95 protein-coding genes, 1 tRNA gene and 2 pseudogenes (2 of these 98 only partly in view) are annotated in these 115,343 nt (G+C 57.5%); 55 read left to right on the forward strand and 43 right to left on the reverse strand.

Translation table 11 applies throughout. From position 1 onward, the window contains the following. The 7 genes from ACZRMH_RS07635 to ACZRMH_RS07665 all read left to right on the forward strand — a co-directional run. Positions 1-102, forward strand: the final stretch of a protein-coding gene (locus ACZRMH_RS07635; RefSeq protein ID WP_060766231.1) for a hypothetical protein. The gene continues 258 nt to the left of window position 1, outside the view; only the last 102 of its 360 coding nucleotides appear in the window; its start codon lies beyond the left edge, outside the window; its stop codon occupies positions 100-102. Positions 103-194: 92 nt separating this feature from the next. Continuing rightward, entirely contained in the window at positions 195-356 is a 162-nt protein-coding gene (locus tag ACZRMH_RS07640; protein WP_464012879.1) for a hypothetical protein, read from the forward strand. Between the two features lie 61 nt (positions 357-417). Next, positions 418-768, forward strand: a complete 351-nt coding sequence (locus ACZRMH_RS07645; protein WP_464012880.1) for a hypothetical protein — start codon at positions 418-420, stop codon at positions 766-768. Between the two features lie 89 nt (positions 769-857). Then, complete coding sequence (locus ACZRMH_RS07650) at positions 858-7,118, forward strand: tape measure protein (protein WP_464012881.1); 6,261 nt, start codon at positions 858-860, stop codon at positions 7,116-7,118. Then, the gene (locus tag ACZRMH_RS07655; protein ID WP_464012882.1) at positions 7,115-8,017 is read left to right on the forward strand and encodes a hypothetical protein; all 903 of its coding nucleotides are present in this window, start codon (positions 7,115-7,117) and stop codon (positions 8,015-8,017) included. Before ACZRMH_RS07650 ends, ACZRMH_RS07655 begins: the two co-directional genes overlap by 4 nt. Next, the gene (locus ACZRMH_RS07660; RefSeq protein ID WP_464012883.1) at positions 8,017-9,648 is read left to right on the forward strand and encodes a WD40/YVTN/BNR-like repeat-containing protein; all 1,632 of its coding nucleotides are present in this window, start codon (positions 8,017-8,019) and stop codon (positions 9,646-9,648) included. Before ACZRMH_RS07655 ends, ACZRMH_RS07660 begins: the two co-directional genes overlap by 1 nt. After that, positions 9,645-10,169, forward strand: a complete 525-nt coding sequence (locus ACZRMH_RS07665; protein ID WP_464012884.1) for a DUF4376 domain-containing protein — start codon at positions 9,645-9,647, stop codon at positions 10,167-10,169. Before ACZRMH_RS07660 ends, ACZRMH_RS07665 begins: the two co-directional genes overlap by 4 nt. 11 nt (positions 10,170-10,180) lie before the next feature. Here the strand turns inward: ACZRMH_RS07665 and ACZRMH_RS07670 are convergent, their stop codons facing one another. Beyond that, complete coding sequence (locus ACZRMH_RS07670) at positions 10,181-11,437, reverse strand: DUF4214 domain-containing protein (protein WP_464012885.1); 1,257 nt, start codon at positions 11,435-11,437, stop codon at positions 10,181-10,183. Between the two features lie 247 nt (positions 11,438-11,684). Between ACZRMH_RS07670 and ACZRMH_RS07675 the strand changes: the two genes are divergently transcribed. The 4 genes from ACZRMH_RS07675 (at position 11,685) to ACZRMH_RS07690 (ending at position 14,427) form a co-directional block, all read left to right on the forward strand. Next, positions 11,685-12,653 (forward strand): IS5 family transposase, encoded by a 969-nt coding sequence (locus ACZRMH_RS07675; protein ID WP_133144691.1) that lies wholly within the window; start codon positions 11,685-11,687, stop codon positions 12,651-12,653. A 139-nt stretch (positions 12,654-12,792) separates the two neighbouring features. Continuing rightward, positions 12,793-13,125 (forward strand): DUF1353 domain-containing protein, encoded by a 333-nt coding sequence (locus ACZRMH_RS07680; RefSeq protein WP_464012886.1) that lies wholly within the window; start codon positions 12,793-12,795, stop codon positions 13,123-13,125. 181 nt (positions 13,126-13,306) lie between these two features. Further along, positions 13,307-13,912 carry a glycoside hydrolase family 19 protein gene (locus tag ACZRMH_RS07685; RefSeq protein WP_464012887.1) on the forward strand — a complete coding sequence of 202 codons (606 nt, stop codon included), beginning with the start codon at positions 13,307-13,309 and terminating at the stop codon, positions 13,910-13,912. Beyond that, positions 13,909-14,427, forward strand: coding sequence for a DUF2514 family protein (locus ACZRMH_RS07690; protein WP_464012888.1), 519 nt, complete (start codon positions 13,909-13,911; stop codon positions 14,425-14,427). The genes ACZRMH_RS07685 and ACZRMH_RS07690 overlap by 4 nt, the downstream gene beginning before the upstream one ends. Positions 14,428-14,764: 337 nt before the next feature. Here the strand turns inward: ACZRMH_RS07690 and ACZRMH_RS07695 are convergent, their stop codons facing one another. Together ACZRMH_RS07695 and ACZRMH_RS07700 are read right to left on the reverse strand one after the other, a co-directional pair. Continuing rightward, entirely contained in the window at positions 14,765-16,582 is a 1,818-nt protein-coding gene (locus tag ACZRMH_RS07695) for a DUF4214 domain-containing protein (RefSeq protein WP_464012889.1), read from the reverse strand. Positions 16,583-17,091: 509 nt separating this feature from the next. Next, positions 17,092-17,299, reverse strand: a pseudogene (locus ACZRMH_RS07700) (hypothetical protein); the annotation flags it as partial. A 524-nt stretch (positions 17,300-17,823) separates the two neighbouring features. On the opposite strand from ACZRMH_RS07700, the gene ACZRMH_RS07705 reads away from it, so the two are divergent. The 7 genes from ACZRMH_RS07705 (at position 17,824) to ACZRMH_RS07735 (ending at position 26,773) form a co-directional block, all read left to right on the forward strand. Next, positions 17,824-17,899: transfer RNA gene (locus tag ACZRMH_RS07705), tRNA-His, on the forward strand. Positions 17,900-18,261: 362 nt separating this feature from the next. Then, positions 18,262-19,572, forward strand: coding sequence for a trigger factor (gene tig / locus ACZRMH_RS07710; protein WP_464012890.1), 1,311 nt, complete (start codon positions 18,262-18,264; stop codon positions 19,570-19,572). 90 nt (positions 19,573-19,662) lie between these two features. Next, on the forward strand, positions 19,663-20,304 hold the full coding sequence (gene clpP / locus ACZRMH_RS07715; protein WP_464012891.1) for an ATP-dependent Clp endopeptidase proteolytic subunit ClpP: 642 nt from the start codon (positions 19,663-19,665) through the stop codon (positions 20,302-20,304). A 106-nt stretch (positions 20,305-20,410) separates the two neighbouring features. Beyond that, on the forward strand, positions 20,411-21,694 hold the full coding sequence (gene clpX / locus ACZRMH_RS07720) for an ATP-dependent Clp protease ATP-binding subunit ClpX (protein ID WP_016782313.1): 1,284 nt from the start codon (positions 20,411-20,413) through the stop codon (positions 21,692-21,694). 163 nt (positions 21,695-21,857) lie between these two features. Continuing rightward, the gene (lon, locus tag ACZRMH_RS07725) at positions 21,858-24,254 is read left to right on the forward strand and encodes an endopeptidase La (protein ID WP_464012892.1); all 2,397 of its coding nucleotides are present in this window, start codon (positions 21,858-21,860) and stop codon (positions 24,252-24,254) included. Positions 24,255-24,399: 145 nt separating this feature from the next. Continuing rightward, positions 24,400-24,672, forward strand: a complete 273-nt coding sequence (locus ACZRMH_RS07730) for an HU family DNA-binding protein (protein WP_016782315.1) — start codon at positions 24,400-24,402, stop codon at positions 24,670-24,672. Between the two features lie 229 nt (positions 24,673-24,901). Further along, the gene (locus ACZRMH_RS07735; protein ID WP_464012893.1) at positions 24,902-26,773 is read left to right on the forward strand and encodes a SurA N-terminal domain-containing protein; all 1,872 of its coding nucleotides are present in this window, start codon (positions 24,902-24,904) and stop codon (positions 26,771-26,773) included. A 69-nt stretch (positions 26,774-26,842) separates the two neighbouring features. Here ACZRMH_RS07735 and ACZRMH_RS07740 read toward each other — a convergent pair. Together ACZRMH_RS07740 and ACZRMH_RS07745 are read right to left on the reverse strand one after the other, a co-directional pair. Next, a pseudogene (locus tag ACZRMH_RS07740) lies at positions 26,843-27,199 on the reverse strand (antibiotic biosynthesis monooxygenase family protein). A 2-nt stretch (positions 27,200-27,201) separates the two neighbouring features. After that, entirely contained in the window at positions 27,202-28,122 is a 921-nt protein-coding gene (locus tag ACZRMH_RS07745; RefSeq protein WP_464012894.1) for a cytochrome P450, read from the reverse strand. Positions 28,123-28,430: 308 nt separating this feature from the next. On the opposite strand from ACZRMH_RS07745, the gene ACZRMH_RS07750 reads away from it, so the two are divergent. Then, entirely contained in the window at positions 28,431-29,129 is a 699-nt protein-coding gene (locus ACZRMH_RS07750; RefSeq protein WP_464012895.1) for an ArsR/SmtB family transcription factor, read from the forward strand. A gap of 78 nt (positions 29,130-29,207) precedes the next feature. Here the strand turns inward: ACZRMH_RS07750 and fabI are convergent, their stop codons facing one another. The 8 genes from fabI to gloB form a co-directional block, all read right to left on the reverse strand. Then, complete coding sequence (fabI, locus tag ACZRMH_RS07755; protein WP_464012896.1) at positions 29,208-30,002, reverse strand: enoyl-ACP reductase FabI; 795 nt, start codon at positions 30,000-30,002, stop codon at positions 29,208-29,210. Positions 30,003-30,021: 19 nt separating this feature from the next. Continuing rightward, positions 30,022-31,632 (reverse strand): ABC transporter ATP-binding protein, encoded by a 1,611-nt coding sequence (locus tag ACZRMH_RS07760; RefSeq protein WP_464012897.1) that lies wholly within the window; start codon positions 31,630-31,632, stop codon positions 30,022-30,024. 1 nt (position 31,633) lies between these two features. Next, positions 31,634-32,653: an ABC transporter permease gene (locus tag ACZRMH_RS07765; protein WP_464012898.1), complete on the reverse strand. Its 1,020-nt coding sequence runs from the start codon at positions 32,651-32,653 to the stop codon at positions 31,634-31,636. A 1-nt stretch (position 32,654) separates the two neighbouring features. Then, positions 32,655-33,728: a microcin C ABC transporter permease YejB gene (locus tag ACZRMH_RS07770; protein ID WP_464012899.1), complete on the reverse strand. Its 1,074-nt coding sequence runs from the start codon at positions 33,726-33,728 to the stop codon at positions 32,655-32,657. Next, positions 33,729-35,570, reverse strand: a complete 1,842-nt coding sequence (locus ACZRMH_RS07775) for an extracellular solute-binding protein (protein WP_464012900.1) — start codon at positions 35,568-35,570, stop codon at positions 33,729-33,731. It abuts the gene before it with no gap. Then, positions 35,567-37,399 carry an extracellular solute-binding protein gene (locus ACZRMH_RS07780; protein WP_464012901.1) on the reverse strand — a complete coding sequence of 611 codons (1,833 nt, stop codon included), beginning with the start codon at positions 37,397-37,399 and terminating at the stop codon, positions 35,567-35,569. The genes ACZRMH_RS07775 and ACZRMH_RS07780 overlap by 4 nt, the downstream gene beginning before the upstream one ends. A 153-nt stretch (positions 37,400-37,552) precedes the next feature. After that, positions 37,553-38,953: a lytic transglycosylase domain-containing protein gene (locus ACZRMH_RS07785; RefSeq protein WP_464012902.1), complete on the reverse strand. Its 1,401-nt coding sequence runs from the start codon at positions 38,951-38,953 to the stop codon at positions 37,553-37,555. A 98-nt stretch (positions 38,954-39,051) separates the two neighbouring features. Further along, positions 39,052-39,831: a hydroxyacylglutathione hydrolase gene (gloB, locus tag ACZRMH_RS07790; RefSeq protein WP_464012903.1), complete on the reverse strand. Its 780-nt coding sequence runs from the start codon at positions 39,829-39,831 to the stop codon at positions 39,052-39,054. Between the two features lie 73 nt (positions 39,832-39,904). Here gloB and ACZRMH_RS07795 point away from each other — a divergent pair, with 73 nt between their 5' ends. The 5 genes from ACZRMH_RS07795 (at position 39,905) to ACZRMH_RS07815 (ending at position 43,384) form a co-directional block, all read left to right on the forward strand. Further along, positions 39,905-40,663, forward strand: coding sequence for a class I SAM-dependent methyltransferase (locus ACZRMH_RS07795; RefSeq protein ID WP_464012904.1), 759 nt, complete (start codon positions 39,905-39,907; stop codon positions 40,661-40,663). Between the two features lie 86 nt (positions 40,664-40,749). Further along, on the forward strand, positions 40,750-41,202 hold the full coding sequence (gene rnhA / locus ACZRMH_RS07800) for a ribonuclease HI (RefSeq protein ID WP_088377846.1): 453 nt from the start codon (positions 40,750-40,752) through the stop codon (positions 41,200-41,202). Further along, entirely contained in the window at positions 41,195-41,953 is a 759-nt protein-coding gene (dnaQ, locus tag ACZRMH_RS07805) for a DNA polymerase III subunit epsilon (RefSeq protein ID WP_464012905.1), read from the forward strand. The genes rnhA and dnaQ overlap by 8 nt, the downstream gene beginning before the upstream one ends. Positions 41,954-42,037: 84 nt before the next feature. Next, positions 42,038-42,613 (forward strand): GNAT family N-acetyltransferase, encoded by a 576-nt coding sequence (locus ACZRMH_RS07810; protein WP_464012906.1) that lies wholly within the window; start codon positions 42,038-42,040, stop codon positions 42,611-42,613. Between the two features lie 501 nt (positions 42,614-43,114). Further along, on the forward strand, positions 43,115-43,384 hold the full coding sequence (locus ACZRMH_RS07815; RefSeq protein ID WP_464012907.1) for a short-chain dehydrogenase: 270 nt from the start codon (positions 43,115-43,117) through the stop codon (positions 43,382-43,384). A gap of 570 nt (positions 43,385-43,954) precedes the next feature. Here ACZRMH_RS07815 and ACZRMH_RS07820 read toward each other — a convergent pair. Then, positions 43,955-44,866: a LysR family transcriptional regulator gene (locus ACZRMH_RS07820; RefSeq protein ID WP_464012908.1), complete on the reverse strand. Its 912-nt coding sequence runs from the start codon at positions 44,864-44,866 to the stop codon at positions 43,955-43,957. Positions 44,867-45,117: 251 nt separating this feature from the next. Then, positions 45,118-45,339 carry a hypothetical protein gene (locus tag ACZRMH_RS07825; RefSeq protein WP_464012909.1) on the reverse strand — a complete coding sequence of 74 codons (222 nt, stop codon included), beginning with the start codon at positions 45,337-45,339 and terminating at the stop codon, positions 45,118-45,120. A 196-nt stretch (positions 45,340-45,535) separates the two neighbouring features. Here ACZRMH_RS07825 and ACZRMH_RS07830 point away from each other — a divergent pair, with 196 nt between their 5' ends. Further along, positions 45,536-46,090, forward strand: a complete 555-nt coding sequence (locus tag ACZRMH_RS07830) for an NADPH-dependent FMN reductase (protein ID WP_464012910.1) — start codon at positions 45,536-45,538, stop codon at positions 46,088-46,090. Between the two features lie 49 nt (positions 46,091-46,139). Here ACZRMH_RS07830 and phnX read toward each other — a convergent pair whose 3' ends face one another. Both phnX and ACZRMH_RS07840 read right to left on the reverse strand, forming a co-directional pair. Further along, entirely contained in the window at positions 46,140-46,967 is an 828-nt protein-coding gene (phnX, locus tag ACZRMH_RS07835; protein ID WP_464012911.1) for a phosphonoacetaldehyde hydrolase, read from the reverse strand. A gap of 62 nt (positions 46,968-47,029) precedes the next feature. Further along, positions 47,030-48,139, reverse strand: a complete 1,110-nt coding sequence (locus tag ACZRMH_RS07840) for a 2-aminoethylphosphonate--pyruvate transaminase (protein ID WP_464012912.1) — start codon at positions 48,137-48,139, stop codon at positions 47,030-47,032. 116 nt (positions 48,140-48,255) lie between these two features. Between ACZRMH_RS07840 and ACZRMH_RS07845 the strand changes: the two genes are divergently transcribed. Continuing rightward, the gene (locus ACZRMH_RS07845; RefSeq protein WP_464012913.1) at positions 48,256-49,113 is read left to right on the forward strand and encodes a LysR substrate-binding domain-containing protein; all 858 of its coding nucleotides are present in this window, start codon (positions 48,256-48,258) and stop codon (positions 49,111-49,113) included. 144 nt (positions 49,114-49,257) lie between these two features. On the opposite strand, the gene ACZRMH_RS07850 is transcribed toward ACZRMH_RS07845, so the two are convergent. Next, the gene (locus ACZRMH_RS07850; protein WP_464012914.1) at positions 49,258-50,127 is read right to left on the reverse strand and encodes a LysR substrate-binding domain-containing protein; all 870 of its coding nucleotides are present in this window, start codon (positions 50,125-50,127) and stop codon (positions 49,258-49,260) included. A 289-nt stretch (positions 50,128-50,416) separates the two neighbouring features. Between ACZRMH_RS07850 and ACZRMH_RS07855 the strand changes: the two genes are divergently transcribed. From ACZRMH_RS07855 to ACZRMH_RS07865, 3 genes are all read left to right on the forward strand, one after another. After that, complete coding sequence (locus tag ACZRMH_RS07855; RefSeq protein WP_464012915.1) at positions 50,417-51,742, forward strand: MFS transporter; 1,326 nt, start codon at positions 50,417-50,419, stop codon at positions 51,740-51,742. Between the two features lie 15 nt (positions 51,743-51,757). Further along, entirely contained in the window at positions 51,758-53,149 is a 1,392-nt protein-coding gene (locus ACZRMH_RS07860; RefSeq protein ID WP_464012916.1) for an FAD-dependent oxidoreductase, read from the forward strand. Positions 53,150-53,256: 107 nt separating this feature from the next. Next, positions 53,257-53,961, forward strand: a complete 705-nt coding sequence (locus ACZRMH_RS07865; protein WP_464012917.1) for a YebC/PmpR family DNA-binding transcriptional regulator — start codon at positions 53,257-53,259, stop codon at positions 53,959-53,961. A gap of 147 nt (positions 53,962-54,108) precedes the next feature. Here ACZRMH_RS07865 and ACZRMH_RS07870 read toward each other — a convergent pair whose 3' ends face one another. Beyond that, positions 54,109-55,419: a protein kinase gene (locus ACZRMH_RS07870; RefSeq protein WP_464012918.1), complete on the reverse strand. Its 1,311-nt coding sequence runs from the start codon at positions 55,417-55,419 to the stop codon at positions 54,109-54,111. 216 nt (positions 55,420-55,635) lie between these two features. Between ACZRMH_RS07870 and ACZRMH_RS07875 the strand changes: the two genes are divergently transcribed. From ACZRMH_RS07875 to ACZRMH_RS07905, 7 genes are all read left to right on the forward strand, one after another. Continuing rightward, positions 55,636-56,142: a Csu type fimbrial protein gene (locus ACZRMH_RS07875; protein ID WP_464012978.1), complete on the forward strand. Its 507-nt coding sequence runs from the start codon at positions 55,636-55,638 to the stop codon at positions 56,140-56,142. A gap of 16 nt (positions 56,143-56,158) precedes the next feature. Further along, positions 56,159-56,698: a Csu type fimbrial protein gene (locus ACZRMH_RS07880; protein ID WP_464012919.1), complete on the forward strand. Its 540-nt coding sequence runs from the start codon at positions 56,159-56,161 to the stop codon at positions 56,696-56,698. Positions 56,699-56,716: 18 nt separating this feature from the next. Beyond that, positions 56,717-57,244: a Csu type fimbrial protein gene (locus ACZRMH_RS07885; RefSeq protein WP_464012920.1), complete on the forward strand. Its 528-nt coding sequence runs from the start codon at positions 56,717-56,719 to the stop codon at positions 57,242-57,244. A gap of 4 nt (positions 57,245-57,248) precedes the next feature. Then, positions 57,249-57,740, forward strand: coding sequence for a Csu type fimbrial protein (locus tag ACZRMH_RS07890; RefSeq protein ID WP_464012921.1), 492 nt, complete (start codon positions 57,249-57,251; stop codon positions 57,738-57,740). Positions 57,741-57,765: 25 nt separating this feature from the next. Further along, positions 57,766-58,545, forward strand: a complete 780-nt coding sequence (locus ACZRMH_RS07895) for a fimbrial biogenesis chaperone (protein ID WP_464012922.1) — start codon at positions 57,766-57,768, stop codon at positions 58,543-58,545. Positions 58,546-58,685: 140 nt separating this feature from the next. After that, the gene (locus ACZRMH_RS07900) at positions 58,686-61,007 is read left to right on the forward strand and encodes a fimbria/pilus outer membrane usher protein (RefSeq protein ID WP_464012979.1); all 2,322 of its coding nucleotides are present in this window, start codon (positions 58,686-58,688) and stop codon (positions 61,005-61,007) included. Further along, positions 61,004-61,954, forward strand: coding sequence for a Csu type fimbrial protein (locus ACZRMH_RS07905; protein WP_464012923.1), 951 nt, complete (start codon positions 61,004-61,006; stop codon positions 61,952-61,954). Before ACZRMH_RS07900 ends, ACZRMH_RS07905 begins: the two co-directional genes overlap by 4 nt. Here the strand turns inward: ACZRMH_RS07905 and ACZRMH_RS07910 are convergent. Next, positions 61,951-63,102, reverse strand: a complete 1,152-nt coding sequence (locus ACZRMH_RS07910) for a M14 family metallopeptidase (protein ID WP_464012924.1) — start codon at positions 63,100-63,102, stop codon at positions 61,951-61,953. The genes ACZRMH_RS07905 and ACZRMH_RS07910 overlap by 4 nt on opposite strands. Before the next feature lie 536 nt (positions 63,103-63,638). Beyond that, a complete protein-coding gene (locus ACZRMH_RS07915) occupies positions 63,639-64,106 on the reverse strand; it encodes an Lrp/AsnC family transcriptional regulator (RefSeq protein ID WP_016782348.1) in 468 nt (155 codons plus the stop codon). A gap of 184 nt (positions 64,107-64,290) precedes the next feature. Between ACZRMH_RS07915 and ACZRMH_RS07920 the strand changes: the two genes are divergently transcribed. Then, on the forward strand, positions 64,291-65,343 hold the full coding sequence (locus ACZRMH_RS07920) for a Glu/Leu/Phe/Val dehydrogenase dimerization domain-containing protein (RefSeq protein WP_464012925.1): 1,053 nt from the start codon (positions 64,291-64,293) through the stop codon (positions 65,341-65,343). A gap of 47 nt (positions 65,344-65,390) precedes the next feature. Here ACZRMH_RS07920 and ACZRMH_RS07925 read toward each other — a convergent pair whose 3' ends face one another. After that, positions 65,391-65,738 (reverse strand): DUF6124 family protein, encoded by a 348-nt coding sequence (locus ACZRMH_RS07925; RefSeq protein WP_464012926.1) that lies wholly within the window; start codon positions 65,736-65,738, stop codon positions 65,391-65,393. A gap of 129 nt (positions 65,739-65,867) precedes the next feature. On the opposite strand from ACZRMH_RS07925, the gene ACZRMH_RS07930 reads away from it, so the two are divergent. After that, entirely contained in the window at positions 65,868-66,527 is a 660-nt protein-coding gene (locus ACZRMH_RS07930) for a LexA family protein (RefSeq protein WP_464012927.1), read from the forward strand. A gap of 56 nt (positions 66,528-66,583) precedes the next feature. On the opposite strand, the gene ACZRMH_RS07935 is transcribed toward ACZRMH_RS07930, so the two are convergent. Genes ACZRMH_RS07935 through ACZRMH_RS07950 form a run of 4 tightly spaced genes read right to left on the reverse strand, consistent with a single transcriptional unit; the run spans position 66,584 to position 72,150 of the window. Continuing rightward, complete coding sequence (locus ACZRMH_RS07935) at positions 66,584-68,524, reverse strand: acetyl/propionyl/methylcrotonyl-CoA carboxylase subunit alpha (RefSeq protein WP_464012928.1); 1,941 nt, start codon at positions 68,522-68,524, stop codon at positions 66,584-66,586. Then, positions 68,521-69,339 carry a gamma-carboxygeranoyl-CoA hydratase gene (locus ACZRMH_RS07940; RefSeq protein WP_464012929.1) on the reverse strand — a complete coding sequence of 273 codons (819 nt, stop codon included), beginning with the start codon at positions 69,337-69,339 and terminating at the stop codon, positions 68,521-68,523. Before ACZRMH_RS07940 ends, ACZRMH_RS07935 begins: the two co-directional genes overlap by 4 nt. 28 nt (positions 69,340-69,367) lie before the next feature. Continuing rightward, entirely contained in the window at positions 69,368-70,975 is a 1,608-nt protein-coding gene (locus ACZRMH_RS07945) for a carboxyl transferase domain-containing protein (protein ID WP_464012930.1), read from the reverse strand. A gap of 11 nt (positions 70,976-70,986) precedes the next feature. After that, a complete protein-coding gene (locus tag ACZRMH_RS07950) occupies positions 70,987-72,150 on the reverse strand; it encodes an isovaleryl-CoA dehydrogenase (protein ID WP_464012931.1) in 1,164 nt (387 codons plus the stop codon). A 206-nt stretch (positions 72,151-72,356) separates the two neighbouring features. Here ACZRMH_RS07950 and ACZRMH_RS07955 point away from each other — a divergent pair, with 206 nt between their 5' ends. Beyond that, on the forward strand, positions 72,357-74,042 hold the full coding sequence (locus ACZRMH_RS07955; protein WP_464012932.1) for an AMP-binding protein: 1,686 nt from the start codon (positions 72,357-72,359) through the stop codon (positions 74,040-74,042). A gap of 672 nt (positions 74,043-74,714) precedes the next feature. Here the strand turns inward: ACZRMH_RS07955 and ACZRMH_RS07960 are convergent. The 3 genes from ACZRMH_RS07960 to ACZRMH_RS07970 form a co-directional block, all read right to left on the reverse strand. Further along, positions 74,715-75,611 (reverse strand): hydroxymethylglutaryl-CoA lyase, encoded by an 897-nt coding sequence (locus ACZRMH_RS07960; protein ID WP_464012933.1) that lies wholly within the window; start codon positions 75,609-75,611, stop codon positions 74,715-74,717. 132 nt (positions 75,612-75,743) lie between these two features. After that, positions 75,744-76,142, reverse strand: coding sequence for a MerR family transcriptional regulator (locus tag ACZRMH_RS07965; RefSeq protein WP_464012934.1), 399 nt, complete (start codon positions 76,140-76,142; stop codon positions 75,744-75,746). A 26-nt stretch (positions 76,143-76,168) separates the two neighbouring features. Beyond that, complete coding sequence (locus ACZRMH_RS07970) at positions 76,169-77,122, reverse strand: LysR family transcriptional regulator (protein ID WP_464012935.1); 954 nt, start codon at positions 77,120-77,122, stop codon at positions 76,169-76,171. A gap of 154 nt (positions 77,123-77,276) precedes the next feature. On the opposite strand from ACZRMH_RS07970, the gene ACZRMH_RS07975 reads away from it, so the two are divergent. Further along, positions 77,277-78,491, forward strand: coding sequence for an acyl-CoA dehydrogenase (locus tag ACZRMH_RS07975; RefSeq protein ID WP_464012936.1), 1,215 nt, complete (start codon positions 77,277-77,279; stop codon positions 78,489-78,491). Positions 78,492-78,602: 111 nt separating this feature from the next. Here the strand turns inward: ACZRMH_RS07975 and ACZRMH_RS07980 are convergent, their stop codons facing one another. Together ACZRMH_RS07980 and xthA are read right to left on the reverse strand one after the other, a co-directional pair. Then, positions 78,603-79,910, reverse strand: coding sequence for a substrate-binding domain-containing protein (locus ACZRMH_RS07980; RefSeq protein WP_464012937.1), 1,308 nt, complete (start codon positions 79,908-79,910; stop codon positions 78,603-78,605). Between the two features lie 173 nt (positions 79,911-80,083). Next, on the reverse strand, positions 80,084-80,896 hold the full coding sequence (gene xthA / locus ACZRMH_RS07985) for an exodeoxyribonuclease III (protein WP_464012938.1): 813 nt from the start codon (positions 80,894-80,896) through the stop codon (positions 80,084-80,086). 182 nt (positions 80,897-81,078) lie between these two features. Here xthA and ACZRMH_RS07990 point away from each other — a divergent pair, with 182 nt between their 5' ends. The 3 genes from ACZRMH_RS07990 (at position 81,079) to ACZRMH_RS08000 (ending at position 87,191) form a co-directional block, all read left to right on the forward strand. Beyond that, positions 81,079-81,729, forward strand: a complete 651-nt coding sequence (locus tag ACZRMH_RS07990; protein ID WP_464012939.1) for a GNAT family N-acetyltransferase — start codon at positions 81,079-81,081, stop codon at positions 81,727-81,729. Positions 81,730-81,792: 63 nt separating this feature from the next. Next, positions 81,793-83,520, forward strand: a complete 1,728-nt coding sequence (locus tag ACZRMH_RS07995; protein WP_464012940.1) for an autotransporter assembly complex protein TamA — start codon at positions 81,793-81,795, stop codon at positions 83,518-83,520. After that, positions 83,517-87,191, forward strand: a complete 3,675-nt coding sequence (locus tag ACZRMH_RS08000; RefSeq protein ID WP_464012941.1) for a translocation/assembly module TamB domain-containing protein — start codon at positions 83,517-83,519, stop codon at positions 87,189-87,191. Before ACZRMH_RS07995 ends, ACZRMH_RS08000 begins: the two co-directional genes overlap by 4 nt. Positions 87,192-87,322: 131 nt before the next feature. Here ACZRMH_RS08000 and ACZRMH_RS08005 read toward each other — a convergent pair whose 3' ends face one another. Beyond that, the gene (locus ACZRMH_RS08005) at positions 87,323-88,318 is read right to left on the reverse strand and encodes an aldo/keto reductase (protein ID WP_464012942.1); all 996 of its coding nucleotides are present in this window, start codon (positions 88,316-88,318) and stop codon (positions 87,323-87,325) included. Positions 88,319-88,426: 108 nt separating this feature from the next. Here ACZRMH_RS08005 and ACZRMH_RS08010 point away from each other — a divergent pair, with 108 nt between their 5' ends. Then, positions 88,427-89,344 (forward strand): LysR family transcriptional regulator, encoded by a 918-nt coding sequence (locus tag ACZRMH_RS08010; RefSeq protein WP_464012943.1) that lies wholly within the window; start codon positions 88,427-88,429, stop codon positions 89,342-89,344. A gap of 107 nt (positions 89,345-89,451) precedes the next feature. Continuing rightward, the gene (locus tag ACZRMH_RS08015; RefSeq protein ID WP_016782366.1) at positions 89,452-89,640 is read left to right on the forward strand and encodes a hypothetical protein; all 189 of its coding nucleotides are present in this window, start codon (positions 89,452-89,454) and stop codon (positions 89,638-89,640) included. On the opposite strand, the gene ACZRMH_RS08020 is transcribed toward ACZRMH_RS08015, so the two are convergent. Together ACZRMH_RS08020 and ACZRMH_RS08025 are read right to left on the reverse strand one after the other, a co-directional pair. Continuing rightward, the gene (locus ACZRMH_RS08020) at positions 89,637-90,020 is read right to left on the reverse strand and encodes a fe2+ zn2+ uptake regulation protein (protein WP_464012944.1); all 384 of its coding nucleotides are present in this window, start codon (positions 90,018-90,020) and stop codon (positions 89,637-89,639) included. The two genes, ACZRMH_RS08015 and ACZRMH_RS08020, sit on opposite strands and share 4 nt — an antisense overlap. A 201-nt stretch (positions 90,021-90,221) precedes the next feature. After that, entirely contained in the window at positions 90,222-91,223 is a 1,002-nt protein-coding gene (locus ACZRMH_RS08025) for a FecR family protein (protein WP_464012945.1), read from the reverse strand. Positions 91,224-91,387: 164 nt separating this feature from the next. Between ACZRMH_RS08025 and ACZRMH_RS08030 the strand changes: the two genes are divergently transcribed. Continuing rightward, positions 91,388-91,660: a PepSY domain-containing protein gene (locus ACZRMH_RS08030; protein ID WP_464012946.1), complete on the forward strand. Its 273-nt coding sequence runs from the start codon at positions 91,388-91,390 to the stop codon at positions 91,658-91,660. An 85-nt stretch (positions 91,661-91,745) separates the two neighbouring features. Here the strand turns inward: ACZRMH_RS08030 and ACZRMH_RS08035 are convergent, their stop codons facing one another. The 3 genes from ACZRMH_RS08035 to ACZRMH_RS08045 all read right to left on the reverse strand — a co-directional run bounded on the left by ACZRMH_RS08035 (position 91,746) and on the right by ACZRMH_RS08045 (position 93,211). Then, the gene (locus ACZRMH_RS08035) at positions 91,746-92,297 is read right to left on the reverse strand and encodes a GNAT family N-acetyltransferase (RefSeq protein WP_464012947.1); all 552 of its coding nucleotides are present in this window, start codon (positions 92,295-92,297) and stop codon (positions 91,746-91,748) included. 112 nt (positions 92,298-92,409) lie between these two features. Continuing rightward, a complete protein-coding gene (locus ACZRMH_RS08040) occupies positions 92,410-92,667 on the reverse strand; it encodes a DUF2790 domain-containing protein (protein WP_464012948.1) in 258 nt (85 codons plus the stop codon). A gap of 289 nt (positions 92,668-92,956) precedes the next feature. Then, positions 92,957-93,211 carry a DUF2790 domain-containing protein gene (locus ACZRMH_RS08045; RefSeq protein WP_464012949.1) on the reverse strand — a complete coding sequence of 85 codons (255 nt, stop codon included), beginning with the start codon at positions 93,209-93,211 and terminating at the stop codon, positions 92,957-92,959. 301 nt (positions 93,212-93,512) lie between these two features. Here ACZRMH_RS08045 and zapE point away from each other — a divergent pair, with 301 nt between their 5' ends. Further along, on the forward strand, positions 93,513-94,631 hold the full coding sequence (zapE, locus tag ACZRMH_RS08050; protein WP_464012950.1) for a cell division protein ZapE: 1,119 nt from the start codon (positions 93,513-93,515) through the stop codon (positions 94,629-94,631). A 142-nt stretch (positions 94,632-94,773) separates the two neighbouring features. Here the strand turns inward: zapE and dkgB are convergent, their stop codons facing one another. The 4 genes from dkgB to ACZRMH_RS08070 form a co-directional block, all read right to left on the reverse strand. Beyond that, entirely contained in the window at positions 94,774-95,577 is an 804-nt protein-coding gene (gene dkgB / locus ACZRMH_RS08055) for a 2,5-didehydrogluconate reductase DkgB (protein ID WP_464012951.1), read from the reverse strand. 103 nt (positions 95,578-95,680) lie between these two features. After that, entirely contained in the window at positions 95,681-97,081 is a 1,401-nt protein-coding gene (locus tag ACZRMH_RS08060) for an efflux transporter outer membrane subunit (RefSeq protein WP_464012952.1), read from the reverse strand. A gap of 7 nt (positions 97,082-97,088) precedes the next feature. After that, a complete protein-coding gene (locus ACZRMH_RS08065; RefSeq protein WP_464012953.1) occupies positions 97,089-99,053 on the reverse strand; it encodes a MacB family efflux pump subunit in 1,965 nt (654 codons plus the stop codon). Beyond that, a complete protein-coding gene (locus ACZRMH_RS08070) occupies positions 99,054-100,220 on the reverse strand; it encodes an efflux RND transporter periplasmic adaptor subunit (RefSeq protein WP_464012954.1) in 1,167 nt (388 codons plus the stop codon). It abuts the gene before it with no gap. A gap of 313 nt (positions 100,221-100,533) precedes the next feature. On the opposite strand from ACZRMH_RS08070, the gene ACZRMH_RS08075 reads away from it, so the two are divergent. The 6 genes from ACZRMH_RS08075 (at position 100,534) to ACZRMH_RS08100 (ending at position 109,245) form a co-directional block, all read left to right on the forward strand. Next, complete coding sequence (locus ACZRMH_RS08075) at positions 100,534-101,013, forward strand: sigma-70 family RNA polymerase sigma factor (RefSeq protein ID WP_464012955.1); 480 nt, start codon at positions 100,534-100,536, stop codon at positions 101,011-101,013. A 335-nt stretch (positions 101,014-101,348) separates the two neighbouring features. Next, positions 101,349-104,111 carry a magnesium-translocating P-type ATPase gene (gene mgtA, locus ACZRMH_RS08080; RefSeq protein WP_464012956.1) on the forward strand — a complete coding sequence of 921 codons (2,763 nt, stop codon included), beginning with the start codon at positions 101,349-101,351 and terminating at the stop codon, positions 104,109-104,111. Positions 104,112-104,440: 329 nt separating this feature from the next. Next, a complete protein-coding gene (locus tag ACZRMH_RS08085; protein ID WP_464012957.1) occupies positions 104,441-105,064 on the forward strand; it encodes a response regulator in 624 nt (207 codons plus the stop codon). Further along, on the forward strand, positions 105,065-108,325 hold the full coding sequence (locus tag ACZRMH_RS08090) for a transporter substrate-binding domain-containing protein (RefSeq protein ID WP_464012958.1): 3,261 nt from the start codon (positions 105,065-105,067) through the stop codon (positions 108,323-108,325). It abuts the gene before it with no gap. A gap of 10 nt (positions 108,326-108,335) precedes the next feature. Beyond that, positions 108,336-108,665 (forward strand): hypothetical protein, encoded by a 330-nt coding sequence (locus ACZRMH_RS08095; RefSeq protein WP_464012959.1) that lies wholly within the window; start codon positions 108,336-108,338, stop codon positions 108,663-108,665. Between the two features lie 94 nt (positions 108,666-108,759). Continuing rightward, entirely contained in the window at positions 108,760-109,245 is a 486-nt protein-coding gene (locus ACZRMH_RS08100; protein ID WP_464012960.1) for a GNAT family N-acetyltransferase, read from the forward strand. A gap of 88 nt (positions 109,246-109,333) precedes the next feature. On the opposite strand, the gene ACZRMH_RS08105 is transcribed toward ACZRMH_RS08100, so the two are convergent. Both ACZRMH_RS08105 and ACZRMH_RS08110 read right to left on the reverse strand, forming a co-directional pair. Then, positions 109,334-111,577 carry a TonB-dependent siderophore receptor gene (locus tag ACZRMH_RS08105; protein WP_464012961.1) on the reverse strand — a complete coding sequence of 748 codons (2,244 nt, stop codon included), beginning with the start codon at positions 111,575-111,577 and terminating at the stop codon, positions 109,334-109,336. A 141-nt stretch (positions 111,578-111,718) separates the two neighbouring features. Then, positions 111,719-113,461: a phosphoethanolamine transferase CptA gene (locus tag ACZRMH_RS08110; RefSeq protein ID WP_464012962.1), complete on the reverse strand. Its 1,743-nt coding sequence runs from the start codon at positions 113,459-113,461 to the stop codon at positions 111,719-111,721. A gap of 363 nt (positions 113,462-113,824) precedes the next feature. Here ACZRMH_RS08110 and gnd point away from each other — a divergent pair, with 363 nt between their 5' ends. Together gnd and zwf are read left to right on the forward strand one after the other, a co-directional pair. After that, positions 113,825-114,805, forward strand: a complete 981-nt coding sequence (gnd, locus tag ACZRMH_RS08115) for a phosphogluconate dehydrogenase (NAD(+)-dependent, decarboxylating) (protein WP_464012963.1) — start codon at positions 113,825-113,827, stop codon at positions 114,803-114,805. Then, positions 114,802-115,343, forward strand: the beginning of a protein-coding gene (gene zwf, locus ACZRMH_RS08120) for a glucose-6-phosphate dehydrogenase (protein ID WP_464012964.1). Its footprint extends 982 nt past the window's final position; 542 of the gene's 1,524 nt are visible here — the first part of the coding sequence; it begins with the start codon at positions 114,802-114,804; its stop codon lies beyond the right edge, outside the window. Before gnd ends, zwf begins: the two co-directional genes overlap by 4 nt.

Consider the following 115,343-nt stretch of genomic DNA (forward strand, 5'->3'; position numbering starts at 1 on the left):
CCTCTGATTACCTACGTCGTGGCATTGCTGAACCCTGCGGCCAAGACCGAGGAAGAACTGGAAAAGGCTGCTGAAGAGCCAGAGAAAAAAGCAAAAAAGTAAATCGTCCTGCCAACGGTAGTTATGTCGATGAGGTCTTCGGCATGGCTACGGGCTGGCTGGGCTGGTCTGCGCGGGACGCATGGGAAACTCCCGTGCCTCAGATCCTGATGGCCTGGGATGCAAAGCTGCATTTCCTGATTATGACCAATCCCAATGGACAGCCAGAAAGCGAGCAACCCAAAGAGGCCGTCGCCAAGGATGCGCGGATGGGATTCAGGGTGGCAGCTATGAGCAGGAAGCAGGACGCCGCGTAGGGCTCCATGCTTTGGCGCTGGCGTTTTGATACTCTCCATTGATCTTTTTTTGGAGAGCGCCATGGAAGTCAGGGAAGTATCGAGAGCGCAGGTCCGGCAGTACGTCGAGAAGAAGCACGCCGAGCTTGTCAGATTCGGGCTAGAGGGCGGGAACGTTCACCAGAAATCGCTGGATCAGCGTGATGAACTCGAGAAGAGTTTGCAGGGGCTTACCGCTACCGAAAAGGAGGCGTTCTATAGCGTGTACGTTGAAGAGTTGAATGCTTGTGCTGAGCACTCATTGGCGGAAGCTGAACAAGTGAAGGGTAAAGCAGGTGATAGCGATTCCGGCGTCGAGCTGGCTGTCCAGCTGATTGCATTAGGTATTTTCGCTGCGATAGTCATTGGTGTGTTTATACAAATGACCAGATAAATGTAGCCCTATCCCAAGCCTGCTTTAACGCGGGCTTTTTTATGTCAACAGATCGCCGTTTGGCGATTTTTTTCGCCTGGAGAAAATATATGGCAGGTCAAGAAGTCCAGGGGATGCTGATCCGACTAGAAGCCACTACGGCGCAGCTCCGCCAAGAAATGGCGAGGGCTGACTCGTCTGTCGCGCAGGTCTCTGGGCGTATTGATCGTCAGTTGTCACAGGTTGACTCTGCTTTCGACCGAGTTGGCCTCAGTGCTCAGCGTATGGGCGGGATTCTAAAGGGCGCTCTTGCCATCGGTGTTGGTGGCGCCGGTATTGGTGCACTGATTAGCCAGGCCGAGGCATACACGCAAATTGCCAACCGGCTGAAACTGGTGACATCGAGCAGCGCTGAATTCACGGTTGCCCAAAATGCCGTTTTCAGCATTGCGCAAAAGTCGGGCCAGCCCCTGACTGCAACTGCTGAGCTGTACCAGCGCATCGCCCAGAATCAGGATGCGCTGAAGCTGAGCGGCAAGGGTGTGGCCGGTATCGTCGAAACCATCAGCAAGACGATGGTGATCAGTGGCGCTTCAGCTGCATCGTCTGAGGCCGCCCTGGTTCAGCTGGGACAGGCGTTCGCCTCTGGAACCCTGCGTGGCGAAGAACTGAACTCCGTCATGGAGCAAGCTCCGGCGCTCAGCCAGGCCATTGCCAAGGGAATGGGTGTGTCCGTGGGCGCACTCCGCGCTCTGGGTGCAGAGGGCAAGTTGACAGCTGAATCCGTCGTGCAGGCGTTGCAAGCGCAGCAGGGCGCGGTGGATGCGCTGTTCGGCAAGATGCAAGACACCATTGGGACCGGACTGACGCGCGTTCAATCATCGTTTACCAAGATGATCGGGGAGGGCGACAAGGTCGGCGGGATGAGCTCCAGGATCTCGGCGGCGCTTACATCTGCCTCCCGGGCGATGGATGCGGTTACGGCGGATGGTGAAGGCTTCACTGAAACCATCAAAAACGTGGGCAATGCCCTCGAAAACGTTGCGTATGTGGGGGTCGCGGCACTAACGCTTGGCGCGGGGAAACTGGTTGCCTCGTTCGCGCAGTCCACTGCCGCCTCGGTCAAGCAGGCGGGCGCTCTTGTGCTTACCACAAAAGCAAGCCTTGAGGCTGTCACTGCCGATGCGGCATTGGCCCGGCAGTCGCTGGTAACTGCGCAGACTCGACAGGCTGAAGCTGCCGCAATGGTGGAGCGCGCCGCAGTCGAGCTTTCGAGTGCAGAGGCCAAGGTTGCGTCTGATCGCCTGCGCCAGACATCTGAAATAGGGAATATCAAGGCCGTTCAAAGCACTCTGGTCGCCGAGCGAGTTCTCGAGGAGCAAAGGTTACGCGCTCAAATAACGGATCAAGGCAGAGCTATGTCGGTGGCGCGGATCGCTGCGCTACGTCTTGATGAAGTTGCTATTACCAAGCAGCTGCAGGTCGCTGAAACCTCCCTTGCTGCGACAACGGTTGCAACATCTGCCGAAATCACAGCAGCCCTAGCTTCGCGAACGGCGGCGCGCGGTGCTCTTGCTGAAACAACGCTTACAACCAATGCCGCCTCGGCTGCATCGGATCGGGCTTCTGCCGCCGCATCAGCCACTGCCAAGGCGACAACGGTGCTCACAGCATCCGGCGGCGGATTGTTGGCGCTCTTGAGCGGTCCTGTCGGCCTTATCGCTATGACCGGGCTTGTTGCCGCTTCTTTCATCGACTTCGGTAGCAGCGCCAAAACCGCCACGTCCGCGCTGATTGATCAGAATCTGACGGTTGATGATTCGATTGCCAAGTTCAAAGAACTCGGAGCGGCACAGCGAACCCTTCAGGTATCGACTTGGAGTGAGAAGCAAGCGGATGCCCTGGACGAGGTCGGTGACGCGCTTAACGAGTACGCGATGCGCGGCAGCCAGGCTTTCCAGCAGCTAGGCATGGCGGGTATCGAAGGCGGCGAAAAATTCAACCAGCTGATGGAGGAGGTTCGCACTGGCTCGCGGTCGCTTAATAGCGTCACTGAATGGGTAAAAGAGAACAAAGCGATTCTGCCTGCTTACACCACCATGCTCGAGCAAACAGCAGCGGCGTATGAGATCAACGGACTCAGAGCCGACAAATACGGGAAATTGCTCGGCCAGGTTCGAGACACGACTGTCTCCGTGACTTCCAGCACCGAAAAACTGAAAGTCGCTCAAAAAGATTCAAGCCAGACTGACGCAAGCAAGGCCGCATGGGACAAATACGTCGAGCAGTTGACCAAAACCCGTGACCTTCTCGGGGCGAATGCTGCTGCTGAGGCTGCTTATACGGCCGCCAAAATGGGTGCAACACCGGCCCAGGCTGCGCAAGCGAAGCTCATCGCTGACCAAACTGACACCCTGAAAAAGTACCAGGACGCGATTAAGGAAGGTGACAAGGTCCAGCAAGCCAGCCTCAAATTGCAGCTCGTGGCGCTCTACACTGCTGAGGATGCAACCACTCAAGCAGCGGCGGCACAGAAAAAGACCCTTGATGACACCGCAAAGGCGGCAGAGGAGAGCGCTACCCGCCAAGTTAATGCCATGCAGCGCATCATCGATCAGACGATGCGCGTGGCAACGGGGCAGAACATGCTCCTCGTTACACCGCCAAAGCAGAACCTAACCGGTTACGGCCTTCTCACCAATGGTGGCACTGCGCCCTCCGTTCCGGCTACGCCAAAAGCCACTCCACTTGATCGCGCAACAGCCGCCATCGCCCAACTTGACGCGACCACTGAAGCGAACAAGCGCGTGGACAAGGCGGCTAATGCTGCCGCGACCGCCATTAAAAATCAGGAAAAAGCCCTTACCGACCTGCTGGCCAAGTCTGGTATCTCGACCACTGCCGCCAATCAAATGGCTGACGCTTACCTGGCTGGCGCGGATAACGTTCGCGCAATCACCATCCAGCAGCAGATCGAAGAGGAATTGCTCAAAACGGGCGCGGGTGCTCGCGACAAAGTGACCGCCGCCGTCAATGCTCTGCAGGACGCCGAAGATCGCCGGGACGTAAACAAAAAAATCGCTGAGATGAAGGTTGAGATCGACAACACTTTGAAACAGGCCACGGCCACGATTCAGGGTACTGCCGCGCTCGAGGCATTCAATATCGAGAAGGCCGTGCAGGCCGAACTGATCGGCAAGAACATCGCCATCGGTAGCGAGGAATACAAGCAGCTGCTGGCCACCACCAAGGCTCAATTGGATGCGAACAAGGCACTGGAAAGCGCGGGCCGCATCGAAGGCATCATTGATCGTCTCAACCCGGAGATCAAACTGCTCAAGGATTATGAGCAGGCGCAGCAAGACATTTATGCGGCGATGGAGTTGGCGCCTGGCAAAACCGCGCTCTACCAAGACGCCCTGGTCAAGCTCGGCAACGAGTACGATGTCAACCGCAGCAAGGCCACGATCTGGGGGCAGATGACCGAGGGCGCAATCGATCGTATCGACGAGGCCTTTGCCAGTGCTTGGGGCAACATCGGCAGCGGTGCGGAAAGCCTGTGGGATAACTTGAAGAAGGGTTTCAAGCAGACCTTGGGCGAGATTGCTCACATGCTTACCACCAAGCCGTTATTGGCCTCGATCAGCAACTGGCTGACTGGTTCCGACAACGGCCAGGGCTTGTCTTCGGTATGGGGCAAGCTTCTTGGTAGCGCAACGGGTCAGGGCGGATCCGCGGGCGATGCTAACGGCTGGGGCGGCATGGTCAGCCTGGGTAAAAACCTGTACTCGGCGTGGAGCAATCTGACCGGTGTGGGTTCGTCGATTGCGTCGGGCTATGCCTCCGGTGGTATTGGTGGCGCCATTCAAGGTGGTGCTGGCTACTACGGCAACATGCTCAGCGGCATCGCTGGGAAGCTCACGACAGGATTCAACACCCTGGCGTCTGTCTTCACTGGGGCTACTGCGGCGAGCACCGCGGCCACGGTTGCCTCCCAGGGATTGACGGCCTCGGCGCTGTCGGGGGCCGTGTCTCAGGGTGCTGCGTCTCTGGGTGCCCAGTTCGGCACCGGCGTGGCGACGACCACTGCGGCAACATATGCGGCTGCCGAGGTTGGGGCGGCAGCCACAGCAGCGTCCATAGGAGGCCAGATCAGCGCGGCTATGAGTAGTGCGGCCGCAGCCTGGCCGCTGGCTGTGGCTATGGGGATGTACCAGTCGGGCAAGCTGTACGATGCCGGCGTGAGGTACAAAACCAGTGAAGTGACCAACCTGGACATCGTGAAATACGATCCTCTTGCCAAGTCCTCGCTCGCAGGGCTCGGACTGACAGACAAGATCGCGTCCAAGGTGATCGGTGGAAAGCTGGCGGCTATCTTCTCCGGCTCAACATTCGCTTCGGCTGCACTTGGAATGCTCAACTCCAAGCTCTTCGGCGGTTCGTGGCAGACCAAGGACGTGGGCTTTTCGCTGGGCGTCGAGGGCGGCGAGTTTGAGGGTCGTCAATTCGAGTACCAGAAGAAAAAAGGCGGGCTGTTTGGCAAGAACAAGAAGCGCACTCGCTACTCGGCGCTTGATCCGGAAACCCAGGCCGCCCTTGATGCGACCTATGACGCCACCGAGGGCTCGGTCCTCGATCTGTTCGACCGTCTCAATGTCGAGCTGAATGATGGCGTGCTCGATGGCTTGAATATCGGCGCGCAGAAGATCAGCACGAAGGACAAAACGGCTGAGGAGATCCAGGCCGAAATCGCCAAGTGGTTCGGTGGCGTGGCCGACTCGATGGTTTCTGCTGTCGATGCTGCTACAGCAGCTGGCCTTGGCGGTTACAACTTCGAGACGCTGACCACCTTCGTCAACAACCTCTACAGCGTCAACGACTCGTTCGAGATGCTGGGTCTGAAGCTGTACGACGTGTCGGTCAGCACGGGATTCATGGCGGAGCAATTGATTTCCATGGCGGGCGGGCTGGAAGCCCTGAAAGCCGGAGAAAGTTCCTTTTTCGAGAATTTCTACACGGACACGGAAAAGGCCGACTACGCGCTGTCGACGGTGAACAAGCAGTTCGAAGCGATGGGCGTGAAGCTGCCGGGTACACGTGATGCGTATCGGGACATGGTCGAAGCGCTGGATCGGACAACCGAGTCGGGTCGGCAGATGTACGTCACGCTGACAGGAATGTCGGGCAGTGCGGCGCAGGCTTTTGACATTCTTGAGTCGCGGACGAACGCGCTCAACGAGTCGATGATGGGAGCGGTCACCAACGCCCAAAGCGCGGTGCAGCGGGCAATTTCTGCCCAGCAGAAGAAGGCGACCGAGGCGTACAACGCCACCAACACCTCGCTCAATGACATGATCAGCACCGTGACGGAAAACGTCAGCGGCCTGAATTCTGTCAGCAGCAGTTTGAGCACGGCCCTCAAGGCGTTGCGCGGCGATTCGGATGACGCCGTGAAGATGCTGCGCGCCCAGGCGCAAGCGACACTGCAAAGCGCTTTGGTCACCGCTCGCTCCGGCAAGTCGTTGTCTGGCTTCACCGGCCTGGAGGATGCGCTCGACACGGTCAGCAACAACAACACTGACCTGTACGGCTCCATGGAGGACTTCGCACGGGACCAGGGTCGTACTGCCAACGTAGTGGCCGAGCTGAATGCCATAAACGGCAAGCAGCTTACTAGTGCCGAGGCTTCGCTGGCTGGCCTGAAAACCCAGATCGACCTGGCCAAGGCGGCGTATGACGCTCAGATGGCTCAGTTCGATTCGCAGTTGGAGTTCGCCCAGGCGCAGATGGATGCGCTCAACGGCGTCGACAACTCGGTCATGGGTGTTACGGCGGCCATCAATGCGATGAACCTCGCGGTCGTGGCTGCGTTGGCGGGCATCACCGGTAAAGCCTCCGATGGAACATCAACCAACAACGGCACGCTGATCGATTCGGTGTACCAGTCGCTGCTGGGGCGGGAGGCCGATGCAGCTGGCAAGGATTACTGGCAGGGGCAGCTTGCAAGCGGCGCAATCACCTATGACCAGTTGGCCCAGGCCATTGCTAACGCGGCCAAGGAAAAGGGCCAGGCAATCAAGGTGCCCGGCTATGCCAGCGGAGGCGACTTCGGCGGTGGTTTGCGCCTGGTGGGCGAGAACGGTCCGGAGCTGGAGGTCACCGGCCCGAGCCGGATTTTCAATGCCAACCAGACGGCGTCAATGCTGAGGGGTGGCGGAGATAACGCTGCGCTCTTGTCCGAACTCAAGCAGATGCGTGAGGAAAACAAATCGCAGCGGTTCCAGATCGCCAAGACCAATCAGCAAGTCGCCTCGCTGCTTCAGAAGTGGGATACCGAAGGTGCGCCAAAAGAAAGGGATTACGCCCTATGAGACTCATCAAGCCGGTTGAAATAACACCGGCCAAGTTGGTCAGCAGCAACGTGCCTGAAACGGACTTCGCGGCATGGGTTTCGACCACTGCCTACGACATCGATGCCAAGGTGATTTGGAATCACCACATTTACCAAGCGCTGGCCGCCGTCCCGGCGGGAGTTAAGCCGGGCGAAGAGGTGATCGACAAAGATCATCCTGCCAAGTGGCTAGATCTGGGCTCTACCAACCGCTGGCGGATGTTCGACAACAAGGTGGAGTCGCTGACTACCAACCCCGGCACGATTGAAGTCACGATCAAGCCAGGTGCAGTGGTCAAATCCCTGGCCTTGTTCAACCTCAAGGGCAAGTCGGTCACCGTCACGATGGTCGATGCACTGGAAGGGGAGGTATACCGCAAAGAGATCAGCCTGGTCGATGCGGGAGTGACTAACTGGTACGACTGGTTTTTTGAACCGATCGGCATTCGCACTGACGTTGTCGTGCTGGATATGCCGGCTTACGGCTCGGCCGATATCGTGCTGACCATTGATGCTGGAGCCGAGGTGGCAGCGGTTGGGCATTTAGTGATCGGGGCGGTGAAGCAGATTGGCACTGCGCTGTATGGCAGTTCGGTCGGCATCAACGACTACAGCCGCAAATCCACGGACGACTTCGGCAACACCGTTGTCATTCAGCGCTCTTTCTCCAATCGCGCGGATTTTGATATCGCGCTGGACACCTCCGAGGTCACTCGAGTTCGGCGGCTGTTGGCTGATCTGCGGGCAACACCCGTAGTGTGGATCGGCGAAGAATCGTATGAGGCCACCATCCTTTTTGGTTTCTATAAAGACTTTCAGATCGTGTTCTCGGGCCCGACTGTTTCCGACTGTTCCATCACTGTTGAAGGGGTTATCTGATGGCCGTACCTGTTATTTCGAACCTGCCGCCGGCGCCAAGCCGCAGCGATGGCCCGGCAGACTTCACTCCGAAAGCGGACGCAATGATCGGTGCGCTGCAGCCGATGGTTGTGCAGATCAACATCGCCACCCAATGGATGGCCGGGCAGTTGACCGAGACGCAAGCCCAAGCTGCTGCCGCTGCTGCTTCTGCATTGGCCGCCGCCAATTCCGCCACCGCCGCGAACGCCTCGAAGAATGCCGCTGCCCAGTCGGCCATCGATGCTACCAACAATGGCGCGGCGCAGGTGGTGCTTGCGGCTAATCAGGTAACGCTGGCAGTTAACGCTAAGAACTCGGCGGAAGTAGCAGCCGCAGCCGCGCAATCCGCAGCAGGTCTGCCCTCGCTGGCTGGCAATGCCTACAAGGTGCTCCGGGTAAATACTGGGGCCACGGGGGTAGAATGGGGGCTTGGGCTCCCTCCGGTTGCGGGCGTGACAGTCGGCAAATCCTTAGTTGTTGGTGCCGGCAATACAGTTGGCTGGGTCGAGCAGGACAAGATCGGGGATATCCTGATAAGTGCACGCAACCCCGGTTCGCTATGGCTACCGGCTGACGGTTCTATTCGGGCGCAATCTTCTTACCCTGTGCTGTTTGCAACGCTTGGGATACTCGGTAGTGCAGTCGGCCAAGCATGGTCTTCGGTTTCAACAGGGACCTCCATATCAAGCGTTAAAATTGCATCCAATGAGGCAGGCATCGTAATTGCTCTAAACAACGACGGGTCTGTTTCCCGCAGCACTGACTACGGCGCTACTTTTACACTGCAACCGACAACCCGTGGCTATACGCAATCGATTGCCACTGATGGTTCTGGAACTTGGGTAATAACAACATCCGCTATCGCTGGTACTGCGTATCGCAGTACTGACGAAGGTTTAACTTGGGGCTCTATCACGCTGCCGACAACTACGGCCTCCGGATGGTCGAAAGCCGTGTATGCAGGTAGCAACGTTTGGTTAGCCATCGCTTCGAACACTGCCAACGTCAATATTGCCCGAAGCACTAATGGCGGGGCCACGTGGTCAAACTCTGCACACGGATTGGGGAGTGTCACGCTGGCGGAAATCGGTGCAGATAAAAATACAGGTGTATGCTTATTTTCTTCTGGCACCAAAGTTCGACGCAGCACTGACTATGGTGCTACTTGGGCCACAGTTCTAACATCGGCCACCGTTGTAGGCGCTATGGCTAACGACGGCGCAGGTACATGGTTAATCTCAGGTGGTAACGGGGTAACTAATACTTACTTGAGTAAAAACAACGGTGTTGGTTTCGACCTAACGCCTATGCCAGCGAACGTTAACGTTAGCTCCATGGTCTACGCCAATCAAACTTTCTTCCTCCAGATTGCGAGCGTGTTTCCCTACACATACGTGGACTCCCTATTCAGCCAAATAGGTACTGCGCCGTCCGGAATTACAAACACGGCGCACGCCGGCAAGGGAATTCTCGTAGGGATCGGATCAACGGCTGGAAATGTTAGCCGGTCACTGCCGTATTCCTATGATCCCGTTACCCAGTTCCAACTGCCGCGTCAGCCGGTTGCTCTTGGTTTAACTGCCTACATTAAAGCCCTGGAGGCCGCATGATTCTTTATTTGTGGGACCAACAAGGAATTTTCTTTGAACAGGTGGATGTAGACGAAACCGGTCCTTTGCCCGAGTGCAGCACGCCGACCAAGCCGCCGAAACTCACAGGCACCCAGGTGGCGCGCTGGACCGGTAGCGGTTGGGAGAAGCTGGCGGCTGCACCGGAGGCCGAGCCGGCCCCGGCGCCCGACTGGCCAGCGCTGATTGCCGCTCGCCGCTGGCTGGCCGAGACCTCCGGCACCACCGTCGAAGGCATGCCCATCGACACTGGTCGGGACAGCCAAGGTCTTATCACCGGCGCCGCTCTGGCCGCTATGTTGGACCCGGCCTATTCGGTCCGCTGGAAAACAGTGGCCGGCTTCGTCGATCTGACGGCTCAGCAGATAATCGGCGTGGCCTCGGCGGTGCGCACCTTTGTGCAGGCCAGCTTTGATCGGGAGGCTGTGCTTCTCGGCGCAGTGGCCGACGGCTCGATCACCGCTGAGATGCTGGAAGAAGGGTGGCCAATGCATCCAGAATAGCGAACTCTGAGTCAGCTATAAGCTAAGTATTCGATTCCCGCCTGTATTTGACCACTCACGGCGATATGGTTTTCGGACGACTCCGAAAAACTGGCCAGCGCTCCGCTTTTACTAATCAGGCCCTTGTCGAGTTGATCCACCCAATAATTTAATCCTGCTTGATCCGGAGTGCGGCCTAAGACGTGCTGATACAGACTGGTAGCGATTTGCAGATTGGTCGGGCTGGCTCCATATAGGCTCAGAAACTCCGTGCTGGAGATAAAGCTGTTAGCAACATCTTGAAGGTGAGCACCGTTATCCAGTTCTTTTATCCAATAACCCAGGCCGCTCCTATCAGGAGTCCGATCAAAAGCCGCTTTGTAAAGTCGATATGCTTGGCCGGCGTTTCCTTCGATGTCAAATGCAAGCGACACGTCGGTAAAGTTGATACGTTCGACGCTGTCTAGCGCAACGACGGATGAGTTCCCATCTGCGTTTGAAAATGTGAGTTGCTTATGGTCAGCTTGGAGTGCTGCGCTTTTTGAAGATACATTAATTTGTAGGGCGTCCGTGCCCATTCCGCCAGAGACGTTTACCGGATTTGTCACACCCTTGGTGTCAAGAACAAAGAGGTCGTTAAAGTAACTGCCAACAGCAGATTGCGATGTCACATTAATGACGTTGAGATCAATTTTATTGTTTGAGGCGCCGTATAGGAATCGAAGCGCGAGGAGGTCGAGGTCGCCAAGATGCTCTGTGTTTCCACCGTTGTAGGCCATGATCGTGTGATTGGCAGTAGAAAGCTCCGCGGGCAGATACGGGCCGGTGTCGAACTCGCTGTATTGGCCGGGATGCTTGAGCCCAAGAGCGTGCCCTGTCTCATGGAGCGCTATTTGACGGCCCTCGCCACGGATAAGGTTTTGGAACTGAGTAAACGTGGAATTCAACCAAACCACAGAGCCGCCGGCATCAGTTTTTGACTCTGCTTTGCTCACTATCGAACTGGGAATCCCCTCCCTGCCGCTATACATGCCGTATTGAAGGACGCCGCCTTGATCAACTTCACGGAAGTTAACCCCGATTTGTGACGAGATCTCATCCAGCATTGAGCGGATCGCGCTGCGCTGATCCTGGCTGAATGTTTGGAAGCCATAGATTTGGTAACTAACCGAGGGGCTTGAGAGGAAGCTGTAAGTAATTTCTGCCCCAGTGCCTGGCCTGTGCTGCAGCGCCAAGCTTGCTTGAACCGACTCTAGTAGAGCGTCAATTCGAATATCCCCAGTAGCCATTTGTTGCTCCTTGCTTGCATAGGCGGGCATATCTTCTGGCGCCCGAAAACTGGCGTTATATCACTTTGATATCAGTCTGGATACTTGTCAGTACATTTGGAGGACATGCCTTGAGCCGCTTCATCACCACGCTGAAAACCGACCAGACCGACCGCCGCACCTATAAGCTGCTCGATGACCTAGGGAAACTCCGAACAAGTCTCCAAGTATGCTGAAATACAGCCTCACCACCTGCCCCGAGTGCGTCATGAGCCAGATGAGCTTTTCCGATTTCGAATACGCGGGCAAGCGCAAGCAAACACGCCGCGAACGGTTCCTCGCCGAGATGGATCAGGTCGTGCCCTGGAGCGGTTTACTGGCGTTGATCGAGCCGTATTATCCGAAGGCTGGTGGTGGCCGAAAACCGTATCCGCTGGAAACCATGCTGCGCATTCACTTGCTGCAAAACTGGTTCTCGCTGAGCGATCCTGCCATGGAAGAAGCGCTGTATGAAATCACGCCCATGCGCCAGTTTGCGCACTTGACCCTGAGCGCGCCGATCCCTGAAGACACCACGATCATGAACTTCCGACACCTGCTGGAGAATCATAAGTTGGCGCCGGCGATCCTGGCGGTCATCAACGGTTATTTGCAGGAGAAAGGCCTCTCGCTGCGCCAGGGCACCATCGTCGATGCGACGATTATCCACGCGCCCAGTTCGACTAAAAACGAGGACGGTAAACGCGATCCAGAGATGCATCAGACGAAGAAAGGTAATCAATATTTCTTCGGAATGAAGGCCCATATTGGTGCCGACGTTGAGTCGGGGCTGGTTCACCACGTTCACGGCACCGCGGCGAATGTAGCCGATGTCACTCAGGTTGCCGAACTGCTGCACGGCGAGGAAAACGCGGTCTACGCTGATGCTGGTTACACCGGTGTCGAGAAGCGCGAAGAGCATGAAAACCGTGAAGTGGTTTGGCAAATCGCCGCGCGACGCAGCACCTATTCCAAGCTGAACAAGCGCAGCGTGCTGTACAAAGCCAAGCGCAAAATCGAGTACCTCAAGGCCCAGACACGTGCCAAGGTCGAACACCCATTTCGGGTGATCAAACGTCAGTTCGGTTATGTGAAAGTGCGCTTTCGCGGCCTGATGAAAAACACCGCTCAATTGACCACGCTGTTTGCCTTGTCCAATTTATGGATGGCTCGAAAAAAGCTGATGGGTATGGGCTAATTACGCACGTAACACGGAGAAATGGGCTGACAAGCTCGCCAAGGCGGCGCGTACGGGATATTTCGCGGTCAATAGCGCCAAATTCAGCGGGATTTTCAACTTACTGCGCGGTTGCGGCAAGTTGATCGGAGCTTCCCTAGTGCTGGCCGACGATGATCAATGCACGATCATCGTACCGGCCGGCTTCGTCACTGACTTCGCCAGCATCCAGGTGCTGCACAACGCCTTTCTGTTCGTGCTGTTTGCCCTGGTGTCGGGCTACGGCAACTACGCCGCGACCGTGCATGACTTCCTTTACTCAGAAGGCCAGGTCAGTCGCAAGGAGGCGGATGCTGTGCTGTACCGGGCGCTGCGTGCGGAGGGAGTCGCTCGCTGGAGAGCTTATTTGTTCTGGCTGGGTGTCAGGATAGGCGGCGCCAAGCACTTCACCAAGACCCCGACGCGTTCGGGGTTTTCTTCGTCTGGGGATTGAAAAGCAAAACCCCGAAGATTCGCGGGCTTCGGGGTTTCTATTCCCTTCTATGGACGTGTGGGCAAGGAGGGCGTGCCGGGATCATAACAGTGCCGGCGCTGTGAAGCACCCAACCCATCGACCACAAGTTTCAGCTATCCAGCCCGCCAAGTGCGGGTATTTTTGTCGCTTGGAGAAAGTCATGCCCATTACCGAGCAGCAGCTGCTGCAGATTCTCCCGAACGCCGGCCGCCAAGCCGGCGTTTTTGTTCCTGTGCTGAACACGGCCATGAACCGCTACGGCATCGTGGGTACCGCGCGCGCTGCTGCATTCATTGCCCAGGTCGGCCATGAGTCTGGCCAGCTGACGCGCCTGGTGGAAAACCTGAACTACAGCGCTGAGGGCCTGATGAAGACTTGGCCAAGCCGGTTCGACCTGGTTCGAGCAACGGCAGCAGCCCGCAAGCCCGAGCAGATCGCCAACATCGTGTATGCCGGTCGCATGGGCAACACCGAGCCGGGTGATGGCTGGAAATATCGCGGTCGTGGTTTGTTCCAGGTGACCGGACGGGCCAACTACGCAGCGTGTGGGGAAGCCCTGGGCCTTGACCTGATCAATCAACCCACGCTGTTGGAGCAGCCGCAGTACGCCGCGATGTCGGCGGCCTGGTTCTGGTCTACGAAAGGCCTGAACACGCTGGCGGACAAGGGCGATTTCGTGAAGATCACTCGGCGCATCAATGGCGGGCTCAACGGCCAGGCCGACCGCCAGGCTTTGTACGACAAGGCGCTGAAGGTGCTGGCATGACGGCGATCTGGCTAAAGATCCTTCCTTATATAGTCGCGCTGCTGCTGGTGGCTGGAGCCCTGTTCGGCGCCTATCACCACGGCCTGTCGGTGAAGGATGCCGAATGGCAGTCACAGTGGAATGCGCGCGACACCAGGGACGCCCAGGCCAAAGCCGAAAATGAGGCAGCCGCCCGGACGCGCGAACAGGCCTATCAACAGTCAATCAACAAGGCGGTACAAGATGGTCAACGCACGATCGATCAGGCTACGGCTGATGCTTCCGCTGCTCGCGCTTCTGCTGACGGCCTGCGCGGGGCGGCCGACGCCCTTGCCGCTCGACTCGCAGCCAGTCAAGCCGGTGGCCATTCCTGTACTGCCGCCGCAAGCCAGGCAGCTACCCGCGCCGTCATGGTGCTTGCCGACGTGTTCAAGCGCGTTGACCAAAGAGCGGGAGACTTGGCGGCAGATGCTGATCAAAGCCGGGGAAGGGGAGTGACTTGCGAGACGGCCTACATTGCACTCGGGGAGATTTAGCATGCCCCCAGGATCAAGGATTGATCACCCTTGCGGGTGCTGGCATGATTCTGGTGCAGAAAATCGCCATCTTTTCAGTAGTGTCGACTTGCCATTGTAAGGTGCGGCATGTAGAGTGTTCGTCGACTGTCTCCAATAGTCGATGTCGATATATTAAAAACCCGCACCTCGACGGAGGCTGCGGGTTTTTTTTGTCTGGGTTTTTTCAAAAGTATCTAACTGTTACTTCATTCATCAAACAAAATTGATGAAATAAAAAACCCGCCTTTTGAGGGGCGGGTTTTTAGCTCAACCTGCGATGAGCCTAAGCCCATCGCAGCTATCAATCACGAAGCAATTAAGCTACGTGGCTGATGACACCGTTCGCGAAGGTTACTTGCGAAATGTCAGTTACGCCGGTCAGGGTGATGACCGAGACGCCGTCAGGGTGGTTGCCCAAAACGTTGTCGCCAACAGTGGTGCTACCGATAACCGAAGTTTCGATAACAGCTTTGACGCTGTTGTCAGCGGCTTTGAAGAAGAACACTTCTTTCGCGTTGTTGTCAGCCTGAGCGATACCGTTCGCACCCAGGGTGGCAGACTTGTTCAGAGTGTAGCCTTCGCCGATGTACAGAGAGTCGCCACCAGCGGTCAGAGTCAAAGAACCGTCAGCGCCAGTAACTTTGTTCTGTGCGAAGTAGAAAACTTCAGCTTTGCTGTCGTCTGCAACAACAGACAGTGCGCCGGCAGTTTCAACCAGAACGTCGTCAGCTACGAGCTTGTCAACAGCAGCTTTATTAGCGTCGGTGGCAGCTTTGTAGCCGTCGGTGATGGTCTTGTAGGACGAATCCAGAGCATCCAGAGCTTTCGAGGAGGCAACTTTCGACTGGGCATCAGTGTTGTGAGCCAGAGCTTTGATCCAGTCAGAACCAGCAGTGCTTGCAGCGCCAGTTGCGTCTTTCAGGTCGTTCAACGGCTTCGCAGCTTCAGCCTGAGCAGCTACGGCTTTCTGGTTGGCCAGGTCTTTGTCAGAAATGGCGGTAACGCTGTTGAAGTTGGTAACCGAAGCAAAGGAAGCTTTGGTGTTAGCGATAACAGCGGCAGAAGCAGTGGTGCTGGTCAGAGCGTCGTAGACAGTCTGAGCAGTCGCTGCTGCATCAGCAGGAGCTGCGCTTGCAGTGATACCAGCGTCGGCCAGTGCTTTAGTCCAAGCTGCGGTGTTCGCTGGGTTAGTAGCGAAGGCAGACAGAGTGCTAACAGCTTGAGTTTCGTCGGCAGTGGTGATAGCTACGTTTGCTTTCACAGCAGCCAGAGCAGCGGTGTAGGCAGTAACGTGAGCAACCGAAGCCTTGTCAGCAGCTGTCAGAGCAGTGCGCGCATCAACCAGATCTTCAGCAGTAACTTCAGCAGCTGCAGTCAGAGTTTTAGTATCGCCCAGACCTACACGTGCAGCAGCCAAGTGAAGACCCAGCTCAGTGTTAACATCGCCAAATTTCGCGCCAGCTTTCAGGGTAGTGTCCTGATTGGCGATGTTTGCATCGGCTTTAGACAAATCTACCAGCTTGTTTTCCAGAGCCAGCAGGTCAACTGCTTTAGTAGTTTCGAAAGTGGTTACAGCTGTATCAGCAGCAACAGAAGCTTTCAAGTTAGCTACAGCAGCTGGCACAGCGATGCCGCTCAGCGAGCCATCAGTCAGCATGTCCAGAGCAGCACCAACGGAAGCGCCGTCTGCAACGACGTCGGCGATGATAGCTTTGGCATCAGCTGCCAGGTACTTGTCCCCAGCGGTGGAGGTGTATACTTCGGAAACCAGAACCTTGTTGGTGATGACTTTAGAGTCATCAGCGCCAGCGCCGTTTACGAAAGCAGTCAGCAGCTGGTCAGCGTTGACGCTGGCGCCACCACCGGTAGTCCAGTATTCCAGGCCAGCAGCATCCGGGGCACGACCGAACAGGTTGTTGTAGATCTTGATAACGGTGTCTTGACGGGACAGGCCAGCGTAAGCGTCCTGGTACTCAGCTTGCTCGTTAACGAAGTTAGCGCGCAGGTTTTCCAGGGTCAGGGTTGCGTTGTCAGCGTTCAGCTCGTTCAACCAGTAGTCCAGACCAGCTTTGTCTGCAGCGCGGCCCAGGTAAGCAACATACAGCTGTTGAATCTGTGCAGTAGTAGTAGCCATTACGGTTTCATCTCCAATATGAGTCGATATTCCTATCAGGCATCCACCTGGATAGAAGGCCCCGGGGCCTTCAGCCTGATCGCCATTTCCCATCTAGGATTTGGCAATTTATTAGACAGCGAAATTCGCTGACATCTCTGTCAGCTACGGTTCATAGGTGTTTGTAACCCCAATCAAACACATAGCATACAGTCGCTCGAGGATCATACATGGCAATATGGCTCCATAACAATAGGAAAAAGCCATCGCTGCATGACATCTCACACCTGTATCGTCCCGTCCGCCCTAAGCTTGAGTGCGGACACCATCTAGATTGTCAGCGCATGACGAGAGTTCAAGAAAAGCTACCGCTGTCTGTAAAGACGCGTCGTAGGCGATTTTTCGACCAAAAACTTTAGCATTAATCAGATGGATAAGGTGCGAGCAATTGCTTCATGGTAGTTACATGGCTGTACGAAATTTAACCAGTCGACAATGCTATTGTACAAAATCCGACCAATAGACCAGTCATCCGGCGTCATTATCACCGCGAGCATCAGTTTAATGAACTCTTCATTTCGGTCGATTGCATCCAGGGCGCCGTGCAACGTTGTCGGCGACATCTATAGCACCCCGCTGTTCGACCCAGTTAGAAAGCTCCAGGATGGCAGCCTCGAGAGCAAGTTGATTTTCGTTGATCTTGAACAGCAGGGAAGGGTGCAGGTCCGAGTTTGGCATAACGATTCCTCCGTGGATCTGCTGAAAGCGTAGCAGGGGTAATCTTGATTGTCGGATGGGTGTGCGGTCGGCAGAACGCCGTGGCGGGCTGGGCCAATTTCTGGGCCAGTCATGCGGGGAATGGCGTGGTAATGCGGGGAATTGGCAAGGGCGCCAGCCCCTATATAAAGGATGAAAACCCCACCAAACCACAGAGCACCGTCATATATAGAAGGCTCGATCGTATGCGAGGATTAGCGTTGGATTGGCCCTGCTACGGCAGGGTTTCTATGCAGAGCCTATTTTGTGTAACAATACCAACACGTTAGGGTGCTCGTGGAGAGTTCCCAGCAAGCGCATTTTAGTACAGCGGTTAGTACATTGGTTTTTCGGTTTGTATCGCAGGCCTTGTACGGTAAGGGCTTCAGGCTTTGATTTGATTCCCTCCGTCCGCACCAAATTTGAATAGAGCCGCTTGTAGCGGCTTTTTTCTTTGGTTTTAACTGTTTGCTTCTTGAAGCGGGCAGGGCTGTAAACGCGCTATGGTGGGCGTAGCTCAGTTGGTAGAGCACGGGATTGTGACTCCCGTTGTCGAGGGTTCGATCCCCTTCGTCCACCCCATATTTAAAGAAAACGCCAGATTAACCATCTGGCGTTTTTTTGTATCTGCATTTTGAGAAACTGACATAAGGGCGCCCTGTGCCGTCCCGTTTGCTGCATGCTTAGCGTCCACTGCGATTTGTGTGACAATGCGCGCAGATTGGGGCAGCATCCAAAGGATGCCCGCTATCGGCAATTGATCAATGCGCGCTTCTATCTATATATAGAAGCCCGGCCGGATAGCAGCTTTTACTTAATTTCTGTCGGGCGTTTCCCAGGGTGTTTGCGGTAGGGTGACTTCTTGAGTTTGACCCACTAGAATGCTTGCCCTTGATTATGGGGTCGGAAACGGCCGGCTAATGTCTGTGCAACGAGGAATATCCATGCAAGTTTCTGTTGAAAATACTTCCGCTCTTGAGCGTCGCATGACCATTGGCGTGCCAGCTGAGCGTATTGAGGCTGAAGTCAACAAGCGTCTGCAACAGACTGCCCAAAAGGCCAAGATCCCGGGCTTCCGTCCAGGCAAAGTGCCAATGAGCGTAATCCGTCAGCGTTACGAAGCTGATGCGCGCCAGGAAGCGCTGGGCAATGTAGTCCAGTCTTCGTTCTACGAAGCCGTAGTTGAGCAGAAGCTGAACCCGGCTGGCGCTCCTTCGATCGAGCCTAAGGTTTTTGAAAAGGGCAAGGATCTGGAATACGTTGCTACTTTCGAAGTATTCCCTGAATTTGAAGTAACCGGTCTGGACACTATCGCTATCGAGCGCCTGAGCGCCGAAGTGGCTGATGCCGACCTGGACAAGATGCTGGACGTGCTGCGCAAGCAGAACACCCGCTTTGAAGTGACTGACCGTGCTGCCCAGAACGATGATCAGCTGAACATCGACTTCGTTGGCAAGGTAGACGGCGAAGTATTCGCTGGCGGTTCCGCCACCGGTACTCAGCTGGTTCTGGGTTCGGGCCGCATGATTCCTGGCTTCGAAGAAGGCCTGGTAGGCGCCAAAGCCGGTGAAGAACGCGTTCTGAAACTGACTTTCCCTGCTGACTACCAGAACCTGGATCTGGCTGGCAAAGAAGCCGAGTTCACCGTAACCGTGAATACTGTTTCCGAGCCTAAGCTGCCAGAACTGAACGAAGAATTCTTCGCCCAGTTCGGTATCAAGGAAACAGGTCTGGAAGGTTTCCGCGCCGAAGTTCGCAAGAACATGGAGCGTGAGCTGCGTCAGGCCATCAAGTCCAAGGTCAAGAACCAGGTAATGGACGGCCTGCTGGCTGCCAACCCGATCGAAGTTCCAAAGTCGCTGCTGTCCAACGAAGTTGACCGTCTGCGCGTGCAGGCTGTTCAGCAGTTCGGTGGCAACATCAAGCCAGACCAACTGCCGGCCGAGCTGTTCGAAGAACAAGCCAACCGCCGCGTAGTTCTGGGCCTGATCGTGGCTGAAGTGGTCAAGCAGTTCGACCTCAAGCCTGACGAAGATCGCGTTCGCGAAATGATTCAGGAAATGGCTTCCGCTTACCAGGAGCCAGAGCAGGTTGTAGCTTGGTACTACAAAAACGACGCTCAATTGAACGAGGTTCGTTCGGTTGTGCTGGAAGAGCAAGTTGTGGATACTGTTCTGCAGAAGGCCAAGGTGACCGATAAAGCGGTCTCTTACGAAGAAGCTGTCAAGCCGGTGGAAGCTCCACAAGCCGACTGATTTCTGACTCGTTAGAAAACACAACCATAAGCCAGCCTCGAGCTGGCTTATGCGTATCCAGACAAGACTATTTGGGAGTGACTGCCGGACATGTCCCGCAATTCTTATATTCAGCAGAACTCTGATATCCACGCCGCTGGCGGCCTGGTCCCGATGGTTGTCGAGCAGTCCGCCCGTGGCGAGCGCGCTTACGACATCTACTCGCGCCTCCTGAAGGAGCGAATCATCTTCCTGGTCGGCCCTGTAGAAGACTACATGGCCAACCTGGTGGCTGCGCAGCTGCTGTTCCTTGAGGCCGAGAACCCGGACAAGGACATCCATCTGTACATCAACTCCCCGGGCGGTTCGGTGACTGCAGGCATGTCGATCTACGACACCATGCAATTCATCAAGCCGGACGTGTCGACCATCTGTATCGGCCAGGCCTGCAGCATGGGCGCCTTCCTGTTGGCCGGTGGCGCACCGGGCAAGCGTCACTGCCTGCCGAACTCGCGCATGATGATTCACCAGCCGCTGGGCGGTTTCCAGGGGCAGGCGTCGGATATCGACATTCATGCCAAGGAAATCCTCAACATTCGTCATCGTTTGAACTCGCTGCTGGCTTTCCATACGGGCCAGACTCTCGAAACCATCGAGCGCGACACCGAGCGTGACAACTTCATGAGCGCCGAGCGTGCAACCGAATACGGTTTGATCGACTCTGTGTTCAGCAAGCGTCAAATGCCCGCTTAAGCAGCTCAAATGGGGGTGGTTGGACTAACCGACCACCTGCGGGCTTGAAAAAGCCCGCAGTTGCCTTCATCTTGTGTTGCAAGCCTATCGGATTTGGATCGATCGAATGACTGACACCCGCAACGGCGAGGACAACGGCAAATTGCTCTATTGCTCCTTCTGTGGCAAAAGCCAGCATGAAGTGCGCAAATTGATTGCCGGCCCCTCGGTCTTTATCTGCGACGAATGCGTTGACCTGTGCAATGACATCATCCGTGAGGAGGTGCAGGAAGCCCAGGCCGAGAGCAGCGCGCATAAATTACCATCGCCAAAAGAAATCAGCGGCATCCTTGATCAATACGTCATTGGTCAGGAACGTGCCAAAAAGGTTTTGGCTGTAGCGGTGTACAACCACTACAAGCGCCTCAACCAGCGTGACAAGAAGAACGACGACGTCGAACTCGGCAAGAGCAACATCCTGCTGATCGGCCCGACCGGCTCGGGTAAGACCCTGCTGGCAGAAACCCTGGCTCGTCTGCTGAATGTGCCTTTCACCATCGCTGACGCAACCACGCTGACCGAAGCCGGTTATGTGGGCGAAGATGTTGAAAACATCATTCAGAAGCTGCTGCAGAAGTGCGATTACGACGTAGAGAAAGCCCAGATGGGTATTGTCTATATCGATGAAATCGACAAGATTTCGCGCAAGTCTGACAACCCTTCGATTACCCGTGATGTTTCCGGTGAAGGTGTGCAGCAGGCCTTGCTCAAGCTGATCGAAGGCACCGTGGCTTCCGTACCGCCGCAAGGTGGTCGCAAGCACCCGCAGCAGGAATTCTTGCAGGTTGATACCCGCAACATCCTGTTTATCTGTGGTGGTGCGTTCTCGGGCCTGGAAAAGGTTGTACAGGCTCGCTCGACTCGCGGCGGCATCGGCTTCAGTGCCGAAGTGCGCAGCAAGGAAGAGGGCAAGAAGGTTGGCGAATCCCTGCGTGAAGTTGAACCTGACGATCTGGTCAAGTTTGGTCTGATCCCGGAATTCGTGGGTCGTCTGCCTGTTCTGGCAACGCTCGACGAGCTGGACGAAGCTGCCTTGATGCAGATTCTGACCGAGCCGAAGAACGCGCTGACCAAGCAGTATGGCAAGTTGTTCGAGATGGAAGGTGTAGATCTCGAGTTCCGTGCCGACGCCCTGAAAGCCGTGGCCAAGCGAGCGCTTGAGCGCAAGACTGGCGCCCGTGGCCTGCGTTCGATTCTCGAAGGCGTGCTGCTCGATACCATGTACGAAATCCCCTCGCAGTCCGAGGTGAGTAAAGTGGTGATCGACGAAAGCGTTATAGAAGGTAAGTCCAAGCCGTTGTTGATCTATGAAAACAACGAAGCGACTGCCAAGGTTGCACCTGACGCGTAAATGCAGTGCCGGGCATTACATTTTGCGTGTTAAAGAAGGGGCCTTCGGGCCCCTTTGCTTTTCCTGTCGTTCAACGCTTGTTTTTTTTCAAGACTGCCCCCATCTTGGCTTCAAGCTTACATCCATCTGATTACGGCCTTATGGCCGCCGTAGAGGCGAAATCATGAAGACAACCATCGAATTGCCTCTCCTGCCATTGCGCGATGTTGTGGTTTATCCGCACATGGTGATCCCACTGTTCGTGGGACGCGAGAAGTCGATCGAGGCCCTTGAGGCTGCGATGACGGGCGACAAGCAGATTTTGCTGCTTGCGCAAAAGAATCCTGCTGACGATGATCCGGGCGAAGACGCCCTGTATCGTGTCGGTACCATTGCTACTGTACTGCAACTGCTCAAACTCCCGGACGGCACGGTTAAAGTGCTGGTTGAGGGTGAGCAGCGCGGTGCGGTTGAGCATTTTGGCCAGGCAGATGGTTATCTGAGTGCCGAAGTCTCCCTGATTGACGAAGTGGCTGCCCCGGATCGCGAATCCGAAGTGTTTGTGCGCAGCCTGCTTTCCCAGTTCGAGCAATATGTGCAACTGGGCAAAAAAGTTCCGGCCGAGGTGCTGTCATCGCTTAACAGCATTGATGAGCCAAGCCGCCTGGTCGATACCATGGCTGCCCATATGGCACTCAAGATCGAGCAGAAGCAGGAAATCCTCGAAATCATCGACCTGCAGGCCCGTGTTGAGCACGTTCTGGCGCTGCTGGATGCCGAGATCGACCTGCTGCAAGTTGAAAAACGCATCCGTGGCCGCGTCAAAAAGCAAATGGAGCGCAGCCAGCGCGAGTACTACCTGAATGAGCAGATGAAGGCCATTCAGAAAGAGCTGGGTGATGGTGACGAAGGTCACAATGAAATCGAAGAGCTGAAAAAGCGTATCGATGCTGCCGGTTTGCCTAAGGATGCAATGGCCAAGGCCCAGGCCGAGTTGAACAAGCTCAAGCAAATGTCGCCAATGTCTGCAGAAGCCACCGTGGTGCGCTCCTACATCGACTGGCTGGTGCAGGTGCCGTGGAAGGCCCAGAGCAAGGTGCGTCTGGATCTCAAGCGCGCTGAAGACATCCTGGATGCCGACCACTATGGTCTGGATGAAGTCAAAGAGCGGATTCTCGAATATCTCGCTGTGCAAAAGCGCGTGAAGAAAATTCGTGGCCCGGTTTTGTGCCTGGTCGGTCCTCCGGGTGTGGGTAAAACCTCGCTTGCCGAGTCCATTGCCCATGCAACAAACCGTAAATTCGTACGTATGGCCCTGGGTGGCGTGCGTGACGAGGCGGAAATTCGTGGCCATCGCCGTACTTATATCGGTTCGATGCCAGGAAGATTGATTCAAAAGATGACCAAGGTTGGCGTGCGCAACCCGCTGTTTTTGCTCGATGAAATCGACAAAATGGGCAGTGACATGCGTGGCGACCCGGCTTCGGCATTGCTTGAAGTGCTCGATCCCGAGCAGAACCACAATTTCAACGACCATTACCTCGAGGTCGATTACGACCTGTCCGATGTGATGTTCCTGTGTACGTCCAACTCGATGAACATCCCGCCAGCCTTGCTGGACCGCATGGAAGTCATTCGTTTGCCGGGCTACACCGAAGACGAAAAAATCAATATCGCTGTCAAATACCTGGCCCCGAAACAAATTGAAGCCAATGGCTTGAAGAAGGGCGAGCTGGCGTTTGATAACGAAGCCATCCGCGACATTATTCGCTACTACACCCGTGAAGCCGGTGTACGGGGGCTTGAGCGCCAGATTGCGAAGATCTGCCGCAAGGCGGTCAAAGAGCATGCGATGGAAAAACGCTTCGCGGTTACTGTGACTTCAGAGCTGCTTGAGCACTTCCTGGGTGTAAGAAAATTCAGCTATGGTTTGGCTGAAGTTCAGGATCAGATCGGTCAAGTGACCGGTCTGGCCTGGACTCAGGTGGGCGGCGAATTGTTGACCATCGAGGCGGCGGTTGTGCCTGGCAAGGGTCAGCTGATCAAGACCGGTTCGTTGGGCGATGTGATGGTTGAGTCGATCACAGCTGCTTTGACGGTGGTCCGCAGTCGCGCCAAAAGCCTCGGTATCCCGTTGGATTTCCACGAAAAACGCGATATTCACATCCATATGCCGGAAGGCGCGACACCGAAAGATGGCCCTAGCGCCGGTGTGGGCATGTGCACCGCTTTGGTCTCTGCTTTGACGCTGATTCCAGTGCGTGCGGATGTTGCCATGACCGGTGAAATTACCCTGCGTGGTCAGGTACTGGCCATTGGTGGTTTGAAGGAAAAATTACTGGCCGCCCATCGTGGTGGTATCAAGACGGTAATTATTCCTGAAGAAAATGTTCGTGATCTGAAGGAAATTCCTGACAACATCAAACAGGATCTTCAGATCAAACCAGTTAAATGGATTGACGAGGTCCTGCAAATTGCGCTGCAATACGCGCCGGAGCCCTTGCCGGATGTGGCTCCCGAGATTGTTGCCAAGGACGACAAGCGAGAGTCTGACTCTAAGGAAAGAATTAGCACGCATTAATATGGCTTTGCCTGATGGGCTTGTTGACGCGTTTTGGAGCCCTTGTTATAAAGCGGCTCATAAGTGTCAACAAGTGCTTCAGCAGTCGTCTGCTTTTACCAAAAAACTTTAGAAACATTCTCAGATAGATATAAGGGGACTTAGAGTGAACAAGTCGGAACTGATTGATGCTATCGCTGCATCTGCTGATATCCCGAAAGCTGCAGCTGGCCGTGCGCTGGACGCAGTAATCGAATCCGTCACTGGCGCTCTTAAGGCTGGCGACTCTGTGGTACTGGTAGGTTTTGGTACTTTCTCTGTAACCGATCGTCCTGCTCGCATTGGTCGTAACCCACAGACCGGTAAAACGCTTGAAATTCCTGCTGCTAAAAAACCAGGCTTCAAAGCCGGTAAAGCACTGAAAGAAGCGGTTAACTAAGTTTCTGTAACACCTTTTACCCAACCGGGTCAGGCGCACGCCAGGCTTGGCAGCGGAGCGGTAGTGCAGTCGGTGGTAACATCGACATGTCACGCCGGGGGTCGCGGGTTCGAGCCCGGTCCGCTCCGCCAGTTACGAGAAGGCGCATCCTCGGATGCGCCTTTCTTCTATCCGGACTCTACCCACGCTCCACGGTTGCTCATTATGCAAGACCGTTTCTGGGGGAAGCATGCTGCAAAATATCAGGGACAATTCACAAGGCTGGATTGCCAAGACCATCATCGGTGTCATCGTCGCGTTAATGGCGTTGACCGGTTTCGATGCCATTTTTCAAGCCACCTCTACCAGCCAGGATGCCGCCAAGGTTAATGGCGAAGAAGTCACCCAGGTTGAGCTGAGCCAGGCCGTTGACATGCAGCGCCGTCAGCTGCTGCAGCAGTTGGGCAAGGATTTCGACTCGTCGTTGCTGGATGAAAAAATGCTGCGTGAAGCGGCCCTCAAAGGGCTGATCGATCGCAAGCTGTTGCTGCAAGGTGCCAAAGACGCGAAATTTTCGTTCTCTGAAGCTGCTTTGGACCAAGTCATTCTGTTGACCCCTGAATTTCAGGAAGACGGTAAGTTCAGCCCTGAGCGTTTCGACCAGGTGATTCGTCAACTGGGTTACGGTCGCCTGCAGTTCCGCAATATGCTTGGCGAGGAAATGCTGATTGGTCAGCTGCGTGCCGGTCTGGCTGGCAGCGGTTTCGTGACTGATGAGCAGGTGAACGCCTTTGCCCGTCTGGAAAAACAGACGCGTGATTTCGCTTCTCTGAACATCAAGGCCGATCCGGCGGCGGTGAAACTGACCGACGCTGAAATCAAGGCTTACTACGACGAGCACGCCAAAGAATTCATGACACCTGATCAGGTGGTGATCGACTATATCGAGTTGAAGAAATCCGCATTCTTTGACCAGGTAGCCGTGAAGGATGACGAGCTGCAAGCCTTGTATCAGAAGGAAATCGCCAACCTGGCCGAACAACGCCGGGCTGCGCATATCCTGATCGAAGTGAACGACAAGGTCAGCGACGAGCAGGCCAAGGCCAAAATTGCCGAGATTCAGCAGCGTCTGACCAAGGGTGAAAGCTTCGAGGTTCTGGCCAAGGAGTTCTCGCAGGATCCAGGCTCGGCCGCCAATGGCGGTGACCTGGGCTTCGCAGGCCCTGGTGTTTACGATCCTGTGTTCGAAACGGCTGTTTATGGGTTGAAGCAGGACCAGGTTTCGGAGCCGGTGCGTACCAGCTTCGGTTATCACCTGATCAAGCTGCTGGGCGTTGAAGCACCTGAAGTGCCGAGCTTTGCCAGCCTGAAAGACAAGCTCACCCATGACCTGAAAACCCAGCAGGTTGAACGCCTGTTTGTCGATGCGACCAAGCAATTGGAAGACTCGGCGTTCGAAGCGTCCGACCTGGCTCAGCCAGCTCAAGAGCTCAAGCTGACCGTGCACACCTCTGCGCCATTTGGTCGTGAAGGCGGCGAAGGTGTCACTGCCAATCGCGCTGTGATTCAAGCCGCATTCAGCACCGAAGTGATGGATGAAGGTGCGAACAGTACCGCTCTGGAGCTCGACCCTGAGACCGTAGTGGTATTGCGCGTCAAGGAGCATCGCAAGCCAGAGCAGTTGCCGCTGGAGGCTGTAGCCTCGAGCATTCGTGCACAACTGGTTAAGGAACACGCCAGCGCTGCGGCGAAAACCCGTGCTGAAGAAATCATCAAGGAACTGCGCGATGGCAAACTGCCGTTGAACCAGCCCGTTGATGGTCAGTCGTGGAAGGTTCAGGAAGCGGTTGCCCGTGGTCAGGAAGGTATTGATCCTGCCGTGCTGCAAGCGGTGTTCCGTATGCCAAAACCTGCAGCCAAGGACAAGCCGACATTTGGCAGCGTCACCCTGGCTGATGGCACTGTGGTTGTTCTGCGTTTGAATGGTGTCAACGATGCCGTTGCACCGACTGAAGAAGAGAAAGCGTCGTATCGTCGCTTCCTCGCTTCGCGTGTTGGCCAGCAAGACTTTGCTGCCTACCGCAAGCAGTTGGAAAACGAAGCCAAGGTTGAGCGCTACTAAGCGTTCTGCCTGCTTCACTAAAAATGGCCGCTCATTGAGCGGCCATTTTTTATGGGCGCAGAGTGGTGGTTATTTCATTTGCTGCGTATGCGCATGCTGGCTATCGACTGGCGCCTGGGCTCGCTGGTTGAGGCTGTAATCGCGCACTACGTGGGCAATGCGCAAATGATAGTCGTTGAAAACCTGCGCTCGACCTTCGGCCTGGGCCATTCGATGCTACTCCAGTGTGCGCCACTTCTGGATCGATTCTTCGTCACGCCAGAATGACAATGACAGCAGCTTTCCCGGTTCGCCCAGGCTTTGAAAGCGTTCGATGGATATAAAGCCCTCCAGCTCGGCCAGCAGGGGCTTAAGCTCGCCAGCGAGGTCCAGATAACGCTGGTAGTGCTGCTCATGCGGCCAGGCTTCAAAAATCACGGCAATCATTGTTAAGACTCCAGGCTGTTGCTAAATAACGGGATTCGGCCATTGAGCGAAGGCAGGTAGCTCCAGCTCAATGGCTGGCTCAGTGGGGCTCCCGGTTGTTGCAGCAATAATGAAAGGGTGTGGGCAGCAATCGTCAGCGCTATTGGCTGGCCCGGGCATTGATGCCTGGCATGGCCGAAGCTGAAACTGCGTCGCTGGCCGCGCTTGAGCAAAAAGCTGTCCGGGACCGGGTTCGCGCTGGCGTCCCTGTTGGCCGAGGCCAGCAACAGCAGAACCGTATCGCCTGCTTGTAAAAGCGTATCGCCGATGGTGCATTGACGGGCTACGAAGCGCCGGGTGTTCTGTACCGGTGAGTCGTGGCGGGCCACCTCGGCAACCAGCTCGTTGACCAGTTCCGGAGTACGGGTCAGCGCTTCGAGCAATTCGGGGCGTTGCTGCAGCGCTATAAGCGTGTTGCCGATCAGGCCGGCGCTGGCTTCGCAGGTCTGTGAGAGCAGGCCGATCAAATTGGCAATCAGTGCGTCATGATCTTGCCAGTCACTGGCTTTGAAGAAATTACACATATCAGAGAGAAAATTGCTTCTCTGCTGCCCCTCGCTGAGCAGCATGTCCAGCATCTGGCTCAAGCCGGTCGCCGCCACGTGCGCATTATGCAGTTGAGCGGCATTGCTCAATGGCGAGAGGCAAGCCACAAAGTCACGGGTCAGCTTTGCAACGGTTGGCAATTGCTCCTGCTTGAACCCCATCAAGGCGGCCAGTACTGAAACCGGCACGTTGAATATCAACCTGTTCAGGCCTTCGGCACTGTGCTCAGCGCGACCTGCAAGGCTGCTGGTGAGTGCCATCACTTGGTCCGCTGGTACTTCCAGCAACGCGGGTTCGATGATGGCCCTGGGGCACTGATGGCGCGTTCCTTCATTCATGCGCATTAACCCGGCAAATACGCGCCCGGCTGCGCCTTTGGCGATTGCTGGTGGAACCGGTTCATGGGCGGGCCGTACCCGGCAATCGGGGTGTTGCAAGATGGCCTCTACTGCACTGGCTCCGCATGCGACCCAAAGGCCAAGCCCGCTATCGAAATAAAGATCGCTTTTTTGCCTGAGCTGCGCGTAATAAGGGTAAGGGTCGACGTGTGTGGCTGCCTCAAGGGGTGTCATCAAGAGCGTCCTGTTCAGTGAGAACGGGTAATCTCTCGCATTCACTCTGCCTACGATTCGCTCAGGAGCGAAATATGGATGTTTCAGGTCATGACGCTGATATCTCCCGGGTTGCTGCAGCCATTGCTGAGCCTGCCAGGACGAAGATGCTTTGTTCGCTGATGGGTGGTCATGCGCGTACCAGCACCGAGCTGGCTGTGATTGCCCAGGTGGCCGCATCAACGGCCAGTGCGCATCTGGCCCGGCTGAAAGAGGAGGGGCTGGTCAAGTTGCAGGTGCAGGGGCGTCATCGTTACTACAGCCTGGCTGATGGCCATGTTGCCCGGGCGATTGAAGCACTTATGGTGGTCAGTAATATCACCATGCCACAGTTTGTTTCCACGGCCCCGGATCGCCTGCAGTTTGCCAGAACCTGCTATGACCATATGGCCGGGACGCTGGCGGTTGGTCTGCATGATTTTTTTATCGAGTCTGCCTGGCTGGTGACTTCGGTATGCGCTGACGGCCGGTATGAACTTACCCCTGATGGCGAGAAGGCCCTGTCGGGTTTGGGTATGCGGATCGATACCTTGCGAACACAGCGTCGTCGTTTTGCCTGTGCTTGCCTGGACTGGAGCATGCGTCGGCCTCATCTTGCTGGCACGCTGGGTGCTGCCTTGCTGCAAATGTCCATTGCCCGCAAATGGGTGGTTCAGGATCTGGATAGCCGGGCGCTTGGAGTGACTGCCAAGGGGCAAAAGGAGTTTTTCAGCCGTTTTGGCATCGGTTTTTGAACAGGGCATGGCTTAACGTAAAACGCCCGATGCAATCACTGCACCGGGCGTTTTTGAGTAGCGCTGGTAACGAAGGGTTTATTCTTCGAGGCTGCCCATGGCGGTCGTGTTGAAGCCACCGTCTACGTACATGATTTCGCCGCTGATGCCCGACGCCAGGTCGGAGCACAGGAAGGCGCCGGCATTGCCGACTTCGTCGATGGTGACGTTACGACGCAGTGGGGTCTGCGCTTCGTTGGCCGCCAGCATTTTGCGGAAGTTCTTGATACCCGAGGCTGCCAGGGTACGGATCGGGCCAGCCGATACGCAGTTAACACGTGTGCCTTCAGGGCCCAGGCTGCCTGCCAGGTAACGTACACCGGCTTCCAGGCTGGCTTTGGCCATGCCCATCACGTTGTAGTTAGGCATGGTGCGCTCGGCGCCCAAGTAGGACAGGGTCAGCAGGCTGCCGTTACGGCCTTTCATCATCGGGCGGCCAGCCTTGGCCAGGGCCACGAAGCTGTAGGCGCTGATGTCGTGAGCAATGCGGAAGCCTTCACGGGTTGTAGCGTCGGTGAAGTCGCCATCCAGTTGGTCGCCCGGGGCGAAACCTACGGAGTGAACGATGCAGTCCAGACCGTCCCACTTTTTGCTCAGGTCTTCGAAGACCTTGGCGATTTCTGCATCGCTGGCAACGTCGCAAGGGAAGCACAGTTCAGGGTTCGAACCCCAGCCTGCTGCGAACTCTTCAACACGGCCTTTCAGCTTTTCGTTCTGATAAGTGAAAGCCAGCTCGGCGCCTTCACGGTGCATGGCGGCAGCAATGCCAGAAGCGATGGACAATTTGCTAGCGACACCAACGATCAGTACGCGCTTACCGGTGAGAAAACCCATGTGTTGTTCCTCTATCAGGTTAATCGACAGCCACTGGTGCCAAAAAGGCGGCTTCCAGCAGCTGTTGTGTATATGGATGTTGCGGTGAGGCAAAGATACTTTGCGCATCACCCTGTTCGACCACTTGGCCATGCTTGACCACCATCAATTGGTGGCTCAGCGCTTTGACGACAGCCAGGTCATGGCTGATAAACAAATACGTCAGGTTGTGCCTGGTTTGCAGCGAGCGCAAAAGCTCAACCACCTGGCGTTGTACTGTGCGGTCCAACGCTGAGGTCGGCTCGTCCAGCAAAATCAACTCCGGTTTCAAAACCAGTGCCCGGGCAATGGCGATTCTTTGCCGTTGTCCGCCTGAAAACTCATGAGGGTAACGGTGCCGGGTTTGCGGATCCAGACCTACTTCTCGCAAGGCTTCAATAATTGCAATTTCCTGCTCTGCCTCCGTGCCCATGCGGTGGATGCGCAAACCTTCACCGACAATCTCGCTGACGCTCATGCGCGGGCTGAGACTGCCATACGGGTCCTGGAACACCACCTGCATTTCCCTGCGCAATGGCCTGACTTCTTTCTGCGACAGACAGTCTAGCCGTTTGCCTTCAAAACTGATCAGGCCCTTGCTGGCAATCAGACGCAAAATCGCCAGGCCCAGGGTCGACTTGCCTGACCCGCTTTCACCCACAATCCCCAGGGTCTGCCCCTGTGGCAGGCTGAAGTTGATGCCGTCGACCGCTTTCACGTAATCAACGGTTTTGCGCAGCAGGCCTTTTTTGATCGGGAACCAGACTTTCAGGTCCTCGACTTGCAGCAATGGCGGGCCGGCAACGGTGTTGGCCGGGCCTCCACTGGGCTCTGCACTGAGCAGTTCCCGGGTGTAAGGATGCTGCGGCGAACGGAACAGCTGTTCGCACGATGCTTGTTCGACGATTAAACCGCGCTGCATGACACATACGCGATGCGCAATTCTTCGCACCAGGTTCAAATCGTGACTGATCAGTAACAGCGACATGCCCAGGCGGGCCTGCAGATCCTTGAGCAAGTCGAGGATTTTGAGCTGTACGGTCACGTCCAGTGCAGTGGTGGGTTCGTCGGCAATCAGCAGTTCGGGCTCATTGGCCAGGGCCATGGCGATCATCACGCGCTGCCTCTGGCCGCCTGAGAGCTCGTGTGGCAGCGCCTTGAGGCGCTTGTGCGGCTCAGGGATGCCTACCAGCTCGAGAAGCTCCAGCGTGCGTTGTGTGGCAGCCTTGCCGGTAATGCCCTTGTGGATGCCGAGCACTTCATTGATTTGCTTCTCAATGCTGTGCAGCGGGTTCAGCGAGGTCATGGGTTCCTGAAAAATCATCGCAATGCGATTGCCGCGGATAGTGCGCAGCTTTTTCTCGTCCAGGCTCAGCAGGTCCTGGCCACCATAGGTGATGCTGCCACTGGGATGGCGTGCAAGCGGGTAGGGCAACAGCCTGAGGATCGAGTGCGCGGTGACCGATTTGCCCGAGCCGCTTTCGCCGACCAGGGCCAGGGTTTCGCCGCGCTTGATATCAAAACTGATGCCTTGTACCGCAAGCTGTGGCTGCTCACCGGAGACAAACTCGACGGAGAGATCGCGTACTTCGATCAGATTGTCCTGCGTCATCTCATTTCCTCGGGTCGAAGGCATCGCGAGCGGACTCACCGATAAACACCAGCAGGCTGAGCATTATCGCCAGTACGGCGAATGCACTCATGCCCAGCCAGGGCGCTTGCAGGTTGGACTTGCCCTGGGCAACCAGCTCACCCAGGGACGGCGCACCCGGCGGCAGGCCGAAACCGAGAAAGTCCAGGGCCGTCAGGGTGCCGATGGCGCCGGTCAGGATAAACGGCATAAAGGTCATGGTGGAAACCATGGCGTTGGGCAGGATATGGCGGTACATGATGGCCATGTCCTGCATACCCAGGGCGCGGGCGGCGCGCACGTATTCCAGATTGCGCCCACGGAGAAATTCGGCACGGACTACATCCACCAGGCTCATCCACGAAAACAGCAGCATGATGCCCAGCAGCCACCAGAAGTTGGGCTGCACGAAGCTGGCGAGAATGATCAGCAGGTACAGCACGGGCAAGCCTGACCATATTTCCAGAAAACGCTGACCGGCAAGGTCGACCCAGCCGCCATAAAAACCCTGCAGTGCCCCGGCGATCACGCCGATGATGGAACTCAGGACGGTCAGGGTCAGGGCGAACAGCACCGAGATGCGAAAGCCATAAATCACCCGGGCCAGCACATCGCGGCCCTGGTCATCGGTGCCCAGCCAGTTTTCTGCTGAGGGCGGTGCAGGGGCGGGGACTTTCAGGTCGTAGTTGATGCTCTGATAGCTGTAAGGGATGGGCGGCCACACGACCCAGGCATCTTTCTTGGCCAGCAGTTCACGGATATACGGGCTTTTGTAGTTGGCTTCGAGGGGGAACTCGCCGCCAAAGTCGGTCTCGGGGTAGCGCTTGAGCGCCGGGAAGTACCACTCGCCGTCGTAATTGATCACCAGGGGTTTGTCGTTGGCGATAAATTCGGCGTTCAGGCTCAACCCGAACAGCACCAGAAAGATCCACAGCGACCACCAGCCACGCTTGTTAGCTTTGAAGCGGGCAAAACGGCGTCGATTGAGGGGGGATAATTTCATCTCAATGCTCCCTGCTTTCAAAGTCGATACGTGGATCAACCAAGGTGTATGAGAGGTCACCGATCAGCTTCACCACTAGCCCGACCAGGGTAAAAATAAACAGGGTGCCAAATACCACGGGGTAATCGCGATTGATCGCGGCTTCGAAGCTCATCAGGCCCAGGCCATCGAGGGAGAAAATCACTTCGACCAGCAACGAGCCGGTAAAGAAAATCCCGATAAAAGCCGACGGGAAACCCGCGATCACCAGCAGCATGGCATTGCGGAACACGTGCCCGTAGAGCACGCGGTGGTTGGTCAGGCCCTTGGCTTTGGCGGTGACTACGTACTGCTTGTTGATCTCGTCGAGAAAGCTGTTTTTGGTCAGCAGGGTCATGGTGGCGAAGTTGCCGATCACCAGCGCGGTAACGGGCAATGCCAGATGCCAGAAGTAATCGAGGATCTTGCCACTCAAGCTCAGTTCGTCAAAGTTGTTGGAGGTCAGGCCGCGCAAGGGGAACCAGTCAAGGTAACTGCCCCCGGCAAACAGCACGATCAGCAGGATGGCAAACAGAAAGGCCGGGATGGCATAGCCGACGATGATCAGCGAACTGGTCCAGACATCGAAGTGGCTGCCGTGGCGCGTGGCCTTGGCGATCCCCAGGGGGATCGACACCAGGTACATGATCAGGGTGCTCCATAACCCCAGCGAGATGGAGACTGGCATCTTCTCCTTGATCAGGTCGATCACCTTGGCATCGCGGAAAAAACTCTCGCCGAAGTCCAGTTGGGCGTAGTTTTTGATCATGATCCACAAGCGTTCCGGCGCCGATTTGTCGAAGCCGTACATCTTTTCGATTTCCTTGATCAGCTCCGGGTCCAGCCCCTGCGCGCCGCGATAGTTGGAACCGGCTACGGACACTTCCGAACCACCACCGGCGATACGGCTGGTGGCACCATCAAAGCCTTCGAGCTTGGCGATCATCTGTTCAACCGGGCCTCCGGGGGCAGCCTGGATAATGATGAAGTTAATCAGCAGTATCCCGAACAGCGTCGGAATGATCAGCAGCAGTCGCCTGAAAATATAAGCCAGCATTTAGGGCTCCTGGCTCGCGCTTGCGGGTTTAGAGGGGGTGACAGCCTGGGCATCAGGTTTGGCCCACCAGGTGGCGGTACCAATATCGTATTTTGGGGTGACTTCGGGATGGCCGATATGGCTCGAATAGGCCACGCGCCAGGTTTTGATATGCCAGTTGGGAATCACATAGAAGCCCCACTGCAACACGCGGTCCAGCGCCCGGGCATGGGTGATCAGGCTTTGCCGGGACTCGGCGTTGATCAGGCCTTCGGTCAACTGGTCGATCGCCGGGTCCTTGAGGCCGATAAAGTTGCGGCTGCCGGGTTTGTCGATACTTTGCGATTCCCAGTATTCGCGCTGTTCGCTGCCCGGTGAGCTGGACTGCGGGAAGCTGCCGACAATCATGTCGTAATCGCGCGAGCGCAGGCGGTTGAGGTACTGGGAGGTGTCGACACGACGGATCTGCAAGTCGATGCCCAGGTCGCTGAGGTTGCGCTTGAACGGCAGCAGGATGCGTTCGAATTCGGTTTGTGCCAGCAAAAACTCGATCTTCACCGGTTTGCCCTGGGCGTCGACCATCTTGTCATCGACGATGCGCCAGCCGGCCTCTTGCAGCAGTTGATAGGCGCGGCGTTGTTGCTCGCGAATCATGCCGCTGGCATCGGTAACGCTTGGCTTGAACACCTCAGTGAAGGCCTTGTCGGGGATCTGCCCGCGCAAGGGTTCCAAAATGGCCAGCTCGGCTTCGGTGGGCGGCGCCTTGGCGGCCATTTCCGAGTTTTCGAAGTAACTGCCGGTACGCGCATACGCGCCGTTGAACAGCTGCTTGTTGGCCCATTCAAAGTCGAACAGCAGGCTGAGCGCTTCGCGCACACGCACATCCTGGAACACGGGTTTACGCAGGTTGAAGATAAAACCCTGCATGCCCGTCGGGTTGTGGTTGCGGATTTCTTCTTTTTTCAGGCGGCCCTGGGTAAATGCCGGAGCGTTGTAGGCACCGGCCCAGTTTTTGGCGCTGATTTCCAGCCAATAGTCGAATTGCCCGGCCTTGAGGGCTTCGAAAGCGACGCTGTTGTCGCGAAAGTAGTCGATGGTAATGGCGTCGAAGTTGTACAGGCCCTTGTTGATGGGCAGGTCCTTGCCCCAGTAGTCCTTGTTGCGCTCGTAGCGGATCGAGCGCCCGGGCTTGATTTCGGCAATGGTGTAGGGACCGCTGCCTGGCGGGACTTCAAGGTTGCCCTTGCCGAATTCCCGGGTTTCCCACCAATGCTTGGGCAAGACCGGAAGCTGGCCAAGAATCAGTGGCAGTTCGCGGTTCTTGTTGTGCTTGAAGGTGAACTTCACTTGCAGAGGGTTTTCCGCAATGGCCTGGTCGACATCGCTGTAATAGCCCTTGTACAACGGTGAGCCGCTTTTCATCAGGGTATCGAAGCTGAACACCACGTCTTCGGCGCGCAGCGGGTGGCCATCACTGAATTTTGCTTCAGGGCGCAGGTAAAAACGCACCCAGCTGTTGTCCGGGGCTTTCTCGATTTTCTCGGCGATCAAGCCGTAGGACGTGAATGGCTCGTCGAGGGTTTGCCGGGCCAGGGTGTCGAAGGTCAGTTCAATATCGTCAGCCGGGACGCCTTTGTTGATAAAGGGGTTGAGGCTGTCAAAGCTGCCCAGCGCCGATTTGCGAAAGGTCCCGCCTTTGGGCGCGTTCGGGTTGACGTATTGCACATGCTTGAAATTGGCCGGGTATTTCGGTGGCTCGTCGTAGAGGGTCAGGGCATGTTGTGGGGCGGCCAGTGCCGCGCAGGCAAAACCGGCCAACAGCAAGCCGGCAAGGGGCTTGAGCAACGTATGCACAGGCATCATTGTTTTTTCTCCGTAGGCTTAAGCCACCACGCGCTAAGGCCCAGGGTATAGGGCGGCGTAGTCACAAAGGCGAACCGGTTGCGGTACGCCAGGCGGTGATAGTTCAGATACCAGTTGGGAATCATGTAGTGCTGCCACAGCAGCACGCGGTCCAGGGCGCGCCCGGCGGACAACTGTTCGTCGCGGGTTTGCGCGGCCAGCAGGCGTTCGAGCAACTGATCCACGACCGGGCTGGCCACCCCTGCGTAATTTTTGCTGCCCTTGACCTTGGCCTGGCTCGAGTGGAAATACTGCCACTGCTCAAGGCCGGGGCTCAGGGTCTGATCGAGGGTCATCAGGATCATGTCGAAATCGAATTGATCCAGGCGCTGTTTATATTGGGCGCGATCCACGGTGCGTAGCCGGGCGTCGACACCGATGCTGGCCAGATTTTCCACATAGGGCTGCAGGATGCGCTCAAGGTTGGGGTTGACCAGCAGTATTTCGAAACGCAGCGGTTTGCCTTCGCTATTGAGCAGGCGTTGACCGGAGAGTTTCCAGCCGCTTTCACCCAGCAACTCCAGTGCCTGACGCAGGGTTTCACGGGGTATGCCACGACCATCGGTTTGCGGCAGGGCAAAGGCCTGGTTGAACAGTTCGGGCGGTAGTTGGCTGCGCCAGGGTGACAGCATCAGCCATTCATGCCCCTGGGGGATGCCGCTGGCCGAGAACTCGCTGTTGGGGTAGAAGCTCGCCGCGCGTTTGTAGGCACCGTTGAACAGGGTGCGGTTGGTCCATTCAAAGTCGAACATCAGGCCCAGGGCCTCACGGACTTTATCTTGGTCAAAGGTTGCGCGGCGGCTGTTCATAAACAGCCCCTGGGTTTGCGTCGGGATCTGGTGGGTGATTTCGGCCTTGATCACTTCGCCACGGCGCACGGCGGGGAAGTTGTAGCCATTGGCCCAGTTTTTGGCCTGGTGTTCGATATAGATGTCGAATTCCCGGGCCTTGAAGGCCTCGAAGGCAACATCGCTGTCGCGGTAGAACTCCACTTCAACCCGGTCAAAGTTGTATTTGCCGCGGTTGACCGGCAGGTTGGCGCCCCACCAGTTTTTCACATGTTCAAAGACCAGCTGGCGGCCGGGTGTGACCTTGGTAATGCGGTAAGGGCCGCTACCTAGGGGTGCCTCGAAGGTGGTGGCTTTGAAGTCGCGCTTTGCCCAGTAGTGCTGAGGCAGTACGGGCAATTCGCCCAGGCGCAAAATCAGCAAGGGGTTACCTGCGCGCTTGAATACAAAGCGTATGCGCTTGGGCCCCAGAATATCGACCCGCTGCACTTCTTGCAGATTGGTCCGGTACTGCGGATGACCTTCTTTTAGTAACAGGTTGTAGGAGAAGGCCACGTCGTAGGCCGTTATCGGCACGCCGTCATGAAAACGGGCCTCGGGCCGCAGGTTAAAGACCACCCAGCTGCGGTCTTCGTTGTACTCCACCGACTGGGCGATCAAGCCATAGCTGGACGTGGGTTCGTCGCCGGAAGGGGCGTACTGGCCAGTACCGGCCATCAGGGTTTCATTGAGTTCATTGACCCCGTATTGCAGGAAGTTGGGGGTCGATACCGGGCTGGTGCCTTTGAAGGTATAGGGGTTGAGCGTGTCGAAGGTGCCGAATGCCATGACCTTCAAGGTGCCGCCTTTGGGCGCGTCAGGGTTTACCCAGTCGAAATGGGTAAAGGTGGCCGGGTACTTGAGTGTGCCGAACTGTGCATAACCGTGGCTTTCGCTCAGGGTTGCACTTGCGGGGAAGCTCAAGGCCAGGCTGATAAATAGCGTAAGGAGGGGACGCGTCAAGGCAGAGATCCGATCCAGGCATTGGGCTTAGGGTTTCCGTACAGTAACAGCTTGTATCTGTGGGAAAAAGGCCACGCTGGAAAGCACTGCGGGCAAGCTGCGTCCTACTTTTGTGTAGGAATCAGCTTGCCCGCAAGGATGTCAGCTTTGTGCTTATCGCGGTTTGGAGACGGTCAGCATTTGCCCTGGCTTAAGGGCTTTGGCGCTGTTTGGATTCCAGCGCTTGAGATGCTGCATTTCAACGTTGAAACGCTTGGCTACCAAATACAGGGAATCGCCTTTCTGGACCTTGTATTGGGTCGGCTTTTTGCCTGAGGGCTTGCGTGTGTCCTGCATGACCAGGGTCTGACCGGCCTTGAGGTTGTTGCCGCTGAGTTTGTTCCAGCGTTGCAGGTCTTTGACATTAACCTTGTTGGCCTTGGCAATCAGGGTCAGGTTGTCGCCACTTTTAACCCGGTACTTGCGATTCAGGCGAGCTGGCGATGTGCTGGCAACCTTGTCAAACACCGGCTTGTTCGGGCGCAGGCTGACCAATTGGTCGGAACTGAGGTTGGACAGGCTGGCAGTCAGCAGTTGCGCTTTGGCCGTGGGTACCAGCAAGTGCTGCGGGCCATCGGTGGTGGCACGTTGCTTGTAGGCCGGATTGAGCTGGAACATCTCGTCTTCGTCGATCTCGGCCAGGGCTGCCACGCGGGACAGGTCCATGGACTGCTTGATCTCGACCATTTCGAAGTAGGGTTCGTTGGCGATGGGGTTCAGGTTGATGCCGTAGGCTTCAGGGGCCAGAACCACCTGGGACAGGGCCAGCAGCTTTGGCACGTAGTCTTTGGTTTCCTGCGGCAGGGGCAGGTTCCAGTAGTCGGTCGGCAGGCCGAGCTTTTCGTTGCGTTCGATGGCCCGGCTTACAGTGCCTTCGCCAGCGTTGTAGGCCGCCAGGGCCAGCAGCCAGTCGCCGTTGAACATGTCATGCAGACGGTTCAGGTAGTTCAGGGCCGCCAAAGTCGAGGCGGTAATGTCGCGACGACCATCGTAGGCACGGGTTTGACGCAGATTGAAATAGCGGCCCGTCGATGGAATGAACTGCCAGAGCCCGACCGCATTGGCGTGGGAATATGCCATTGGGTTGTAGGCACTTTCGATGGCTGGCAACAGGGCCAGTTCCAGCGGCATATTGCGTTCTTCGAGGCGCTCCACGATGTAGTGGATATAAAGGCTGCCGCGCTCGCCGGCGTTTTCCAGGAATGACGGGTTGCTGGCAAACCACAGGCGCTGTTGTTCAATGCGCGGGTTGACGTTCTGACCGTCCTGCAACTTGAAACCCTGGCGCATCCGTTCCCACACATCTTGTGGGGCAATCGGGCTGGGCTTTTCGCTGAGCCAGAGCGGCTCCTGGGGGATGCGTTTGGTGATTTTAAGGCTGGCCCGTTCGCTGGTTTGCGCCGAATGGTCCATGGATTGGCAGCCCGCGAGAGTGGCGGACACAGCCACCGCGATGGCTTTAACCAAGCGCGTCAATGCGTCTGAATTGATGGAGTAACCTTTAAATGACGACATTGTTTTGAAAAAAGTTCAGGAAAAAATGTCGGGGGATTCTAGGAAGCAGGGCGCGCGCGGTCAACCGTTGAGAACTTTTGTGCTAACCGCGGCCGCTTTTAGAACTTGTCTTTCCAACTGCGCAAGCTGGCAAAGACCGCACTCGGCGAGTCATTGTCGCGGGAATTCCACTCGTCAGCTTTTTCTTTAACAGATGTTTCACGGACTCGCAGAAAGGGGTTTGTGCGTAGTTCGAGGGCAATAGATGATGGCAAGCTGATGCGACCTGCGGCGCGCCATTGCGTGACTTGAGCCACTCGCGCGGCAATATCCGGGTTGTTGGGCTCGACCGCCTGGGCAAAACGCAAATTGCTCAGGGTGTATTCGTGGGTGCAGTACACCGCAGTGTGGGCGGGCAGGGCAGCCAGCCGGCTCAGGGAGTGATGCATCTGCTCGGGGGTACCTTCGAACAGCCGGCCACAACCGGCGGCAAACAGGGTGTCGCCACAGAACAGCAGGGGCGCCCCCGGGTCTTCATGATAGTAGGCAATATGTCCCAGGGTATGACCCGGTACCAGCAGTACCCGGAACTCAAGGCCCAGCACTTCGATGCAGTCGCCGTCATTGAGTGCCACTTGTCGGGCCGGGATGGTCTCGAGTGCCGGGCCCCACACCTTCGCGTTAGTGTGTTGTTGAAGCTGCTCAACCCCGCCCACATGATCGAAGTGGTGATGGGTGACCAAAATGTCGCTCAGTACCCAGCCCGGGTGCTGCTCCAGCCAGGCCAGCACCGGCGCGGCATCACCCGGATCGACCACGGCACAGCGCTTGTGGCTGGTGTCCTGTAACAACCAGATGTAGTTGTCATTGAAGGCGGGCAGGGCGTCGATCTGTAACATGGTGCAATTCCCAAGTGCGAAACAATGGCGCATCTTAGGGCTTGTGATAGGTAGATGGCGAGTTGGAGGAGCAATGACCGACAAAGCATTGGCTCAGGCGGACCCTGAGTGGCTGGCGCTGATCAGCTCGGCGCGTGAATGGCTGTCCGGGCCTCTCGGGCAACTGTTGCTCGAAGACGAGCAGCGGATCCTCGAGGACGAACTGGGGCGCTTTTTCGGCGGTTATCTGGTGCATTACGGACCTGGTGCCGATCCTGCCCCGGAGGCTGCGCAAGTGCGTCGCAGCGTGCGTCTTGGCGCACCTTTGCCGGGTGTTGAAATCTTCTGCGAAGAACAGGCCTGGCCACTGTGCGAGCACGCGGCCGATGTAGTGGTGTTGCAGCATGGCCTGGATTTTTGCCTTTCGCCCCATGGCCTCTTGCGCGAAGCGGCCAGGAGCGTTCGCCCCGGCGGGCACTTGCTGATTGTCGGGATCAACCCCTGGAGCAGTTGGGGATTGCGCCATGCATTTACCAAGGACGCCCTGCGCAAGGCCCGTTGCATTTCCCCTTCACGGGTTGCTGACTGGCTGAACCTGCTGGGCTTTGCGCTGGAGAAACGCCGCTACGGGTGCTATCGTCCGCCGCTCGCGTCCAAGGCGTGGCAAAGCCGTTTATCCGGCTGGGAGCGCAAGGCCGGTAGCTGGCAATTGGCCGGTGGCGGCTTCTATGTGCTGGTTGCGCGCAAAATGGTGGTGGGCTTGCGTCCCGTCAACCCGCTACGTCGCGAGCCAATGGGCAAGCTGGTGCCCTTGCAGATGGCCAAGGTCAATCGGCGCCATACTGAACCCTGAATTTTTAATGGGTCGGGTCTACCCGGCTCAGGTACTGCCCATTGCCAATGGTCAGGCCATAAGCAGCCTTTTCTGGAAAGTTTGTAATGATCGATAGCGTTGAAATGTTCACCGATGGTGCCTGCAAGGGCAATCCTGGCCCCGGCGGCTGGGGTGCGCTGCTGGTCTGCCAGGGCGTTGAAAAGGAACTCTGGGGCGGCGAGCCCAATACCACCAACAATCGCATGGAACTGATGGCCGCTATTCGCGGGCTTGAAGAACTCAAGCGGCCCTGTGAAGTGTTGCTGGTGACCGACTCGCAGTATGTGATGAAAGGCATCACCGAGTGGATGGTCAACTGGAAAAAACGCGGCTGGAAAACCGCCTCCAAGGAACCGGTGAAAAATGCCGACCTGTGGAAGCTGCTTGATGAGCAGGTCAACCGTCACACCGTGAAGTGGCAGTGGGTGCGCGGGCATATTGGCCATCCCGGCAACGAGCGCGCTGACCAGTTGGCCAATCGCGGGGTAGACCAGGTACGGGGAATCAAGCATGCGTAGTGTTGTACTCGATACTGAAACCACCGGTATGCCGGTCACCGACGGTCACCGGGTGATCGAGATCGGTTGCGTCGAGTTGATGGGGCGCCGTTTGACCGGCCGCCACTTTCACGTGTACCTGCAACCGGACCGTGAAAGTGACGAGGGCGCCATTGGCGTCCACGGTATTACCAACGAATTCCTGGTGGGCAAGCCGCGCTTTGCCGAAGTGGCCGATGAGTTTTATGAATTTATCAAGGGCGCCCAGCTGATCATTCATAACGCCGCGTTCGACGTGGGCTTTCTGAATAACGAATTCGCCCTGATCGGGCAAACGGATCGGGCAGACCTTACGCAGTACTGCACCATCCTCGATACCCTGGCCATGGCGCGGGCCCGTCACCCGGGCCAGCGCAACAGCCTCGACGCCCTGTGCAAACGCTATGGCGTCGACAACTCGGGCCGTGAACTGCACGGCGCCTTGCTCGACTCCGAGATCCTGGCAGATGTTTACCTGACCATGACCGGCGGCCAGACCAGCCTGTCGTTGGCTGGTAATGCTTCTGACGGTAATGGTTCGGGGGAAGGATCAGGCAACCAGGCCAGCGAAATTCGCCGCCTGTCGGCCGAGCGGCAGCCGGGCCGGATTATTCGTGCAAGTGAAAGCGACTTGGCCGAGCATGCGGCTCGACTCGAAGCCATTGCCAAATCGGCGGGCGGTCCATCGTTGTGGGCTCAGCTTCTTGATGCGAAGGGGCAGACGCTGCAATAAGTCTTGTGTAGTCGCGGCCGCAGGCTGCGAAGGCTTGCGCAGCAAGCCGGTGCCAGCATCGACGACAGGAAATAAGGATTTTTCATGCATCTGGTCATCAGCCCCAAAGACCCTCAGGTCTCGGTTCGCCTGGCCGACGAAGGTTTCGCCCCGTATGTGTGGTGCAACGACTTCAGCTTCGAGGTGCGTGCCTACGCCCGTGCCGATCGGCATAAAAAGGTAGAGCACTGGCCGCTGGACCTGATCACGCCTTATCGCAAGTGCTACGGTATCGACCCGGATGAATTTGCCAGTTATCGCGGTGGCAAGGACAGCGATATCTTTATGGCGTATCTGGATAACCAGCCGGTGGGGCATGTAGTGGTCAGCACTAACTGGAACGGCTTTGCCCATGTCGATGAACTGGCCGTAGTCGCCGGTGCCCGTCGCCATGGTGTGGCCAAGTCCTTGCTGGACGTGGTTAAGTTCTGGAGCCACAAGAAAAATCTGCCGGGGATTATGCTAGAGACCCAGAACAACAACCTTGGCGCCTGCCGGTTGTATGAGCGTTGCGGGTATCAGGTGGGTGGCATTGATGATTTGCGTTATCGCGGAATTGATCCGCAGACTCGCGAAGTGGCTATTTTCTGGTATTTGATATTTGAAAGCCAAAATCCGTAAGTTAACTGAGCCGCTGTGTACATATCCGGCATTTGTGTCTAACTGGAATTATGGTTTCGCCCTTACGGCGAGGCACTTTTGTCAAACAGCCACAAAAGTACCCAAAAAGGCCTTGCCCCGTCGTACGGCCTACCGGCCGGCCTGTGTTGTGCTGGTTCGTGCTGCTTTCAAGAGCACCTGCTCACTACAAATATTCGGGATTTTTCGCACAGGTTTGCCAATTGCTGTGGCCGTTGCTCCGCGCCTATAGTCTGCGCTCGCCTAAAAAGGCGACCGGGTTTGGCGACCTGGAACTTGAACAATGGTTACGTGTAGTTGTTGTGATATACGGCAGCGCGTGTATTTTGCATCGCGATGCTTTATGGCAGCTGTGCGTGGGAGATCTTCGGGTCTGCCGGTGTTCCTTGTTCTACCGGTTCGCCAACCCGCGTACAGCGGCCACCTGTTTTCGTTTGGCGACGATAGCTGGTGACTCCAACCAAGCAACAAGAAGCATCACCGATGACTCAACTTCCATTTATCCCGCTAACTGCAATCGACTGCACTATCCCTGCCTTATTGATTGACCGCAATGCGCCGTTGGATGTACTCCACGCCAATGCGGTGGCCCGTGTGCTGGCGGTAACCAAATTGATGGAAACCTTCTCCAGCCGCGAATTGCAGTTGGCGGATTCTGTTGACCTAAAACATGTAGCGACGGTAGCGACGCTTTTACTACGTGATGGTTGCGACTTGTTGAACGTGTTGGGCTGGCGGTTGCAGCCTGAGTAAATCAGCCTTGCAACCTCGTTCCTGCAACCTCGTTCCTGTAGCCGCTGAGGAGCGTAGCGAGGCTGCTATCGGTCGCGAAGCGATCGTAATTCCTGAATCCGGGATTTACCTGATCCACCGTAGTGTCTGGTTTTACGACTGCTGCGCAGTCGGACGCAGCCTCGCGGAGCTCGTCAACGACTACAGGGATTGCGCGCACTCACGCTAAACAGGCCGGCCGGTCGGCCGCCTCGGCCGGGTTTTCATCTACTGCCCTCCCGGGAGGCCGAATGGAGGTTCTGTGCAGTGGGTCGACCGGCATGGATGCCGGGAGAGCTGCGATGGGCCATGGATGGCCCGTGGCGGCGTGCCCACGGAGCAGAGCCGGAGTGAGGGTACCTGAGCGAAGCGAGGGCCGTACGATGGGGCAAGGCCTTTTTGGGTACTTTTGTGGCTGTTTGACAAAAGTACCTCGCCGTAAGGGCGAAACCATAATTTCAGTTTGACGCAAATGCTGGATATGTACGCGGTGGGCAGGTTACGACTGCTGCGCAGCCGAACGCAGCCTTCGTTCCTCCGATCGAACCGCAACTACAGCACCACCAACCCCTGATCAGCCAGCAATGCCTCGGCCCTTGCCTGCACGATTTCAATCAGCGTCACTAGCGCCAATCCTGGCTGTGAACCTTTGCGGGTCAGTGCATACAGGGTCACCGGAATGGCCGGTGATATCGGGCATACATCCAGCCCGCCCGCTCTGGCGCCCACTGCCGTAAACGGGTCGACCAGGGCTAGCCCCTCGCCAGCTTCCACCATGCTGCGCATCATCTGGTAGCTCTGCACCTGAATCTGCACCACCGGCGCCGGGCGCACGGCTTGCAGCTTGCTGTCGAGCAGGCGACTCAAAGGGTCGTGTTGCTGCAGGCTGATCATTGCTTGCCCCGCCAGCTCTTGCAGCGCGATGTATTTGTGCTTGGGCGATAACCAGCCGTGAGGCGCCAGAAATTGCACCTTGCCTTGAACCAGAGGCTGAGATTCAACCCCGGACTGGTCCGTTGGCTGCAGGCTCAAGCCAATATCGCACTCGTCCATTAACAGACGGCGCACAATCTCGGCGCAGGGCTGGCTGCTCAAGGTCGTCGGGGTCTCGGGGAAGCGGCGTCGGAGCGCGCCAATGCAGTGAGGCAATAGCGGCTGAGCCAGGGTTTCGCTGCAAACCACACGCAAGGTCGGTTCCTGATGCTGGCGCAACTCGTTGCCAAGCTGGCGCAGTGGCTCAAGTGCCTCATACAGCTGGTTGATCAGGGGTTGCAGCACAAGGGTATCGCGGGTGGCTTGCAGCCGCCCGCGAACACTGGCAAACAGCATAAAGCCCAATTGCTGCTCGGCTTCCTGCAGCGTGGCGCTGAGGGTGGCCGTAGGCAATTGCAGCAACTCGGCAGCATGGCCGAGGTTGCCGGTTTGCAAGATGGCTTGAATTACTTCGATGTGGCGTAGACGCATGCTGGTGTCCTGTCTCGCAAATACTGATCCTTTTTGACGGCGTCTGTTGTCGTCATGCCGCGTTGCCGCTCCTCCCCATAGCCAGCTATGAGTCGTCGCGGCGCCTTGCCTGACAACAACAGCCACTCGTCAAAAAAGGATCGTATTCACGAGACAGGACACTAGTGTCCGGCAGATGAGGTTTCAGCGTTGCAAACGCCTGATCCATGTCTCATCCTTTGACTTTAAACGTGTACGCCCTGAACGGCAGATCAGGCCGCGACGACGGGGGACGGGTCGCGAACCAGAATGACACCCGACTGCACCAGCTCGAAGTTGTTGTCATCGTGCTTTTTGACGCGATCGCCAATGGCCAGTTTGTACGTTATTACGGGCTGGTCGCCGGTTGCTTGTGCATCTTCAAATTCATGCACGGAATAGACACGGCCTTCCGCATCTCTTGCATGAAATTGTCCAACGAGAACTGCCGCCATTTGTAGAGAACCTCTGGAGATAAACACCCAATTTGCGGTTCTGTAGACCGTTGTTCAGCAGGGGAAGTTTAACAATGTGAAAAAAATAGTCCCCCTACTTTACAGGCTTGCAGGTCGATAGGGTGAACTGGGGTGCAAGAAAGCCGTCCGATCATCTATAACTACTCTTCCTACAGCTACTGACTCGGGGTTTTCCATGAGCAAGGTCTACAGTGTTGCAGTGTTGGTTGGCAGTTTGAGGAAGGATTCGCTCAATCGAAAAGTGGCCCAGGCCCTGGCAGAACTGGCGCCGCCCAGCCTGAAACTGTTTATTGTCGAGATCGGTGAGCTGGCGCTTTATAACGAAGACATTGATGGCGCGTCGCCGCCAGCGCCCTACACCGTGTTCCGCGATCAGATCCGCCCGGCCGATGCCGTGCTGTTTGTGACCCCCGAGTACAACCGTTCGGTGCCAGGCGTGTTGAAAAACGCCATTGATGTCGGTTCGCGGCCTTATGGGCAAAGTGTCTTCAGTGGCAAGCCGGGCGCAGTGATCAGCGTTTCGCCGGGGGCGATTGGCGGCTTTGGGGCGAATCATCATTTGCGCCAGTCGCTGGTGTTCCTTGATGTGCCGTGCATGCAGCAGCCTGAGGCTTACCTGGGAGGGGCAGGGGATGCGTTTGATGCATCTGGCAAGCTGTCGGATAAAACCCGACCGTTTCTGCAGAAATTTATCGATCAGTTTGCCGGGTGGGTTGAACGCCATCGTTAACAGGGCAAAAGCCGCAAGCACCATGCGTGCGGCTTGAACCTTGCGGCCATCAACTGCTTTGTGGCATCTCACCCTTGGCCAGGCGCCGGTTGATATCGGCAATCACGTCCGGCAGGTCGCTGATGGTGTCGATCAGGTAGTGCGGGCGGGAACCTGCGAACAGGGCGTGAATGCGCGTGCGCTCGCTGGCCAGAGTGGCGGCGTCCAGTGCTTTGTACTGCTCGTAGCTCAAGCCTAGGGCATTGCCTGAACACACCAGTGCGACGGTCCACATGCCCGCGCGGCGACCTTCAAGAATGCCCGGCACGGTGTCGTCGATCTTGACGCAGGCGCCCACATCATCGATGCCCAGCGCGATCACGTTGGCCAGTGCCTGAGCGGGCCAAGGGCGACCATTAGGGACTTCATCGGTGGCCACGACGTGGTCGGCAACGTAGCCATTGGTGGCGGCCAGTTCAACCACTTTGGCCATGACTTGCGCCGGGTAGCCCGAGCATGAACCGATCTTGATGCCTTGCTCACGCAGTTGGGCGATGGTGTCCAGCGCACCGGGGATCAACGCGGAATGCTCGGCGATTTTTTCGATTTGCAGTGGCATAAAGCGTTGGTAGATCGCGGTCACGTCTTCATCAGTCGGCGCGCGGCCAAATACTTTTTTGTAGCGTTCGGTGATTTGCGGCTGATCACACAGGGTGCGGATATGGTCCCACTTGCCCATGCCCATGGGGCCGCGGGCTTCTTCGATGGACACCTGCACGTCGAACTCGGCAAAGGCTTCGACAAAAATCTGGGTAGGGGCAAACGAGCCAAAGTCGACCACGGTACCTGCCCAGTCGAGGATGGCGGCTTGCAGCTTGCTTGGGTTGGTGTAGTTCATGTCAGTAAATCCTGTGTGAGCGGGCTGTGCCGCACGAAGTAATTTGGGTTGCTGCTAGCACATCAGATTTCAAAAACTTCCATCTCTTTCAGCACCTGGCCTACAGCGCTCACCGCCGCCTGCATCTCGGCCTGGTTGACGTGGCCAATGCAGCCCACGCGAAATGTTTCAACCTGGGTCAATTTGCCCGGATACAGGATGAAACCCTTGGCCTTGACCCGTTCGTAGAACTCCTTGAACTGGTAGCGCGGATCTGTGGGCGCATGGAAGGTGACGATAATCGGCGCCTGAATGGCCTCTGGCAGGAAGCTGCGGATACCCAATTTGGCCATGCCGTCGAGCAGTGCCTGGCAGTTGTTGGCGTAACGCTGGTGGCGAGCAGGCAAGCCGCCTTCTTCGTTGTATTGCAGCAGCGCTTCGTGCAGGGCCGCGACCACGTGTGTCGGCGGGGTAAAGCGCCATTGTCCGGTTTTGCTCATGTAAGCGTGCTGATCGTGCAGGTCCATTGCCAGTGAATGGCTGTTACCAGCGGCGTTGCCCAGCGCTTCTTTGCGGGCGAACACAAAGCCCATGCCGGGTACGCCTTCCAGGCATTTGCCGGAGGCAGCAATCAATGCGTCAAAAGGCACTTGCCGGGCATCGATCGGCAAGGCGCCAAAGGAGCTCATGGCGTCGATAATCAGCCGTTTGCCGTGCCGGGCGATGACTGCGGCAATCTCGGGCAGCGGGTTAAGGATGCCGGTACTGGTTTCGCAGTGGATCAAGGCCACATGGCTGATGCTCGGGTCGGCACGCAGCAGGCGGTCGACGTCGGCAGCGGTGGTGGGTTCATCTTCAGCGGTTTCAAACGTGCTGAAGCGTCGACCCAGTACCTCGCAGATCTTGGCCAGGCGTTTGCCGTAGGCGCCGTTGATCAGCACCAGTACATTGCCGTCTCGTGGTACCAGGGTGCCGATGGCAGCTTCGACGGCGAAGGTGCCGCTGCCTTGCAGGGGTACGCAATGATGGCTGTCTGCGCCGTTGATAATGGCCAGCAGCTGTTCGCAGAGGCTGGCAGTCAGCTGGTTGAAGCTGTCATCCCATGAGCCCCAGTCGACCATCATCGCCTGGCGGGTACGCGCCGAGGTTGTCAGGGGGCCAGGGGTCAGCAGGATCGGCGCGGCAGTACTCATTCTGGTTTCCTCACAAGCGTTGGGATGGCTACTGGATACACGGCATAAATTGCAGTTTGAGTTGCTATCAATCAAATTGTTTGTTGTTATGCCAGCCATCAGTGAGGCTTATAGATATGAATTTATTCCAGCTGCGTGCGTTTGATGCGGTGGCCCGTGAAGGCAGTTTTACCCGGGCGGCGGCCCGTCTGTTTATCAGCCAGCCGGCGGTGACCGGGCATATCAAGGCGCTTGAAGAGCACTACCAGATCACCTTGCTGCGACGCACGGCGCGGCGGGTGGAATTGACCGAGGAGGGCACCAAGCTGGCGGCGATTACCCGGGCCATGTTCGGGTTGGTGGATGAGGCCCAGGTCATGCTGGAGGCCAATCGGCAGTTGCTCACCGGGCGGCTTGAGGTGGCAGCCGATGGCCCGCATCTGGTGATGCCGATGCTGGCGAGCCTGCGCGCACGCTACCCGGGGATTACCGTAAATTTGCGTTTGGGCAATGCCCAGGAAACCCTGGCGGCGTTGTTGTCCGAGCATGCTGATGTGGCGGTGCTGACCGAAGTGGAGCCGCGCAAGGGCCTGACTTTGCGTGCGTTGGATGAGTCGCGGATATGCGCTTTGGTGCCTGCCCATCACCCGTGGCTGGCGCTGGCAGATGGTATTGCTATTGAGCAACTGGATCAGGTGATCATGGTATTGCGTGAGCCGACTTCGATTACCCGGCGTACTTTCGATAGCGCCTGTGAACAGGCGGGGGTCACCCCGCGGGTGTTGCTGGAGCTGGACAGTCGTGAGGCTGTCACCGAGGCCGTGGCAGCGCAGTTGGGCGTGGGCATTGTGTCGTCGGCAGAAGTCAGCCATGACCCCCGTGTGTGTGCGGTGCCGATCAATGGTGCAGGGCTGGTCAACCTGCATATGCTCGGTTGCATGGAGCGGCGGGCCGAGTTGCGCTTGATCAAGGCGTTTATGGAACTGGCACCGTAGAAACGTCGCGACCCTGTGGGAGCGGGCTTGCTCGCGAAGGTAGCGCCGCGGTGTTCCTGGCAGTCCGTGTCGCTTGAATCGCGAGCAAGCCCGCTCCCACAAATTTCGTGCCGCCGCTACCACGTTTGAGGGGATGGTGAGCTTTTACAAACTCTCCCGCACTATCTCCAAAAAAGTCGCCACCACCCGCCGCGAGCTCTGCTCTTGCAGGCATACCAGGGTCTCGGTCAGGCGTCTTTTGCAGTCGGTGATGGGCAGGGCGCATACCCGTGAGTCCGAGCCGAATTCCGCTGCCGAGACCACCCCCACGCCAATCCCGACCACCACCGCTTCACGGGCAGCCTCGCGGCCCTCAACCTGGATTGCGGCGCGGATGCGCAAGCCTGCCTGGCTCATTTCTTCTTCAAGGGTTTGCCGGGTCACCGAACCCACCTCACGCAACACCAGCGGTGTGTCATCCAGGTCGGCCAGGCAGATGGAGCTGCGACTGGCCCACGGGTGGGTGCGCGCCACAAACGCCACCATCGGATCGCTGCGCAAGGGCACGCTCAGCAGTCGCTCGTCGCTGATATCGCGTCCCAATAGGGCCAGGTCCGCCTGGTAATTGAACAGCCGCGCCAGGGATTCGTCGGTGTTGCCGGTTTCGATTTTTACCGTGATGCCGGGGTAGCGCTCGCAGAAACGGGCGATTTGCGGCAGTACGTGAACCGGGGCGTCCACCGCCAGAATCAGGCTGCCGGTTTGCAGGGCCTGGGAGTCCTGCAGCAACTCCTGGGCCTCGGCCTGCACCACAAACAGGCGCTGGGTGATGCTCAGCAGGCGCTCGCCCAGGTCGGTCAGGCGCACCGAGCGTTTGTTGCGGTGAAACAGCAACACGCCAAAACGCTCTTCAAGTTTGCGCACCTGATCGGAGATGGCCGGCTGGCTTAAAAACAACCTTTCGGCGGCGCGGGTAAAACTGCCGTGGACAGCAACTGCGTGAAAGGCCCTCAACTGCGCGTGGGAAACCGACATCGGATAACCTCTTACAAGCTGGACTTATGAGTGAAATACGATAAATCGATTTTACCTATTAATCAGTAATTGCTTTGATCGACCTCAGCCCGACGTTATGTCCTCGATAGCGCCGGGTCGTGACACGTTCTTGAACGACCCTAAAACCCAAGAAAAACGGGCGTTCATGGTGTGTCTGATAAATACCGCCCTGGTCTGAAGGGCGGTATTGAAGTGCTCAACACAATAAAAAAACAGGCGTTCTTTTCTGATTCTGCCGGCACATTCCACCTCTGAGGTCAGACCCGACATGAACAAGTCCATTGCCACCATCAAACGTTGGCGCGTGCAGATTTTTGCTATCACCTGGCTGGCCTACGCGGCCTTTTACTTCACCCGCAAAGCTTTTGCCGTTGCCAAGTTGGGGATCGGCGAAGACCCCAGCTTTCATCTGGACAAGATGGCCATGGCCAACCTCGATGCCATCTACCTGGCTGCCTATGCCGTAGGGCAATTTACCTGGGGCATCCTCGCCGATCGCTTTGGCCCCCGGGTTGTGGTGCTGGGCGGTTTGATCATCTCGGCGCTGGCGGCGCTGGTCATGGGCACCTACGCCACTCTGCCGATCTTTGCCACCTGCATGCTGATCCAGGGGCTGGCGCAATCGACAGGCTGGTCGGGGCTGTGCAAAAACATCGGCAGTTTCTTCCCCTCTGAGCAACGCGGTCGGGTGCTGGGGCTATGGAGTTCGTGCTACGCCTTTGGCGGGCTGGTGGCTTCACCCTTTGCCGGGTGGTGGGCCTATACGCTGGTTGGCAGCTGGCATGCCGCGTTTATTTCCAGTGCCGCAGTGGTAGCAGTGGTGGCGGTGCTGTTCTTTATCTTCCAGCGCAACAAACCGGAAGATGTCGGCCTGCCAGCGGTTGAGCCAGAACCGGAAATGAGCGCCGATGAAGTTGCTGCCGAAAAGCGCATCAGCGTGTGGGCACCCCTGCGCGAGATCATGCGCAATCGCACGGTACTGACCCTGGGCCTGGCGTATTTCATGCTCAAACCCGCGCGCTACGCGATTCTGTTGTGGGGCCCGGTCATCGTGTTTGAGCAGATGCCGCAAGTGGGCAAAGTCGGCGCTGCAATCATTCCTACTGCCTTTGAACTGGCAGGGTTGCTGGGGCCGATCATGATCGGCCTGGCTTCCGACAAGCTCTTTGGCGCCCGGCGCATGCCAGCCTGTGTCTTGAGCTTGCTGGCGCTGACCATTTCCCTCGCGTTCTTTATGGGTGCACTACATACCGGCAGCGTGGCGCTGGTGGTGGCCCTGCTGTTCTTTATGGGCTTGACCCTGTACGGGCCGGATTCGATGATCAGTGGTGCTGCCGCCATCGACTTCGGCACCGCCAAAGCCGGCGCTACCGCAGCAGGCTTCGTCAATGGCTGCGGTTCGGTCGGGGCGATTCTCGGCGGTTTGCTGCCCGGCTATTTCGACACGGTCACGGTGTTTATCGTGTTTGCCTGTTGCGCGCTGTTTTCCTCGCTGGTGCTGATCCCGCACTGGAACAGCCGACCTGCGGGGCTCAAGCCCTATTGCGCCTTTGTGCCCAACCATCCCTTGCTGATCAAACCCTTGCGCACCTGAGTGGGAGAACTATCCATGCGACCTTTTTGGCTGGAGCAGGCGCTTGCCCTGGAAACTAGCGAACCTTGTGACGCGCTGGCCGGCGAGAGCCGTGCCCAGGTCTGTATCGTGGGCGGCGGCTACACCGGATTGTGGACGGCCATCATGCTCAAGGAGCAAAACCCCGAGCTGGATGTGGTGCTGATTGAGGCTGATATCTGTGGCGCAGGTGCCAGCGGGCGTAACGGTGGTTGTGCGCTGTCGTGGTCGGCCAAGTACTTCACCCTTGAACGCTTGTTCGGGGTGGAGGAGGCGGTACGGCTGGTCAAGGCCTCGGAGCAGAGCATTTATGCGATTGGCGCGTTCTGCGAAAAGTATGCGGTGGATGCCGATTATCGCCTCGATGGCACCCTGTATACCGCGACCAATCAGGCCCAGGTCGGTTCGACCGACGGCGTGATTGCGGCGCTGGCGCGTCAATCCATCAACTCGTTCAGCAAGTTGCCGGTTGACGAGGTGCAGCGCCGGGCCGGCTCGGCCCAGCATGTGGAAGGCTGGTTTTCCCCGGCGGCGGCCAGCGTCCAGCCGGGCAAGCTGGTGCGCGGACTGCGCCGGGTGGCTTTGCAGTTGGGGGTGCGGATTTATGAAAACACCCCGATGATCGGGCTGGAGGAGGGCGCCCCGGCACTGATCCGCACCTCGGCCGGGAGCATCCGTGCTGACCGCGTGGTGCTGGCGATGAATGCCTGGATGGCCCGGGCATTCCCGCAGTTCGAGCGCAGTGTGGCGATTGTGTCCAGCGATATGCTGATCACCGAACCGCGCCCGGATCTGTTGCAGGAAATCGGCCTGACCAGCGGTGTGACCGTGCTCGATTCGCGCATTTTCGTGCACTACTACCACAACACCCCGGACGGGCGAATCATGCTGGGCAAGGGCGGTAACACCTTTGCCTATGGCGGGCGAATGCTGCCGGTGTTTGATCAGCCTTCGCCTTATGCCGGGTTGCTGGGCCAAAGCCTGGCGCAGTTTTTTCCGGCCTTTGCCGGGGTTGGCGTGGAAGCGACCTGGAACGGGCCTTCGGACCGTTCTGTCACCGGTTTGCCGTTTTTTGGTCAGATGAGCAGCCATGGCAATGTCTTCTATGGCTTTGGCTATTCGGGCAGCGGCGTGGGGCCATGCCATATGGGCGGGCAGATATTGGCGTCGCTGGTGCAGGGGCTGGCCAATGACTGGACACGCTCGCCGCTGGTCAATGGCCCGTTGGGGTATTTCCCGCCAGAGCCGATTCGTTACCTGGGTTCGCTGATGGTGCGCAATGCCATTCGGCGCAAGGAGCGGGCCGAGGATCATGGCCATCGGCCCCGGCATCTGGACGTGCGCCTGGCCCGATTTGCCGCGGCTGCGGGCAAGGCTGACAAGGGCTAAGCAGGTATTGATTGGATTTTTTGGTCGATTGACGACTTCTTGCCGGTTAAACTTGCACCCATTCGACGGCCGATATGCCGCGACACACCAGATTGAGAGAGTGAGTAATGGGCGCACAGTGGAAGGTTAAACATAAAGCGGACGCCGCCAACAGCCGCGGCAAGATTTTTGGCAAGCTGGCCAAGGAGCTGACGGTTGCTGCCCGCAACGGCGCCGACCCGGACATGAACTCGCACTTGCGTCTGGTCTATGAACAGGCCAAGAAAGCCTCGATGCCGGCTGACACCATCAAGCGCGCGATCAACAAGGGTGCCGGTATCGGTACTGAGGCCGTGCAATACCACCGCGTAACGTACGAAGGTTTTGCCCCGCATCAGGTGCCGCTGATCGTTGAGTGCCTGACGGACAATATCAACCGTACTGTGGCGGAAATCCGCGTTGCCTTCCGCAAGGGCCAGTTGGGCGCTTCGGGTTCGGTGGCCTGGGATTTCAACCACGTAGGCATGATCGAAGCCAAACCGGATACCCCGGACGCCGATCCGGAGATGGCCGCGATTGAAGCGGGCGCCCAGGATTTCGAAGAAGGTGAAGAAGAAGGCACGACCTTGTTTATCACCGAGCCGACTGACCTGGACGCGGTGCAAAAAGCCCTGCCGGAGCAAGGCTTCACCGTGGTTTCAGCCAAGTTGGGCTACCAGCCGAAAAATCCGGTGAGCGGTTTGACCGACGAGCAAATGGCTGAAGTCCAGGAGTTCCTGGCCAAGCTGGAAGAGCAGGACGACGTGCAGGATATGTTTGTGGCGTTGGCGTAAGGCGGGTCATACCGACTTCACCGACGTTATCGATGTGTAGTCGCTGCCGAGGAACGAAGGCTGCGAGCCTTTACGATCAAAACGAAAGCCGCGAGCCTTTATGATCAAAGAGCTCGCAGCCCTCGTTCCTCGGCAGCGACTACAGGTTTAGCCCAGCATGCGTATGACTTGTGCAAAATCCGGTCGCGCCAGCACTTCTGGCTGGATGCAGCGCTGTTGCAACTCTTGCAAAGCAGCGCGCTGGTGATCACTCAAACCTGAGTCGATCCGCTCCAGCAATTCCCCCAGCAAAATCCCGAATGCCCGCACTTCGATGCGCTGCAGCGCCATGCTCTGGGCACTGTCGTCGATGGCGTGGAAGCACGCTGCGCCAAAATCCCCCAGCAGGCAGTCACCCCGGGCATTGAACAGAATATTGTGCGCGTACAAATCGCCATGGCAGATGCCCTGTGCATGCAGGTGGCCTGCCGCCGAGGCGATGCCCCGTGCAATACGCAAGGCGCTGTCGCAGGTAAAACGGGTGCTGTCGGCATACACGTCGCGGCTGCAGGTATCAAAACTGGGCAGGGCCGCCAGGTTGATAAACGACGGGTCGATCAATTCCATCACCAGAGCAGCCTGATTGTCAGAATGGCCTGTAACCCGGCCCAGCACCTTGATCAGATTGGGATGCTGGCCCGCAGCGATGCAGGCATTCATTTCATTGAGCGGCGAGCCGTCGCTGGTGATGCTGCCTTTGTACAGTTTTACGGCTACTGACTGGCTAGCCTGATCGGGTGCAATCCAGCGCGCCTGATAAATGACCCCGGAAGCGCCTTCGCCCAGTTTTTGCCCGATCTCAAGCTGCGACCAGTCAATATTAGGCATGTTGTCGGGCGCGCGATAAATGCTGGCGTCTTCACGTAGCGGGTTACCGGCATAGGCCAGCCAGCTCAGGGCAGGCAGTGCCAATACAGTGTCAGGCAGTCCGTCGAACTGGTTGGCAGCCAGGCGGATCAACTCCAGGCGCTCGCAGTTGGCCAGGCTGCGGGGCAGTTGCTGCAAACGGTTACCTGCCAGCATCAGCTTTTGCAGCAGTGGCCGCTGGCCCAGTTCTTCGGGCAACTGGCTGATGCAGTTGTCGGTCAGGATCAGCCAGCGCAGCAAGGGTGGTAGCGCCTCGCCCGGCACATGTTCGATGCGGTTGGCCTTGAAGCCGATCATGCTCAACTGTTCGCATTGGCCCAGGCAGGCCGGCAGCTCGGTGAACTGGTTATCCGAGCAAAACAGGATGCGCAAGCGTGTCAGGCGATGCAGGTCGCCGGGCAGGCTGCTCAGGGCATTACCGCTCAGGTTGAGGATTTCCAGTGAGTCCGCCAGCTGGAAAATCTCGACCGGGAACTCGGTCAGGCCGCACGACAGATCAAGGCGTTTGACGCCCGCCAATTGGCTGGCGCGCAGTTTAGCGAGGGTATCCATAAGCAGGATCGGGTACTCGTGGGTGGGCAAATGTGTCGCGCATGATAGCGATTAATCGGCGTTGGGCCGAGCCTTTGCACGCAGTTGCCTGAAGACCGAAATCGACGAACGGTACAAGATTGTTTAATTGGGCGCGCAGATGGACGAATCGCTCTTCAATGCTAGTCTTCATCCTACAAAAACACGCAAGGAATAGTCGTGTATCAACGCCTAGGGATGGTCATCATTGGCTCCTTGTTCAGTACTTGTGCCTGGTCGGCGCAGTACGAAGTGCAGGTGCGAGTCATCGTCGAGCGGGGCTGCCAATTGGTGGGCGTCACCCGTGACGCAGGTGTCGATTACCTGGGGATGCTTGATTTTGGTCGTGCCGCGCGCCTGGACGGTCGATCTGCACCCTTGAGTGCAACGTTGATAAACCCGCGTTTACCACGCCTGGAATGCAACCCGGATACCACTTATCAAATTCAAATCGACGGTGGCCAGCATGGTGGCACTGCCGATGTTCGCTATCTGGTCCTGGGGCCGGGTAGACCGCAGATCCCTTATCGATTGTTCCGCGACCCGGCCCGGCAGATTCCCTTGCCGGTGAATGTGCCGGTCAGTGGCACTGTGCCAGATAGCGGCTCGGTCGAATTGCCGTTATATGGGCGCATTGAGCCTTTGCAGCAGATTCCCCCGGCCGGGCTGTATGCCGACCTGTTGAAAGTCACCCTTACGTGGTAGCGCCAGGAGTATGCATATGGTCGGCCCTGCGCAGTTGTCAGTCCTCTTTGCTACCTGTGCTCTGCTGTGCGCGGGTGTGCAGGCGAGCACGCTTAGCGGGCAGATTCAGGCGCGATTGGTGATTATGGCCAGTTGCCAGGTAAGTAGCGGGGCGGGTGTAGGGGACGAAAACCGCCACGATAACCTGGGCACGCTCAATTTTGGTTCGCGGGGCCCGACCTGGAATACCCCCGTCACGGGGCTGCTTGAGGGTAACGAGAGTAACTTGAAGGTGACCTGCAACCCCGCTGTGAAGGGTTTCTCGGTTTCCATTGATGGTGGCAATCACGGCAATGGCACGACTCGCCAGCTAAGTAATGGCCAGCAAATGATCCCTTACCGTTTGTATCTGGATGCTGCTGGCAGCAACAGCTACAGCATCGGGCAGCAACACGATTTTGTGGTGGCAAGTGGTGGTCATGTACCGATCCCGGTGTATGGCATGGTGATGACGAGTCCAAAAGCACTGCCGGCGGGTGTCTATCGCGACACGCTTCGGGTGACGCTGGATTGGTAAACAGGAGTGGGGTGCACGATGCGCGTACTTAAATCAACGCTGGGTTTCTCATTGTTAGGCTTGATGTTGGTCGGTCCGGTTCAGGCGCAAACAGTCGGCGGCAATATCAACGCCTCATTGGTCCTGACCTCCAGTTGCCTGATCAACGGGGTTGCAGGTGCCGACGGGGCGACTTTTGGTGCCTTGAATTTTGGTACCACCACGTCGCTGTTCAGTACCGCGACGGGCCAGGTGCTGAGCGGCGGGTCGGCCCTCAGGATCCTCTGTTCGGCCGGAACCACGCCCAAGTTGACCCTGGGAGCCGGTGCTCACGATGGGGAGGCGGATGAAGGTACCCGGGCCATGGCGAGCTCCGGCAATTTCGTGGGCTATGACCTGTACAGCGACACCGGGTATGCAGACCTGCTGGAGATCGGTGACGAGGTTGATCTCCAGCTCAGTGACGGTACCGAGAAGACGGTCAATCTCTACGGTAAAGCCACTGGCAAGGCCGGACTGCCAGCCGGGAGTTACAGCGACACCATCTCAGTTGTGTTGACCTTCTAAGGCTGTGGCGTGGTCGCGCGCAGCATCAGTGCTGCTGTGCTCGTTCAGTGCAGTGGTGTGTGCTGCACCCACAGCAACGCTGCAGGTCAGTGCCAGCATTGTGCCGGGCTGTGTGGTAACCAGTACGGGCGGCCTGTACGGAACCTTGACCTTCGGCACTTATCCGGCCCTTTCGACGGCCGCGGTGAGTGTGGCGCTGACTGGCGGTGTGGCATTGCAATGCACCCCGGGGGTGACAGTGAGCATGACGGTCGATGGTGGTTTGCATAACGTCAGCGGGCGCCGCTTGCAGATTGGCAGTGGTACTGCGCAAATTGGCTACCAGCTGTTTCGGGACGCGGCCCATAGCCAAAGCCTGGGTGTCGCGCAATCGGTCAATGTGCCTTACACCGACGCCAATGCCATCAGTCTGCCGATTTATGGCTATGTGCTATTGCCAGGTAACCAGCCAGCGGGCACCTATAGCGACACGTTGCTGGTGCAAATAACTTATTGATGATCCAGGGATCAGGAGCTTGTTTATGCAGTCATTCCTACGGCCAGTTCAGGGCCTGGCTTTTAGCTTGCTGGCATTGGGCCTGGCCCAGTCGGCGCAGGCGGCCAGTTCGATTTTGATCTGGCCCATTGACCCGGTACTGGAAGCTGACCAGCAGGCCAGTGCCTTGTGGCTGGAAAACCGTGGTGATACCCCCGCCAACTTGCAGATTCGGGTATTTGCCTGGAACCAGGAAGGCTTCGACGACAAGTACCAGAACCAGCGTGATGTGGTTGGCAGCCCGCCCGTAGCCACCATCCAGCCCGGGCAAAAGCAGTTGATTCGCCTGACCCGCGCCAAGACTTTCCCCGCAGGCGAGGAGCACGCCTATCGCATCATTATCGATGAGATCCCGTTGCCGTTGCCCCCGGCAGAACCCGGCAGCAACAAGACGGCGGCGGCCATTCGCTTGCAAATGCGCTATTCGGTGCCGTTGTTTGCCTATGGTGCCGGGCTGTGGAGCAAACCTGATGCAAGCCGTCCGCGGGATCAGGCCGGTGCAGGTTTGCCGCAATTGAGCGGGCGCACGCTCAAGGTTGATGGCAAACCCTATATCGAGCTGATCAATCGTGGTGCTGTGCATGCGCGGTTGACCGAGGCTTCGCTCAAATCGGGTAGTCAGTCAAAGCCGGTCGTGGAGGGGTTGTTTGGCTATGTGTTACCGGGAGCCAGCATGCGCTGGCCAGTACCGGCCGCGCAGGGCGATACGCTGCAGGTGCGGGTCAATGGCCAGACAACGTTGCAGGCGCTGCCCTTAGGCCAATAACCCTGGCAGGAGCCAGACAGGTGATCCTCGGCGAGTCCTCTGGTCATGCCATCGCTCTGCATGCGGGGGTAAACGCGTCGAAGGAGCTATAGCAAGGAGCGGCTATTGAATGATCGGACGTGGAATTGAGCAGGCTGCGGGTGCTGGCCTGCACCAGCCTGTGCAGCGTGCTCTGGGTGTGCTCGATTGAGGCTGCTGACCTGCCGCCACCGCCTGCCAGCCTGGAGGCTGTCGCCGATGCCCCGCTGTATCTGGAACTGGTGGTCAATCAAATGAACACAGGACGTCTGGTGAACGTGCAGCAACGAGCAGGCCAATTGTATCTGCAAGCGAGTGTGCTGCAGGAGGCCGGGATTCATTTGCCCACTACGCCCCCCGAGGAAGTCGGCCTGGACAGCATCCCGGGCTTGCACAGCGAGTACGACATTCAGGGCCAGCGTCTGCTGCTGGATGTGCCGCCCGACTGGTTGCCCGAACAAGTGCTGGGCAGGCGCTCGACCTACCCGCGCAGCGAAGCCATGAGCAGCTTTGGCGTGTTGTTCAATTACGATCTGTATCTTAACGATACCGATGACGCCGGCTCCTATCTGGCTGCCTGGAATGAAGTGCGGCTGTTTGACAGCTGGGGCACGCTATCCAATACCGGGCAATACCGGCGCAGCATCGTCGCCCCGTCCGGGAGTCAGTTCGACAACGGCTACCTGCGTTATGACACGACCTGGCGCTTCTCCGACGATGAACGCATGCTCACCTACGAGGCGGGCGACCTGATCAGCGGCGCCTTGCCCTGGACCAGTGCCATCCGCATGGGCGGGGTGCAGGTATCGCGGGACTTTGGCGTGCGTCCGGACCTGGTGACCTATCCGTTGCCGCAGTTTTCCGGGGAGGCGGCGGTTCCATCCTCGGTGGATCTGTTTATCAATGGCTACAAATCTTCCAGCGAAAACCTGCAACCTGGCCCCTATACCCTGACCAACGTACCTTTTATCAATGGTGCCGGTGAGGCTGTGGTGGTGACCACTGATGCGCTGGGCCGGCAAGTGTCCACCAGCGTGCCGTTTTATGTGACCAGCACCTTGCTGCAACAAGGCTTGAGTGACTTCAGTGTATCGGCGGGCAGTGTACGTCGCGGTTACGGGATCGAAGATTTTGCCTACGGCCCCGGCGTGACATCAGGCAGCCTGCGCTATGGCCTGACTAACAGCCTGACCCTTGAAAGCCATCTGGAAGCTTCTGACTCGCTAACCTTGGGCGGATTGGGTGGCAACCTCAAGCTGGGCAATTTCGGCGTACTCAACAGCGCCGTGAGTCAAAGCCAATTTGATGGCCGTAGTGGCCGTCAGGCGAGCCTGGGTTATCAATACAGCACACAACGATTCAGTTTTGCCTATCAACGCCTGCAACGGTTTGCCGACTACGCCGATCTGTCGGTTATCGACACCGATTACATCAGCCTCAGCCAGCGCAGCGAGCAAGTGACCCTGGCCCTTAACCTGGACCGCTTTGGCAGCCTGGGCGCCGGGTATTTCGATGTGGTGGCTGCCGATGCTTCTCGCACGCGCTTGCTTAACCTGAGCTGGAGCACGCCCCTGTGGTTCAACAGCAGCCTGTATGTCTCGGCCAACCGTGACCTGGATGACAGCAACTGGGCCATGCAGGCGCAGATCGTGGTGCCCTTTGATTTGCGCGGCAACTTCAGTTTTGGTTCCGAGCGCAGCGCTTCCGGCGTCACCCAGAACCGGGTCAATTACAGCCGCAGTGTGCCGACCCAGGGCGGTGTTGGTTTCAATCTGGGCTATGCCCGCGGAGATGGCCCGGATTACCGCCAGGCCGACCTGACCTGGCGATTGCAGTCGGTGCAGTTGCAGGCGGGGGTCTATGGCACCTCGCAACAGCAGACCCGCTGGGCTGATGCCAGCGGTTCACTGGTGTGGATGGACGGGCAGACATTCGCTGCCAACCGTATTGATGATGCCTTTGTGGTCGTCAGTACCGGGGACTTTTCCGATGTGGGTGTGCGCTATGAAAATCAATGGATAGGTAATACCGACAAAAATGGCCATTTGCTGGTGCCGTGGAGCAGTGCCTATTACCGTGGCAAATATGAGATAGACCCGCTCAACCTGCCGGCCAATATCCTCAGCCCCACTGTCGAGCAGCGTGTGGCCGTACGCCGGGGCAGCGGCTACTTGCTGGCGTTCGAATTGCGCCGGGTGGCGGCGGCCAGCGTGCACCTGATCGATGGCAAACAGCAGGATCTGGGGCTGGGCAGTGCGGTATTGAATGAGCAGAATGGCAGCCGTACGGTCGTGGGCTGGGACGGATTGGTGTATCTGGAAAACCTTAGGGCACAAAACTCACTGCAGGTGATCATGCCCGATGGCCAGCAGTGCAGGGCACAGTTTGCATTGCCGCCTTTGACGGATCAGGTGCCCTTGATCGATCCGGTGGTGTGCCAATGAGGGGGGCAATCGCAGGATTGCTGTTGTGCTGCCTTGCCGCATTTGAGGTCCAAGCGGCTTGTACGGTTGCCGCTACGGCCACCCCGGCCGGTTTTGGCACGATCAGTTCAACCCTGGTGCGCACCGTTGCCCAAAGTACCTCCACGCCGAGTGCTGGCATAAGCTGCACCCCGGGGGGGATCGCCCTGTTCAGTACCGCCTATTTCAAGGCTAAGATCACGTCCACTCAAAGCGGCCTGGTGGGGCCTACCGGGGATGTGATTACCTACACAATTTATCCGGGCAACACCACCGCGCATCCCATTGCCCGGGGCACAACGTTTGATTTTACCAGTTTTGGCCTGCTGGGCTCCAACGCCCCCAGTGCCATTCCCCTGTACTTCACCACTGCGATCAACAATGTGGCGGCAGGCGTTTATACCGAAACACTGACTGTTCAATGGGACTGGTACTACTGCACCGGGTTGGGGATCGGAAACGTTTGTCTGGGGTCGGATTCAGGAGTTGCCAAAATCACCCACCTGACGGTGAGCATGACGGTTGCCAACGACTGCACCATCAGCGCAGTCAATATCGCCTTTGGCAGTGCGCCGGTGGTCAGTGCATTCAGCACGGTAAGTCAGACCGCCAGCGTTGCCTGTACCAAAGGCAGTGCCTATACGGTGGGGTTCAGTGACGGCCTGCATCCGCTCAGCACCGGTGGGCGGCGGCGGATGATTTCCGGCAGCAACTACCTGGCCTACGATATTTTCAAAAGCGCTGGCTCCACCCGCTGGGGCAGTGTCGATACTGCCCGGCGAGCCAGTTCGACGGCCGAGGTCAACCCTGGCAACGGGTTGGGCACTGGCAGTCAGATTTTCAATTACAACGCCAAAATCTATACCGACCAGGCCACGCCGCCAGCCGGGACCTATACCGACAGCGTGGTGCTGGATGTGGTTTTTTAGCGCAGTTCCTTGACCATTGCCGAGAGCGTGGTCAGCACATCCCTGGCCAATTGCTTCGAACGCTTGCCATCCCAGCCGGTCTGCGGGTTGGGGGCATCGTTGTTGTCCTTGAACGGCATCTCCAGGGTCAACGACAGGCAGTCAAAACGCTGGCCGACGCTGTTGCAGGCCAGGGTCATATTGGCTTGCCCGGGTTCGTCGCGGGTGTAGCCATGAGTGGTCTGGAAGTCTTTGGTCAGGTTGCTCAGGTGGGAGCGAAAGCGTTCTTCCAGAGTGGCCAGGCGCGGGGTGTACCCTGGGTTGCCTTCGCAGCCTGCGGTAAATACATAGGGGATTTCTTCGTCGCCGTGGATATCCAGAAACAGGTCGACTCCGTAATGGCTCATCTGCTCCAGGGCAAAGAACACCTCAGGGCTGACTTGCGGGCTGGTGTTTTGCCAGGCGCGGTTCAAGTCCTGGCCATTGGCGTTGGTGCGCAAGTGCCCGTGAAACGCACCGTCGGGGTTCATATTGGGGATCAGGTAAAGGTCGGCGAAGTCCAGCAGCTTGCGCAGTTGCGGGTCGCTGCCCTGCTCGAGGCGTTCAAGGAGCCCCTCCATAAACCATTCGGCCATATGCTCACCGGGGTGCTGCTGGGCAATGATCCAGATCTTGCGCTTGTGGCTGGCGCCGTTGCCCTTGCGCAACAACTGGATATCGCGGCCTTCGACACTTTTGCCGGTAGCCAGTAACTCGCAGCCTGACCACTGCAGGGCGTTCTTGATTAACTGGTCATGACGCGCGCGGCTGTAGGGTTCGAAATAGGCAAACCACGCCTGGGGCTGTTCAGCAGCAAGGTGAAAATTCAGGGATGTACCGTCGAAATCGCTCGGCACCCGGAACCAGTTTTCCTGATCGTAAGACGCCACTGCCTGATAGCCATCCCAGGCTTTGTTGTAGGAAGACTGGCTGGCGTTGCTCAATTGAAAATGGTGCGTGTGCCCCGGCGTCAGGCCCTCGGCCTTGAAGTGGAACCACTGGAAGTGCGGGCTCTTGGTATCCGGCTTGATGGCCAGCTTTACCTGCAGCGGGTTGCTGGCATCCAGCAGCTGAATATTGCCGCTGTCGAAATCGCTACTGATATGAAGTGCAGAGGGCGCCACGGTCATGGTCCAAATCCCGGAATCCAATAATTGTGGGCGTTACTGTACAACGCTATGGCGATAGGCCAATACGGAAATTTGGACAATAAGTTGAGGGAAAAAGCGAAGGGGGGCGTCATCCTTGACGCCGCACAATTGTAGGGTTTTTGCGATTGATTCTCAAGTGCTAGAATGCCATTACGGCCATAGTCCAGGACTTCAGGCTTCCGTTTCCCGATGTTCTTTTGCTATCATCGCCTTATCGTAGCGGTCACCGAAAAAAACCGGCCGCACACCAGACTTCATTAGCCTGAAGCACGCAGAGCCAGATAACTGGCCGCAAAAAAAAGACCCGGCCAGAAGCCGGGTCAAATAACCGTGATTAGCCTGATGAGGAGCTAATTCAAAAGACCGACCTAAGGTCCCCTGAATTATCGACTGATCTCGCGACCAGCTGCATGCAATAATAATCATTATCATTTGCAAATCAAGCAATTTCCCGCGCTTTTCCGAAATTAATTTTTCGTACCCCGGCCCAAGGCTCTATCTCGCGGCCCTTGCCATTAGTCCAGCAGCAATTCAGTGGTGCGTTTGACCTCACTCATGGCGATATTCGAGTGGGCTTCCTGCACGTGCGGCTTTTGCAACAGGTGATCGCGCAAAAACCGTTCATAGCTGTCGATATCGTGGGTCACCACCTTGAGCAGGTAGTCCATATCGCCTGCCATGGTGTAGCACTCGATGACTTCAGGGTAATCGGTGATGGCTTCCTCAAACTCGGTCAGATGGCGTCGGCCGTGGCCCGATAGCCGCACGTTGACGAAGACCACCACATTGAGCCCGAGCTTTTTCGGATTGAGCAGGGCGACCTTGCGCTCGATCAGCCCTTCCTCTTGCAGGCGGTGGATGCGGCGCCAGCACGGTGATTGCGACAACTCCACATGTTCCGCCACCTCAGCGGCAGACAGGTCGGCATTGTGCTGCAGCAGGCGAAGAATCTTGCGGTCGATGGCGCTTAATTTAATCTGCATGAATGGGTCTGATTTCTTGTTGTTTTTGGATGATCCATGCAGATTAGCAGAACATTTCCTGCAATTTAGAAAGAAAATTCCTAGGTAAAACCCTCACTCTTTTGCTGAGCACCCTTGCGTAGAGTCAGATACTGACTTTCCGGTCTGATGTGCATCCAAGGCTAAAAACAAGAGAGAGAACGCAATGCCGATTTTTGCCCACCCTGAATTCGATCACCACGAACACGTCCAGTTTTGCCATGACAAAGCCACCGGCCTCAAGGCCATTATCGCGGTGCATAACACGCGCCTGGGCCCGGCGCTGGGCGGTTGCCGCATGTGGCCCTACGCCGACGAACAGCAAGCCCTGAACGATGTGCTGCGTCTGTCCCGGGGAATGACCTACAAATCGGCCCTGGCCGGGTTGCCTTTGGGCGGGGGCAAGGCGGTGATCATTGGCGATCCGCACAAGGACAAGAGTGAAGCGCTGTTCCAGGCCATGGGCAGTTTTGTCGAGAGCATGGGCGGGCGTTACATCACGGCTGCGGATTCGGGCACCGGCGTCGCTGAAATGGCCCTGATGGGCCAGCGCACCCGTCATGTAGTCGGGGCGGGTACCCGCGAGCAACTGGGTGGCGGCACGCGCAGCGGTGACCCGTCCCCGGCAACGGCCCTCGGAGTGTTTATCGGCTTGCGTGAAGCGGTGTTGCAGCGCCTGGGGCGCAGCGATCTGACAGGCCTGCGGGTAGCCGTACAGGGCCTGGGGCAGGTGGGTTTCAACCTTGCCCGGCAATTGAAGGAGGCGGGCGCTGAACTGTGGGTCCACGATATCCAGGAAGCCAACGTGCGCCGCGCCGTCGACGAACTGGGCGCCCACGCGGTGGGTGCGCTGGATATCTACGGGCTGGACGTGGATGTGTTCTCGCCCTGTGCAATGGGTGCCATTATCAACGATGAAACCTTGCAGGTGCTGCGCGCGCCCGTGATTGCCGGTGCGGCCAATAACCAACTGGCCAAGGCCTCCCACGCCGATGAACTGTGGCGTCGCGGTTGCCTGCATGCCCCGGATTACGCCATCAATGCGGGGGGTATTATTGATGTTTCCTACGAGTACAACGGCGGTACGCCCGAGCAGGTTCGTCAGCACGTTGAAGGCATTGGCGAAACCTTGCGTCAGATCTTCCTACGGGCCAAAGCCCAGGACCAAAATACCACTCGCATTGCTGACAGCCTCGCACAAGAACGCTTGAACGCCTGATAGCAAAAGCGCTGGTGCCCTTCGCTGCACCGGCGCCTTTTCTCGCATCAGCGGGCAGACTGTTGCTGTAAATCAATCGCCCTTTCTACCAATTGCTTGGACCACTCGACGAGGAACAGCAGATTCAGTAGCAGGTCACGTTGAGGGCCGAACTGATGCTCGGCGCCATTTTGAGCATTGGTAATTGCGCATTGCAGATAATCCGTTGCACTCAGCAAGGCTTCTTCCTGGGTCACGTCATTGCTCACGAGGAACATTTTTTTCTCGGGAGGGGTCGGAGAAACAGACGGTTTCAAATAATAATCGAGCGCCCGTTGGGTAGCGACGCTGTCTTTCAGGGATTCGAGCTCTGGATCGGGCTCGGTGTTGAGCGGGATTTTTGTTATCGGAGTCATGATTTACCTGCGCTTCAGGAAATTATCGATTCAGCAGGATAATCCTAGTACAAAAAGTACTTTAACGAGAAGTATAAATAGTACGATATGTGTATTGTTGCGCCGAATTCAATCCGTATTGTTCGGCAGATGGATAAATGGATCGCTTTAGTCAGAAAGAAATTGCGCGAGCTAAAACTCACGCAAGAAAAACTAGCCGAACGCGTCGGGGCTTCCCAGGGCGGGGTCGGTCATTGGCTCAACAAACGCCGTCAACCCGACTTGCCGACGATGAACAATGTGCTGCATGCCCTTGGGCTTGAGCACCTTGAAATCGCTCTGGTGATTCGTGAGCGCAGTGATGAGGGCGACACGCCTGGCGCTGACGAATACACCTATGAGATCACCTCGGCATTCCGTTACCCGGTCAGGGACTGGGTAACAGCCGGTCAGGTTAACGAGAAATTACAGCCCGGTTATGCGCCGCCCGGCACCGTCTTCGAGGTCAGCGATCACTACGCCAAAGGCGCAGCGTTCTGGCTGCAGGTGACGGGGGATGCCATGACCGCGCCGGTGGGGGTCAGCATCACGCAAGGGATGATGATTCTGGTTGATCCGGATCTCGAGGCCACCCCGGGCAAAATGGTGATTGCCCTGACGCCAGAGTCCGAGACGACCACTTTCCGTCAGTTGATCGAAGAAAGCGGTCAGCGTTACCTCAAACCCCTTAACCCGACTTATCCCAAAACCCTGTTTGATGAAAAATGCCGAATCATCGGCGTGGTGGTGCAGGCCACTGCCAAGTTCTAAAGCAGCTTGCAAGCCCTTGCAAAAAGGCGGGTACCGAAACCGGTACCCGCCTTTTTTCACTCCAGCTCGACCAGTGCCGAGCCTTCACTGACCATCTCGCCTTCCTCGAAGAACAAGGCTTTCACCACGCCTGCGTGGGGCGCGCGCAGGCTGTGTTCCATCTTCATGGCTTCCAGCACCACCAGTTGCGCGCCAGCTTCGACGCTTTGCCCCACTTCCACCAGTACCCGCACAATACTGCCGTTCATGGGTGCGGTCAGGCCGCCCTGAGCGGTGTGGCTGGCCTCTACGGCGCTGATCGGATCGTGCAGGCGTACGCACTGCAGTTCACCGTTCCAGCGCAGGTACAGCGCGGCAGCGCGGCGAATGGCCAAGTGCTGACGGCGGACGCCGTCCTGCTCGATGACCAATTGTTCGTCGCACAACGTTGCCGTGGTGCCACTGAGGTGGATGACTTGCTGCTCGCCATTGCAGGCCAGGGCCAGCAAGGTTTGTGCAGGCAGGCCGCTGCGAAAGCCGTTGGCGGTCGACCAGGGCGAGGCCGGGTCATCGTCGCGCACCCGCAGGGGCTGACTTTGATCGTAGGCTTCGGCGGCAGCAGACCAGAATGCTGTGGGCAAAGGCTCGGCAGCAGGCAGTAATTGTTCCTCGTAGCGCGGGATAAATCCGGTATCGAGTTCCGCTGCAGCGAAAGCAGGGTGGCCGATGATGCGGCGCAAAAAACTCAGGTTGGTTTTCAGCCCGCCAATGGCGAATTCATCGAGCATTGCCAGCAGGCGCAGGCGGGCCTGTTCGCGGTCTTCCCCCCAGGCAATCAGTTTGCCCAGCATCGGGTCGTAAAACGGTGAAACCTCGTCGCCTTCGCTGACCCCGCTGTCCACGCGACGGCCCGGGCCTGCGGCCGACTCGCGGTACACCTCGAGGCGCCCGGTTTGCGGGAGGAAATCATGGCTCGGGTCTTCGGCATACAAGCGCACTTCGATGGCATGGCCATTCAAGGGGACTTGCGCCTGAGTGATGGGCAGGGCTTCGCCGCGGGCTACGCGGATTTGCCAGGCCACCAGATCCAGTCCGGTAATGGCTTCGGTAACCGGGTGCTCAACCTGCAGGCGCGTGTTCATCTCCATAAAGAAGAATTCGCCTCGCGCATCCAGCAAGAATTCCACGGTGCCCGCACCTACATAGCCGATCGCCTGCGCCGCACGCACGGCAGACTCGCCCATGGCCTGGCGCTGTTCGACACTCAATCCCGGGGCTGGTGCTTCTTCCACGACTTTCTGATGGCGGCGCTGAATCGAGCAATCACGCTCATTGAGGTACAGGCAGTTGCCGTGCTGGTCGGCAAAAATCTGTATCTCTACATGGCGTGGCTTGAGCACATATTTTTCCACCAGCATGCGTGCATCGCCAAACGAAGACAGTGCTTCGCGCTGGGCGGAGGCCAGCGCCTCGGCCAGTTGGCTGACCTCTTCGACCACTTTCATGCCTTTGCCGCCACCGCCCGCAGTGGCCTTGAGCAGCACCGGGTAGCCGATGCGTTCTGCAGCGAGACGGAAGGTTTCCAGGTCCTGGTCTTCACCGTGATAGCCCGGTACCAGCGGTACGCCAGCCACTTCCATCAAGGCTTTGGCTGCGGACTTGCTGCCCATGGCATCAATGGCGCTGGCCGGTGGGCCAAGGAAAATCAGCCCGGCGGCTTCAATGGCGCGGGCAAAGCCTGCGTTCTCCGACAAAAAGCCGTAGCCGGGGTGAATGGCCTGGGCGCCGCTGGCCTTGGCTGCGGCGATGATCTTGTCGATTTTCAGGTAACTGTCGGCCGCTTTGCTGCCGCCCAGGTCCACACAGATATCCGCTTCGCGGCAATGCCGCGCATCACGGTCGGTGGCGCTGTGCACGGCAACGGTAGTGAGGCCCAGGGCTTTGGCGGTGCGCATCACCCGGCAGGCGATCTCGCCGCGATTGGCGACCAGAACTGAGGTAAGCAGAGAGGCGGTCATGGGCGCGGTTCCTGGGTCGATCGATCGGTTTGCCAACTGGGCGTACGCTTTTGCAAAAAGGCGCGCAAGCCTTCCTGGCCTTCAGGGCTGACCCGGATCCGGGCAATGGCGTTTTCGCAGTAGCGGCGAATGGCCAGGGTCGGTGCGCCGTGGCTGACTTCGCGCAGCAGGTCCTTGCACGAGCGCATGGCTTGCGGGCTGTTGAGCAGCAGGTTGTCGATCCACTGGGCGATATGCTGTTCAAGCTCGGCGGGGGGGTAGCACTCCGATAGCAAGCCCAGTTCCCGGGCCCGTTCGCCGCTGAAGCGTTCAGCCGTCAGTGCGTAGCGTCGGGCTGCGCGCTCGCCGATGGCCTGCACCACAAAAGGGCTGATCACTGCAGGTGCCAGGCCGATACGCACTTCGGACAGGCAGAACTGCGCGTCATCCGCGCCGATGGCCATGTCGCAGGCACTGATCAGGCCCAGCGCGCCGCCGTAGGCTGCGCCTTGCACAACGGCCAGGGTGGGCATTTTCAGCTTGGCCAGGTTGTACATCAACTCGGCCAGGTGGCGGGCGTCGTCGAGGTTGGTGTGGTAGTCGAGCTCGGCCGATTGCTGCATCCAGGCCAGATCGGCCCCGGCGCTGAAATGCTTGCCGCGCCCGCGCAGCACCAGAAAGCGCAGGGCAGGGTCGGCTTGTACGGCTTCCAGAGCCAGGATCAGCTCGCGGATCATCTCGGCATTGAAGGCGTTGTTCTTCTGCTCGCGGCTCAACCACAGGGTGGCAAAGCCCCGGGGATCGGTGTGCAGTTCGAGGGTGTTGAAATCCATCATGTTCGTCAGTCCTGAAAGGCTGTGGGGGTTACATCCGGAACACACCGAAACGGCTGGCTTCGACAGGGGCGTTCAACGCCGCCGACAGGCCCAGGGCCAATACATCGCGGGTTTGCGCCGGGTCGATCACGCCGTCATCCCACAAGCGGGCGCTGGAGTAATAGGGGTGGCCCTGATGCTCGTACTGATCGAGGATTGGTTGTTTGATCTCGGCTTCTTCGCGGGCCGAGAACGCAACACCATTGCGTTCGGCCTGCTCGCGCTTGACCTGCACCAGTACACCGGCTGCCTGTTCTGCGCCCATCACGCCGATCCGCGCGTTTGGCCACATCCACAGAAAGCGCGGGTCGTAGGCCCGGCCGCACATCCCATAGTTACCAGCGCCAAAACTGCCGCCGATAATCACGGTAAATTTCGGCACTTTGGCGCACGCCACAGCGGTGACCAGTTTGGCCCCGTGCTTGGCAATGCCACCGGCTTCGTACTTTTGCCCAACCATAAAGCCGGTGATGTTTTGCAGAAACACCAGAGGAATGCCGCGCTGGCAGGCCAGCTCGATAAAGTGCGCGCCTTTTTGTGCTGCCTCGGCAAACAGGATGCCGTTATTGGCCAGGATGGCTACCGGGTAACCATGCAAGTGGGCAAAGCCACACACCAGGGTGGTGCCAAACAGGGCCTTGAATTCATCGAACACCGAACCGTCTACCAGCCGTGCAATCACTTCACGCACATCAAAGGGTTGCTTGGCATCAGCCGGGACAATGCCGTACAGCTCATCACGGCCATACAGCGGCGCCAGCGGCGTGCGTTGTTGCACCTGGCCCAGTTTGCGCCAGTTGAGATTGGCCACGCTGCGCCGGGCCAGCGCCAGGGCGTGCTCGTCGCTGTCGGCATAGTGGTCGGCTACCCCGGAGATCTTGCAATGCACATCGGCCCCGCCCAGATCCTCGGCGCTGACCACTTCACCTGTAGCGGCCTTTACCAGCGGCGGGCCAGCGAGAAAAATCGTCGCCTGCTGACGCACCATGATGGCTTCGTCGGCCATGGCCGGTACATAAGCCCCCCCTGCAGTGCAGGAGCCCATGACCACGGCAATTTGCGGAATGCCCGCCGCGCTCATATTGGCCTGATTAAAAAAAATACGTCCAAAGTGTTCGCGGTCCGGGAACACTTCATCCTGACGTGGCAGATTGGCGCCACCCGAATCCACCAGATAGATGCACGGCAGACGGTTCTGCTCGGCGATGGTTTGCGCCCGCAGGTGTTTTTTTACGGTTAGCGGGTAGTACGAACCGCCTTTGACCGTGGCGTCGTTGGCCACAATCATGCATTCCACGCCTTCGACCCGACCGATGCCGGCGATTATTCCGGCAGCAGGAACCTCTTCGCCGTACACGCCGTAAGCCGCCAACTGGCTCAGTTCGAGGAAGGGCGAACCGCTGTCGAGCAGGCGGTCAATACGCTCGCGGGGCAGCAGTTTGCCCCGCGACGTATGGCGTTCCTGAGCCTTGGCGCCGCCACCCTGTTGCACCTGATCGAGCAGGGCGTGCAAGGCTTCAACCTGTTTGAGCATGGCGTCGCGGTTGATGCCGAATTCGGCCGAGCGCGGGTTGATCGTCGTATGCAAGATGGACATGGCTGCGCTCCTTAGCGGGTTTCGTTGAAGAGTTCGCGACCAATCAGCATGCGGCGGATTTCGCTGGTGCCCGCGCCGATTTCATACAATTTGGCGTCACGCAGCAGGCGTCCGGCAGGGAATTCATTGATATAGCCGTTGCCGCCCAGAATCTGGATCGCGTCCAGTGCCATTTGCGTGGCGCGTTCGGCGCTATAGAGAATGACCCCGGCAGCGTCCTTGCGTGTGGTTTCGCCACGCTCGCAAGCGGCCGCAACGGCATACAGATAGGCGCGGCTGGCATTGAGCTGGGTGTACATATCGGCGACCTTGCCCTGGATCAACTGGAATTCGCCGATGCTCTGGCCGAACTGTTTGCGGTCGTGAATGTAAGGCACGATCAGGTCCATGCACGCCTGCATGATCCCGGTGGGGCCGCCCGAAAGCACCACGCGCTCGTAGTCCAGGCCACTCATCAATACCTTGACCCCGGCGTTGAGGGTGCCCAGCAGGTTTTCTTCTGGCACTTCAACATCGTCGAAAAACAGCTCGCTGGTGTTGGAACCGCGCATGCCGAGCTTGTCGAAATGGCTGCTGCGGCTGAAGCCTTTCCAGTCGCGTTCAACGATAAACGCGCTAATGCCGTGTGCGTTTTTTTCCAGGTCGGTCTTGGCGTAGATTACATAGGTGCTGGCGTCCGGGCCGTTGGTGATCCAGGTCTTGCTGCCGTTGAGCACAAAGTGGTCGCCGCGCTTGTCAGCGCGTAGCTTCATCGACACCACGTCGGAACCGGCATTCGGTTCGCTCATGGCCAGTGCACCGACGTGTTCGCCGCTGATCAGCTTGGGCAGGTACTTGAGCTTCTGTTCGTGGGTGCCGTTGCGGTTGATCTGGTTGACGCAGAGATTGGAGTGGGCGCCGTAGGAGAGGGCAACCGATGCCGAACCGCGGCTGATTTCTTCCATGGCCACCACATGAGCCAGGTAGCTCAGGCCGGTGCCGCCGTATTCTTCAGGGACCGTGATGCCAAGCAAGCCCATGTCACCGAACTTGCGCCACATATCGGCCGGGAACAGGTTGTCCTTGTCGATTTGCGCCGCTCGTGGCGCCAGTTCGGCGGCAACAAAGGCCTGGACCTGATCGCGCAGCATGTCGATGGTTTCGCCCAGGGCGAAGTTCAAAGTCGGATAGCTCATGGGGCACCTTGGATCATTGTTCTTGTGGAGGCGTTTACTGCGTCGCCATTGATAACCTTTACGTTAACGTAAACTTGGCGGTCGCGACTGTCAACGACCTTTACGTTAACGTCAACTTAGGCCAGAGTAATTGCTATTCTTCAATTGAGCGGGCGCAGGTAGTGCGCCTTGTTCATGCTCCCAAAACAATCACAAGAGGAGTTGTCATGAAGCTGCAATCCGTCCCCAGTTACAGCCAGGGCGCGCAGGACAAGGCGCTGCTGGCAATGACCATCGGTCAGGCTTTTGACCGCACCGCTGCGCGTTACCCTGAGGGGGAAGCGCTGGTGGTGCGTCACCAGCAGCAACGCTTTACCTGGGCGCAATTGGCCCGGGCAGTCGATCTGCATGCCAGGGCGCTGCTGGCCCTGGGTTTACAGGCAGGGGATCGGTTGGGGGTGTGGGCACCCAATGGTGTCGAGTGGTTTATCAGCCAGTTTGCCAGCGCCAAGATCGGCGTGATTCTGGTCAATATCAACCCGGCCTACCGGCTTTCTGAGCTGGAATACGTACTCAAGCAGTCGGCGTGTCAGTGGCTGGTGTGCGCGGGGGCGTTTAAAACATCCGACTATCACGCCATGCTCCAGGAGCTGATTCCGGAGTTGGCCGAGCACTCGGTCGGGGCGCTTGAATGTGCACGCTTTACCGACCTGCGCGGTGTTATCAGCCTGGTCCCCGAACCGCCTGCGGGCTTTCTGCCCTGGTCGCAACTTGGCATATTGGCTGAGCAGGTTACGGTTGATCAACTGCATACCCGCGAAGCCAGCCTGCAGTTCGACCAGCCGGTCAATATCCAGTACACCTCGGGCACCACGGGCTTTCCCAAGGGCGCGACCCTTAGCCACCGCAACATTCTCAACAATGGTTATATGGTTGGTGAAAGTCTGGGGCTGACGGCTGATGATCGTCTGGTTATCCCGGTACCGCTCTATCACTGTTTTGGCATGGTGATGGGCAATCTGGGTTGCGTGACCCATGGCACGACGATGATCTACCCCAGCGAAGCCTTTGACCCGGGCCTGACCCTGCAAGCGGTGGCCGAGGAGCGCGCCACCGGGCTGTATGGCGTGCCCACCATGTTTATTGCCATGCTCGATCACCCGCAGCGGGCCGGGTTTGATCTGTCGAGCCTGCGCACCGGGATCATGGCCGGGGCCACGTGCCCGATTGAAATCATGCGTCGCGTCATCAACGAAATGCATATGGGTGAAGTGCAAATTGCCTATGGCATGACCGAAACCAGCCCGGTGTCGATACAGACAGGGCCAGCCGATGAGCTGGAATTGCGGGTAACCACTGTGGGCCGCACCCAGCCGCACCTTGAGAACAAGCTGATCGATGCCGCAGGCAACACCGTTGCCCGGGGTGAGATCGGTGAGCTGTGTACCCGGGGTTACAGCGTGATGCTGGGCTACTGGAGTAACCCGCAAGCGACCCGTGATGCCATCGACAACGAAGGCTGGATGCACACCGGTGATTTGGCGCAGATGGATGAGCAGGGCTATGTGCGCATCGTGGGGCGTAACAAGGACATGATCATTCGCGGTGGCGAGAATATTTACCCGCGTGAGCTGGAGGAGTTCTTTTTCACCCACCCGGCAGTGGCCGATGTGCAGATCGTGGGCATACCGGACGCCAAGTATGGTGAAGAGATCGTTGCCTGGATCAAGTTCCATCCCGGTCACGCGGCCAACGAACTGGAGCTGCAAACCTGGTGCAAGTCGCGTATTGCGCACTTTAAAACGCCGCGCTACTTCAAGTTTGTGGAGACCTTTCCCATGACCGTGACCGGCAAGATCCAGAAATTCAAAATGCGCGAGATCAGCATTCAGGAGTGTGTGCCGCGAGGCTGAAACCTTGTGGGAGCGGGCTTGCTCGCGATGGCATCACCGCGGTTTATCTGATAGACCGCGGCGACTGCATCGCGAGCAGGCTCGCTCCCACATGTGCATTGAAAATGTATCTGCGAAATCTCGAATTCCAGACAACACAAAGGGGAGCCGAGGCTCCCCTTTAATATGTCGTGCATGCTCTTTTTTTATTATTGAAGGGCGGTTTATTGTTGTTTTTGGAACTCACCCTTTGCTGCGTTTTTTTGCGACCCCCATCCGGGGTCAAGAGCAAACGTATTTTTTTGAGCGCTGATCCACTTTTATCACTGGCTATCAAACCCGTGATCCAACCTGTGCATGTGCTACCTGAAGGTAGTTTTATTTTTCTCTGCGCGGTTGCGAGGTGGCTTTTGGGCCCTCGGAAAAGCAAACCCTCTCCAAAAAAATCTGTTAGCTGCGTCTCTGCCGTGTTGTTTTTGTTATGTCAGAGTCGTTTCGTATTGTTTTTATTATGTTGCTGCGGTTTTTATTCTTGTTATGCCATAGAGATAGCAGGAGCCGTGCCAACTTTTAAAAAGCCTTTAAAATCAATACGTTATATTTTTAGGCAATAAAAAACCGGCCATGGGTATGGCCGGTTTGTTTCCGTGTTACTCGTTTGGGGTGAGGCGAGGTAACACCCCGGAACACTTTTCAGCCCTGACGGGCCCTGGCTACCCGGGATCCGGTAACACGGCCCAGCACCTTGCAGATGTGTTCACCGGCCAGTAACAGTTTGTCCATGTCCACCCCGGTATCGATACCCATGCCGTTGAGCATATACAGTACATCCTCAGTAGCCACGTTACCGCTGGCGCCCTTGGCATAAGGGCAGCCGCCGAGCCCTGCGATCGAGCTGTCGAACACCGCGATGCCTTCCTGCAGGCTGGCGTAGATATTCACCAGTGCCTGGCCGTAGGTATCGTGGAAATGCCCGGCGAGTTTTTCCCGTGGCACCCAGGCTGTTACCGCCTCGAACATCGTTCGCGTGGCCGTTGGTGTACCGGTGCCAATGGTGTCGCCCAAAGACACCTCGTAGCAGCCCATGGCGTACAGTTCTCTGGCTACCTGCGCGACCTGTTGCGCACTGACCTGGCCTTCATAAGGGCAACCAAGCACGCAGGACACATAGCCGCGCACGCTGATGCCATGCTGTCGTGCCGCTTCGATGATGGGCACGAAGCGCGCCAGGCTTTCGCTGATCGAGCAATTGATATTGCGTTGCGAGAAGGCTTCGGATGCGGCGGCAAATACCGCGACTTCCTTGACCCCGGCCGCCACGGCATCTTCAAAGCCGCGCATGTTCGGTGCCAGGGCACCGTAGACCACCCCCGGCTTGCGCCGGATTTGCGCAAAGACTTCGGCCGAGCCGGCCATTTGCGGCACCCACTTGGGCGAGACAAAGCTGCCGACCTCGATATAGCCCAAACCGGCGTCGGTCAGGGCGTCAACCAGTTGCACCTTGTCGGCGACGCTGATGGGTTGAGCCTCATTTTGCAGGCCGTCGCGCGGGCCTACTTCTACCAGGCGCACATGGGTTGGAAGTGTCATGGGGGATCACCGTCTGTGTGGGGTAATACCCTGTGGGAGCGGGCTTGCTCGCGATGGCATCGACGCGGTATGCCAGATACATCGCATTGTCCGCATCGCGAGCAAGCCCGCTCCCACAGGGTGTATCAGCGTCTAATTGGCAGCCTGGCTATTAATGGTTTGCTCCAGCGCCTGGATACAGCGTTCTTCGGCGGTATCGAGCTCCAGCTGCATTTGCTGGATATCCAGTAACTGCTGTTCCAGCTGTTCACGGCGCTCGGCGATTTTGGCCAGCATGCTGTTGAGCTGCTTCTGGTTGCCGCTGGTGGGGTCGTAAAGCTCTATCAGCTCGCGGCATTCGGCCAGGGAGAAGCCGATGCGCTTGCCGCGCAGGATCAATTTCAGGCTGACTTTGTCCCGTGCCGAATACACCCGCTCCTGGCCGCGTCGCTCGGGGGCGAGCAGGCCTTGCTCTTCATAAAAACGAATGGCGCGGGTGGTAATGTCGAGCTCGCGGGCAAGGTCGGAAATACTGTACGTCTGGCTGCTCATGGGCGGGCTCTGGAGGAATCGTGTGGTTAAACTAATGCGTGGTTGACGTTTACGTCAAGCAAGCTGGCAGCTTCGGATTTCTGTTGTTGCTGGCACAGCTCGATCAATTGCTCGCGCATCCAGCGATTGGCCGGGTCTTGCTCGGTACTTTCGTGCCAGTACAAATGGGTTTCCACATTGGGCAACTCGTTGAGGGGCAAGGGCACAAAGTGCAAGGCATGGCGGCGGGCGAAACGCTCGGGCACGGTCATTGTCATGTCGGTTTGTTGCAGCACATTGGAAGCCATCAGGTAATGCTGGGAGCGCAGGGTGATTTTGCGTTGCAGGCCCATTTTGCCCAGTGCCAGGTCCACTTCACCCAGGCCATTGCGTCGGGTCGAGATATGGATATGGGTCAGTGCCAGATAGTCATCGAGGCTCAGGGCTGCCTTGCCGGCCAGTGGATGGCCCTGGCGCATGGCGCACACATAGCGGTCTTCCATCAGCTTTACATGGCGCACCTGCGGGTCGGTATTGAGCGGCGCATCCACCGCAAAATCCAGGCGTCCGGCCGCCAGGTCACTGGTGGTCTCACGCCTGTGCGAGAGAAAACTTTCGACCACCACCGATGGTGCCTGACGCCGCAGGCGCTGGAACAGTGGCGGTAAAATCACGGCCTCGGTCAGATCGGTCATGCTGATGCGGTAGGTCTTGTTGGCTTGCAGCGGGTTGAAGGTGCGGCTTTCCTGCACCGACACGCGCAACAGCGCCAGGGCGCTGCGCACCGGGCTGATGATGTTCTGTGCCATGGGGGTTGGCACCATGCCCTGGGCGGTGCGTACAAACAGCGGGTCGTTGAAACTCTCGCGCAATCTCGCCAGGGCATTGGACACGGCTGGCTGGGTAATACCGATAATTTGCCCGGCGCGGGTCAGGTTGGCTTCGGTGTAGATGGCATCGAAGACGATAAACAGGTTGAGATCGACCTTGTTCAGGTTCATGGCGCAGGGCTCTTGTTATGAGTGATGGGCAGCGGCTGAATCATATATTGCTTATGAATGGTAATACACGCTGTTAATAGGTGGCGCAAATAAAGGGTGGCTGTTCTAGCATCGCTTATCACTTTTCGACATTCCCGGTAAAAGGTAGCCACCCATGGATTTCGCTTATTCCCCGAAAGTTCAGGCACTGCGCGAGCGTGTAACGGCGTTTATGGACGCTTATGTTTACCCGGCGGAAGCGATTTTCGATCAGCAGGTGGCTGAAGGTGATCGTTGGCAGCCGACCGCGATCATGGAAGAGCTGAAAGTCAAAGCCCGGGCTGAGGGCTTGTGGAACCTGTTTCTTCCCGACTCCGCACGGGGTGCCGGCTTGACCAATCTGGAATACGCGCCCCTGGCTGAAATTATGGGTCGCTCGATGTTGGGTTCGGAGCCGTTCAATTGCTCGGCTCCCGACACCGGCAATATGGAAGTGCTGGTGCGTTATGCCAGCGCGGCGCAAAAACAGCAGTGGCTGGAGCCGCTGCTGCGTGGCGAAATCCGCTCGGCGTTCGCCATGACCGAGCCGGACGTGGCCTCATCGGATGCCACCAATATGGCTGCCCGTGCTGTGCGCGACGGTGATGAATGGGTGATCAATGGCCGTAAATGGTGGACTTCCGGTGCCTGTGACCCGCGCTGCAAAATCATGATTTTCATGGGGCTGAGCAATCCCGAGAACCCGCGCCATCAGCAGCACTCGATGATCCTGGTGCCCGTCGATACGCCGGGGGTAAAAATCGTGCGGCCATTGCCGGTGTTCGGCTACGACGACGCGCCCCACGGCCACGCTGAAGTGCTGTTCGATAACGTGCGTGTGCCATACGAAAATGTCTTGCTGGGCGAAGGGCGCGGCTTTGAAATTGCCCAGGGTCGCCTTGGTCCTGGACGTATTCACCACTGCATGCGTTCGATTGGCATGGCCGAGCGGGCATTGCAACTGATGTGCAAACGCGCGCTGGGCCGCACCGCATTCGGCAAACCGCTGGCGCGCCTGGGCGCCAATATCGACAAAATTGCCGACTCGCGCATGGAGATCGACATGGCGCGGCTGTTGACCCTTAAAGCGGCGTATATGATGGACACCGTGGGTAATAAAGTGGCGAAAAGCGAAATCGCCCAGATCAAGGTAGTCGCCCCGAACGTTGCCTTGAAAGTGATTGATCGGGCAATTCAGATGCATGGCGGGGCAGGGGTTTGCGGGGATTTTCCGCTTGCCTATATGTATGCCATGCAGCGTACGTTGCGCCTGGCCGATGGCCCGGATGAAGTGCATCGGGCAGCGGTGGGCAAGTTTGAGCTGGACAAGTACGCGAAAAATCCAGGTTAACCACACTCCTGTGGGAGCGGGCTTGCCCGCGATGCAGGCAATGCGGTGTGTCAGCCATTGCGCAGTGATGCCATCGCGGGCAAGCCCGCTCCCACAGGTAGTTTGTTTTACTTAATACACCCACACCTCAACCCGACGATTCTTGAGGCGGCCTTCATCTTCGGTGTTGGCCGCCACTGGCATTTGTGCGCCATAGCCGCGAATTTCGCGCAGTACCACGCCACTTTTAACCAGTTCGCGACGTACCGCCATCGCCCGCAATTTCGACAGTAGTTGCGCTCGCTCCGGGTCATCCTTGGGGTCACCAAAGCCCACCAGCGTTACTTCCTTGTTGAGCTTGCCGTTGGCTTTCAGGTAGTCGACCACGCGCAACAAGTCCTGACGCGCCTTGTTGTCCAGTGAAGCGCTGCCTTCTTCAAAACGAAAATTGACTGACAGACGCTGTGCCTGTTTCGTCAGCGTTTGGTAGTCCTGTGGCATATGTGCTCCGGGCAGAACGCTACCGGCCCGCACGCTTTGCGCCACAAAACCGTTTTGCGCGACGATGGCCTGGCCTTTAGCGCTTTGGGTGAACGTCACCAGTGCCTTGGCCCAAGGGTTGTTACTAACGGCAGGCAAGTAGAAAAAAAGCCGCCGCGACAACGGGTAATCCTCGCTGGCAATCAGGCTGGTGAGTGGCAACATCGGCTGAGATGCGCCGTCGACTATGGCTACCGCCCTGGCCTCACGGATATAAGGCAAACCGATAAAACCAATGGCTTGCGGGTCGTGACTGACAGCATCAGACAACTGTTCGCTGGATTCGAAGCGTTGCGCGGTACTGCTCAAGGCCTGCCCGCTGCGATTGAGGACCAGTTCTTTGAACGTCTCCCAGGTGCCGGACTGATCATCGCGGGCATATAAATGAATCGCACCGCCGGTACCGCCCAATTGCTCCCAGCGGCTGATCTGGCCGCTGAAAATCTGCGCCAGTTGTTCGGTGTTGAGTTGAGTGAGCGGGTTGCGCGGGTGAAGAATGATCGCCAGGCCATCGATGGCGATGACCTGCTCGGCGTCAGGGCTTTTCAGGTCGCCCAGACGCTCAAGATCGACCAGCTCGCGATCCTTTACCGGCCGCGATGAGGCGACCATATCGGCTTGCCCGGTAGCAAGGGCGGTGAAACCAGTGGTCGATCCGTGGGCGGCGACATCCACACGAATCCGCCGGCCCTGGGCGTCGGTGCCGACAATACTGTGCTCGTTGGGCGGGATCACCGGCACGCTATGGATATCATGCAGGCCTTGCTCGGCGAGCATGGCTGCCACCAGTGCCGGGCCGAGGTTGGCGCCGATGGTGTTGGAGCCCTGGATACGCAGGTCGGCAGCAATGGCCAGGTTGGCCATCGCGCATAACAGGGTCAACGACATAAAGCGCAACATCGGCGGGCACCTTCCTGGAGCCATAGAGATGGCTGCAATTTAAGTCAGAAAGGTTGCAAAATGATGAAAGACTAGTCGGTTGTGGGGGCGGGCTTGCTCGCGATGCAGGCGCTGCGCTCTGTCAGGCTTGCCGAGGTGATGCCATCGCGAGCAAGCCCGCTCCCACGATCAGTTCAGCTCAATTCCAGCCAGATCGGCGCATGGTCTGACGGCTTTTCCATGCCGCGCAGGTCATAGTCGACGCCCGCTGCCTTGATCCGTGGCACCAGTGCCTGGGAAGTGAGGATCACGTCAATGCGCAGGCCACGCTTGGGTTCGTCTTCAAAACCGCGGCTGCGGTAGTCAAACCAGCTGAAACGGTCGGCCACGTCCGGGTGCAGGTAGCGGAAACTATCCACCAGTCCCCAGCCCTTGAGGCGCTCCAGCCACTCGCGCTCTTCCGGCAAAAAACTGCACTTGCCGGTTTTCAGCCAGCGTTTGGCGTTGTCCGGGCCGATGCCGATGTCGCAGTCCTGCGGTGAGATATTGATATCGCCCATCACCACCAGCGGTTGTTCATTGCTGAACTGGCTCTCAAGCAAGTGTTGCAAATCGCTGTAGAAGCGCTGCTTGGCCGGGAATTTGGTCGGGTGATCGCGGCTTTCTCCCTGTGGGAAGTAACCATTCATGATGGTCACCGGCTGGCCGTTTTCGTCAGCGAAAGTGCCCCAGATAAAACGGCGCTGGGCGTCTTCTTCGTCGCTGGCAAAGCCTTTGTGCAGTTCCAGAGGCGCCTGGCGCGAAAGCAGGGCAACGCCGTAATGGCCTTTTTGACCATGAAAGTGCACGTGATAACCCAGCGCTTCGATCTCGGCGAGCGGGAACTGGTCGTCATGCACCTTGGTTTCCTGCAGGCCGATCACGTCAGGCTGATGTTTCTCGATCAGCGCTGCCAGCTGATGCGGCCGAGCGCGCAGGCCATTGATGTTGAATGAAACGATTTTCATGGGCGGGCAGTCCTGAGCAAAACTGCGATGCTAGCGGACTGTCGCCTCAGCGGCCAGCGTGCAGTGGGGCAAATGCACTGCTAACGTAGGATGCACTTGGTCATGATTGAACTGTTGTGGCCCTCGGGGGTTCGTACGCATAAGAAGCGCCGCTATCCAGGCAGCGCCGGGGAGTTGATCGCATGACGCAAACATCGAACGCCACCAGTCAGATCCAGTTGCTCGACAGTGGCTATTCAAGAGAAGCGCGTTCGTTGTTGTATCAGGCTTATCGCCATGAACCGACGTACCGCTTTCTGTTCAATGCCGATCGCAGCGGTTACGAACAACGGGTTCGCGCTACGGTGCGGGAACTGGTCAGGCAGCATTTTTTTCAGGACTTGCCCGCACTGGGGTTGCTGGTCAATGACCGGCTGGTGGGTATTGCCCTGATTGCGCCACCGCAACGGCGCCTGGGGATTACCGAAAGCTGGGCCTGGCAGTTGCGCATGTTGCTCAGCACCGGTTTGAACTGCACGCGGCGCTATCTGGATTTTCACCAGGCGGTGCAGGCCTGCGTTCCGGGGGATGCGGTGCATATGCTGCCGCTGCTGGGTATTCACCCCGAATTCCAGGGTTTGCATTACGGTGAGCAGTTGCTTGAAGCGGTGCATAACTGGTGCGCAGAGGACCAGCATTCCGAAGGCGTGGTGCTCGACACCGGTAACCCGCACTACCTGGAATTTTACAAACGTCAGGGCTATGTGCAGATCGGTGAAGTCGCCATTGGGCCAGTGGTGGAGCATGTGTTCTTCCATGCCAACCCGCAGGTGTCACATACAGCAACGGCTTAAACACGACTTTTTGCCCGTTGGCGCGCTCTATGAGCACCCCAGCCCGTGATAGCATCCGCGCCTATGAAGTTCCCAGGAAGATTTACCAGTGGTGTTGTCCTGCTGCTCAGCAGTTTTGCGGCCTTTGCCCAAAGCGAGTTGGTGGTCAAGGTCAAACCGGCAAACGACGCCCTCAAGGCCAATGTGGAAGGCTATATCGGCAGCCTCGGCGATCGCGACGAGAAAGCGTTATTGCGTTTTCAGCGTGGCGCGCAGGAGCAGGCCCTCAAAGCTTCCCAGGCCTTGGGTTACTACCAGCCTACGATAGAAGCCGAGGTCAAACCCGGCGATCCGCCGCGCCTGGTGTTGAGCATTGATCCCGGCGAGCCGGTGCATCTGCGCAACGTCAATGTGCGCGTTGAAGGTCCGGCCGCTTCGCTCAAGGCCTTTCAAATCCCCGCCAGTGATGATCTGAAGCCGGGTGCAGTGCTCAACCAGGGCAACTACGAAGACGCCAAGCGCCTGATCCAGAACCGAGCCCTGCGCTACGGTTTTTTCAATGGCAAATTTACCCGACACGAACTGCTGGTCGACCCCAAGGGCGGGTTTGCCGATATCAATCTGGTCTATGAAAGCGGGCCGCGCTTTTTGCTTGGCAAGGTTAGCTTTGCCGGTGATGCACCCTTCGACCAAACCCTGTTACAGCGCATGGTGCCGTTTACCCCGGACACTCCGTACGATTCGGAACTGGTCGCCGAGCTCAATCAAAACCTGCAAAGCAGTGGCTATTTTGAAGTGGTACGCGTCGATGCCGCGCCAAGCACTGCTGTGGGGCAGGTAATTCCGGTCGACGTCGATCTGGAAACTCGCAAGCCGCGAACCATGACCCTGGGCCTTGGCTATTCGACCGACACCGGTGCCCGGGGCAAGGCCAGCTGGATGCGGCACTGGGGCAACCCACGTGGCGACAGCTACGGCTTTGAATCCGAAATTTCCCAGCCCAAGCAAAATATTGGTGCCTGGTATGACATCCCGCTGGACCCGCCGCTGACCGACAAACTGCGCCTTGCCGCGGGCTATCAGAATGAAGAAATCGCCAACACCGATACCCTGAGCAAATTGCTTACGGTCGGCCCCGAATGGCACAGCAAACTGGATAACGGCTGGACCCGTGTTGTGTCGCTCAGATGGCAGCACGAAGAATACCGCCTGGGCGATGACTCGGGCCTGAGCACCTTGCTGATGCCGGGCGTCAGCTATTCGGTCTTGCGCAGCGACAACCGCATCGACCCCAGCCACGGCTATAGCGTGACCACGGATATGCAAGTGGCCAAGCAAGGGTTGCTGTCCGATACCAACCTGTTCCATGGTGATGTGCAATTCAAGGCGCTGACTACCTTGTGGGAAAAACACCGCTTTTTGGGGCGGATTCAGTTTGGTGGAAGCGCCACCAACGGCTACAAATCGATTCCCCCGTCCTTGCGTTTCTTCGCCGGTGGCGATCAGAGCGTGCGCGGCTATGACTATCAAAGCCTGTCACCGAAAAACTCCGACGGCGATCGTATCGGTGGGCGTTACATGCTCGCCGGCAGCCTCGAATATCAATATCAGTTCGCTGAAAAATGGCGCTGGGCGACTTTTGTCGATCAGGGCAATGCATTTAACACACTGGACTTCCCGAGCCTGAAAACCGGGGTCGGTGTGGGTATTCGCTGGATCTCCCCGGTTGGCCCCATACGTCTGGATCTGGCCCATGCGCTGGATGACGATGGCGGTGTCCGTTTGCACTTCTCGATGGGGCCAGAACTGTGATTCGTGGTTTGAAAATAGCGGGCCTGGTGGTGTTGGCGTTGGTGCTGCTAGTAGTTGTCAGTGTGGGCGTCATACTCGGTACGCAAGCGGGCAGCCGCTGGGTACTGGGGCAAGTACCGGGCTTGCAGGTGGATAATTTTGCCGGGCGCCTGGGCGGTCAGTGGGGCGCCGATCATCTGCTCTGGGAGCATGGCACCAGCCGGGTCGAGGTGGATCGGCCGATCTTTGCCTGGTCGCCGGGCTGCCTGATGCGCATGACCCTGTGCATCGATCAGTTGCAGGCCGAGAAGATCAGCCTGCAATTCCCGCCGAGCGAAGACAGCAGCAGCGGCCCGATCAGCCTGCCAGAACTGAAATTGCCGCTGGCGATTGAGGTCGGGGTAGTCAAAGTCGGCAATGTGCTGTTCAACGGCATTGAGCAGCTCAAGGGCATGCAGATGTCGGCGCAGTGGACAGCCAAGGGCTTGCAGATTGATTCGGTGCAGGTCGAGCGCGAGGATCTGAATGTTGAATTGTCCGGCTTGCTGCAACCCAATGGCGACTGGCCGTTGACCTTGCAAGGTAATGTCAGCCTGCCTGCACCGGGTGACAAGCCGCTGGCGGTGGTGCTCAAGGTTGATGGCAATCTGCGCAACACCCTCAACCTGGCGGCCGACACCAGCGGGTATCTTACGGCGCACCTGACGGGCGAGATCCAGCCATTGGCGGATAACCTGCCCGCCCAACTGAAAATCACCGCCGAGCCGTTCAAGGCCAGCCCTGATCTGCCGGATACCCTGATACTCAATCAGCTTTTGCTGACGGCCAAGGGTGATCTGAAAGACGGTTATGAATTGAATGGCAGTGCCACATTGCCAGCTGAAAAAGAACCGGTAAACCTGCTGCTCAAAGGCCGGGTAGATGCCAAGGGTGCGCAAATTGCCGCCCTGGACCTGACCGCCAATCCACAGCAACGCCTCAAATTGTCGGGGCAAGTGGACTGGCAGGAAGGCTTGAGTGCCGAAGCTAAAATCGACTGGCTGGAATTTCCGTGGCACAACCTGTACCCGGTGATCGACAAGCCTGATGTGGATTTGCGCACCTTTGTCGGGGAAGTGTCCTACCGCGATGGTAACTACCTGGGCAATTTCAAGGCCGACCTCGATGGTCCTGCTGGCAAGTTCAGCCTCAGCAGCCCGTTCAGTGGCGATCTGGGCAAGATCTTCCTGCCGCAGCTCAAACTGGTGGCGGGGCAGGGCAAGGCCGAAGGGCACGTCAATGTGCAGTTTGCCGATGGCGTGGCCTGGGACACGGCGCTGGATCTGAGCGCGATCAACCCGGCGTACTGGGTGGCCGAATTGCCGGGTACTCTGGCAGGGCCGCTACGCAGCAAGGGCTCCTTTAAAAATGAGCGTCTTGAGGTCGATGCCAACCTTGATCTCAAAGGTCGCTTGCGCGGCCAGTCAGCGATGCTGCAGGCCAAGGCCACCGGTGCGGGCGAGGCCTGGACGGTGAGCGCGCTGGATATTCGCCTGGGCGATAACCGCATCAATGGTAGCGCCAGTCTGCAGCAGCAACTCAAGGCCCGCCTTGATCTCAATATGCCGCGTCTGGGCCAGTTGTGGCCCGAACTGCGTGGTCAGCTCAAGGGCCGTGTTGATCTGGACGGTACGTTCAAGGCTCCGCAAGGCAAGGTGGAGCTCAATGGCCAGCAACTGGCATTTGCCGACAACCATCTGCAAAGCCTGACCCTGGATGCCAGCCTCGACCGTAACCAGCGTGGCCGCATTGATCTTAAAGGCAGCGGTATCCGCGCCGGTGATACCGAACTCGGCGTGCTCACGGCCAACGGCAGTGGCGATATCAAGCGCCAACAGCTGAAACTGGCCCTGCAAGGGCCAATGCTGCAGTTGGGGCTGGCACTGGATGGCGTTCTGGATAAAGACAACTGGCGCGGGCGTCTGGTCAGCGGTGACGTCAAGGCCGGTGGCCAGGACTGGGTGTTGCAAAACCCGGCGCGGCTGGAGCGTCTGGCCGATGGCCGGCTTAATCTGGGCGCGCAGTGCTGGATCTCGGGCCCTGCCAGCCTGTGCAGCGAAGAGCAGCGTCTGGTGCCTGATCCGAAGTTGCGTCTGCACCTCAAGCAGTTTCCCCTCGACAGCCTGGCACAGTGGTTGCCCAAGGATTTTCAGTGGCAGGGCCAGCTCAATGCTGATTTGCTCCTGGACCTGCCTGCCAGCGGGCCCAAAGGCCAGATCGTGGTGGATGCCAGTGGCGGCACGTTGCGTTTCAAGGACAAGGGCCAGTGGCTGGACTTCCCGTACCAGGCGTTCAAGCTCACCAGCAACCTGACGCCCAACCGGGTCGAGTCACGGCTCGACTTTGACGGTGGCAAACTGGGGCAGTTAATGCTGGCGGCGCGGATCAACCCGTTGCCCAAAAGCAAACCCATTACCGGCGAGTTCCGCCTGACCGGGCTGGATGTGTCGATGATTCGCCCGTTTGCGCCGATGGTGGAAAAGCTCACCGGGCAGTTGAACGGTTCGGGGACGATTTCCGGTGCATTACTGTCGCCCCATATCAATGGCAACGTGGCCCTGAGCGGCGGTGAGATATCCGGGCCGCAATTGCCGACCAACTTTGAAAACGTGCAGCTGTCTGTGGCTATCAATGGTGAGACGGCGCTGATCAACGGCGGCTGGACCAGCGGCGAGCAAGGCCAGGGCAGCGTCAGCGGCAATGTCGCCTGGGGCCAGGCGATGGCGGTCAACGTGCTGGTCAAGGGCAATCATCTGCCGGTGACGGTGGAGCCTTACGCCAAGCTGGAAGTGGCCCCGGACCTGAGGATCTCCCTTAATCCTGACAACACCTTGTTCATTGCTGGTCGGGTCAACGTCCCCAAAGGTGAGATCGTGGTTCGCGAATTGCCGCCTTCAACCGTCAAGGTTTCGGATGACACGGTCATCGTGGGCCAGCAAGCGGCTGATGAGGCCGCACCGATGCAAGTCGATATGGATATCACGGTGGTAGTGGGGCAGGAGCTGCTGACGTTCTCCGGCTTTGGCCTGAACGCCGACCTCGCCGGGCAGGTGCATATAGGCAACAACATGGACACCCGTGGTGAGTTGCGCCTGAACAACGGCCGTTACCGTGCCTATGGCCAGAAGCTGACCATACGCCGGGCGCGTTTACTGTTTGCCGGGCCAATCGACCAGCCTTATCTGGATATTGAAGCCATACGCCAGACCGACGACGTGATTGCCGGGATTCGCCTGACAGGCAGTGCAGAACAGCCCACTACGCAAATCTTCTCGGAGCCGGCCATGAGTCAGGAACAGGCGTTGTCTTACCTGATTCTTGGGCGTCCGCTGACAGGCACCGGGGAAGATGAAAACCTGCTGGCGCAGGCCGCGTTGGGCCTGGGCTTGATGGGCAGTTCGGGGATCACTACCAGTCTGGCCAACCACCTGGGGCTCAAGGACTTCGAGCTCGACACCGAAGGCAGCGGCAACAGTACGGCGGTGGTGGCCAGTGGCAAGATCAATGAACGCTTGAGCGTGCGCTACGGCGTTGGCGTGTTTGAACCGGCCAGTACCATTGCCCTGCGTTACAAGTTGAGCAAACGGGTGTATGTCGAAGTGGCGAGCGGTTTTGCCAGCTCGCTGGATATTTTCTACAAGCGGGATTTCTAACGTGCTGTGAAACAGCCTCATTTTGTGGGAGCGGGCTTGCTCGCGATGGCATCACTGCGGTTCGTCTGCCAGACCGCGTCGCCAGCATCGCAGGCAAGCAAGCTCCCACAGAATGTGTGGTGTGAGTAGCGTCAGAGTGTCAGCTGCTTCATCGTCTCCTCGCCATAGCGCAACCCGGCCACGGCGTTGGCCGGGAATATCCCTTGCAGTGCCGCCAGCTCGCTGGCGCTTAGCTTGACCTCCAGCGCGGCGACATTTTCCTGCAGATACTTGCGCTGCTTGGTACCCGGGATCGGGATCAGGTGATCGCCTTGAGCCAGCACCCATGCCAACGCCAATTGCCCGGCAGTCACGCCTTTTTCGGCGGCCAATTCTTGAACCTGTTTAACCAGTAACAGGTTTTTGGCGAAGTTCTCACCTTGAAAACGGGGATTGAAGCGGCGGAAATCGTCTGCGGCAAAATCGTCCGCAGTTTTCAGGGCTCCGGTCAAAAAGCCGCGCCCCAGCGGGCTGTAGGGCACAAAGGCAACCCCCAGACGCTGGCAGGCCTCAAGGCAGCCATTTCCTTCCTGGTCGCGGCTCCACAGTGAGTACTCACTTTGCAGCGCACTGATCGGGTGCACCTTGTGCGCACGCTCAAGAGTGCCAGCCGAGGCCTCGCTCAGGCCCAGATAACGAACCTTGCCAGCCTTGACCAGTTCGGCCATGGCGCCAACGGTTTCTTCAATCGGCACGTTCGGGTCCATGCGGTGCTGGTAGTACAGATCCAGGGTTTCAACCCCCAGACGCTTCAGGCTGCCCTCGATGGACTGGCGAATGTACTCGGGGCGTCCGTTGATGGCGCGAAAGGCCGGGTTGGCCGGGTCGCGCACAATGCCGAACTTGCTCGCCAGAAACACCTGCTCGCGTTTGCCGCGAATCGCCTGGCCGATCAGTTCTTCATTGCTATGGGGGCCGTAAATATCGGCGGTATCGAGCAGGTTGATGCCTAACTCCAGAGCGCGGTGCAAGGTGGCCACGGCTTCGCGGGTGTCGCTGCCGGTGGTGTAGAAGTCGGTCATGCCCATGCAGCCCAGGCCAATAGCGCTGACCTGCGGGCCGTTTTTACCAAGTTGGCGCGTGTGCATGCCAAGTGCTCCTGAGTGGGTGTAGGTCTATTCTTAATCTAGACAGTGGCAAGATAAACCGGGTAAAAGCACCATCACTGTTCGGATTTTCTAAACAATGGAGGGGCTATGGACCGTTTCAACGCGATGCTGGTTTTCACCCGCATCGTTGAGCTGGGTGGCTTTGCCAGGGCTGCCGATAGCCTGCAATTACCTCGCGCGTCGGTCACGGTACTGATCAAACAGCTGGAAGCGCACCTTGGTGTGCAACTGCTGCATCGCACCACCCGCCAGGTCAGTCCGACCCTGGACGGCGCTGCCTATTACCAGCGCTGCGTCAGCTTGCTGGCGGATCTTGAAGAGGCCGAGGGGTTGTTCAAGAGCAGCCAGCCCAAGGGCACGCTGCGGGTCGAGATGCCGGCTGCCGTGGGGCGTCTGGTGGTGTTGCCGGCGTTACCCGAATTTACGCAACGCTATCCGTTGATCGAGCTGGAAATCGGCCTTAACGACCGTCCGGTGGACCTGATTCGCGAGGGGGTGGATTGTGTGATCCGCGGTGGCTTGACCATGGACGACTCGCTGGTGGCGCGCCCTCTGGTGCAAATGGATCAAGTCACCTGCGCCAGCCCCGGCTATTTGCAAGCCCATGGCGTGCCGCACTCAATCGAGGATCTGAGCGGGCATCAGGTGGTGGAGTATTTTTCCAGCGTGTCGGGCAAACGCTACGGGCTGGAGTTTCAGATGGGCACCGAAGTGCGTCTGGTCGACTTGCCCAAACGACTGGCCGTCAACAGCGCCGAGGGGTATCTGGCGGCTTGTGTGGCCGGGTACGGGCTGGTGCAAACACCGCATTATCATGTGGCGCAACTGGTGCGTGAAGGGCGTCTGCAAGAAGTTCTCAGCGATTTTTTACCGCCGCGCCTGGCGTTGACCGCCCTGTATCCGCAGCACCGGCAACTGTCGCCGCGGGTGCGGGTATTTGTCGACTGGTTAGTGGATCTTTGCGCCCGCCCTGCAAGCGGTTTTCGTCGACCTGTGGGCAGCTAAACCCTGTTTGCAGTGTAATATGGCCCGCGGTTCAAGGCGGGCCCGCCCGCAATCTCGACATATTGGCGACATTTTTCGATTTTTTGCCTTACTTTCAGGAACAGGTTATGACCCCTTCGCAGCGCTTGAAATACTCGATTTTGATTTCACTGGTGGTTCTGGGAATCATGTTTGGTCTTTCGTACATGCAAAACGCCGGCATGATCACCGAGAAAATGTTCCAGTACATCGCCATCGGCGTGGCCGTGATTGTGGTGGTGATCAATGGCGTGATGCGCCGCAAGACCAAGATTTAAGCCTCAATCCTGCCTGTCAAAACTGCTTCAGCCTGTGGATGCAGGCTGTAGCTCTTGTCGCTGTTGAGCACCACCACCCCTTCGCTGCAAAGGCGCTTGAGTACTTCGCGCACACTCAGAAATGACAGTGGAATATCCAGCGCCTGCAAGTGGCTGTGCATGCCACGCACCCCGAGCCTGCGATCGTTGCCGGCCGCCGTCAGCAGCGCGTCAATGACCTTGAGTCGCACCAGGCTGGTACGCAGCCCGAAACACTTGAGCAAGTGGCGGATCCGTTCGTTGCCCTGCAAGGGAGCCAGCGCTTGCAGCAATCCGGGGTCGGGCTGGAAAGCTGCTTCGCGATGCTGGTGGCTACCGTCCGTTGGTATCTGGTTCTGCATGCAAAAAACTCCTTTTCAGAGCCTGATCAGGAAAAGAAAAAAGTGCTCTTACTTAACTAGACGAATGAGCGGCAGAAATCATGAACATTGGAATGTAGAAATTTTGTCGTGAATTCGTCTCAATCGCATGCGCGACCAGTGTGGGCGGGGGTTTGCAGCGATTATTAAATTTTTTTAATCGATTACGATGACAAACGGTTTTTACCGGGCTGGACGGGCGTTCAGTACCGGTTGACCTTCGCTATTGCGGCTCAGATACACCGGCAACACCTTGGGCAGGGCGGTCACCAGGTGGTTGATTTCCCGGGTATTGAACACGCCACCGATGCGCAACTTGCCGGTGGCACTGTCGGCCAGCGAAAGGGGGAGCTCGAGATAGCGGTTGATCAGGGGCAGGGCGTCGGCCAGTGACAGGTTGTCCAGCACCAGCTTACCGTTGCGCCACGCCAGGTCCGGTGAATTGGCAGCGGTCTGACTGATCTGTGCGGCGTAGTCGCCCGCCTTGTAGCGGGCCTGCATTCCCGGTTCCAGGCGCAAGCCGTCGCCACTGAGGTTCTTGTTGCTGGTGACCAGCACCGAGCCTTCCAGCAGCGTGACCTTTACCTGATCCTGATACATCCACACATTGAACTGGGTGCCGGTGACCCGCACCTGTCCCTCTGCGGCCTGGACCAGAAACGGGTGGGCAGCATCGTGGCTGACCTTGAAAAAGGCTTCGCCCTTGCTCAGGCTCACCTGGCGTCGGTCCTTGTAATTGCTGAAGGCCAGTTGTGTGCCCAGATTGAGCTCGACCTGGCTGCCATCGGGCAGGGTTACGGTTTGCGTGCTGGCATCGGCGCTAAAGCGCTCATAAGCATTGGGCACCCAGCCCAGTTGCCAACCGCTGTATGCCGCTACGGGCACTGCGAGAAGGGTGATGGCTGCGGCCACGGCAAAACGCTGCCAGGCACTGCGACGCGGTACTTGGGGTAACGGGATCACCCGGGCTGGCACCGGCGCGGAGCGTGTCAGGTGCTCACTGACCCCCCAAATATCCAGCATCGCTTCATATTCAATGGCGTGCACGGGGCTGGCGTTTAGCCATACCACGAAAGCTTCACGTTCCGCGTTGCTGCAATCGGGCTCGTGCAAACGCATGCACCACTGAGCCGCAGCTTCGGTGATGACATCGTTTTCGGCTTCTGTGTGGTGCGTTTCTCTCATGGGTTCTTCCCGGTTTTGCGCATTCTACCCCCCTGCTGGAGTTAACGAGAACATGAGCCATGTCAAAACCACGTCAATTAGCCCGATGGCCGGGATTTTCTCTGCTACGGTTGTTCCAGTCACATTGAGTACCAGACGCAACATCAATTAATGGAGTTAAGACAATGTTGAAGAAAACCTTTGCTGCTGTGATCACGACTGCTGCTTTGTTGAGTGCCGGTGCAGCGATGGCTCAGGCTGATCCGAACTGGGCGTTTTCCAAAGAACTGGTTGAAGTGCTCAAGAACAAGAACGGCTACACCGTGATCAAGAAAATCGAAGCCCAGGACCCGGCTGCCGGCATCTGGAAAGCTGAAGGGATCAAGAAGGTCGACGGCCTGGAATACGAAATTGTTTTCGATTCGACCGGTAAGGTGATTTCCGAGAAGAAAGACTGATTCTCGTCACCCGGAACGCATTGCCCGCTGAGCGTTTCAACCCGGCCCTGATCGTATGTTTGACAGGGTCGGGTGTTTTATCTTTTCACTTCAATTGCAGTGCCAGCCATTGCTCCCGGGTAATTTCCCACAGCTCGCTGCTAAACCTGCCGCTGACAAAGTCACTTTCCGTGCTTCTCACCAAACGCATCCCGCCCCGTTCCGAGATTCGTCGCGAACCCACATTGGGTGCCGCTTTGGGTACTCGCATCCGTTCACGGCCCAAGGTCTGGAACCAGTAGCTATCCACCGCCCTGCAAGCCTCGCTCATCAAACCCTGGCCTTGCCATTGCGGTGCCAGCCAGAACCCCCGGTTATTGTCGATGGTATCCATCAGGCTGATGCTGCCAATCAGTTGGTCGGGTTGTGACAGCAAGCGAATCGTCCAATGCCACTCTTCGCCACGGGCCATAGCCGGTAAGGCCACGTCACGCAGATAGTTCAATGCGCCATCGTCCGGGTAGGGCCAGGGCACGAGCGCGTTCAGGTAGCGCACGACTTCCCAGTGGGCAAAGCGTTCCTGGATAGCTGGCGCGTCGCTCAGGTGCAGGGGTTGCAGTATCAGTCGCGAGGTACGGAGAGTGGGTGGGGGCTGCATCGAGGGTGGCTCCTTGCCATTGATTTGAGTCGAGAGTACCGCGCAATGCCACCCATAAAAAAGCCCCCGCTAAACGGAGGCCTTGTGTCGATCGTTACATCAGGCGCAGGTATTAGCCATTGCTGCAACCGTTACCCATCACGCGGTACTCAAGTATATGACGCTGACCTTGATGGTCTTCATAGGTCATTTGTGCGGGTACCACTTCGCATACATCGGCCGCGGGGGACACGCTGATAACTTTGGCAATATCGAGGTCGGTGGCGTAAGTGTAATGTTCGACAGCGGGTTGTTGTTGCGCAACCTGAAGTTCGTCAGCCGCAGCCAGTGTTGAACAACCCATCAGTGCAAGAGCAATTAAATATTTCATTGTTGAGACCTTAAATCAATCAAGAATCACTGACTTCGATTGCCGTCGTGGCGGGAGAAGTTGCGGAGTCGTTTGGGTAAGTGACGCCGCACGAAGTACCGTGCCCTGTTTCAATGTTGCGTTGAGGGATGAATCTAGAATACGCCCTCGACGTATTTATTATAGTCAAAAGATCGCCAAGCAGTTTTTCCGGATCAGTAACAATCACTGCTTTTCAGGGGTGCACAACGAAAAAGCCCCCCTCAAAGAGGGGGGCTGGGGTCGCGTCCGTGCGTACAACCGTTGAGACTTAATGTGTGCTGCAACCATCACCCATGGCCTGATACTCGATAGTGTGGCGTTGACCCTGGGAATCTTCATAGGTCATGGTCGCCGGCACGACTTCACATACATCGGGCACAGTGGACATGCTGATGACGCGGGCAATGTCCAGTTTGGTGCCGTAGCTGTACTGTTCAACGGGCGGTTGCTGAACAGTGGAAGTTTCACCAGCAATAGCAAAAGTTGCAAAGCCGGCAAGTATAAGAGCAAGTAAGTTTTTCATATATATGGCCTCTAAAGTAATCAAGATGTAAAGCTGACTGACTTCATTTGCCGATGAGACGGAAGAAGTGACGGAGCCTGTAAAAGGATCAGGTGCGTACGAAGTACCGTGTATCAAGGTCAAACGATGTGCGAGTTATGTGAGTAAGGTTACGCTTTTCCAACAAAGTAAAAATACCTGATCGCAAAAGGCTCTGTTACTGCTCGGGTAACAATGTGGTGGCATTGCCGTTTTTTTCAAGTGCCTGGGCTCTCTCCTTGCTGGCATACTGGCCTCTCAGATTCAGGAGCCACTCATCGGTATGAATGTCGAGTCCCCCCTTAATGCGTATCAACAGGCTATCGAGCAGCAGGGTTTTGTCCATGACCCGGCCCAATGGGTGGCTGTCCAGGCGCTGCAACACTGTCATGAGGCATTGCACTCAGGGGCGAAGTCGGTCGATGGCGTGTATTTGTGGGGGCCAGTGGGCCGAGGCAAGACCTGGTTGATGGATCGTTTCTACCAGAGTTTGCGGGTGCCGGCCCGGCGTCAGCACTTTCATCACTTTATGCAGTGGGTGCATCAGCGTCTGTTTCAACTGACTGGCACGGCAGACCCGCTCAAGACACTGGCCAAAGGCCTGGGCGAGGAAGTGAAGGTGCTGTGTTTTGACGAGCTGTTTGTCAATGACATTGCCGACGCGATCATTCTGGGGCGCTTGTTTCAAGTTATGTTCGATGAAGGCGTGGTGCTGGTGTGTACCTCTAACCAGCCGCCGCACGATCTCTATGGGCATGGCTTTAACCGTGATCGCTTTGCCCCCGGAATCACGGCGATTCTCCAGCATATGCAGGTAATGCCGGTGAACGGAGTTGAAGATCACCGCCTGCACCCTGGCATTGCTCATCGGCGCTATTGGGTGACTGAAGAGGGCCAGCCAAGCGCAATTGAACCGGTGTTCCGGGATCTGACCCAAGGCCAGGTGGTGTCTGATCAGCCTATTGCCGTGGGCCATCGTTCGTTGAATGTGGTGCAGGCCAGTGATGTGGTGCTGTGGTGCAATTTTCACGAGTTGTGCGAGCAACCGTTGGCGGCGACCGAATTTATGCAGATTTGTGACCGCTACAAAGTGATGTTGCTCAGCGGCGTGCCCTGCCTGAGTGCCGAGCAGCGCGAAGGCAAGATTGCCCGTGGCACCGAAGACGGGGCAGTGAAAGTCGAAGCGGGGGACCGCGAGCTGCCGCAGTTGTCCAAATACGATGACAGCGTGCGGCGTTTTATCGCGCTGATTGACGAATGCTACGACCGCAAGGTGCCGGTGTGCATCGATGCCAGGGTACCGATGGATCAGCTCTACACCCAGGGTTACCTGGAGTTCGCCTTTCGCCGCACCTTGAGCCGTCTGCAGGAAATGCAGTTGCAACGCTTTGGTGTTCAATAATCCGTACTGAAATCTGTAGTCGCTGACGAGCGGAGCGAGGCTGCGATTGAGTACGAAGCAGTCGTGTGTGCTGATTGTCCCTAGCACCGTATGACGCCGCTCGCAGCCTTCGTTCCTCGTCAGCGACTACAGGTTTTCCTGATCAATCCCACAGCGGCGCAACGCTTTGCGGGTTGGTCAGGCGGTGGCCGCGATCCAGTGCCGCAATCTGCGCCATATCCTCATCGCTCAGTTTCAAATGGCAGGCCTTGAGGTTGCTCTCAAGGTTGGCGCGTTTGGTCGACGATGGAATCACCGAGTACCCCAATTGCATGGCCCAGGCCAGTGTCACTTGGGCCGGGGTAGCGTTGTGGCGATCGGCAATGGCCATGATCACCGGGTCATTCAGCACTTCGCCGTAGGCCAGGGTCATGTACGAGGTGATATGGATGCCCTGGCTCTGTGCGAACTCCACGACTTTGCGGTTTTGCAGGTAGGGGTGCAGTTCGATCTGGTTGGTGGCGATATGTTCTGCGCCAACGGCAGCAATGGCTTCTTTCATTAGCGCGATGGTGAAGTTCGACACGCCAATCCGTTTGGTCAGGCCCAGCTTTTTGGCTTCCAGCAATGCACCCATAAATTCTGCCACCGGCACTTCATTGTTCGGTGATGGCCAGTGAATCAGGGTCAAGTCGAGGTGATCGGTGCGCAGTTTTTTCAGGCTGTCCTGCAGGCTTGGAATCAACTGGTCCCTGGCAAAATTGCTGACCCAGATCTTGCTGGTGATAAACAACTTGTCGCGAGCCACATCGCTTTCGGCAATGGCCTGGCCGACATCGTCTTCGTTTTCATAGATCTGGGCGGTGTCGATGGCACGGTAGCCCAAGTCGAGGGCGTTTTTGACCGAGTCGATAACCACCTGGCCTTTAAGACGGAAAGTGCCGAGGCCGAATGCTGGAACTGTCATGGATAACTCCTTGGTGGGCGTAAGAATGAGGTCGAGTATCCTCGCCCTTATCCTTGGGAAAAACCGCCAGCCAGGCAAAGCACTCTTGACCACAGGTCATGAATCACGCTCCAGGATTGTTCCAGCCCCCACCCAATGCCTTGTACAACGCAATACTGGCCTGCAGCCGTGACAGGCGCAGCTGTAGATGCTGATCCTGGGCCTGATACAGCGTGCGCTGGGTTTCCAATACCGTCAGCAGCATTTCGGCTCCGGCCTGGTAGCGATTTTGTGCAATGTCGAAGGCCAGTTGGGCTTGCTTGAGCTCTTCGTCTTGCCACTGACGCTGCTGGTCCAGGCCGTTAGCGTTATTGAGCGCTTTTTCAACGTCGGCAAAGGCGCTGATGATGCTCGCTCGATAGCTTTGCAGGAGTTCTTGTTGCTGTGCTACGGCCTTGTCGCGTTCGGCACTGAGGCGGCCATTGTTGAAAATCGGCGCTGTTAGCCCGGCAGCAAGGTTGTAGAGCGGGCTGCGCAAGATATCGTTGAAACTGTCGGAACCGGAGCCCAGGCTCGCACTCAGGGTCAGCTTGGGCAGCATGGCGGCGCGGGCGACAATAATATCGGCGCGGGCGGCGACCAGTAGGGCTTCGGCGCGGGCGATGTCCGGGCGCCGCGTCAGTAATTCGCTGGGTAGCCCGCTGCCGATTGTTGGCCAATCCAGTTGGGTAAATTGCGTATTGTCCAATGTCAGATTTTGTACGGGCTTGCCGAGCAGCGCGGCGAGGGTGATTCGTGCTTCCCGAGCCTGTTGCTCAACCAGGGGTACCTGCCGTTGCTGACTGGCGACCAGGCTTTTTTGCTGGGCCAGTTCCAGGGTTGTGGCCGATCCTGCGTCATGGCGGGTTTGCACAATGCCTAACACGCTTTGTGCATTAGCCAGGTTGAGCCTTGCAATACGCGACTGCTCATCCAGGGCCAGTGTTTGTACGTAGCTGCTGGCGACACCACTGAGCAGGGTCAGCTCCACCGTGTCACGGTCAAACTCACTGGCCTTGAGCGCCTGCCGCGCGCTATCCCGTGCCGCCGCTTTGGCACCCCAGAAATCCACCTCATAGCTGGCGCTCAGGCTGGCGTCGAAGTAGTCCACGGCCTTGTTGCCACTGCTGGCATTCACTTGTTTGTAGCTTTTGCCATGGAGCCGTTTCTCACGCTTGCCGTTACCTGCAAATGTCACTTCGGGCAGCAAGGGGGCTCCGGCGATTACGGCAGATGCCTGGGCCTGCTGCACCCGCGCCATGGCGCCAGCCAAATCATAACTGCCAGCTCGCGCCTGGCTGATCAGGCGATCCAGTTCAGGGCTGCCAAACTGCTTCCACCATGCTTGGCTGACCTGCTGGCGGGCCGCGGTGTGCGCCGATTGCCAGGCCGCTGGCGGCACTACGTCATTGCTGTCAGGAGGGATGGACTGGCTGCACGCCCCCAGCAGCAGGCACAGGGATAAAAGGCTTAATGACGGCTTCATCGTTGGGTTATTCACTGGTAAGGGCCGTGACCGGATCGAGCCGGGCAGCTTTGCGGGCGGGCATAAAGCCGAAAGTTACACCGGTCACCAGCGCGCAACCAAAAGCACCGATTATGGCTATCAGCGAGAACCCTACGGCAACATCGAACAGCACCAGTACGCCGCCGACGATAAAGGCCAGGGCAACGCCCGCTACGCCACCGACCACCGAGAGCATCAAGGCCTCAGTCAAAAATTGACGCAGGATATCGCGCTGTCGGGCGCCGGTGGCCATGCGTATGCCAATCTCGCGAGTGCGCTCGCGAACGGTCATCAGCATGATGTTCATCACCCCGATACCACCCACCAACAGGGAGATGGCAGCAATCGAGCCGAGCATTAGTGACAGTGTGTTGCTGGATTTGCTTACGGCCTGGATCATCGCCGCGTTATTGAAAATTTCGAAATCGCGCTTGCCGTGGTGCAGCTTGAGCATCAACTGCTCGATGGCCTGTTCGGCTTGCTGGACTTTGCTGGCGTCGGCGGTGGCGATGACCACGTACTCCGGATTGTGGGAACCGAACAGGCGCACACTGGCAGCGGAATAGGGCACGACGATACGCGAGTCGCCGTCCATCTCGCCGGAGCTGGCGCCTTTTTCGGCCAATACACCGACTACGCGAAATGGCACGTTTCCCAGCAGGATGTACTGGCCTATCGGGTTGGGGACATTCTTGAGCACTTTGTCCCGCACTTTTTTGCCGATCACCGCCACTGCGGCGGCAGCGTCTTCGTCAGCCTGGGTGAAGAAACTGCCTTGCACCACTGGCCAGTTGAAAATGGCCGAAAAGTCGATGCCATTGCCGCCGGTGTACATCCTCTCGTTGACGTTACCGTAGCGCACGCCAATTTGGTTGCCGTTGACGGGCATGATCATTTTCACTTGCGGTAAGGTCGACAGGGCGGCCACGTCATTAAGGGTCACGATTCCCGGTGCAGCTCCAGGGCTTGGCGGCATTCCGCTCAGATAAATGATGTTGGCACCAAAAGCAGCCATCTCTGACATGATTTGGCGTTTGCTGCCTTCACCCACGGCCAGCATCACGACTACCGAGGCAACACCGATAACGATGCCGAGCAGGGTCAGGGCGGTGCGCATGCGGTTGATCCACATGACGCGCCAGGCTGCGCGGACGGCATCGACCAGTTCGCCCTTCCAGGCGCCACGGGCTTCGCTGCCCTCGTTCAGGCGCTTGCGCAAATCAGTGGCCTGCAGGGGGTTGTCGGTTGCCGGTGGGGGTGTGCCATCGGCGCTGTCGTTGATGACTTCTCCGTCGCGTATTTCGATGATCCGGTTGGCCCGCGCCGCCACTTCGCGGTCGTGGGTAATCAGGATGACGACGTGGCCCTGGCCCGCCAGTTCGTCGAGCAGGGTCATGACCTCGGCGCCGCTATGGCTGTCGAGGGCACCGGTGGGTTCGTCGGCGAGGATGATATGCCCGCCGTTCATCAAGGCACGAGCGATGGAAACCCGCTGCTGCTGCCCGCCAGAGAGTTGATGCGGGCGGTTGGCCGTGCGCTCGGCCAGGCCCAGGCGGTCAAGCAGGGCGGCTGCGCGGGCGTGGCGCTCGGCTGCTGGTGTGCCGGCATAGATGGCCGGCATTTCGACGTTTTCCTGGGCCGAGGCCGAAGGGATCAAATGGTAGCCCTGAAACACAAAGCCGAAGGCTTCGCGCCGCAGCCAGGCCAGTTCGTCGCTGTCGAGGCGGGCGACGTCTTCGCCAGCAAACAGGTAGCGCCCCGAGGTTGGGCGGTCAAGACAGCCGAGGATATTCATCAAGGTTGATTTGCCCGAGCCCGAGGCACCGACGATGGCGACGAATTCCCCGGCATGAATCGACAGGCTGATGCCTCTGAGTACGTGAACTTCAGGGGTATCGCTGCCGCCGTAGACCTTGCAAATCGATTGCAGGTCGATCAAGGGAGTGGGCATTCAGCCTCCGTTTTCGCTTGCGGGGCCGACCAGCAGGTGATCGCCCTCAGTCAGCCCGTCGAGGATCTCGACCTGCAATCGGTCGCTGATGCCGGTACGAATTTCGCGAGGTTCGATCTTGCCGTTTTGGGCCACCACGTGAGCGCTCTGGCGGTCACCATCAGGGAGACCCTGCAACGCACTGATGGGCGCCAGCAACACATTCCTGGCCTGGCTGGCGACGAAAAAGACCTGGGTGGTCATTTCTGCCATCAATGCCTGATCGTGGTTTTCCACATCCAGCAGCACGGTGTAAAGCACCACACGGCCGCTGCCACTATTGCCTGAAGAACTGTCGCCACCCTGGCTGGCCTGGTTGAGTGGTTTGGGTGGCACGGGGAGGATCTGGCGCACGGTGCTGTCCCAGCGCCGGTTACCTTTGCTCAGGGTGGTGAACCAGGCTTGCATCCCAGGTTTGAGATGGCCGATATCGGCTTCCGAAACCTCAGCCCAGACGGTCATTTGCGAGAGTTTGGCGATGCGCAGAATCAGCGGTGTTTGCTGCTGGGCATTGAGGGTCTGGCCTTCGCGGGCATCCAGTGCCACCACGGTGCCGGTCATGGGCGCGTAGATGCGGGTGTAACCCAGCTCTGCTTCGTCACTGAGCGAGCTGGCCTGGGTCTGACGGATCTGGGCTGCAAACATGTCGATCCGTGCCTGGGTGGTGCGGACCTCGGCGTACGCAGCTTGCACATCTTCTTCGCGGGTGGCGCCGCCTTTGGCAAGTTTTTGCTGACGCTGGAATTTCTGTTTCGCCAGATCGTGCAAGGCGCGCTGCTCTTGTAGTTGAGCCTTGAGATTCTCAACGGAGAAGCGGCTGGCATTGAGCTTGGCGGTCTGGATGGCCGGATCGATTTCGACCAGCAACTGGCCCTCTTTTACCTTGTCACCGGGCTCGACATGAATCTTGAGGATTTGCCCTGATGCCTGGGCACCGACATCCACATATTTGCTCGGACGCAGGGTGCCAAGTGCGGTCACGCTGCTTTCAATGTCACCACGGGTAACAGGCACAGTGGCATAGGCTTCGCGCCCCGGGTTCATATAGGGCCAGGCCACGAAGGCCGCAGCCAGGAGCAGGCAAAGGCTGAAGAGCAGTATGCGACGGGTCTGTCGAGGGCGTTTCATGCAGGGTTCCGGCCAATGGAAATCGGCCCGTCGTCATCTCGTCGGGCCAGAATTCCCCGCGCACATGCGGTCGCCAGAACGACAGGCACGGGGAGCTGTTGTGTAAACGAAGATAATAACGAGGGATTTAGGCGTGCACCCGAGATCTGTCTTGCCGAATATTTCGAGGGCGTTTCAGGGGGTGGGGGCTTAAATCTATATGAGAATTACTATAAATTACATCTACACAAGTGCCATCATCACGCCGCTATCCCATTAGATCTGTTGCTGCGCTCATGGAGTGCTGCCGTTGTTGCTGCGGCCAGGAGTCCTGTTGGAAAACTACTATCGCGAACTGATGGGCTTTTTGAGTGCCAGGCTGGGCAATGCCCAGGCGGCCGAAGATGTGGTGCATGACGCTTATGTACGAGTACTGGAGCGTGCCAGTGCTGAGCCGATTGAGCAGCCACGTGCGTTCTTGTATCGCACAGCGCTGAACCTGGTGATCGATGGGCATCGGCGCAGCACCTCTCGTCAAGTCGAGCCTTTGGAGGTGCTGGACACCGAAGAGCGTTTTTTCAGCCCCTCGCCGCAGGTGTTGATGGATCATGGCCAGCGTCTGGAGATGATACAGCGAGCACTGGCCGAACTGCCTGTGGCGTGTCGTGAGTGTTTTCTGCTGCGCAAGATCGAGGGCTTGTCTCACCCTGAAATTGCCGAGCGCCTTGGCGTCTCACGCAGTGTGGTCGAAAAACATATCGTCAACGCCATGAAACATTGCCGGATTCGCATCAGGCAGTGGGATAACGCCTGATATTTGTGTGAATGTCGGGCTTTATGTCATTTGGGTGGTGAAACTGAACTCCACCTGAAGAACTTTCTGATTTGCACAACGGAAGTATTCCTACGGTTTACTCTTCGAACGTCGCGCATAAGCAGCCGGCGTCTTGATCGGGGCTGTTCTGACCCGACTCTGGAAGTCCACTTATAGACACTCAATCGTATGTGATAACGCCCTCATTGCGGCATGTCGCACCTGTCGCATGCGCGTGCCAGTTACGAGACAAACCATGAACGACGGTTCCAGATCAACGCTGCCTGCTTAGCCACTCTGCGTGGGGGGAGCGCAGGCGGCGCAGGAGTAGCACCATGAAACTCTCCCTGAAAGAATTCTTTGCCGGCTTTTTGCGTACCCGCCATTTCGGCCGGCACTTCCGGCGTCTGGCCTTGCTCGACAGCCTGACCAATACCACGGTCAGTCGAGAAGTGCCGCCGACGCTGGCGCAGACGCTGGTGGCCGCCGCCAACAGTGACAGCGTGGCCCTGATCGACAATCTTGGCACTCATACCGACGGTCTGAGCGAAGCGGAAGTCGATCTGCTGCGCCAGCAATACGGCCTCAATGAGGTTGAGCACGAGCAGCCGCTCAGCCGTTGGGTGCATTTGTGGCATTGCTACAAAAACCCGTTCAACCTGTTGCTGACCCTGCTTGCCGGTGTGTCCCTGGCCACCGATGATATCCAGGCGGCAGTGGTGATCAGCACCATGGTGGTGCTGTCGACATTGCTGCGCTTTTGGCAAGAGGCCAAGTCCAACAAGGCGGCGGACGCACTCAAGGAAATGGTGAGCAACACCGCAACCGTAATGCGTCGAGACTTCGGTGCCGATGCCTCACCAATGTTCGGCAAGTTCTCTGGCGCCGCCCGGCAGATCAGGGGCGCGCAGCGTATTGAACTGGCGATCAAACAGTTGGTACCGGGTGATTTGATTGTGTTGTCAGCGGGCGACATGATCCCGGCGGATTGCCGGGTGCTGAGTGCCAAGGACCTGTTTGTCAGCCAGGCGGCGATGACGGGCGAGTCGATGCCGGTTGAGAAGTTTGCCCGTCAATTCGACAGCCAGACCTGCAACCCGCTGGAGCTGGACAATATTCTGTTTATGGGCACCAACGTGGTGTCCGGGGCGGCCACGGCAGTGGTGCTGACAACCGGTAACAATACTTATTTCGGGGCGCTGGCGCAGCGGGCCGGTGCAACCGAGCGCGGTGCGACTTCATTTCAGACCGGGGTCAACAAAGTCAGCTGGTTGCTGATCCGTTTTATGTTTGTGATGGCGCCGCTGGTGCTGTTTATCAACGGTTTCACCAAGGGTGACTGGACTGAAGCGCTGTTGTTCGCCTTATCTGTCGCAGTGGGTCTGACTCCAGAAATGCTGCCGATGATCGTGACCTCGACCCTGGCCAAGGGCGCGGTATTTTTGTCGCGCAAAAAAGTCATCGTCAAACGTCTCGATGCGATCCAGAACTTTGGCGCAATGGATGTGCTGTGCACCGACAAGACGGGCACCCTGACCCAGGACAAGATCTTTCTGGCCCGGCATGTGGATGTGTGGGGGCAAGAATCTGACGACGTGCTGGAGATGGCCTACCTCAACAGTTACTACCAGACTGGGCTGAAAAACCTGCTGGATGTCGCGGTGCTGGAGCATGTCGAAGTTCACCGCCAGTTGAACGTGGGCACGGCCTTTAAAAAGGTCGATGAAATCCCGTTCGACTTTACCCGTCGACGTATGTCCGTGGTGGTGGCCGAGCAGGATCAACCCCATATGCTGATCTGCAAGGGGGCTGTCGAAGAAGTGCTGTCGGTGTGCAAGAGCGTGCGCCACGGTGAGTTGGAAGAAGCCCTGGATGATGAGCTGCTGGTACGTATTCGGAAGGTGACTGCGGCATTCAACGAAGAGGGGTTGCGTGTCGTGGCCGTGGCTGCGCGCTCAATGACTGAGGGGCACGACACCTACAGCCAGAACGATGAGCAGGGGCTGACGCTGATTGGCTATGTGGCGTTTCTGGACCCGCCCAAGGAGAGCACCGCGCCTGCACTTAAGGCCTTGGCCGAACATGGGGTTGCGGTAAAAGTCCTTACCGGTGACAACGAATTGGTTACGGCCAAAATTTGCCGTGAAGTAGGCCTGGAGCAGCAAGGCCTGCTGATGGGCAATGACATCGAGCGCATGAGTGATGCTGAACTGGCGGATGCGGTGGAAACCACAAACGTCTTTGCCAGGCTGACGCCGACACACAAGGAGCGCATTGTGCGTTTGCTCAAGGCCAACGGCCATGTGGTCGGCTTTATGGGTGACGGGATCAACGATGCGCCAGCACTGCGAACGGCGGATATTGGCATATCGGTAGACAGTGCCGTGGATATTGCCAAGGAAGCCGCTGACATCATCCTGCTGGAGAAAAGCCTGATGGTGCTGGAGGAGGGCGTGCTGGAAGGGCGCAGAACCTTCGCCAACATGCTCAAGTACATCAAGATGACCGCCAGTTCGAACTTCGGCAATGTGTTCTCGGTGCTGGTGGCCAGTGCGTTCATCCCCTTCTTGCCGATGTTGCCCATGCAATTGCTGGTACAGAACCTGCTGTATGACATGTCACAAATTGCCATCCCGTTCGATAACGTCGATGAGGAAATGCTGAAAAAGCCGCAACGCTGGCAGCCTGCTGATGTAGGGCGTTTCATGCTGTTTTTTGGACCGATCAGCTCGGTCTTCGACATCTTGACCTTTGGCCTGATGTGGTATGTGTTCCAGGCCAATACACCTGAGCATCAAACCTTGTTCCAGTCAGGCTGGTTTGTGGTCGGGCTGCTGACTCAAACACTTATCGTGCATATGATCCGCACACCGAAAATTCCGTTCCTGCAAAGTCGTGCAGCCATGCCGTTGATGGTGATGACGGGGGTGATCATGGCCGTGGGCATTTTCCTGCCAATGGGGCCTTTGGCTGGCTACTTCAAGTTGCAGGCGTTGCCGCCGCTGTACTTCGTGTTCTTGCCCATGATTTTGCTGGCCTACATGTTGCTGACCCAGGCAGTGAAGGGGTTCTATATTCGCCGGTTCGGCTGGCACTAAGCCGCAACTTTCGCATATGACCGGATAAAACTAATTATCCGGTCTTTGGATCCATTTTTTTAAGAAAAAGCCTACAACAAAGATAGTTAACCCCCTACTCGCCGACAGCCTCCGATTGGCGATCATCCGCGCCTCATTTTTAAGGGGCTTCAGCTCTTGGCGTCTAAATATCGGGGTCTCTTGAGATGTTTAAAGCAGGATTTATCCTATACTTTTTATGTCACTTGTTAGGTTGTTTTTACGGGCTTTTGCCTGTTGTACCTATTCAAAACGATATGTTTTCGCCTGATATACGCTGATGCCCGGCTTACTGTCGGAGGGTTAAAAATATGAAAGTGTTGATTGCAGATGATCACTCACTTATTCGGTCAGCGATGAAATCGCTGATGGAATCGCACGGCTATGAGGTCGTTGCCGAGGCGGCGAATGGTACCGATACGGTTCAGTTGGCGCGTCAACATGATGTGGACTTGATCATTCTGGATATCACCATGCCGGGGCTGGATGGGCTGGAGGTGATCAATCGAATCAGGGCCTCGGGGCTTGAAACCCGGATTCTGGTACTCACGTCACAGTCACCGCTGTTTTATTCCCAGCGTTGCATGAAAGCCGGTGCGGCCGGGTTTATCACCAAGAGTCAGGATCTCACCGAGTTGTTGCGGGCCGTCAAGGTCATCATGGACGGCTATACCTTCTTTCCGTATCTGGCGGCCAGTTCAGTGCGTAACAGTGATGCAACCATGAGTGACGTTGAGCTGATTCAGCACTTGTCGGCGCGGGAGCTATACATTTTGCAACAACTGGCCCGAGGTTTGAGTAACAAGAAGATTGCCGAAGACATGATTCTGAGCAGCAAGACCATCAGCACTTATAAGGCACGCTTGATTGAGAAGTTGAATATAAAGTCAGTGGTTTATCTGGCTGATTTTGCCAAACGCAATGATCTGATTTAATTGAAAATCCTCGTCAGTCTGGGACTCATCGGGGTGTTGGTCCTTGGGCAACCCGATGCTTTCGCCGAACCGCCTGCGCAAACATTGCACCTGTTGGGGCGCTCCAGCGTCGAGGGCTACAGCGTGATGCTTGAGGCATCAGACAAGCAATGGCTCAAGCAGCACGGGCCGTTGCGTCTGGGTACCTCCGCACCTGATTACGGCCCGTTTGACCTGACCGTCAATGGTCAGGACTTCGAAGGCCTGACTGCCGACTACGCGCAATTGCTCTCGCAGTTGCTGCAAGTTGACATAGTGGTCAGGCGCTACCCTTCAAGACCGCTGGCGATAGAAGCACTCAAGCGCGGCGAGCTGGATTTGTTGAGTAGCTCCAACGGGTTTGAGGCGCAAGAACCAGAGCTGGTATTAAGCCATCCCTACGCAGACGATTCGCCTGCCTTGGTGACGCGCAGTGGCAACCGGGCGCGGCCGCCTGTCGATCTTGCGGGGCAGCGAGTGGCCATGCTTGATCACTATTTGCCACCGCAAAAGGTCAAGGACTTTTACCCCAAAGCCACCTTGCAACTTTACCCTTCGACCCTGACAGCCATCGGCGCTGTGGCATTTGGCCAGGCCGATGTTTACCTCGGGGACTTTATCAGTGCCAATTACCTGATTCACAAGAACTACTTGAACAACGTTCAACTGGCCGATTTTTCACGGCTGGAAGACAACCCTTTCTCTTTTTCCCTGCGCCGCGATAACCCGGATCTACTGCGCATCGTCAATGCTGCACTGATGGCGGTACCCCCCAGTGCGCGCATGACCATCCTGCGGCGCTGGAGCTCGGACGGACCGCAAATCAACAACCCCTGGCGCTTTAATCCCACACCCTACGAACAACGCTGGATGGCTGAGCACCCGCGACTGAGAGTAGCGATCAATGATCAATTTTTGCCGCTGTCATTCTTTGACGAACAAGGCACATTCAAGGGCTTGATTGCTGATCTGTTAGCCAACATCAGCGCACGCACCGGCATTCAGTTCGAGGCTGTGCGCGAAAGCACGGTGGCGGGGGTCGTCGGGCTGGTCAGCTCGGGCAAGGCTGATGTGTTGGGGGCTGTAACGAGCAGTACCGCCCGGGAAAATCAACTGGGTTTTACCCGGCCCTATCTCACCACCCCCTTTGTGCTCACCACGCGTATGGGGCCGGATGCCCCCGAAACCCTGGATGACATGGCCGGCCGGCGTGTGGCCCTGGTGCGTGGCAATGTGTTGCGCGCCTTTATTGTGCAGAACTACCCGGATATACAAGTGGTGGATGCTGACAACCCTCCTGCCGCCTTGAGCATGGTGGCAGAGGGCAAGGCGGATGGCGCAATCTGTGCGCTGGTCAGTGCCCGCTATCTGGTCTCGCGACGCTTTGACAAACAGTTGCAAATCACCAGCACAGTAGGTACGCAACCCGAGCAAATCGGCTTTGCCACGGCTGGCGCTGATGCGCAGTTGAGCTCTATTTTGAGCAAAGCATTGCTCAGTATTACCCCAGGAGAGATGAGTGAACTGACCAGTCGCTGGCGCATAGACACGCCTGCGGTCGAGAGTTACTGGTTGCGCAATCGGACCGAAATTATTCAAGGGTTTACCATCGCTGCGGTGTTGCTGTTGATAGCAATTGCCTGGATTACCCACTTGCAACGAGTCATAGCCAGGCGTCATCAGTTGATGGCTGAGCTGAATGTCGCCAAGCAAGCAGCGGACGAAGCGAACCGGGCCAAGACCACCTTCCTGGCGACCATGAGCCATGAAATCCGCACGCCCATGAATGCAATTATTGGCATGTTGGAGTTGGCCATGAAAAAAGCCGACCAGGGTTTCATGGATCGTTTCGCCATTGAAGTGGCCTCGACCTCTGCCCGCGAGTTGCTCGAACTGATTGGCGATATTCTGGATATCGCGCGCATTGAGTCCGGTCATCTTTCTTTGAGCCCTAAACGCTCCAATATCAAGTCGCTGGTAGAGGCCGTGGCGCGGATGTTCGATGGCCTTGCCCGGCAAAAGCATTTGAGCCTGGTCAGTGAATTGAGCCCGGCGGCGGATATTGATGTATTGATCGATCCGATACGTTTCAAGCAAATCGTTTCCAATGTATTGAGCAATGCCATCAAGTTCACCGACAAAGGCGAAGTCCGGCTGATACTGCGCATAGAGCCTGCTCCTGACGCGCAGTCTGTGTCGATTTGCTTGCGTGTCGACGACACCGGAGTCGGCATCTCTGACGAAGATCAGCGGCGTTTGTTCAGCCCTTTCACTCAGGCCAGTAACAACACTCAGTCGGCGCGCAGTAGTTCAGGGTTGGGGTTGATGATTTGCCGCGAACTCTGCGAAATCATGGGAGGGCAGTTGCACCTTAGAAGTGCGCTGGCTGCTGGTACTCAGGTAGAGGTCAGGATGGTGGTACCGCTGCTTGCGCCTGAAGAAATCGCTCCCGAACCCGAAGAACCTGAAGCCAGTATTACCCGCCCGTTGAATGTTCTGGTGGTGGATGACTACCCGGCCAATCGCATGCTGCTGGCCCAACAGCTCAGTTTTATGGGGCACCGGGTGACGGACGCCGAAAACGGTGCACTGGGCCTGAAAGCGTGGCGGATGGGTAATTTCGATGTGGTCATTACCGATTGCTCCATGCCGGTCATGAATGGCTATGAGCTGGCCCGGGCGCTGCGAGTTGAAGAGGCCGGGTCGGCGCGGGCGCGTTGCCAGATTTATGGTTTTACTGCCAACGCACAACCGGAAGAAGTGGATCGTTGCCTGGAAGCTGGAATGGATCGGTGTCTGTTCAAGCCCATCAGCTTGCAGGACTTGAGCGCATGTCTGGCAACTTGCGTGCCTGAGGAGTCTGCAGGCAAAGCTATTGATGAGCCTGATGGTGGTGAGATCAATCTGACATATCTCAAACAGTTGAGTCAGGGCGACGACGGGATGATTCTCAACCTGCTCGCTGAACTTTCAATCAGCAATCGCAAAGATTTGGGATCCCTGATTGAGCTGTTTGTAAGCGATGATTACGAAGGACTGGCTGAGCTGGCCCATGGTATCAAAGGGGGCGCGCGGCTTATTCAGGCGAAAAAACTGATCGCGTGTTGCGAACAACTGGAAGCGATTTGCCAGACGGGCCAACCACAGCACCTTACAGTCGCGGTCGATGCATTGCACAGCAGTATGGAACAGCTGGCCGAAGAACTGGATCGTTACGCTCAAGCCCATGGGGCACATAAATAACGAGGCCAAGATGCCAACAAAATCTTTACGCATACTGATTGCAGACACGGATCCGAACCAGGCTCTTAAAATGGAGCGGGCACTGAATATTCTGGGTTATTACCGGGTCGCGCCGTTGTACAACGCCGAGGCGTTGGTGAGCTTGAAGGCGGCACCCATCAATGAATATGACGTGCTGCTGATCAGCCGGGAAATGGCAGGAGGGGGTGCTGCCAATGAGGTCGAGTTGCGCAAGGACAACTCGCACTTTCGCCATATATTGATTTACGCCGATGCCGAGCATTTTGTGAGCGAACTGTCCAGCTTGATGCCGTTGCTGGATTCCTCGCCTGTGCCGTGAGCGCAAGCTTGTCTGGATCGGCTTGCCCACGCTAATGTCTGGTGTCGTCGCAAAAAAAGACACCAATGACCAGAATCGTCGAGGGATACGCGTAATGTCGGATGTCGTGGTAGTGCAAGCAGACTATACAAACCCGGTTCATGCTCAAGCGCTCAGAGAGGTATTGAACCACTATGCTGAAGATCCCATGGGCGGTGGTGAAGGGTTGTCGCAGGATGTGCTGGAGCAGTTGCCGGCACAACTTGCCGAGCGCCCCCATGCGTTCAGTGTGCTGGCGTTTGTCAACGGCGAGGCTGCGGGCCTGGTGAACTGCTTCGAAGGCTTTTCGACCTTTGCCGGCAAGCCACTGGTCAATGTTCATGATGTGTCAGTGGTGAATACGTTTCGCGGCTTGGGTCTGAGCCAGAAAATGCTGCTCAAGGTTGAAGACATTGCCCGTGAGCGCGGTTGCTGCAAGATCACCCTCGAAGTGCTTGAGGGCAACCCGGTGGCACAAGGTTCCTATCGCAAGTTTGGTTTCAGCGATGGCCAGCTCGACCCGGCACACGGGCGCATGTTGTTCTGGAACAAGTATCTGTAGCTGATGACGAGCCGCGCGAGGCTACGACGACTGCGTCGTCGAACGCAGCCTCGCGTAGCCCGTCAGCGGCTACAAGGTTTGCGCTCGTTTAGAGTGTCCACTCCAGGCCAACACTCACCGTGCGCGGGTCACCCCAGAACACACCGTTATAAAAACCGACGTTTTCGTAGTACTTCTGATCGAGCAGGTTCTTGACGTTGATCGAGGCCGAAACATGCTCGTCGAATCGGTAGCGGGCCATCAGATCGACCAAGGTGTAGGACTTCTGGGTAATGTCCTCCTTGAAGGTGATCGGATTGCCTTTGGCGTTTTTCTCGCCGGTAGGACGATTGGCTGCACGGTAGATATCGCTTTGCCAGTTGACGGCCGCACCCACGGTCATGGCATTCCAAGCACCCGGCAGGCGGTAGGTACTGGAGATCTTGAACAGGTTCAACGGCGCTGCGGTGTTCATGCGCTGGCCTGCAGCATTGCGTGAATGGGTGTAGGTGTAACCCGCGAGCATGTTCCAGTCACGCATCACCTCACCCGCCAGCTCAACCTCAAACCCTTTGATCTTGTTGCCCTTGCCGCCGGATTTGTAATATTCCTCGCCCTTGGGGCCGCGAGGCACTGAATCGTCGATTTCCGGCACATTGTCCTGCTTGCTCCAGAACACGGCACTCGACAGGTTGAGGCGCTCTTGCAGGAAACTGCCCTTCAGGCCCAGTTCATAGTTACTGCCCACCACCGGCTCAAGATATGAGTTGCTGGCGTCCTTGTTGGTGGTTGGTTTGAAAATGTCGGTGTAACTCACATAAGCCGTCAATTCGTCGGTGAAGTCATACAAGACCCCGGCGTAAGGCGTAATTATGTCGTTTTGGGTCTGGGTGACCTTTGTCTGATTGAGGGCGCCTGCATTGCCTGTCACGAACGCAGTCGCGGCGTTGGAGCTTTTCCAGCTGCCATACCGGGTGCCAAGCACGGCATGCCATTGGTCGGTCAGGTTGAAGCGTGTGGCCAGATAGCCGGATTTTTGTTTAATGACGTCATGGCTCCCTTCAATACCGGTATCAAAGTCCTGATACTTGGGGATAGCGTTCATGTCCTGCCAGTTTGGAATGTTGTAGTAGTCGTCCGGGTTGAGGTCAACCATCAGCGGCGAGGTGTTGTCGTTCTTGGCCTGGCCGTAACCCACCATCAATTCGTGATCACGCCCGAACAACGGGTAAGTACCCGAGATATTGACGTCGACGGCGGTCATTTGCTCTTCGCCGATAAAATGGCTGGCGTAGGCCGACATGCCCGTGCCATCGGCATTGGGGAAACCGCCGCCTGCGTAATAGACCTTGCCTTCAGCGTCACTGGTGCGATGGGTGTAGGCCGCTTTCAGGTGCCAGTCATTACCCAATTGCTGGTCAAGGGTGGCGAAGGCGGTTTTATCCTTCATCGGCCATGAACTCCATGACGTGGCCAGGTTGGTTGAACGGCCAAAATCGGCTTTTTCGCCAGAACCGGTCCAGTAGGGCGTAGTCCCCCAGGAAGAACCCTTGACCTGCTTGTCCTGGTAGTCGTAGCCCACTGCCAGGATGGTAGTGTCGGTCAGATCGGCCTCCAGAATGCCGTAGGCCACTTCGCGCTTGATGGCATAGTTATCGCGAAACGATTTGCTGTCGCGGTAGGCCAGCACGGTACGCCCGCGCAGGCGGCCGTCGAAGGCCAGCGGGCCGCCCACATCGACATAACTGTAATAGTCGTCGTAACTGCCGCCCGTGGCGCCAGCTTTGGCCTGCCACTGATGGGTAGGGCGTTTGCGGATCATATTGATGGTGCCCGACGGGTCGCCCGCGCCGGTGGTCAGGCCAGTGGCGCCGCGTATCACTTCAATACGGTCGTAAATGATAGTGTCGGCATCGGTCTTCATAAAACTGAAGGTGTTGAGCATGCCGTCAATCTGGAAGTTGTTGATGGTGTAGCCGCGGGACGAGTAGCTGACCCGGTCCGAGTCGTTGTGCTGCACCACAATGCCTGTGGTATGGCGCATGGCTTCGGTCAGGGTGTTGAGGTTGAAGTCGTCCATCTCCTGGCGGGTGACGACCGAGATCGACTGTGGGGTTTCGCGAATGCTCAGGTTGAGTTTGGTCGCGGTATTGGTCGAACCCGTGGTGTAGGAGCCGGTATTTTCTGTAGTAGCCCCCAACCCCTGGGCAGTAACACTGGTGGTGCCCAACTCCAGTGAGCGGGTGGTTTTTTCGACCTCATCCTGTTCGGTATCGGCCAGCAATTGCGGGCTTACGGCGCTGCTGATAAGGCCGAGGGTGAGGGTCATGGAACGGGTGATTGGCGCGAACATCGCTGCCGACTCCTTGTCGTTGTTATGAAGTTGTCTAGAGCTTCAAACGAACGACAAGCAGGCGAGTTAAGGCAAATGGGAATTATTTGTGCTTTTTGTGTCTGAAAACCTGCGGGGCACCAATGGCGCCCCGCAGGTTGTTTATTGCTGAGCTACGTTGCCCGGAGCGGGGTGTTTGGGCTTGATCAGGCTGAAGTCGATCAAGGCCTTTTGCGGGTGCGAGTAGGGGTCGCCGATCAGCTGCGGACGGGCGACAAACTGATTGCTGACCAGGCTTTTCTTGTCGTCCAGTTCGTTGGCGCTCAGGCCCGCCAGGTCAGCCCAGGTGTGGATAAACTGCGAACTGCTATAAGGGCGGCCGAGGTCGCCGGCGAAATTCCATGCATGACTTTCACGCCATTTTGGCGATGCCCAGGCCATAAACGGAATGGTGTACATCGGCGCTGTCGGCTTGGCTTCGTTGCGGCCCAGGGTGTTGTGGCCGACCGAGTCGAACACGTCTTCACCGTGGTCGGACAGGTACAGCAAAAAGCCATTGGGGTCGGTCCTGGCGAAATCCTTGATCAGGCTCGACACCACAAAATCGTTATACAAAACAGCGTTGTCGTAGCTGTTGTAGGTCGGTACCTGATCGTCGTTCAGCCCGGCCGGCACGCCGGTGCGGTCGACGAACTTGTCGAAGGTTGGCGGGTAGCGGTACTGGTAGCTCATATGCGTACCCAGCAAGTGGATCACGATCAATTTGCGCGGAGCACTGTCGGCCAGGATCTTGTTAAAGGGCGCAATCACGTCGCCGTCATACTGACGGGCGTTCTGGTTGCGGTTGTTGTTCAGGTAAACCTGCTCGTCAGCCTGCTCGGAGAAGGTGGTGAGCATGGTGTTGCGCTTGGTCATGGTCTGCTGGTTGGTGACCCAGAAGGTCTTGTAACCGGCTTGCTTCATCACGCTGACCAGTGACGGGGTGCTGAGGTACAGGTCAGGGTTTTCTTCGTCGGCAAACGTCAGCACCTGCTGCAGGGCTTCGATGGTGTAAGGGCGCGGAGTGACCACATTGTCAAAAATCGCCAGTTGATCGCGCAATTTGTCGAGGTTTGGCGTGGTTTCACGCTGATAACCATAGAGGCTCATGCGCTGGCGGTTGGTGGACTCACCAATGACCAGGACCAATGTGGTCGGCTTGCCAGCCTCGGTGTCCTTGAGGTTGGTCAGGGGCGGGATCTGGCTGGCGCTGGCGAGCATGCCTTGCATATTGTCCAGTTGTTCCAGATAGCGGCGATACGCTACTACCATCTGCCACGGCACGGCGGGTTCTACGCGGCTTTCAAAACTTTCCATCGCCGAAGCGAGAGTGTCGTGCTTGATCGTCTGTTTGATCAGCGGGTAGCCGATAACGGCCAGCAGAATGGCGACGGCTGCGGCCCAGGCTTGCACGCGGGGCAAGTACACCGGGCGCAGGCGAGTCCACAGGAATACGGCCAATGCGCTATGGGCCAGGAATGCCAGCACCATCCACCAGGCAAAGTACTGGGTCATGTATTCGCCAGCTTCAGAGATGTTCGATTCGAACATGATGAAGATGACGCTTTGCGAGAACTCCTGCTGATAGATAAAGAAGTAACCCAGGCTGGCCATCGAACAGGCCCACAGCACGACACCAATGACCGCGGCCATTACCCGCGTGTGTTTGGGAAACATCAGCATTGGCGCCAGCCAGATGGCGCTCATTACAAAGGCTTGGCGAAACCCGGAAAACCCGGAAGTGCCGGTCAGCTGGATCAGCAGTTGGGTGATGCCGGAAAAATACCAGAAGAACAGGAACAGCCAGCCTAGGCCTGCCCAGTCGAATCCCTTCGCAGATGTGTTACTGCGTTTAAACATCCCCATACAGCGCTCCAGCTGATAACTGCTTGAATGGTCCGTGCCCTGTAGCCAGGCACAGCACATGAGTACTGCCTCAAGAGTGAGCAGTCACAAAGTGTTTAAGTATTACTAAGGCAATGTGAAAACTTTGTTACCCGTGAAAGGGCTTGCGGGGCTGGTTCGGGGTTGTCAGCGAGCCGAATGTTTATGAATTTTGCAGTCTTTACGGCTTCGTCCGTCTGTTGAGTGTATTGAATCGGGAATCTGCACTCCCGCTTGTGCGAAACTATGCAGCATGTGTCAGGACTGATCCTGACCGGGCGCCTTGGGCAATGCTGCACTAAGGTGCTGTACACCTATTTATTTTGTCGTTGGGAGCAACAGTACATGCAGTTGGGAATTATTGGATTGGGCCGTATGGGCGGGAATATCGCGCGGCGTCTGATGCTCAATGGGCATACAACCGTGGTTTTTGACCGCAATACCGACTTTGTCAGCGCGCTGGAACAGGAAGGCGCCACCGGCGTTGCCGATTTGCCAGCGCTGGTCGCAGGCCTGGCCAAACCCCGTGCTGTCTGGGTAATGCTGCCTTCCGGTGCACCGACCGAAGACACCATCGAGACCTTGAGCGAACTGCTGGACGCCGATGACATCATCATTGATGGCGGCAACACGTTCTACAAAGATGACATTCGTCGTTCGCAGTCGCTGGCCGAAAAAGGCATTCAGTACGTTGACGTCGGTACATCGGGTGGCGTGTGGGGCCTGGAGCGCGGTTATTGCATGATGATCGGCGGAGACAGCGCTGTCGTGAAACACCTGGACCCGTTGTTCGCCGCTCTGGCACCGGGCATGGGTGATATCCCGCGCACCAAGGATCGTACATCTGACGATGACCGTGCCGAGCGTGGTTATATCCATGCTGGCCCGGCGGGTGCTGGCCATTTCGTGAAAATGGTGCATAACGGTATCGAATACGGTTTGATGCAGGCATACGCCGAAGGCTTCAACCTGATGAAGATGAAAGGCGGTGAAAACCTGCCTGAAGAGCAGCGTTTTGACCTGAACCTGGGCGATATCGCCGAAGTCTGGCGCCGTGGCAGCGTGGTTTCGTCCTGGTTGCTGGACTTGACCGCCGATGCCCTGGCCACTGATGAACCGCTGGATGGCTACTCGGGCGCGGTGGCAGACAGCGGTGAAGGCCGCTGGACCATCGAGGCTGCCATGGAGCAGTCGACACCTGTGCCGGTATTGTCGCAGGCCTTGTTTGCCCGCTACAGTTCACGCCAGCAAAGCCTCTATGGCGACAAATTGTTGTCGGCCATGCGCTTTGGTTTCGGCGGCCATGTGGAGACGCCTAAAAAATGACCGACCTGTCCAGTAAACCCGACGCCAAGCCTGCGCCGTCCACCACACTGTTTCTGTTTGGTGCCCACGGTGATCTGGTCAAGCGCTTGCTGATGCCCGCGCTGTACAACTTGAGTCGTGATGGTTTGCTGGACGATGGCCTGCGCATTGTGGGCGTTGACCACAATGCGATCAGTGATGAAGGTTTTGCCAAAAAACTGGAGGACTTCATTCGCAATGAAGCCGCCAGTAAAGTGGATCATCCTGACGGGCACGGCTTGAATGCCGAGTTATGGGCCTCGTTGGCGAAGAACATCAGCTACGTGCAGGGCGATTTTCTGGATGACAGCACCTACGCGGCGCTGGAACAGAAAATCATCGCCAGCGGCACGGGCAATGCGGTGTTCTACCTGGCCACTGCACCGCGCTTTTTCAGCGAAGTGGTGCAGCGGCTGGGCGCCAGCGGGTTGCTCAAGGAAACCCCGGGTGCGTTTCGCCGGGTAGTCATTGAAAAACCTTTTGGCTCTGACGTGCAAACAGCCCAGGCACTGAACGAGTG

This window comes from Pseudomonas sp. B414 (genome assembly GCF_055408445.1).

Bases quoted from the DNA above. Each gene is read 5' to 3' on its own strand.
- ACZRMH_RS07735 (WP_464012893.1), top strand. From the start codon at position 24,902: ATGCTGCAAAATATCAGGGACAATTCACAAGGCTGGATTGCCAAGACC.
- ACZRMH_RS07885 (WP_464012920.1), top strand. From the start codon at position 56,717: ATGCGCGTACTTAAATCAACGCTGGGTTTCTCATTGTTAGGCTTGATG.
- ACZRMH_RS07860 (WP_464012916.1), top strand. From the start codon at position 51,758: ATGCGACCTTTTTGGCTGGAGCAGGCGCTTGCCCTGGAAACTAGCGAA.
- ACZRMH_RS07975 (WP_464012936.1), top strand. From the start codon at position 77,277: ATGGATTTCGCTTATTCCCCGAAAGTTCAGGCACTGCGCGAGCGTGTA.
- ACZRMH_RS07920 (WP_464012925.1), top strand. From the start codon at position 64,291: ATGCCGATTTTTGCCCACCCTGAATTCGATCACCACGAACACGTCCAG.
- ACZRMH_RS07650 (WP_464012881.1), top strand. From the start codon at position 858: ATGGCAGGTCAAGAAGTCCAGGGGATGCTGATCCGACTAGAAGCCACT.
- zapE (WP_464012950.1), top strand. From the start codon at position 93,513: ATGAATGTCGAGTCCCCCCTTAATGCGTATCAACAGGCTATCGAGCAG.
- ACZRMH_RS07760 (WP_464012897.1), bottom strand. From the start codon at position 31,632: ATGACGCAGGACAATCTGATCGAAGTACGCGATCTCTCCGTCGAGTTT.
- ACZRMH_RS08105 (WP_464012961.1), bottom strand. From the start codon at position 111,577: ATGTTCGCGCCAATCACCCGTTCCATGACCCTCACCCTCGGCCTTATC.
- ACZRMH_RS07855 (WP_464012915.1), top strand. From the start codon at position 50,417: ATGAACAAGTCCATTGCCACCATCAAACGTTGGCGCGTGCAGATTTTT.
- ACZRMH_RS08100 (WP_464012960.1), top strand. From the start codon at position 108,760: ATGTCGGATGTCGTGGTAGTGCAAGCAGACTATACAAACCCGGTTCAT.
- ACZRMH_RS07645 (WP_464012880.1), top strand. From the start codon at position 418: ATGGAAGTCAGGGAAGTATCGAGAGCGCAGGTCCGGCAGTACGTCGAG.
- ACZRMH_RS07875 (WP_464012978.1), top strand. From the start codon at position 55,636: ATGGTCATCATTGGCTCCTTGTTCAGTACTTGTGCCTGGTCGGCGCAG.
- fabI (WP_464012896.1), bottom strand. From the start codon at position 30,002: ATGGGTTTTCTCACCGGTAAGCGCGTACTGATCGTTGGTGTCGCTAGC.
- gloB (WP_464012903.1), bottom strand. From the start codon at position 39,831: ATGTTACAGATCGACGCCCTGCCCGCCTTCAATGACAACTACATCTGG.
- ACZRMH_RS07845 (WP_464012913.1), top strand. From the start codon at position 48,256: ATGAATTTATTCCAGCTGCGTGCGTTTGATGCGGTGGCCCGTGAAGGC.
- ACZRMH_RS07685 (WP_464012887.1), top strand. From the start codon at position 13,307: ATGCCCATTACCGAGCAGCAGCTGCTGCAGATTCTCCCGAACGCCGGC.
- ACZRMH_RS07695 (WP_464012889.1), bottom strand. From the start codon at position 16,582: ATGGCTACTACTACTGCACAGATTCAACAGCTGTATGTTGCTTACCTG.
- ACZRMH_RS08015 (WP_016782366.1), top strand. From the start codon at position 89,452: ATGACCCCTTCGCAGCGCTTGAAATACTCGATTTTGATTTCACTGGTG.
- ACZRMH_RS08045 (WP_464012949.1), bottom strand. From the start codon at position 93,211: ATGAAAAACTTACTTGCTCTTATACTTGCCGGCTTTGCAACTTTTGCT.
- ACZRMH_RS07940 (WP_464012929.1), bottom strand. From the start codon at position 69,339: ATGATGGATTTCAACACCCTCGAACTGCACACCGATCCCCGGGGCTTT.
- ACZRMH_RS08040 (WP_464012948.1), bottom strand. From the start codon at position 92,667: ATGAAATATTTAATTGCTCTTGCACTGATGGGTTGTTCAACACTGGCT.
- rnhA (WP_088377846.1), top strand. From the start codon at position 40,750: ATGATCGATAGCGTTGAAATGTTCACCGATGGTGCCTGCAAGGGCAAT.
- ACZRMH_RS07775 (WP_464012900.1), bottom strand. From the start codon at position 35,570: ATGATGCCTGTGCATACGTTGCTCAAGCCCCTTGCCGGCTTGCTGTTG.
- ACZRMH_RS07840 (WP_464012912.1), bottom strand. From the start codon at position 48,139: ATGAGTACTGCCGCGCCGATCCTGCTGACCCCTGGCCCCCTGACAACC.
- tig (WP_464012890.1), top strand. From the start codon at position 18,262: ATGCAAGTTTCTGTTGAAAATACTTCCGCTCTTGAGCGTCGCATGACC.
- ACZRMH_RS08005 (WP_464012942.1), bottom strand. From the start codon at position 88,318: ATGCACACGCGCCAACTTGGTAAAAACGGCCCGCAGGTCAGCGCTATT.
- ACZRMH_RS07745 (WP_464012894.1), bottom strand. From the start codon at position 28,122: ATGAATGAAGGAACGCGCCATCAGTGCCCCAGGGCCATCATCGAACCC.
- ACZRMH_RS07925 (WP_464012926.1), bottom strand. From the start codon at position 65,738: ATGACTCCGATAACAAAAATCCCGCTCAACACCGAGCCCGATCCAGAG.
- ACZRMH_RS07960 (WP_464012933.1), bottom strand. From the start codon at position 75,611: ATGACACTTCCAACCCATGTGCGCCTGGTAGAAGTAGGCCCGCGCGAC.
- ACZRMH_RS08065 (WP_464012953.1), bottom strand. From the start codon at position 99,053: ATGCCCACTCCCTTGATCGACCTGCAATCGATTTGCAAGGTCTACGGC.
- ACZRMH_RS07895 (WP_464012922.1), top strand. From the start codon at position 57,766: ATGCAGTCATTCCTACGGCCAGTTCAGGGCCTGGCTTTTAGCTTGCTG.
- ACZRMH_RS07930 (WP_464012927.1), top strand. From the start codon at position 65,868: ATGGATAAATGGATCGCTTTAGTCAGAAAGAAATTGCGCGAGCTAAAA.
- ACZRMH_RS07675 (WP_133144691.1), top strand. From the start codon at position 11,685: ATGAGCCAGATGAGCTTTTCCGATTTCGAATACGCGGGCAAGCGCAAG.
- ACZRMH_RS07990 (WP_464012939.1), top strand. From the start codon at position 81,079: ATGACGCAAACATCGAACGCCACCAGTCAGATCCAGTTGCTCGACAGT.
- xthA (WP_464012938.1), bottom strand. From the start codon at position 80,896: ATGAAAATCGTTTCATTCAACATCAATGGCCTGCGCGCTCGGCCGCAT.
- clpX (WP_016782313.1), top strand. From the start codon at position 20,411: ATGACTGACACCCGCAACGGCGAGGACAACGGCAAATTGCTCTATTGC.
- mgtA (WP_464012956.1), top strand. From the start codon at position 101,349: ATGAAACTCTCCCTGAAAGAATTCTTTGCCGGCTTTTTGCGTACCCGC.
- ACZRMH_RS07820 (WP_464012908.1), bottom strand. From the start codon at position 44,866: ATGCGTCTACGCCACATCGAAGTAATTCAAGCCATCTTGCAAACCGGC.
- ACZRMH_RS07980 (WP_464012937.1), bottom strand. From the start codon at position 79,910: ATGTTGCGCTTTATGTCGTTGACCCTGTTATGCGCGATGGCCAACCTG.
- ACZRMH_RS08035 (WP_464012947.1), bottom strand. From the start codon at position 92,297: ATGCAGCCCCCACCCACTCTCCGTACCTCGCGACTGATACTGCAACCC.
- ACZRMH_RS07830 (WP_464012910.1), top strand. From the start codon at position 45,536: ATGAGCAAGGTCTACAGTGTTGCAGTGTTGGTTGGCAGTTTGAGGAAG.
- ACZRMH_RS07670 (WP_464012885.1), bottom strand. From the start codon at position 11,437: ATGGCTACTGGGGATATTCGAATTGACGCTCTACTAGAGTCGGTTCAA.
- ACZRMH_RS07955 (WP_464012932.1), top strand. From the start codon at position 72,357: ATGAAGCTGCAATCCGTCCCCAGTTACAGCCAGGGCGCGCAGGACAAG.
- ACZRMH_RS07815 (WP_464012907.1), top strand. From the start codon at position 43,115: ATGACTCAACTTCCATTTATCCCGCTAACTGCAATCGACTGCACTATC.
- ACZRMH_RS07995 (WP_464012940.1), top strand. From the start codon at position 81,793: ATGAAGTTCCCAGGAAGATTTACCAGTGGTGTTGTCCTGCTGCTCAGC.
- ACZRMH_RS08060 (WP_464012952.1), bottom strand. From the start codon at position 97,081: ATGAAGCCGTCATTAAGCCTTTTATCCCTGTGCCTGCTGCTGGGGGCG.
- ACZRMH_RS07935 (WP_464012928.1), bottom strand. From the start codon at position 68,524: ATGACCGCCTCTCTGCTTACCTCAGTTCTGGTCGCCAATCGCGGCGAG.
- ACZRMH_RS07655 (WP_464012882.1), top strand. From the start codon at position 7,115: ATGAGACTCATCAAGCCGGTTGAAATAACACCGGCCAAGTTGGTCAGC.
- ACZRMH_RS07970 (WP_464012935.1), bottom strand. From the start codon at position 77,122: ATGAACCTGAACAAGGTCGATCTCAACCTGTTTATCGTCTTCGATGCC.
- ACZRMH_RS07750 (WP_464012895.1), top strand. From the start codon at position 28,431: ATGGATGTTTCAGGTCATGACGCTGATATCTCCCGGGTTGCTGCAGCC.
- ACZRMH_RS07660 (WP_464012883.1), top strand. From the start codon at position 8,017: ATGGCCGTACCTGTTATTTCGAACCTGCCGCCGGCGCCAAGCCGCAGC.
- ACZRMH_RS07795 (WP_464012904.1), top strand. From the start codon at position 39,905: ATGACCGACAAAGCATTGGCTCAGGCGGACCCTGAGTGGCTGGCGCTG.
- ACZRMH_RS07810 (WP_464012906.1), top strand. From the start codon at position 42,038: ATGCATCTGGTCATCAGCCCCAAAGACCCTCAGGTCTCGGTTCGCCTG.
- gnd (WP_464012963.1), top strand. From the start codon at position 113,825: ATGCAGTTGGGAATTATTGGATTGGGCCGTATGGGCGGGAATATCGCG.
- ACZRMH_RS07825 (WP_464012909.1), bottom strand. From the start codon at position 45,339: ATGGCGGCAGTTCTCGTTGGACAATTTCATGCAAGAGATGCGGAAGGC.
- ACZRMH_RS08020 (WP_464012944.1), bottom strand. From the start codon at position 90,020: ATGCAGAACCAGATACCAACGGACGGTAGCCACCAGCATCGCGAAGCA.
- ACZRMH_RS07910 (WP_464012924.1), bottom strand. From the start codon at position 63,102: ATGACCGTGGCGCCCTCTGCACTTCATATCAGTAGCGATTTCGACAGC.
- ACZRMH_RS07915 (WP_016782348.1), bottom strand. From the start codon at position 64,106: ATGCAGATTAAATTAAGCGCCATCGACCGCAAGATTCTTCGCCTGCTG.
- ACZRMH_RS07905 (WP_464012923.1), top strand. From the start codon at position 61,004: ATGAGGGGGGCAATCGCAGGATTGCTGTTGTGCTGCCTTGCCGCATTT.
- ACZRMH_RS07945 (WP_464012930.1), bottom strand. From the start codon at position 70,975: ATGTCCATCTTGCATACGACGATCAACCCGCGCTCGGCCGAATTCGGC.
- clpP (WP_464012891.1), top strand. From the start codon at position 19,663: ATGTCCCGCAATTCTTATATTCAGCAGAACTCTGATATCCACGCCGCT.
- ACZRMH_RS08070 (WP_464012954.1), bottom strand. From the start codon at position 100,220: ATGAAACGCCCTCGACAGACCCGTCGCATACTGCTCTTCAGCCTTTGC.
- ACZRMH_RS07880 (WP_464012919.1), top strand. From the start codon at position 56,159: ATGGTCGGCCCTGCGCAGTTGTCAGTCCTCTTTGCTACCTGTGCTCTG.
- lon (WP_464012892.1), top strand. From the start codon at position 21,858: ATGAAGACAACCATCGAATTGCCTCTCCTGCCATTGCGCGATGTTGTG.
- ACZRMH_RS07770 (WP_464012899.1), bottom strand. From the start codon at position 33,728: ATGCTGGCTTATATTTTCAGGCGACTGCTGCTGATCATTCCGACGCTG.
- ACZRMH_RS07850 (WP_464012914.1), bottom strand. From the start codon at position 50,127: ATGTCGGTTTCCCACGCGCAGTTGAGGGCCTTTCACGCAGTTGCTGTC.
- dkgB (WP_464012951.1), bottom strand. From the start codon at position 95,577: ATGACAGTTCCAGCATTCGGCCTCGGCACTTTCCGTCTTAAAGGCCAG.
- dnaQ (WP_464012905.1), top strand. From the start codon at position 41,195: ATGCGTAGTGTTGTACTCGATACTGAAACCACCGGTATGCCGGTCACC.
- ACZRMH_RS07865 (WP_464012917.1), top strand. From the start codon at position 53,257: ATGGGCGCACAGTGGAAGGTTAAACATAAAGCGGACGCCGCCAACAGC.
- ACZRMH_RS07785 (WP_464012902.1), bottom strand. From the start codon at position 38,953: ATGTCGTCATTTAAAGGTTACTCCATCAATTCAGACGCATTGACGCGC.
- ACZRMH_RS07665 (WP_464012884.1), top strand. From the start codon at position 9,645: ATGATTCTTTATTTGTGGGACCAACAAGGAATTTTCTTTGAACAGGTG.
- ACZRMH_RS07765 (WP_464012898.1), bottom strand. From the start codon at position 32,653: ATGAAATTATCCCCCCTCAATCGACGCCGTTTTGCCCGCTTCAAAGCT.
- ACZRMH_RS08030 (WP_464012946.1), top strand. From the start codon at position 91,388: ATGTTGAAGAAAACCTTTGCTGCTGTGATCACGACTGCTGCTTTGTTG.
- phnX (WP_464012911.1), bottom strand. From the start codon at position 46,967: ATGAACTACACCAACCCAAGCAAGCTGCAAGCCGCCATCCTCGACTGG.
- ACZRMH_RS08085 (WP_464012957.1), top strand. From the start codon at position 104,441: ATGAAAGTGTTGATTGCAGATGATCACTCACTTATTCGGTCAGCGATG.
- ACZRMH_RS07950 (WP_464012931.1), bottom strand. From the start codon at position 72,150: ATGAGCTATCCGACTTTGAACTTCGCCCTGGGCGAAACCATCGACATG.
- ACZRMH_RS08010 (WP_464012943.1), top strand. From the start codon at position 88,427: ATGGACCGTTTCAACGCGATGCTGGTTTTCACCCGCATCGTTGAGCTG.
- ACZRMH_RS07690 (WP_464012888.1), top strand. From the start codon at position 13,909: ATGACGGCGATCTGGCTAAAGATCCTTCCTTATATAGTCGCGCTGCTG.
- ACZRMH_RS07870 (WP_464012918.1), bottom strand. From the start codon at position 55,419: ATGGATACCCTCGCTAAACTGCGCGCCAGCCAATTGGCGGGCGTCAAA.
- ACZRMH_RS08025 (WP_464012945.1), bottom strand. From the start codon at position 91,223: ATGAGAGAAACGCACCACACAGAAGCCGAAAACGATGTCATCACCGAA.
- ACZRMH_RS07965 (WP_464012934.1), bottom strand. From the start codon at position 76,142: ATGAGCAGCCAGACGTACAGTATTTCCGACCTTGCCCGCGAGCTCGAC.
- ACZRMH_RS08110 (WP_464012962.1), bottom strand. From the start codon at position 113,461: ATGGGGATGTTTAAACGCAGTAACACATCTGCGAAGGGATTCGACTGG.
- ACZRMH_RS08095 (WP_464012959.1), top strand. From the start codon at position 108,336: ATGCCAACAAAATCTTTACGCATACTGATTGCAGACACGGATCCGAAC.